The organism is Acrocarpospora phusangensis (genome assembly GCF_016862995.1).
Taxonomy (GTDB): Bacteria; Actinomycetota; Actinomycetes; order Streptosporangiales; family Streptosporangiaceae; genus Acrocarpospora; species Acrocarpospora phusangensis.
The window spans coordinates 1-113,232 of record NZ_BOOA01000003.1 but is presented as its reverse complement, the minus strand read 5'-3'; the positions used below and the strand labels follow the sequence as shown (position 1 = coordinate 113,232).

The 113,232-nt window shown below is 69.6% G+C and carries 100 protein-coding genes, 1 tRNA gene and 1 pseudogene (1 of these 102 only partly in view); 44 read left to right on the top strand and 58 right to left on the bottom strand.

The features are described from left to right. Positions 1 to 2,311: the 5' end (the start) of a neuraminidase-like domain-containing protein gene (locus tag Aph01nite_RS41995; RefSeq protein ID WP_204039095.1), read on the bottom strand. It extends 4,076 nt beyond the left edge of the window; the window shows 2,311 of its 6,387 coding nt (coding positions 1–2,311); it begins with the start codon at positions 2,309 to 2,311; the stop codon falls past the left edge of the window. A gap of 95 nt (positions 2,312 to 2,406) precedes the next feature. Next, complete coding sequence (locus tag Aph01nite_RS02710) at positions 2,407 to 3,384, bottom strand: helix-turn-helix transcriptional regulator (protein WP_204039094.1); 978 nt, start codon at positions 3,382 to 3,384, stop codon at positions 2,407 to 2,409. A gap of 395 nt (positions 3,385 to 3,779) precedes the next feature. Between Aph01nite_RS02710 and Aph01nite_RS02705 the strand changes: the two genes are divergently transcribed. Together Aph01nite_RS02705 and Aph01nite_RS02700 are read left to right on the top strand one after the other, a co-directional pair. After that, a complete protein-coding gene (locus tag Aph01nite_RS02705; RefSeq protein ID WP_204039093.1) occupies positions 3,780 to 4,055 on the top strand; it encodes a hypothetical protein in 276 nt (91 codons plus the stop codon). Positions 4,056 to 4,108: 53 nt separating this feature from the next. Continuing rightward, complete coding sequence (locus tag Aph01nite_RS02700) at positions 4,109 to 5,362, top strand: helix-turn-helix transcriptional regulator (RefSeq protein ID WP_204039092.1); 1,254 nt, start codon at positions 4,109 to 4,111, stop codon at positions 5,360 to 5,362. Positions 5,363 to 5,364: 2 nt separating this feature from the next. Here Aph01nite_RS02700 and ispG read toward each other — a convergent pair whose 3' ends face one another. The 3 genes and pseudogenes from ispG to Aph01nite_RS02685 all read right to left on the bottom strand — a co-directional run bounded on the left by ispG (position 5,365) and on the right by Aph01nite_RS02685 (position 10,009). Next, positions 5,365 to 6,531 (bottom strand): flavodoxin-dependent (E)-4-hydroxy-3-methylbut-2-enyl-diphosphate synthase, encoded by a 1,167-nt coding sequence (ispG, locus tag Aph01nite_RS02695; RefSeq protein WP_204039091.1) that lies wholly within the window; start codon positions 6,529 to 6,531, stop codon positions 5,365 to 5,367. A gap of 176 nt (positions 6,532 to 6,707) precedes the next feature. After that, positions 6,708 to 8,639, bottom strand: a pseudogene (locus tag Aph01nite_RS02690) (1-deoxy-D-xylulose-5-phosphate synthase); the annotation flags it as partial. A 140-nt stretch (positions 8,640 to 8,779) separates the two neighbouring features. Beyond that, positions 8,780 to 10,009: a cytochrome P450 gene (locus Aph01nite_RS02685; RefSeq protein WP_204039089.1), complete on the bottom strand. Its 1,230-nt coding sequence runs from the start codon at positions 10,007 to 10,009 to the stop codon at positions 8,780 to 8,782. Between the two features lie 236 nt (positions 10,010 to 10,245). Between Aph01nite_RS02685 and Aph01nite_RS02680 the strand changes: the two genes are divergently transcribed. The 9 genes from Aph01nite_RS02680 to Aph01nite_RS02640 all read left to right on the top strand — a co-directional run bounded on the left by Aph01nite_RS02680 (position 10,246) and on the right by Aph01nite_RS02640 (position 21,215). Continuing rightward, positions 10,246 to 11,214 (top strand): polyprenyl synthetase family protein, encoded by a 969-nt coding sequence (locus Aph01nite_RS02680; RefSeq protein ID WP_204039088.1) that lies wholly within the window; start codon positions 10,246 to 10,248, stop codon positions 11,212 to 11,214. A 3-nt stretch (positions 11,215 to 11,217) separates the two neighbouring features. Continuing rightward, on the top strand, positions 11,218 to 13,773 hold the full coding sequence (locus Aph01nite_RS02675; RefSeq protein WP_204039087.1) for a hydroxymethylglutaryl-CoA lyase-like TIM-barrel protein: 2,556 nt from the start codon (positions 11,218 to 11,220) through the stop codon (positions 13,771 to 13,773). After that, a complete protein-coding gene (locus tag Aph01nite_RS02670) occupies positions 13,770 to 14,429 on the top strand; it encodes an ABC transporter ATP-binding protein (protein WP_204039086.1) in 660 nt (219 codons plus the stop codon). Before Aph01nite_RS02675 ends, Aph01nite_RS02670 begins: the two co-directional genes overlap by 4 nt. A gap of 5 nt (positions 14,430 to 14,434) precedes the next feature. Continuing rightward, positions 14,435 to 15,220: an ABC transporter permease gene (locus tag Aph01nite_RS02665; RefSeq protein ID WP_204039085.1), complete on the top strand. Its 786-nt coding sequence runs from the start codon at positions 14,435 to 14,437 to the stop codon at positions 15,218 to 15,220. Between the two features lie 11 nt (positions 15,221 to 15,231). Next, positions 15,232 to 16,419 carry a radical SAM protein gene (locus tag Aph01nite_RS02660; protein ID WP_204039084.1) on the top strand — a complete coding sequence of 396 codons (1,188 nt, stop codon included), beginning with the start codon at positions 15,232 to 15,234 and terminating at the stop codon, positions 16,417 to 16,419. 3 nt (positions 16,420 to 16,422) lie between these two features. Next, a complete protein-coding gene (locus Aph01nite_RS02655) occupies positions 16,423 to 16,866 on the top strand; it encodes a hypothetical protein (protein WP_204039083.1) in 444 nt (147 codons plus the stop codon). Next, complete coding sequence (locus Aph01nite_RS02650) at positions 16,863 to 18,524, top strand: prenyltransferase/squalene oxidase repeat-containing protein (protein ID WP_204039082.1); 1,662 nt, start codon at positions 16,863 to 16,865, stop codon at positions 18,522 to 18,524. The genes Aph01nite_RS02655 and Aph01nite_RS02650 overlap by 4 nt, the downstream gene beginning before the upstream one ends. A gap of 1 nt (position 18,525) precedes the next feature. Then, complete coding sequence (locus Aph01nite_RS02645; protein WP_204039081.1) at positions 18,526 to 19,764, top strand: FAD-dependent oxidoreductase; 1,239 nt, start codon at positions 18,526 to 18,528, stop codon at positions 19,762 to 19,764. A 65-nt stretch (positions 19,765 to 19,829) separates the two neighbouring features. After that, the gene (locus Aph01nite_RS02640; RefSeq protein WP_204039080.1) at positions 19,830 to 21,215 is read left to right on the top strand and encodes an MFS transporter; all 1,386 of its coding nucleotides are present in this window, start codon (positions 19,830 to 19,832) and stop codon (positions 21,213 to 21,215) included. Here the strand turns inward: Aph01nite_RS02640 and Aph01nite_RS02635 are convergent. From Aph01nite_RS02635 to Aph01nite_RS02625, 3 genes are all read right to left on the bottom strand, one after another. Beyond that, positions 21,203 to 22,072 carry an alpha/beta fold hydrolase gene (locus tag Aph01nite_RS02635; RefSeq protein ID WP_204039079.1) on the bottom strand — a complete coding sequence of 290 codons (870 nt, stop codon included), beginning with the start codon at positions 22,070 to 22,072 and terminating at the stop codon, positions 21,203 to 21,205. The two genes, Aph01nite_RS02640 and Aph01nite_RS02635, sit on opposite strands and share 13 nt — an antisense overlap. 139 nt (positions 22,073 to 22,211) lie before the next feature. Beyond that, positions 22,212 to 24,863 (bottom strand): glycoside hydrolase family 3 protein, encoded by a 2,652-nt coding sequence (locus Aph01nite_RS02630; protein WP_204039078.1) that lies wholly within the window; start codon positions 24,861 to 24,863, stop codon positions 22,212 to 22,214. Between the two features lie 218 nt (positions 24,864 to 25,081). Further along, a complete protein-coding gene (locus Aph01nite_RS02625; RefSeq protein ID WP_204039077.1) occupies positions 25,082 to 25,549 on the bottom strand; it encodes a hypothetical protein in 468 nt (155 codons plus the stop codon). 44 nt (positions 25,550 to 25,593) lie between these two features. Here Aph01nite_RS02625 and Aph01nite_RS02620 point away from each other — a divergent pair, with 44 nt between their 5' ends. Continuing rightward, the gene (locus Aph01nite_RS02620; protein ID WP_204039076.1) at positions 25,594 to 26,565 is read left to right on the top strand and encodes a helix-turn-helix transcriptional regulator; all 972 of its coding nucleotides are present in this window, start codon (positions 25,594 to 25,596) and stop codon (positions 26,563 to 26,565) included. Positions 26,566 to 26,610: 45 nt separating this feature from the next. Further along, positions 26,611 to 26,820: an EF-hand domain-containing protein gene (locus tag Aph01nite_RS02615; protein WP_204039075.1), complete on the top strand. Its 210-nt coding sequence runs from the start codon at positions 26,611 to 26,613 to the stop codon at positions 26,818 to 26,820. 129 nt (positions 26,821 to 26,949) lie between these two features. On the opposite strand, the gene Aph01nite_RS02610 is transcribed toward Aph01nite_RS02615, so the two are convergent. Both Aph01nite_RS02610 and Aph01nite_RS02605 read right to left on the bottom strand, forming a co-directional pair. Next, complete coding sequence (locus tag Aph01nite_RS02610) at positions 26,950 to 27,993, bottom strand: LacI family DNA-binding transcriptional regulator (RefSeq protein WP_204039074.1); 1,044 nt, start codon at positions 27,991 to 27,993, stop codon at positions 26,950 to 26,952. Beyond that, complete coding sequence (locus Aph01nite_RS02605; protein WP_204039073.1) at positions 27,983 to 30,445, bottom strand: glycoside hydrolase family 3 N-terminal domain-containing protein; 2,463 nt, start codon at positions 30,443 to 30,445, stop codon at positions 27,983 to 27,985. The genes Aph01nite_RS02610 and Aph01nite_RS02605 overlap by 11 nt, the downstream gene beginning before the upstream one ends. A 356-nt stretch (positions 30,446 to 30,801) precedes the next feature. Between Aph01nite_RS02605 and Aph01nite_RS02600 the strand changes: the two genes are divergently transcribed. Genes Aph01nite_RS02600 through Aph01nite_RS02575 form a run of 6 tightly spaced genes read left to right on the top strand, consistent with a single transcriptional unit; the run spans position 30,802 to position 35,779 of the window. Further along, positions 30,802 to 32,100 carry an extracellular solute-binding protein gene (locus Aph01nite_RS02600; protein WP_239161353.1) on the top strand — a complete coding sequence of 433 codons (1,299 nt, stop codon included), beginning with the start codon at positions 30,802 to 30,804 and terminating at the stop codon, positions 32,098 to 32,100. Next, positions 32,097 to 32,996: a carbohydrate ABC transporter permease gene (locus Aph01nite_RS02595; protein ID WP_239161352.1), complete on the top strand. Its 900-nt coding sequence runs from the start codon at positions 32,097 to 32,099 to the stop codon at positions 32,994 to 32,996. Before Aph01nite_RS02600 ends, Aph01nite_RS02595 begins: the two co-directional genes overlap by 4 nt. After that, entirely contained in the window at positions 32,996 to 33,892 is an 897-nt protein-coding gene (locus Aph01nite_RS02590; protein ID WP_204039071.1) for a carbohydrate ABC transporter permease, read from the top strand. Before Aph01nite_RS02595 ends, Aph01nite_RS02590 begins: the two co-directional genes overlap by 1 nt. 47 nt (positions 33,893 to 33,939) lie before the next feature. Beyond that, positions 33,940 to 34,359: an SRPBCC family protein gene (locus Aph01nite_RS02585; protein WP_204039070.1), complete on the top strand. Its 420-nt coding sequence runs from the start codon at positions 33,940 to 33,942 to the stop codon at positions 34,357 to 34,359. Then, positions 34,356 to 34,925 (top strand): TetR/AcrR family transcriptional regulator, encoded by a 570-nt coding sequence (locus tag Aph01nite_RS02580; RefSeq protein ID WP_204039069.1) that lies wholly within the window; start codon positions 34,356 to 34,358, stop codon positions 34,923 to 34,925. The genes Aph01nite_RS02585 and Aph01nite_RS02580 overlap by 4 nt, the downstream gene beginning before the upstream one ends. A gap of 59 nt (positions 34,926 to 34,984) precedes the next feature. Continuing rightward, positions 34,985 to 35,779: a maleylpyruvate isomerase N-terminal domain-containing protein gene (locus Aph01nite_RS02575; protein ID WP_204039068.1), complete on the top strand. Its 795-nt coding sequence runs from the start codon at positions 34,985 to 34,987 to the stop codon at positions 35,777 to 35,779. Between the two features lie 61 nt (positions 35,780 to 35,840). On the opposite strand, the gene Aph01nite_RS41990 is transcribed toward Aph01nite_RS02575, so the two are convergent. Then, positions 35,841 to 37,544, bottom strand: coding sequence for a DUF4082 domain-containing protein (locus Aph01nite_RS41990; RefSeq protein WP_204039067.1), 1,704 nt, complete (start codon positions 37,542 to 37,544; stop codon positions 35,841 to 35,843). A gap of 172 nt (positions 37,545 to 37,716) precedes the next feature. On the opposite strand from Aph01nite_RS41990, the gene Aph01nite_RS02565 reads away from it, so the two are divergent. Then, positions 37,717 to 38,490 (top strand): YqjF family protein, encoded by a 774-nt coding sequence (locus Aph01nite_RS02565; protein WP_204039066.1) that lies wholly within the window; start codon positions 37,717 to 37,719, stop codon positions 38,488 to 38,490. A 1-nt stretch (position 38,491) separates the two neighbouring features. On the opposite strand, the gene Aph01nite_RS02560 is transcribed toward Aph01nite_RS02565, so the two are convergent. The 8 genes from Aph01nite_RS02560 to Aph01nite_RS02525 all read right to left on the bottom strand — a co-directional run bounded on the left by Aph01nite_RS02560 (position 38,492) and on the right by Aph01nite_RS02525 (position 48,415). Further along, a complete protein-coding gene (locus tag Aph01nite_RS02560) occupies positions 38,492 to 40,633 on the bottom strand; it encodes a heavy metal translocating P-type ATPase (RefSeq protein WP_275418338.1) in 2,142 nt (713 codons plus the stop codon). A gap of 231 nt (positions 40,634 to 40,864) precedes the next feature. Further along, positions 40,865 to 41,590 carry a dienelactone hydrolase family protein gene (locus tag Aph01nite_RS02555; protein ID WP_239161350.1) on the bottom strand — a complete coding sequence of 242 codons (726 nt, stop codon included), beginning with the start codon at positions 41,588 to 41,590 and terminating at the stop codon, positions 40,865 to 40,867. A 39-nt stretch (positions 41,591 to 41,629) separates the two neighbouring features. Beyond that, positions 41,630 to 42,493, bottom strand: a complete 864-nt coding sequence (locus Aph01nite_RS02550) for an SMP-30/gluconolactonase/LRE family protein (RefSeq protein ID WP_204039064.1) — start codon at positions 42,491 to 42,493, stop codon at positions 41,630 to 41,632. Continuing rightward, entirely contained in the window at positions 42,486 to 43,463 is a 978-nt protein-coding gene (locus tag Aph01nite_RS02545) for an ABC transporter permease (protein WP_204039063.1), read from the bottom strand. Before Aph01nite_RS02545 ends, Aph01nite_RS02550 begins: the two co-directional genes overlap by 8 nt. Continuing rightward, positions 43,460 to 44,434 (bottom strand): ABC transporter permease, encoded by a 975-nt coding sequence (locus tag Aph01nite_RS02540; protein WP_204039062.1) that lies wholly within the window; start codon positions 44,432 to 44,434, stop codon positions 43,460 to 43,462. The genes Aph01nite_RS02545 and Aph01nite_RS02540 overlap by 4 nt, the downstream gene beginning before the upstream one ends. Next, positions 44,427 to 45,965 (bottom strand): sugar ABC transporter ATP-binding protein, encoded by a 1,539-nt coding sequence (locus Aph01nite_RS02535; protein ID WP_204039061.1) that lies wholly within the window; start codon positions 45,963 to 45,965, stop codon positions 44,427 to 44,429. Before Aph01nite_RS02535 ends, Aph01nite_RS02540 begins: the two co-directional genes overlap by 8 nt. A 5-nt stretch (positions 45,966 to 45,970) precedes the next feature. Continuing rightward, positions 45,971 to 47,074, bottom strand: coding sequence for a sugar ABC transporter substrate-binding protein (locus tag Aph01nite_RS02530; RefSeq protein WP_204039060.1), 1,104 nt, complete (start codon positions 47,072 to 47,074; stop codon positions 45,971 to 45,973). A 111-nt stretch (positions 47,075 to 47,185) separates the two neighbouring features. Further along, positions 47,186 to 48,415 (bottom strand): ROK family transcriptional regulator, encoded by a 1,230-nt coding sequence (locus Aph01nite_RS02525; RefSeq protein ID WP_204039059.1) that lies wholly within the window; start codon positions 48,413 to 48,415, stop codon positions 47,186 to 47,188. 182 nt (positions 48,416 to 48,597) lie between these two features. On the opposite strand from Aph01nite_RS02525, the gene Aph01nite_RS02520 reads away from it, so the two are divergent. Next, positions 48,598 to 49,458 carry a class II glutamine amidotransferase gene (locus tag Aph01nite_RS02520; RefSeq protein WP_204039058.1) on the top strand — a complete coding sequence of 287 codons (861 nt, stop codon included), beginning with the start codon at positions 48,598 to 48,600 and terminating at the stop codon, positions 49,456 to 49,458. Here the strand turns inward: Aph01nite_RS02520 and Aph01nite_RS02515 are convergent, their stop codons facing one another. After that, positions 49,459 to 52,653 carry an aminotransferase family protein gene (locus Aph01nite_RS02515; protein WP_204039057.1) on the bottom strand — a complete coding sequence of 1,065 codons (3,195 nt, stop codon included), beginning with the start codon at positions 52,651 to 52,653 and terminating at the stop codon, positions 49,459 to 49,461. A 346-nt stretch (positions 52,654 to 52,999) separates the two neighbouring features. Between Aph01nite_RS02515 and Aph01nite_RS02510 the strand changes: the two genes are divergently transcribed. From Aph01nite_RS02510 to Aph01nite_RS02495, 4 genes are all read left to right on the top strand, one after another. Further along, positions 53,000 to 53,392 (top strand): DUF4180 domain-containing protein, encoded by a 393-nt coding sequence (locus Aph01nite_RS02510; RefSeq protein ID WP_204039056.1) that lies wholly within the window; start codon positions 53,000 to 53,002, stop codon positions 53,390 to 53,392. A 9-nt stretch (positions 53,393 to 53,401) separates the two neighbouring features. Beyond that, positions 53,402 to 53,476, top strand: a tRNA-Cys gene (locus Aph01nite_RS02505). A 196-nt stretch (positions 53,477 to 53,672) separates the two neighbouring features. Beyond that, the gene (locus Aph01nite_RS02500) at positions 53,673 to 54,314 is read left to right on the top strand and encodes a response regulator transcription factor (RefSeq protein ID WP_204039055.1); all 642 of its coding nucleotides are present in this window, start codon (positions 53,673 to 53,675) and stop codon (positions 54,312 to 54,314) included. 52 nt (positions 54,315 to 54,366) lie between these two features. Then, on the top strand, positions 54,367 to 54,804 hold the full coding sequence (locus Aph01nite_RS02495) for a pyridoxamine 5'-phosphate oxidase family protein (protein WP_239161348.1): 438 nt from the start codon (positions 54,367 to 54,369) through the stop codon (positions 54,802 to 54,804). On the opposite strand, the gene Aph01nite_RS02490 is transcribed toward Aph01nite_RS02495, so the two are convergent. The 4 genes from Aph01nite_RS02490 to Aph01nite_RS02475 form a co-directional block, all read right to left on the bottom strand. Next, positions 54,779 to 56,467, bottom strand: coding sequence for a GAF domain-containing sensor histidine kinase (locus Aph01nite_RS02490; protein WP_204039053.1), 1,689 nt, complete (start codon positions 56,465 to 56,467; stop codon positions 54,779 to 54,781). The two genes, Aph01nite_RS02495 and Aph01nite_RS02490, sit on opposite strands and share 26 nt — an antisense overlap. Before the next feature lie 40 nt (positions 56,468 to 56,507). Beyond that, complete coding sequence (locus tag Aph01nite_RS02485; protein WP_204039052.1) at positions 56,508 to 56,948, bottom strand: universal stress protein; 441 nt, start codon at positions 56,946 to 56,948, stop codon at positions 56,508 to 56,510. 400 nt (positions 56,949 to 57,348) lie between these two features. Next, entirely contained in the window at positions 57,349 to 58,035 is a 687-nt protein-coding gene (locus Aph01nite_RS02480) for a hypothetical protein (RefSeq protein WP_204039051.1), read from the bottom strand. Positions 58,036 to 58,136: 101 nt separating this feature from the next. Next, positions 58,137 to 59,228 (bottom strand): DUF6777 domain-containing protein, encoded by a 1,092-nt coding sequence (locus tag Aph01nite_RS02475; RefSeq protein WP_204039050.1) that lies wholly within the window; start codon positions 59,226 to 59,228, stop codon positions 58,137 to 58,139. Positions 59,229 to 59,421: 193 nt separating this feature from the next. On the opposite strand from Aph01nite_RS02475, the gene Aph01nite_RS02470 reads away from it, so the two are divergent. Continuing rightward, the gene (locus tag Aph01nite_RS02470; protein ID WP_204039049.1) at positions 59,422 to 60,306 is read left to right on the top strand and encodes an SMP-30/gluconolactonase/LRE family protein; all 885 of its coding nucleotides are present in this window, start codon (positions 59,422 to 59,424) and stop codon (positions 60,304 to 60,306) included. A gap of 51 nt (positions 60,307 to 60,357) precedes the next feature. On the opposite strand, the gene Aph01nite_RS02465 is transcribed toward Aph01nite_RS02470, so the two are convergent. The 4 genes from Aph01nite_RS02465 to Aph01nite_RS02450 form a co-directional block, all read right to left on the bottom strand. Further along, positions 60,358 to 61,497 carry a CU044_5270 family protein gene (locus tag Aph01nite_RS02465; RefSeq protein WP_204039048.1) on the bottom strand — a complete coding sequence of 380 codons (1,140 nt, stop codon included), beginning with the start codon at positions 61,495 to 61,497 and terminating at the stop codon, positions 60,358 to 60,360. Beyond that, entirely contained in the window at positions 61,494 to 62,012 is a 519-nt protein-coding gene (locus Aph01nite_RS02460) for an RNA polymerase sigma factor (RefSeq protein ID WP_239161346.1), read from the bottom strand. Before Aph01nite_RS02460 ends, Aph01nite_RS02465 begins: the two co-directional genes overlap by 4 nt. 91 nt (positions 62,013 to 62,103) lie before the next feature. Beyond that, a complete protein-coding gene (cutA, locus tag Aph01nite_RS02455) occupies positions 62,104 to 62,424 on the bottom strand; it encodes a divalent-cation tolerance protein CutA (protein WP_204039047.1) in 321 nt (106 codons plus the stop codon). Between the two features lie 14 nt (positions 62,425 to 62,438). Continuing rightward, a complete protein-coding gene (locus tag Aph01nite_RS02450) occupies positions 62,439 to 62,981 on the bottom strand; it encodes a hypothetical protein (RefSeq protein ID WP_204039046.1) in 543 nt (180 codons plus the stop codon). Between the two features lie 127 nt (positions 62,982 to 63,108). On the opposite strand from Aph01nite_RS02450, the gene Aph01nite_RS02445 reads away from it, so the two are divergent. Next, on the top strand, positions 63,109 to 63,387 hold the full coding sequence (locus Aph01nite_RS02445; RefSeq protein ID WP_204039045.1) for an HGxxPAAW family protein: 279 nt from the start codon (positions 63,109 to 63,111) through the stop codon (positions 63,385 to 63,387). Here Aph01nite_RS02445 and Aph01nite_RS02440 read toward each other — a convergent pair. Then, positions 63,384 to 63,869 (bottom strand): nucleoside deaminase, encoded by a 486-nt coding sequence (locus Aph01nite_RS02440; protein ID WP_239161345.1) that lies wholly within the window; start codon positions 63,867 to 63,869, stop codon positions 63,384 to 63,386. The genes Aph01nite_RS02445 and Aph01nite_RS02440 overlap by 4 nt on opposite strands. A 139-nt stretch (positions 63,870 to 64,008) precedes the next feature. Between Aph01nite_RS02440 and Aph01nite_RS02435 the strand changes: the two genes are divergently transcribed. After that, positions 64,009 to 64,746 carry a FadR/GntR family transcriptional regulator gene (locus tag Aph01nite_RS02435; protein WP_204039043.1) on the top strand — a complete coding sequence of 246 codons (738 nt, stop codon included), beginning with the start codon at positions 64,009 to 64,011 and terminating at the stop codon, positions 64,744 to 64,746. On the opposite strand, the gene Aph01nite_RS02430 is transcribed toward Aph01nite_RS02435, so the two are convergent. The 3 genes from Aph01nite_RS02430 to Aph01nite_RS02420 all read right to left on the bottom strand — a co-directional run bounded on the left by Aph01nite_RS02430 (position 64,743) and on the right by Aph01nite_RS02420 (position 68,476). Next, positions 64,743 to 66,410 (bottom strand): AMP-binding protein, encoded by a 1,668-nt coding sequence (locus tag Aph01nite_RS02430; protein ID WP_204039042.1) that lies wholly within the window; start codon positions 66,408 to 66,410, stop codon positions 64,743 to 64,745. The genes Aph01nite_RS02435 and Aph01nite_RS02430 overlap by 4 nt on opposite strands. Beyond that, positions 66,407 to 67,030 (bottom strand): enoyl-CoA hydratase/isomerase family protein, encoded by a 624-nt coding sequence (locus tag Aph01nite_RS02425; RefSeq protein WP_204039041.1) that lies wholly within the window; start codon positions 67,028 to 67,030, stop codon positions 66,407 to 66,409. Before Aph01nite_RS02425 ends, Aph01nite_RS02430 begins: the two co-directional genes overlap by 4 nt. Positions 67,031 to 67,093: 63 nt before the next feature. Continuing rightward, entirely contained in the window at positions 67,094 to 68,476 is a 1,383-nt protein-coding gene (locus tag Aph01nite_RS02420) for an aldehyde dehydrogenase family protein (protein WP_204039040.1), read from the bottom strand. 157 nt (positions 68,477 to 68,633) lie between these two features. On the opposite strand from Aph01nite_RS02420, the gene Aph01nite_RS02415 reads away from it, so the two are divergent. Beyond that, positions 68,634 to 69,890: a pyridoxal phosphate-dependent aminotransferase gene (locus Aph01nite_RS02415; RefSeq protein ID WP_204039039.1), complete on the top strand. Its 1,257-nt coding sequence runs from the start codon at positions 68,634 to 68,636 to the stop codon at positions 69,888 to 69,890. Between the two features lie 3 nt (positions 69,891 to 69,893). Here the strand turns inward: Aph01nite_RS02415 and Aph01nite_RS02410 are convergent, their stop codons facing one another. Together Aph01nite_RS02410 and Aph01nite_RS02405 are read right to left on the bottom strand one after the other, a co-directional pair. Continuing rightward, the gene (locus Aph01nite_RS02410; protein ID WP_204039038.1) at positions 69,894 to 73,442 is read right to left on the bottom strand and encodes an NACHT domain-containing protein; all 3,549 of its coding nucleotides are present in this window, start codon (positions 73,440 to 73,442) and stop codon (positions 69,894 to 69,896) included. Between the two features lie 100 nt (positions 73,443 to 73,542). Continuing rightward, positions 73,543 to 74,160 (bottom strand): LysE family translocator, encoded by a 618-nt coding sequence (locus Aph01nite_RS02405; protein ID WP_204039037.1) that lies wholly within the window; start codon positions 74,158 to 74,160, stop codon positions 73,543 to 73,545. A 110-nt stretch (positions 74,161 to 74,270) separates the two neighbouring features. Here Aph01nite_RS02405 and Aph01nite_RS02400 point away from each other — a divergent pair, with 110 nt between their 5' ends. Further along, positions 74,271 to 74,723, top strand: a complete 453-nt coding sequence (locus tag Aph01nite_RS02400; protein WP_204039036.1) for an Lrp/AsnC family transcriptional regulator — start codon at positions 74,271 to 74,273, stop codon at positions 74,721 to 74,723. On the opposite strand, the gene Aph01nite_RS02395 is transcribed toward Aph01nite_RS02400, so the two are convergent. Then, positions 74,716 to 74,937 (bottom strand): NUDIX hydrolase, encoded by a 222-nt coding sequence (locus Aph01nite_RS02395; protein WP_204039035.1) that lies wholly within the window; start codon positions 74,935 to 74,937, stop codon positions 74,716 to 74,718. The genes Aph01nite_RS02400 and Aph01nite_RS02395 overlap by 8 nt on opposite strands. Before the next feature lie 46 nt (positions 74,938 to 74,983). Then, positions 74,984 to 75,151: a hypothetical protein gene (locus tag Aph01nite_RS02390; RefSeq protein ID WP_204039034.1), complete on the bottom strand. Its 168-nt coding sequence runs from the start codon at positions 75,149 to 75,151 to the stop codon at positions 74,984 to 74,986. 85 nt (positions 75,152 to 75,236) lie between these two features. On the opposite strand from Aph01nite_RS02390, the gene Aph01nite_RS02385 reads away from it, so the two are divergent. After that, positions 75,237 to 75,881: a protein-tyrosine phosphatase family protein gene (locus Aph01nite_RS02385; RefSeq protein ID WP_307836758.1), complete on the top strand. Its 645-nt coding sequence runs from the start codon at positions 75,237 to 75,239 to the stop codon at positions 75,879 to 75,881. Here the strand turns inward: Aph01nite_RS02385 and Aph01nite_RS02380 are convergent. From Aph01nite_RS02380 to Aph01nite_RS02370, 3 genes are read right to left on the bottom strand one after another with little or no spacing between them, the layout of a single operon-like run. Continuing rightward, positions 75,844 to 76,410, bottom strand: coding sequence for a carboxymuconolactone decarboxylase family protein (locus Aph01nite_RS02380; RefSeq protein WP_239161344.1), 567 nt, complete (start codon positions 76,408 to 76,410; stop codon positions 75,844 to 75,846). The genes Aph01nite_RS02385 and Aph01nite_RS02380 overlap by 38 nt on opposite strands. A gap of 58 nt (positions 76,411 to 76,468) precedes the next feature. After that, positions 76,469 to 78,283, bottom strand: coding sequence for an AfsR/SARP family transcriptional regulator (locus Aph01nite_RS02375; protein ID WP_204039031.1), 1,815 nt, complete (start codon positions 78,281 to 78,283; stop codon positions 76,469 to 76,471). A 47-nt stretch (positions 78,284 to 78,330) separates the two neighbouring features. Further along, positions 78,331 to 78,546, bottom strand: coding sequence for a tautomerase family protein (locus tag Aph01nite_RS02370; RefSeq protein WP_204039030.1), 216 nt, complete (start codon positions 78,544 to 78,546; stop codon positions 78,331 to 78,333). Between the two features lie 222 nt (positions 78,547 to 78,768). Between Aph01nite_RS02370 and Aph01nite_RS02365 the strand changes: the two genes are divergently transcribed. Beyond that, positions 78,769 to 79,062, top strand: coding sequence for a putative quinol monooxygenase (locus tag Aph01nite_RS02365; protein ID WP_204039029.1), 294 nt, complete (start codon positions 78,769 to 78,771; stop codon positions 79,060 to 79,062). 42 nt (positions 79,063 to 79,104) lie between these two features. On the opposite strand, the gene Aph01nite_RS02360 is transcribed toward Aph01nite_RS02365, so the two are convergent. The 4 genes from Aph01nite_RS02360 to Aph01nite_RS02345 all read right to left on the bottom strand — a co-directional run bounded on the left by Aph01nite_RS02360 (position 79,105) and on the right by Aph01nite_RS02345 (position 82,264). Then, entirely contained in the window at positions 79,105 to 80,523 is a 1,419-nt protein-coding gene (locus tag Aph01nite_RS02360) for a hypothetical protein (RefSeq protein WP_204039028.1), read from the bottom strand. 2 nt (positions 80,524 to 80,525) lie between these two features. Beyond that, positions 80,526 to 80,876 carry a cupredoxin domain-containing protein gene (locus Aph01nite_RS02355; protein WP_204039027.1) on the bottom strand — a complete coding sequence of 117 codons (351 nt, stop codon included), beginning with the start codon at positions 80,874 to 80,876 and terminating at the stop codon, positions 80,526 to 80,528. 20 nt (positions 80,877 to 80,896) lie between these two features. After that, positions 80,897 to 81,673, bottom strand: a complete 777-nt coding sequence (locus Aph01nite_RS02350) for a copper resistance CopC family protein (RefSeq protein ID WP_204039026.1) — start codon at positions 81,671 to 81,673, stop codon at positions 80,897 to 80,899. Positions 81,674 to 81,874: 201 nt separating this feature from the next. Next, on the bottom strand, positions 81,875 to 82,264 hold the full coding sequence (locus Aph01nite_RS02345) for an MmcQ/YjbR family DNA-binding protein (protein WP_204039025.1): 390 nt from the start codon (positions 82,262 to 82,264) through the stop codon (positions 81,875 to 81,877). Between the two features lie 156 nt (positions 82,265 to 82,420). Between Aph01nite_RS02345 and araB the strand changes: the two genes are divergently transcribed. From araB to Aph01nite_RS02325, 4 genes are all read left to right on the top strand, one after another. Continuing rightward, positions 82,421 to 84,085: a ribulokinase gene (araB, locus tag Aph01nite_RS02340; RefSeq protein ID WP_204039024.1), complete on the top strand. Its 1,665-nt coding sequence runs from the start codon at positions 82,421 to 82,423 to the stop codon at positions 84,083 to 84,085. A 198-nt stretch (positions 84,086 to 84,283) separates the two neighbouring features. After that, complete coding sequence (locus Aph01nite_RS02335; protein WP_204039023.1) at positions 84,284 to 84,871, top strand: TIGR03086 family metal-binding protein; 588 nt, start codon at positions 84,284 to 84,286, stop codon at positions 84,869 to 84,871. Positions 84,872 to 85,639: 768 nt separating this feature from the next. Next, positions 85,640 to 86,458, top strand: a complete 819-nt coding sequence (locus Aph01nite_RS02330) for an SAM-dependent methyltransferase (protein WP_239161343.1) — start codon at positions 85,640 to 85,642, stop codon at positions 86,456 to 86,458. Positions 86,459 to 86,486: 28 nt separating this feature from the next. Next, positions 86,487 to 87,647, top strand: a complete 1,161-nt coding sequence (locus Aph01nite_RS02325; RefSeq protein WP_204039021.1) for a cytochrome P450 — start codon at positions 86,487 to 86,489, stop codon at positions 87,645 to 87,647. On the opposite strand, the gene Aph01nite_RS02320 is transcribed toward Aph01nite_RS02325, so the two are convergent. From Aph01nite_RS02320 to Aph01nite_RS02310, 3 genes are all read right to left on the bottom strand, one after another. After that, complete coding sequence (locus tag Aph01nite_RS02320) at positions 87,644 to 88,216, bottom strand: cadmium resistance transporter (protein WP_239161342.1); 573 nt, start codon at positions 88,214 to 88,216, stop codon at positions 87,644 to 87,646. The two genes, Aph01nite_RS02325 and Aph01nite_RS02320, sit on opposite strands and share 4 nt — an antisense overlap. 100 nt (positions 88,217 to 88,316) lie before the next feature. Then, entirely contained in the window at positions 88,317 to 89,594 is a 1,278-nt protein-coding gene (locus Aph01nite_RS02315; protein WP_239161341.1) for a glycosyl hydrolase, read from the bottom strand. A gap of 934 nt (positions 89,595 to 90,528) precedes the next feature. Next, on the bottom strand, positions 90,529 to 91,218 hold the full coding sequence (locus Aph01nite_RS02310; RefSeq protein WP_204039019.1) for a GntR family transcriptional regulator: 690 nt from the start codon (positions 91,216 to 91,218) through the stop codon (positions 90,529 to 90,531). Between the two features lie 170 nt (positions 91,219 to 91,388). Here Aph01nite_RS02310 and Aph01nite_RS02305 point away from each other — a divergent pair, with 170 nt between their 5' ends. From Aph01nite_RS02305 to Aph01nite_RS02285, 5 genes are all read left to right on the top strand, one after another. Further along, a complete protein-coding gene (locus Aph01nite_RS02305) occupies positions 91,389 to 92,354 on the top strand; it encodes a zinc-dependent alcohol dehydrogenase (protein WP_204039018.1) in 966 nt (321 codons plus the stop codon). A gap of 106 nt (positions 92,355 to 92,460) precedes the next feature. After that, positions 92,461 to 93,114, top strand: a complete 654-nt coding sequence (locus Aph01nite_RS02300) for a DUF998 domain-containing protein (protein ID WP_204039017.1) — start codon at positions 92,461 to 92,463, stop codon at positions 93,112 to 93,114. A 19-nt stretch (positions 93,115 to 93,133) separates the two neighbouring features. Continuing rightward, positions 93,134 to 93,499 carry a YciI family protein gene (locus tag Aph01nite_RS02295; RefSeq protein ID WP_204039016.1) on the top strand — a complete coding sequence of 122 codons (366 nt, stop codon included), beginning with the start codon at positions 93,134 to 93,136 and terminating at the stop codon, positions 93,497 to 93,499. Between the two features lie 101 nt (positions 93,500 to 93,600). After that, positions 93,601 to 94,866, top strand: a complete 1,266-nt coding sequence (locus Aph01nite_RS02290; protein ID WP_204039015.1) for an RNA polymerase sigma factor — start codon at positions 93,601 to 93,603, stop codon at positions 94,864 to 94,866. Between the two features lie 120 nt (positions 94,867 to 94,986). Further along, positions 94,987 to 96,093 (top strand): carboxylate-amine ligase, encoded by a 1,107-nt coding sequence (locus Aph01nite_RS02285; protein ID WP_275418366.1) that lies wholly within the window; start codon positions 94,987 to 94,989, stop codon positions 96,091 to 96,093. A 429-nt stretch (positions 96,094 to 96,522) separates the two neighbouring features. Here Aph01nite_RS02285 and Aph01nite_RS02280 read toward each other — a convergent pair whose 3' ends face one another. Beyond that, entirely contained in the window at positions 96,523 to 96,720 is a 198-nt protein-coding gene (locus Aph01nite_RS02280; protein ID WP_204039013.1) for a hypothetical protein, read from the bottom strand. Between the two features lie 203 nt (positions 96,721 to 96,923). On the opposite strand from Aph01nite_RS02280, the gene Aph01nite_RS02275 reads away from it, so the two are divergent. Then, positions 96,924 to 97,361, top strand: coding sequence for an ATP-binding protein (locus Aph01nite_RS02275; RefSeq protein ID WP_239161340.1), 438 nt, complete (start codon positions 96,924 to 96,926; stop codon positions 97,359 to 97,361). Positions 97,362 to 97,372: 11 nt separating this feature from the next. Here Aph01nite_RS02275 and Aph01nite_RS02270 read toward each other — a convergent pair whose 3' ends face one another. From Aph01nite_RS02270 to lanKC, 6 genes are all read right to left on the bottom strand, one after another. Further along, positions 97,373 to 99,310 carry a prolyl oligopeptidase family serine peptidase gene (locus Aph01nite_RS02270; protein WP_204039012.1) on the bottom strand — a complete coding sequence of 646 codons (1,938 nt, stop codon included), beginning with the start codon at positions 99,308 to 99,310 and terminating at the stop codon, positions 97,373 to 97,375. Beyond that, positions 99,307 to 100,971, bottom strand: coding sequence for an ATP-binding cassette domain-containing protein (locus Aph01nite_RS02265; RefSeq protein ID WP_204039011.1), 1,665 nt, complete (start codon positions 100,969 to 100,971; stop codon positions 99,307 to 99,309). The genes Aph01nite_RS02270 and Aph01nite_RS02265 overlap by 4 nt, the downstream gene beginning before the upstream one ends. After that, on the bottom strand, positions 100,968 to 102,593 hold the full coding sequence (locus tag Aph01nite_RS02260; protein WP_204039010.1) for an ATP-binding cassette domain-containing protein: 1,626 nt from the start codon (positions 102,591 to 102,593) through the stop codon (positions 100,968 to 100,970). The genes Aph01nite_RS02265 and Aph01nite_RS02260 overlap by 4 nt, the downstream gene beginning before the upstream one ends. A gap of 71 nt (positions 102,594 to 102,664) precedes the next feature. Continuing rightward, a complete protein-coding gene (locus Aph01nite_RS02255; protein WP_204039009.1) occupies positions 102,665 to 102,799 on the bottom strand; it encodes a SapB/AmfS family lanthipeptide in 135 nt (44 codons plus the stop codon). A 40-nt stretch (positions 102,800 to 102,839) separates the two neighbouring features. After that, the gene (locus Aph01nite_RS02250) at positions 102,840 to 102,974 is read right to left on the bottom strand and encodes a SapB/AmfS family lanthipeptide (protein WP_204039009.1); all 135 of its coding nucleotides are present in this window, start codon (positions 102,972 to 102,974) and stop codon (positions 102,840 to 102,842) included. A gap of 56 nt (positions 102,975 to 103,030) precedes the next feature. Further along, positions 103,031 to 105,490 (bottom strand): class III lanthionine synthetase LanKC, encoded by a 2,460-nt coding sequence (gene lanKC, locus Aph01nite_RS02245; protein WP_204039008.1) that lies wholly within the window; start codon positions 105,488 to 105,490, stop codon positions 103,031 to 103,033. A 300-nt stretch (positions 105,491 to 105,790) separates the two neighbouring features. Between lanKC and Aph01nite_RS02240 the strand changes: the two genes are divergently transcribed. Continuing rightward, on the top strand, positions 105,791 to 106,216 hold the full coding sequence (locus Aph01nite_RS02240; RefSeq protein WP_204039007.1) for a CoA-binding protein: 426 nt from the start codon (positions 105,791 to 105,793) through the stop codon (positions 106,214 to 106,216). 5 nt (positions 106,217 to 106,221) lie between these two features. Here the strand turns inward: Aph01nite_RS02240 and Aph01nite_RS02235 are convergent, their stop codons facing one another. Further along, entirely contained in the window at positions 106,222 to 107,598 is a 1,377-nt protein-coding gene (locus tag Aph01nite_RS02235) for an aminotransferase class V-fold PLP-dependent enzyme (RefSeq protein WP_239161339.1), read from the bottom strand. A gap of 81 nt (positions 107,599 to 107,679) precedes the next feature. Then, on the bottom strand, positions 107,680 to 108,675 hold the full coding sequence (locus Aph01nite_RS02230; protein ID WP_204039005.1) for a LacI family DNA-binding transcriptional regulator: 996 nt from the start codon (positions 108,673 to 108,675) through the stop codon (positions 107,680 to 107,682). 102 nt (positions 108,676 to 108,777) lie between these two features. Here Aph01nite_RS02230 and Aph01nite_RS02225 point away from each other — a divergent pair, with 102 nt between their 5' ends. After that, positions 108,778 to 109,977 carry an RNA-guided endonuclease InsQ/TnpB family protein gene (locus Aph01nite_RS02225; protein WP_204039004.1) on the top strand — a complete coding sequence of 400 codons (1,200 nt, stop codon included), beginning with the start codon at positions 108,778 to 108,780 and terminating at the stop codon, positions 109,975 to 109,977. Positions 109,978 to 109,990: 13 nt separating this feature from the next. On the opposite strand, the gene Aph01nite_RS02220 is transcribed toward Aph01nite_RS02225, so the two are convergent. The 3 genes from Aph01nite_RS02220 to Aph01nite_RS02210 are packed head-to-tail and all read right to left on the bottom strand — an operon-like array spanning position 109,991 to position 113,198. Continuing rightward, a complete protein-coding gene (locus tag Aph01nite_RS02220) occupies positions 109,991 to 111,352 on the bottom strand; it encodes a GH1 family beta-glucosidase (RefSeq protein ID WP_239161338.1) in 1,362 nt (453 codons plus the stop codon). 59 nt (positions 111,353 to 111,411) lie between these two features. Continuing rightward, positions 111,412 to 112,233, bottom strand: coding sequence for a carbohydrate ABC transporter permease (locus Aph01nite_RS02215; protein ID WP_239161337.1), 822 nt, complete (start codon positions 112,231 to 112,233; stop codon positions 111,412 to 111,414). Further along, positions 112,230 to 113,198, bottom strand: coding sequence for a carbohydrate ABC transporter permease (locus Aph01nite_RS02210; RefSeq protein WP_204039002.1), 969 nt, complete (start codon positions 113,196 to 113,198; stop codon positions 112,230 to 112,232). Before Aph01nite_RS02210 ends, Aph01nite_RS02215 begins: the two co-directional genes overlap by 4 nt. Positions 113,199 to 113,232 lie beyond the last annotated feature (34 nt).

The following is a 113,232-nucleotide window of genomic DNA, read 5'->3' as shown; positions in this document are numbered from 1 at the left end:
TGCCGACGCCGTTGAGCAGCTGGGTCTCGTTCACCCGGGCGGGGTCGTCGCCGAAGAGCGCCTGCGCCGTCACGGCGGGCTTGGTCAGCAGGTCGCGCTCGGCCGGGCTGACGCCCACCCGCTCCCGCACGATGTCGCTCCACGCCCTGCCGTTCGCGTCGTCGGCCGCCAGCGCGGCCATCGCGTCCCTGAGCGGCACCCCCGCCTTGGCGAGGTACGCCCGCAGGGCCGCCAGCCGCTGGTCCCACGGCAGCAGCAGCGGATAGGACGCGCCCCGCAGCGCGGTGTAGGCGGCTTCGTTCACGAACTGCGGCGAGGCCAGCAGGTCGGCCGTGCTGGTTCCCGGCGCGACGTCGTGCCCCCGGTAGCCGTCGATGGTGGCGTTGACCACGACGTGTTCCAGGATCTCGTTGGCCAGGTCCACGTACGGCAGTTCGACCTCGGTGTTCTCGCAGCTCAGGGCGATGTGCTGGAGGTCGGGGCGGCGGCTGAGGAGCACCTCCAGCGGGCTGCGCCCGCCGCCCTGAGGTTGGACGTCCAGGAATTCGAGCAGGTCCACCAGGTAGGCGGCGGGGCTCAGCACCGACTCGCAGTGCTCGCAGGCGCCGGTGTCGCCAGGTCCGAACAGGGTCTCCAGGTTCGGCAGCGTCCGTACCGTGGCCAGGGCGGCGCTCTCACCGGCGGCCAGGGCGCGGGCTCCGGGCCCGGTGGCGGCGGCCGGTCCGCCGCGCGGCACCGCGAACACGTCGGGCGCGGCCCTGGCCACGAGGTGGCTGGTGGCCGTGGCGAGGGCGGCGCTGTGCACCTGGTCGCTGCGGCGGAACGTCTCGCGGGCGGCGTCCGCACCGCCGAGGTCGGCGGCGAACCGGCTGACGAAGGCCGACTCGCCGTGCAGAGCCACCGCGCGGGCGGAGTCGAACCCGAGTGTGCGCAGCCCCCGTACGGCGTCCGGACTGGGGGCGACGGCGACGATGCGCTGCAGGGTGGCGACCTCGTCCCGTACGGGCTGGGCCAGTTCGATCGCCCGTGACCCGAGGAAGTCGTCGATGGGGTGCACGGTCAGCTCGAACGTGTCGTGGTTGCCGGCCAGGAACTCGGCCACCGCGCGGTCGGTGCCCTCGGGGCCGCCCACCGGGATGGCACCTTCGGCCACCTCGGCGGCCAGCACCGCCGTGGGGTGGCGCAGGCGCAGTTCCTCGGCCAGGACCGCCGCGTACGCGTCCCGCCGCTCCGTCTCGTCGTCGCCGGGGATGTCGTCGGGGACCGGCACGTCGGCGGTGAGGTCGGCCCGCCACCTGTCCGCCCGGTGGTAGCCGGCCGCCGCCAGGTCCCCGACCCGGCTCGGGGCCGCGCCGTCGTGGAGTTTGGCGATCAGCGGCGCGTTGTTGCGGGTGAGCGTGGCCAGCGCGCCGTCGAGTTCCAGCCGTCCCGCGCGGTCGGGGAACTCCTCCCGTACCCGCGGCCAGAGTTCCTCGGGCGCGGTGCGATGGTCGCGGTAGATCCGGGCGAAACGGTCGCGGTCGGCCTCGTCGGGAAGGGCGGCCTGGAGCAGGTCGCCGAGTCTGCCGTCGCCGGCCCCGGTGGGCAGGTCGAGCACGGCCTTGGCGGCGAGGTCGCGGGCCGCGTCCAGACCCGCGGGGATCTCGGCGGCCAGTTCCGGCGCGATGATGCCCTGCTCGGCGGCGCGCGACCAGACCGACTCGATCACGCCCGCCGGGGCGAGCGCCCACAGGCGTTGCCCGGCGGGCAGCCCGGCCCGGTAGAGGGCGTAGTGCAGCGGCGCGGGGATGCCGCTGTCGGCCGCCTCCCGGTCGGCGAGGGAGGCCATGGCCACGGCGCGCGCGTCCCAGCCGCTCTTGGCGGCGGCGAAGGTGACGTCCCGGCGTTCGCCCGCTTCCACGAAACTGGCCAGGCTGACCGCGGACTCCCCGGCCAGCGTGCGGCCGAGGTCGCCGACGAGGCGGCTGTACTCGTCGAGCACGGGCGCGACGCCCGCCGGGAGCACGACGTCGACGCGCTCGTGCGGGGTCGCGTCGAAGCGCGGCTCGGAGCGGGCGAGCACCTCGCGTTCGTCCGAACGGATCACCTGGACGACTAGGTCCAGGCTGGCCTGCGGGCTGGTGCGTACCGGCTCCGGATCGAAGACCAGCGCGAACGTGCCGTCGGGCCGGACCTGGGCGGTGCCGACCAGGTGTTCGCCGCCGAAGCGCAGGTCGAGGATCTCCACGGCCACGCCGCCGGAGACCGGTGATCCCGTGTCGTCTCGTACCGTTCCAACGACCTGAAAGTTCGCCGCCACGAAAACCCCCACCGTCCTGATTCGATACGTCCCCGGTGTTGTTGTTCAGGCTACGGTGGGTTAGACAACTGTTACAGGGGTTACCACAGATGTACACCCACGGGTGATCAGAGCCAGCCGCGCTGTACGGCCATGGCTCCGGCCTGAAACCGGCTGCGCGCGCCGAGCCGCGTCATCAGCGAGGACATCGACCGCCGGACCGTACGCAGGGACAGGCCCAGGCGGCGGGCGGCGCCCTCGTCGGTCTGGCCGTCCATCAGCAGGCGCAGCAGCTCGTGCTCGACGGGCGAGAGGCCGTGCTCGTTCACCCGCGTCTCCCCGAACGGCACCGCGCCCGCCCACACCTGCTCGAACAGCGCGCACAGCGCGGCCACGATGCCGACCGCGCTGACCTCCATCGCGCCGAGGCGGGGATCGGCGGGGTCGAGCGGCACCATGGCCACCGTGCGGTCCACGATGAGCAGCGACATCGGCAGGGTCGGCGTGGACCGGGTCTGGCCGCCGAGGGCGGTGAGCCACTGCGCGTACCGGAGGGTGTCGGCGTCGTTGCGGAAACTGTCCTGGTAGATGGTGCGGATGAGCACGCCGCGGGCGATGGCCAGCTGGTCGAGCGGCTCGCTGGCCTCCATCGCGTCGGGGGTCTGCGCGCCGCCCGGCATGAAGGACATGCACTCGTCCTGGGCCTCGTAGGCCAGCTCCTCCAGGCGGGCGCGGACCCGGTCGAGCCCTTCGAGGCGTTCGAAGGAGCCCCGCTCGCGGTCGCGGACGGCCTCGTACTCCAGGGCGATGGCCGCGATGGCCGCGCAGGTGTCCGCGATCTCCCGCTGCCTGCGCTGGAGCTCGCGTTCGCTGCGGGCCAGCAGGGAGGCCAGGCCCACCTCGGGCCGGACCGGGCGGAACAGGCTGGGATGGTTCTGGGACGGCCGCAGCAGCGCCATGTCGGCGAGCAGGTCCAGGGCTCCGCGCACGATCTCCTCGGTCAGGCCGAGGTGGGCGGCGAGATCGCAGACCCCCCAGTCAGGATGCTGGAGCAGCGCCCGGTAGACGTCCTCCGTCGAGGAGTCCAACCCGAGCGGATCGAGCATTCCCGTGTCCCCCAAGGCCGCCAGCCCTCCTGTTGCTGATCAGTTTATGGTGCACAACCCGTGATAATTCAAGCCATAACGGGACATCGCGACGGCGCTGGCACCTTGATGCCATGCGCAGAGGTGGCCTCCGGGCCCGTGGTGACACGGCGGATTACCGTGCGCCAAGCTTGCCAGCAGAAACGAATATGTCCGGGACGTCAGGGGTCACTAGCGACGAAAAGAGGAAGCACCGGAATGTTCAGAAGACTGGCAACCCCTGTTTCCATCCTCGCCATTATTTCCTCCGTCAACGGGATCCTCGCCGGGGGCGGGGGCGTGTCCGCTCAGCCCGCCCCGCCGTACGGGGAGTGCTGCACCGATCACGACGACGGTTTCTCCTGGGGCTGACGTTCGTGCAGATCGTCCGGGTGGACCTCGGCCGAGGCGAGATCGGCGCGCAGTGGACGCTGCCGACCGGCGCGTTCGCCGATCTCGTCTGGGCCCACTCCCGGCAGGACGAGGCGCTGGAGCACCTGCGCGTGCACACGGCGCCGGACCGGATCGAAATCGTGCTCTTTCTCTGCGTGCCGAAAAGGAAATGCGCCGAAGAAACGGCACAGCGTATTTGCAGCCGCGTGGTCCAGTTGGTTCCCGGGCTCCAGGGCTGGTTTGTGCGGACCCCTTGGTGAGCACCCGCCGATGAAATACAAGTCAAGCTCATGTTTTTCGAGGGGGCGATGGAGTGCGTAGTCCGGCAACCGAGAAACCCGGACCGATTCCCGCACTGGCATCCGTAATCGGCCGCGACACCGAGCTGGACGCGCTCCGCCGCCAGCTGCGCAACCCCGCGCTCCGGTTACTCACGGTGACCGGGCCGCCGGGCGTGGGCAAGAGCCGTCTGGTGGCGGCCCTCTACCCCGACCTGCGCGCCGAGTTCGGGGACGGCGTGCGCTTCGCCGACCTGGCCGCGGAGCCGTACCCGCCGGGCCGGCCGGACGGCCTGGAGGGTCTGGACGGCCTGGCCGGCGGCGACCGGGAGCTGCTGCTCGTCATCGACCACGGCGACCGCGTGCTGGCCGAGCTCACCCGGGCCGTCACCAAGCTGCTCGCCTGCCGCCGCGGCCTGCGGGTCGTGCTCTGCTGCCGCGAACCCGCCCGCGTGTACGGCGAGCGCCTGTTCCCCCTGCACCCCCTCCAGGTCCCCGGCCCCCACCCACCGGACGACCTGACCGAACTGGGCGGGATCGCCTCCGTCCGCCTGCTCCTGGACCGTGCCACGGCGACCAGGCCGGACCTGGTGCTCACCCCCGACAACCGGCAGGTCATCACCGAGCTCAGCGACCGCCTCGACGGCCTCCCGCTGGCCATCGAACTCGCCGCCGCCCGCCTGCGTCTCTTCCACCCGCTCGCCCTGCTCAACCGCCTCCGCTCCGGCCTCGACATCCTGTACGGCAACGCCCCCCACCGTCTCTCCCACCACCGCAGCATGAGCGCCGCCATCGCCTGGACGTACGAGAGCCTGGCCGAGCACGAACGACGGCTCCTGCGCCGGCTCGCGGTCCTCGACCGGGGCTTCGACCTGGCCGCCGCCGAGTCCGCCGGCGACCTGGACGGCGGCGACCTGCACGACGCCCTGCAACGGCTAGCCGAGCGCGGCCTGCTCGCCGTCGCCGACCACGCCGACGGCGAGCCGCACTTCACCCTGCTCAACACGATCAGGATGTTCGCCCTGGAGGAGACCGCCGGCTCCACTGAGCCCGCACCGCCGAGTACGGGCGAACCGGGCGCCGGGCTGACCCGCCGGGAGCACCAGGTGGCCGTGCTGGTCGCCCAGGGCCTGACCAACCGCCAGATCGCCCGGCGCCTGGGCATCGCCGAATGGACGGCGGTCAACCACGTACGCAACGTGATGCGCAAGCTGGACTGCTCATCGCGGGTGCACGTGGCCGGCATGATCTCCCACGGCCGGGAGTTCCGGCAGGTCAGCGGGAGATGAGGTCAGTACACGGTCACCTCCGGCCGTGGTTCGTCGTCATCCAGGTCCACGGGCACCCCCATCTCCTCCGCCAGGGTCAGCGCCTCCTCGATGAGCGTCTCGACGATTCTGGATTCGGGCATGGTCTTGATGACCTGGCCCTTCACGAAGATCTGGCCCTTGCCGTTGCCCGAGGCGACGCCCAGGTCCGCCTCGCGGGCCTCGCCGGGGCCGTTCACCACGCAGCCCATCACCGCCACCCGCAGCGGGACCTTCAGCCCTTCGAGGCCGGCCTGGACCTGCTCGGCCAGCGTGTACACGTCCACCTGCGCCCGCCCGCAGGACGGGCAGGAGACGATCTCCAGGCCGCGTTCGCGCAGGCCCATCGACTCCAGGATGCCGATGCCGACCTTGACCTCCTCGACCGGCGGCGCGGACAGCGAGACGCGGATGGTGTCCCCGATGCCCTCGGCCAGCAGCGCCCCGAACGCGACCGCCGACTTGACCGTGCCCTGGAAGGCGGGGCCCGCCTCGGTCACCCCCAGGTGCAGCGGGTAGTCGCAGCGCGCGGCCAGCAGCCGGTACGCCTGGATCATCACCACCGGATCGTGGTGCTTGACGGAGATCTTGATGTCCTGGAAGCCGTGCTCCTCGAACAGCGAGCACTCCCACAAGGCCGACTCGACGAGGGCCTCCGGGGTGGCCTTGCCGTACTTCTGGAGCAGCCGGGGGTCCAGGGAGCCGGCGTTGACGCCGATCCTGATCGGCACCTTGTGCTCGGCCGCCGCCTTCGCGATCTCACCCACCTTGTCATCAAATTTCTTGATATTTCCGGGGTTGACGCGGACGGCGGCGCAGCCGGCTTCGATGGCGGCGAAGACGTACTTGGGCTGGAAGTGGATGTCCGCGATCACCGGGATGCGGGACTTGCGGGCGATGACGGCGAGCGCGTCCGCGTCGTCCTGGGACGGCACCGCCACCCGCACGATCTGGCAGCCCGACGCCGTCAACTCGGCGATCTGCTGCAGGGTGGCGTTGACGTCGGCCGTCACCGTGGTCGTCATCGACTGCACGGTCACCGGCGCGTCCCCGCCGACCGGCACCGACCCCACCATGACCTGACGCGACTGGCGCCGTACGGCCACCGGTCTGGTCCTGACGGCCGGAATCCCCAGCATCGCGACACTCATGAACATCCCTCTCTGTTCGCACCGGCCGCCAGGGCCAGCACCGGTTCCTCCGGCATCGCGCCCTTCTCCGGCATCGCGCCCTTCTCCGGCATCGCGTTCTTCTCCGGCGTCTCGCCCCCTGCGAGCATCGCGTCCCTTTCGAGCATCCCGACTCGTTCGGGCATCCCGACTCGTTCGGGCATCGCGACCTTTTCGGGCATCGCGTCGGCGACGCTCTGGGCGACCTGCTGCGGGGTCAGGCCGCACTCCTCCAGGACCTCCGCGCGCAGGCCGTGGTCGAGGAAGCGCTGTGGCAGGCCGATGCAGCGGACCGGGACGGGCACGCCCGCGTCCGCCAGGGCGAGGGTGAGCGAGGCGCCGAAGCCGCCCGCGCGGCCGCAGTCCTCGACCGTGACGACCAGGCGGTGGCGGGCGGCGAGCACCGCGAGGGCGGGATTGACCGGTTTGATCCAGCGCGGGTCGGCAACGGTCACGCCGATCCCGTCCCCGGCCAGCAGCCGCGCCGCCTGCACGCACGTCTCCCCCATCGCGCCGACGGCGACGAGGAGCACGTCGATGGCGGTGGCGGGGCCGGTGGCAGTGGCAGGGCCGGTAGCAGTGGCAGGGCCGGTAGCAGTGGCAGGGCCGGTAGCAGTGGCAGGGCCGGTGTCGGTGGCAATGCCGGGGCCGAGGCCGGTGGCAATGCCGAGGCCGGTGGCAATGCCGGGGCCGAGGCCGGTGGCGGTGGCGGTGGCGGTGGAGCCGTACAGGATGTCGACGCCGTCGAGGGTGCCGACGGCGGGCAGGTCGGGGCCGAGCGCGCCCTTTGGGTACCGCACCACGCTGGGCCCCTCGATCGTGACCGCCTCGCGGAGCGCGGCCCGCAGGGTCGGGGCGTCCCGGGGCGCCGCCACCGCCAGATCAGGCACGACGTTCAGGATGGACAGGTCCCACATGCCGTTGTGCGAGGGCCCGTCGTCGCCGGTCACCCCGGCCCGGTCCAGCACGAACGTGACCGGGCAGCCGTGCAGGGCGACGTCCATCAGCACCTGGTCGAAAGCGCGGTTGAGGAACGTGGAGTAGACGCAGACGACCGGGTGCAGGCCGCCGAAGGCCAGGCCGGCGGCCGAGGTGACCGCGTGCTGCTCGGCGATCCCGACGTCGAACAGGCGGCCGGGGAACCGTTCCTGGAAGGGCTGCAGCCCGGCGGGCTCCACCATCGCCGCGGCGACCGCCACCACGTCGGGCCGCTCCTGCCCGATGGCCACGATCTCGTCGGCGAACACGTCCGTCCACGTCCGGCGGCGCGGGGCGGCCGGGCGGCCCGTGGCCGGGTCGGTGACGGGGACCGCGTGGTGCCGGTCCTGTTCGTGGTGCTCGCTGGGGGCGTACCCGCGGCCTTTGGTGGTGACGCAGTGCACGACCACCGGTCCGGTGGTCTCCCTGGCCCGCCGCAGGGCCGCTTCCACGGCGGGGATGTCGTGGCCGTTGACCGGTCCCGCGTACGCGAGGCCGAGATCCTCGAAGAAGCTGGCGCCGGTCCTGCCGGCGCGCAGGGCGGCCAGGTGGGAGGCCAGGCCGCCGACGGTCGGCGCGTACGAGCGGCCGTTGTCGTTGAGGACGATGATCACGGGCAGCCGCCGGGCGGCGATGTTGTTGAGCGCCTCCCAGGCCATGCCGCCGGTGAGCGCGCCGTCGCCGACCACGGCCACCACCGGCCTGGACTTCCGGCCGAGGATCCGGTCGGCCTTGGCCAGCCCGTCGGCGTAGGACAGCACGGTCGAGGCGTGCGAGTTCTCGATCAGGTCGTGCTCGGACTCCTGCCGGGACGGGTACCCCGACAGCCCGCCGCGCCGCCGCAGCAGGTCGAACCCGGCCGCCCGTCCGGTGAGCAGCTTGTGCACGTACGCCTGGTGCCCGGTGTCCCACAGGATCGGCTCCGCGGGCGAGTCGAACACCCGGTGCAGGGCGATGGACAGCTCGACCGCGCCCAGGTTGGGGCCGAGGTGGCCGCCGGTCCTGCACACCCGGTCCACCAGGAACTCGCGGATCTCCGCCGCGAGCATGGGCAGATCCTCGGCGGCCATCCGCCGTAAATCCCGCGGGCCGCGCAGTCGTTCGATCAGCATTCTCGCGCACCCGCCTCGGAAAGGACGCCCGCCATTGATATCGACCGCCGCGCGCCACGGAATTCCGCGCGGACCGTTTTCTCTCCAGCCATGGCTTCTCCAGCCGTTCGGTGGTCATTCATTCATATCGACCGGCCGGTTCACGAACCGTGACTGATAATTGCCATTTCCCGCTCCCAGGTGACCGGGACGATCTCCGGCGCCTGCGCCGCGGTGTCACTCGTCCACGGCACCTCCTCCTCGGGTACGGCCAGCCGCAGCCCCGGCGCCCGCCGCAGCAGGGTCTCCAGCGCGATCCGCATCTCCATCCGGGCCAGCGGCGCGCCGAAGCAGAAGGCCGGTCCCGCGCCGAAGGTCAGGTGCTGGTTGGCGGTGGGCCGGCCGACGTCGAAGCGTTCGCCGTCCGGGAAGTGCGCCTCGTCGCGGTTGGCCGCGTGCCTGGCCACGATCACGGTGGAGCCCTTCGGGATGACCACGTCGCCGACCTTCAGGTCCTCGGTGGCGTACCGGGTGATGCCGACGCCGCCGCCCGGCGGGGAGTAGCGCAGCAGTTCCTCCACCGCCGAGTCGATCAGCGCCGGGTCGGCGCGCAGGGCTTCGAGCTGGTCGGGGTGGCGGAACAGGGTGAGCAGGCCCTTGCCGAGCTGCGCGGCGGTGGTCTTGTAGCCGGCCACCAGCAGCGTCATGATCGTGACGAACAGCTCGTTCTCGTCGAGCCTGCCGTCGTCCTCGTCGCGGACCGCGATCAGCCCGCTGAGCAGGTCGTCGGCCGGGTCCACGCGTTTGGCCCCGGTGAGCGCCCGCGAGTAGTCGATCAGCGTCATCGCGGCCTGCGTACGCTGCTCGGAGGTGAGCTCGCTGGAGAGCATGTCGTGCACCCAGCCGCGGAACCGCACGTGGTCCTCGACCGGGACGCCGATCATCTCGCAGAGCACGGTGATCGGCAGCGGAAAGGCCAGCGCCTCCATGATGTCGCCGGGCGGGCCCGCCTCCAGCAGCCGGTCCACCAGGTCGTCCACGATCTCCTGGACGCGGGGGCGCAGGTGCTCCACGTGGCGCGGGGTGAAGGCGCGGGCCACCAGGCCGCGCCAGCGGGTGTGCACGGGCGGGTCGGCGAACGGGTTGCCGTAGTTGCCGAAGCCGATCGCGGTGTTCATCCGGGCCGCGTCGGGCCGGTTGAGGTCGCGGCTGAACCGGGTGTCGGAGAGCACGGCCTTGACGTCGTGGTAGCGGGTGACGAGCCAGGCCAGGTCGCCGCTGGGCAGCGTCACGCGGCAGGTGGGCTCGTGCTCGCGGAGCCAGGTGAACTCCTCGGGCATCGCCATGGGGTCGGCCTTCACAAAGGGATACGGGCACATATCAGCGGCCATGAGGCCTCCTCGCTTTGCATCGCATATGCCGATGTTCTGGAAATTTAGCGCTTGACATCGCTTATGAAAAGCAAGCTATTTTGACCCGGAACCCATACGACGGGAGGCCTGTCATGGATGCCACGCAACAGGCGGAAATAACAGTTGAACCAGATATCGGCTATGGCAATGACCAGTCATCCGGATTAGCTGTTCTGGACCCGGAGAATGACTCGCAAAATGACAATGACAATTCATTGTCAGACGGCTACGCGGCCCTGCTGCACGAGGAGATCGAGCGGCGCTGGCTGAGCGGCGGCCGGATCCTGGACGCGATGTGCCGGCACGCGCTCGCGCCCGGCGGCAAGCTGATGCGCCCGGTGCTGCTGCTGGAGTCGGCGGTGGCCGTCGGGGGCCGCGCGGAGAGCGTGCTGCCCGCCGCGCTCGGCACCGAGTGCGGCCACGTGGCCAGCCTGGTCCACGACGACATCATCGACGGCGACGAGACCCGCCGGGGGCGGCCCGCCGTGCACAGCGCGTTCGGCACCGACCAGGCCATCGTGGCCGGCGACGCGCTGATCTTCTTCCTCTTCCAGTGCCTGGCCGAATGCCGCGAGACCGGCGTGCCCGAGGACCGCATCGTGGCGGCCCTCGACGTGGTCGCCAGGGCCGGGTACGACCTGTGCCGCGGCCAGAGCCTCGAATCGGAACTCAAGGGCGACGTCTCCTGCGACGTCGACACGTACCTGGAGATGATCAGGCTCAAGACGGCCGCGCTGTTCCGCGCGTCCTGCGAGAGCGGCGCCATCCTCGGCCAGGGCCCCCAGGACCACATCCACGCCCTCGCCCAGTACGGCGAGCACCTCGGCACCGCCTTCCAGATCCACGACGACCTGCTGGCCTACACCAGCGACGCCGAGACCACGGGCAAGGCCGCCGCCAGCGACGTGCGCAACCGCCGCCTGACGCTGCCGGTGATCCTCGCCTACCAGCGGGCGGACGCCGACGACCGGGCCAGGATCGAGGAGATCATGGCCGGCGACGTGCCGGACGCCTTCACCACGATGGGCCAGGTCATCGAGCGTACCCAGGCGGTCGCCGCGTCCCGGCGGATGGCCTGGCAGACGGCGGAGCAGGCCCGCCGGGACCTGGCCGTGCTGCCCCCGACCCCGAGCCGGTCCCGGCTGGCCCGGCTGGCCACGCTCGCCATCGACCGGGACAGGTAACACATGTTCAGGGCACACCTGGAGACCTGGCGGCCGTACACGCTGAGCTATCCCGGCCTGGTCGGGCTGGCGGGCGCCGTGCTGGCCGGCGATCCCGGGCCGGCCGGGCTGGCCGCCGCCTGGGCGGTGCCCACCCTCGGCTGGCTGGCCGGCCTGTACGGCGGCGACTACTTCGACCGGCGGCTGGACGCGATCGCCAAACCGCACCGGCCCATCCCGTCCGGCCGGATGCGCGCCCGGACCGCGCTGACCTGCATGATCGTCTGCGTGGGGCTGGGCGCGGCCATCGCACTGGCGCTCAACTGGCGGACCGCCGTCCTGGCCGCCGCCGCGCTGGCCATGGGCATCGCGTACAGCACGGTCTTCAAAGCGCGCGGCCTGTCCGGGAACCTGCTGCGCGGGGCCATCACCCCGCTGGCGTTCCTGGTCGGCGCGATGTGCGCCACCGACTGGCCGCACCCGGCCCTGCTGGGTGCGGCGGCCGTGTTCCTGCTCCAGGACGCGGCCTCCAACCTGGTCGGCACCCTCCGCGACATCGACGGCGACCGCGAGGGCGGCTACCACACCTTCTCGGTACGCCACGGCCCCCGTGCCGCCCTCCGCGCGGTGACACTGCTGGTGGGGTGCTGGATGCTCCTCGCCGCCGCGGCTCCGGCCGTGCTGCCCCGGACCTCCGGAACCGTGCTCTACCTGGCGATGTTCGCGCTGGCCTCGGGGCTGGCCGCCGGGGCGCTGGTCATGCTGTATCGGGGGATCGATCCGGCGCGGGCGCTGCGCGCGCACGGGGTGCTGGTGCTGGAGCGCACGATCCTGGCCGGGGCCTTCGTCGGGCTGGGCGCGGGACCGGCGTTGGCGCTGCCGGTCACCGCGGCCGGGCTGGCGGTGACCTGGGTCGCGCAGCGGGCGATGCGGGAGAGCTACGAGTTCGGGTCCGAGGCGGTGCCGGACCAGGCGCAGGTGCTCGGGTACGTGGACGAGCGGCTTACCGCGCTGGACGCCGAACGGCTGACCGCGCTGCACGACTGGGACCGCCGGATCGACATCGAGGTCACCGACCTCGGCCTGCGCATCGCGCTGCTGACGGAGAACGGCACCATCAGGCGGGTCCCGGCAGCCCACCTCACAGAGACGTCTTCCGAAGCCGGGGCATCCTCGCATATATCCGCACCGCGGGCGGCTTCCGAAGCCACGACTTCCCGGGTGGCCTCCGAAATCACGATATCGACGACCGCGGCGGTGTTCCGGGACATCTTTCTCGTCGGGCGGACGAATCCCCGGAGGGCGTACCTGACCGGGGGGATCAGTATGCGGGCCTCCGCCCGGGACATGCTCCACCTCAACCAACTGTTCAACGAGTTCCGCCGGACCGCCGGCGGACCGCCCCGGGTCGCCGTGCGCGAGCCGGAGCCTGCCGCCCCTGTCGCGGAGTCGCTGCCGCCCACGGTGGTGATCAGCGACACCACGCTCAGGGACGGCGAGCAGATGCCCGGCGTCGCGTTCCCGGTCGAGGAGAAGATCGAGCTGGCCCGGCGGCTGGCCGCGCTCGGGGTTCCCCTGATCGAGGCGGGATATCCGGCGGTCTCGGCCGAGGAGGCGCTGGCCGTGCGGGCCATCGTGGACGCCGGCCTGGACGCCGCCATCCAGGTCATCGCCCGCCCGCTCGCCGGGGACGTGGAGGCGGCCGTCGAGTCGGGCGCGCACAGCATCGCCCTGTTCACGGGAACCTCCGAGGCGCACGTACGCGCCAAGCTGCGCACCACGCCGGAACAGCTCGTGGCCGGCATCCGGGAGGCCGTCGCGCTGGCCAAACAGTCGGGGCGGAACGTCGTCTTCGCCGCCGAGGACGCCACCCGTACCGACCCGGACTTCCTGGTCGAGGTCTACCTGGCCGCCGCCGAGGCCGGAGCGGACGCGATCGGGCTGGCCGACACCGCCGGGGTGAGCACGCCCTGGCGGATGGCCGCCCTGGTACGACGGGTCGCCGCCGCCTGCCCGCTGCCCATCGCCGTGCACTGCCACAACGACCTCGGCCTGGCCACCGCCAACTCCCTCGCGGGCCTGCTCTCCGGCGCCTCCGGCGTGCAGTGCTCGGTGCTCGGCGTCGGCGAACGCGCCGGCAACGCGCCCCTGGAGGAGGTGGTGATGACCCTCGAAGCCGCGTACGGACACCGGACCGGCCTCGACCTCACCGCCCTCACCCCGCTCGCCCACCACGTGGCGGCCCTCACCGGCCAGGTGGTGCACGCGGGCAAACCCGTCGTCGGCGGCCACGCGTTCGTGCACGAGAGCGGCCTGCACGTGGACGGCATCGTCCGCGACCCCAGCACGTACGAGCCGTACCCGCCCGAGCTGATCGGGCGGGAACGCAGCTTCGTCTTCGGCAAACACTCCGGCCGGGGCGCCCTGCGCCACGTGCTGGACTCGCACGCCGTCGGGCTGGAGGAGCGCCAGCTCTCCGCCCTGCTGGCGACCGTCAAGGAAAGGCGTGGCTCCGGGCCGCTGGACGAGATCGCCCTCGTGCAGCTGGCGCGGACACTCCTGCTGGAAGGACAAACATGATCACCGTGCGTGGCCTGGCGAAACGTTACCGGCGCCGCCGAGTCCTGGAGGACGTCAGCTTCACGGTGCCCCGCGGCATGCTCACCGGCATCCAGGGCGAGAACGGAGCCGGCAAGTCCACCCTGCTCAAATGCCTCGTCGGGCTGCTCAAACCCGACGCCGGCCAGATCGTCCTGGACGGGCGCGTCGGCTACTGCCCGCAGGACCCGTCCCTCATCGAGAGCCTCACCCTCACCGAGCAGTTCCGCCTGTTCGGGGCCGGGTACGGCCTCACCCCCGACCAGGTGGCCGACCGCGCCGGCACCCTCATGGAGGAGTTCGGCTGCGCCCGCTACGCCACCACCCGGGTGGACCGGCTCTCCGGCGGGACCCGGCAGAAGGTCAACCTCATCGCCGCGCTCCTGCACGAGCCCGACGTGCTCATCCTGGACGAGCCCTACCAGGGCTTCGACTACGACACCTACCAGCACTTCTGGGACTACACCGAACGGTTCCGCGTCGACGGCGGCTCGGTGGTGGTGGTCAGCCACATGCACACGGAGATCGCCCGCTTCGACGCGATGCTCGACCTCGCCGCCGGCCGGGTGACCGCCAGCGGCCGCCGGGCCAAGGACGTCGTGCTCACAGATGCCGTGCTCACGGATCGGGGGGAATGATGGCCGTGCGACTCGATCCCGTGCGTACGGTGCGGGAGGCCAGGCCGTACCGGGCGACCGGGACGGCGACCCGGATGTCGGTGCTGGAGCTGCTGCGGCGCTGGCCGTCCATGCTGTTCATGATCTTCATGCCGGCGTCGTACTTCCTGGTCAGCTACTTCACCAGCGACGCCGTCACCATGGTGCCCGCCCTGGCGTACGACGGCGACGTCCAGCGGACCGTCCAGGTGCTCGACCGCGACTTCAAGGCCCTCTACCTGGCCGTCCTCGGCATCAGCGTGACCAGCTCCTTCGCCGCCATGACCGTGGTACGGCCCGGCATGGCCGCCCTGCGCAGGCTCCGGCTCGTCGGCTACCGGGCCCACCACCTGCTCAGCGCCCGCCTCTACGTGCTGCTGATCATCACCGTGGTGTCCACGGCCGTGTTCATGGCCATCTTCGTCCCGCTCGTGAACCTGGAGTCCGTGGCACTGGCCGCCACCGCCCTGCTGCTGGTCGGCTTCGTCGGCGTCGCGCTCGGCACGCTCATCGGGCTGCTGGTGCCGCGTGAGTTCGAGGCGTCCATGCTGCTCATCGCGGCGGCCGGGGTGCAGATGGCGCTCGGCAGGTCGGGAGCGGACGCGGAGCGGTTCCTGCCGTACTGGCCGGGGGTGGAGGCGCTGAAGTCGGCCGCCTTCGTCTCCGGCGCCGACGTCACCCGGTTCGGCGGCCTCGGCGCGCTCTACGCCGTGGCGCTCTTCGGCCTGTCCTACATCGTCTGGAACCGCCGCACGCGCCTGTGGCGACGCTGAAAGGAAACGGCATGCAATCCGGTATGACGTGGCTCAAGGACTACATGGCCACCGCGAAGTCGGGCGAGCTGGCCGCTCCCCCGTCGGCCTGGTGGATCGTCACCCGCGCCTGCAACCTCAAGTGCTACTACTGCTTCGCCGACGCCCGCAAACGCGACCCCGACGAGCTCGACACGGCCGGGGCCAAGGCCGTGCTGGACGACTTCGCCGACAGCGGCGTCATGTTCGTGACCTTCCTCGGCGGGGAGCCGCTGACCAGGAAGGACATCTACGAGCTGGTCGACTACTCCACCGACCTGGGCATCTACACCGCGCTGCTCACCAACGGCCTGAACGTACGCCCCGAGAAGATCGACAAGCTGGTGGACGGCGGCCTGGAGATGATCGGCGTGTCCATCGACAGCAAGGACGACGCCGTGCACGACGCCGTCCGCGGGGTCGCCGGCTCCCTCGCCGGGGCGAAGGGCACGATCCGGCACGCCATCCAGCGCGGCCTGCGCACCAGCGTACGCATCGTGGTCAGCGAGGACAGCTATCCCGCCATCCCCGACCTGTTCCGGTGGGCCATCGACGAAGGCGTCGAGGAGCTGATCCTGCTGCCCATCTTCATGGTCGGCCGCGCCGCCGGCGGAGCCGAGGACCGGCGCGCCGACCTGGTCGGCAAGCAGCTGTTCCTCAGCACGCTGGAACGCCTGCGCGACATCGGGGAACCGCTCGGCATCACCGTGCCGCAGCAGACCAGACTCGCCTGCCCGCAGGGCATCGAGCTGCGCGCGCCCGACCACGAGCTCCACCACGCCGGGCACGCGGTCGGCTTCGAGCAGAGCGCCGGCTGCAAGGTGGGCCGGTTCATGGTGAGCGTGCAGCCCAACGGGGACGTGTTCTCCTGCCCGTTCGTGCACGCCAAGGTGGGCAGCCTGCGGGAGCAGAGCATCGTGGACATCTGGCAGGCGCCGCTGCTGCGCAAAGCCAGGGCCGAGGACATGGGCTGCCTGGCCCGCTCGATCATCCACACCGGCCGCGCCGACGTCACCGACCCCACCTACGTGCGCCCCGCCGCGGAGATGCTCGCCGAACTCCCCCTCCCCGGCACCGCCCCCGCACCCGCACCCGTCGCCGAGCAGCCGTTCTTCCCCGTCGACGGGCTCTCCCTCGCCTCCCACCGGGCCCGCGCCGTCACCTCACCGACGAGGAGCTGAGCAATGCGAGAGACCATGACCGTGGCCGAAGCCGTGGCCGAACTACGCGACATGCTCGCCGCCAGCGGCGGCAACCCCACCATCGCCGACCGCCTCGCCCGCGGCTCACTCAGCGTCCTGTACGAGTTCGAGAACCCGGACGGCACGATCGAGCCGTACCTGATGCGGGTCCGGCGCGACCTCCGCGAGGTCGCCCCCGGCGCCGTGTCCTACGACGAGGCCGACATCGTCATCAGAACAGAACCGCTCACCCTGCACCGCCTCAGCAACGGCGAACTCGGCGGCCGCGAGGCCATCGTGAGCGGCCGCCTCGACATCCGCAAAGCCCCCTCGATGCCGAAGCTGCTGTTCATGCGCTCCCTCTTCAACAGCTACAAGAAGCACCGCCTCCGCACGGAGGCGGACGCTCAGACGACGCCCGGGAGCGCGGCTGAGGCGGCGCCGTGACGACGATCCAGTCGGTGGCCGGGAGTATCGCCAGGGCCGCCGACGGCCTGTTCGCGCGGCAGCGCGCGGACGGCTCGTGGGAGGGGTTCCTGCCCTCGTCGGCCGTGTCGACGGGAGCAGCCGTGATCGCCCTGCGGGTGGCCGACCCGCAGGGCTCCCACGACCTGGTGACGGCGGGCGCGGCCTGGCTGCGCGACCGCCAGCTCGCGGACGGCGGCTGGGGCGACACACCCGAAGCTCCGGCGAGCCTCAATGCCACGGCCATCGCCGTCGCCGCCCTGCGATTCGCCGATGCGGAGGCCAGTGCGGAGGCGGTGACCTCCGGCCTCGAACGGCTGGAGGGATTCGGCGGGATCGACGCTGTCGCGGATCGGCGTAAGTGCACGTTGAAGGCGGTCTGCGAGCAGTATCTGGCATTGGCGGGGCTGTATCCGGTGGAGCGTGTCTCGCGGATGCCGTTCGAGCTGGCGCTGGCTTCGTCGTGGCTGCGGAAGAAGTTGTCGTTCACGGTGCCGGGGCTCATGTCGTGGGGCGTCATGCAGTCGCGTACCCGGCGGTTCGGGATGGTCCGGCGGCAGGTGAACCGGCTGGCCGAGCCCCGAGCGCTGAGCTACCTGGAGGATCTGCACGGGTACGAGGGCCCGGACGGCGCGGTGGAGGAGTCCGCGCTGATGGCGTCCGTCGTGTGCCTGGGACTGGCCCGAGCGGACGTCGCGCCCGGCATCGTGGCGGACTACCTGCGCTATCTACGCCGGACCGCCCGAGCCGACGGATCCTGGCCGATCGACCGGGACATCGAGTTCTCGGTCAGCATGTACCTCACCCACGGCCTGGTGGACGCGGGCTTCGGCGGCGATCCCCGGCTCGCGCGCATCGGCGACTGGATCCGCGCGAGCCAGCGGGACAGGCCGTTCGCGCCGACCGGCTGCCCTCCCGGCGGCTGGGGCTGGTCCACGCCCTCCGGCTGGCCGGACACCGACGACACCTCCTGCGCGGTGGGGTCCCTGGTCGCGCTGGGCGCGAGTCTCGACGACCCGCACGTACGACGCGGAGCCGACTGGCTGCTGGCGATGCAGAACGGGGACGGCTCTTGGGGCTGTTTCGCCAAAAACGCCAAGGTCAGCATGGACGCGCCCTGCTCGGTCATGACCGCACACACCGTCCTCGCCCTGCACGCCGCAGGCACCGGCCGTTTCGCGGAACCCCTCGCGCGGGCGGTGCGGTGGTTCGCGCGGGTGCAACGACCCGACGGGTCGTTTCCCTGTATCTGGTTCCGGGACAGCACGGCCGGAACGGCCAGAGTCCTGGACGCCCTCGGCAGACTGGGCCAAGGCGGCACGGCGGTCGCCGCGCGCTGCCGGGACTGGCTGCTCGCCCACCAGCGCGACGACGGCGGCTGGGGCGACGGCGGCAGCGAACCGTCCTCGGCGGAGGAGACCGCGTGGGCCGTGCTCGGCCTGGTCAGCGCCGGTCACGCGGACGATCCGGCGACCGCCGCGGGCGTGCGCTGGCTTCTCGACCACCAGCGTGCCGACGGACTCTGGGACGCCACCCGGCTCGGCGTGTACTTCCTCGGGCTGACGTACTGGTGCGACCACATCGCCGACGGCTACGCGCTGCAGGCGCTCGGCCGCTACCGGGCCGCCACGGAGGGGTGACATGCCGGACTACGACGTGATCGTCTGCGGCGCGGGCGTCGGCGGCCTCACGCTCGCCCGCGCCCTCGGCCGCCAGGGCCGCCGCGTCCTCCTCCTGGAGAAACAGCAGCACGCTCCCCCCGTCCACAAGGGCGAACTCCTCCAGCCCAGGTCCCTGCACATCCTCGGCCTCCTCGACTGCCTGGACACGCTGCGCGCCGAAGGCGCCCTGACGGCCGAACGCCTGAGTTGCCGTACAGCCGACGGCGACGAGATCGGCGCTCTCGACTACCGCTCCCTCCCCGGCAGCCACCCCTACTGCCTGGTGCACAACTACGCCACCATCAAGAACGTCCTCACCGCCTCCCTCTCCGCCGAGATCCGGTACGGCCTCCGCGCCGACACCCTTCTCCACGACTCCTCCGGCCGCGTCCGCGGCATCACGGCCGTCGGATCCGGGGGCAGGTCCGAGGAGATCACCGCCGCCCTGGTGGTGGCCTGCGACGGGCTCGGTTCCCGGCTTCGTACCCAGGCGGGCATCGAGGTGCGGCGGGAGCCGTACACGCACCAGCTGGTCGGGTACGACCTGGCCGACCCCGGACTCGGCCCGGACATCGCCGCCCACCTCACCCGGGACGGCCTGCGCCTGCTGTTCTCCATGCCCGGTGGACGCGCCCGCCTCTACGCCCAGGTGCCTTCCGGCCAGGTACGCAAAGCCGACCTAGCCGCCTGGACCGACACCATGATCACCCGTGTCCCGGCGCTCGACCCGGTGGCCGACGCCCTGCGGGAGAGCGTGCCCGGCGCGCAGACGGTAGCCGCCTGGCGTTACAGCGCCGACCACTGGGTGCTCCCCGGCCTGGCCCTCGTCGGGGACGCCGCCCACTGCGTGCACCCGATGGCCGGGCAGGGCATGAACGCCGCCATCGCCGACGCCTGGACCCTCGCCGAGCAGCTCACCGACCTCACCCCGGCGGCCGTCGACGACGCCCTCGCCCGCTACGACGCGATCCGCCGCCCCGCCCTGGAGTACGTCTCCCGCCTGAGCCACAACCTGGCCATGCTCTTCACCGACACCAGCTGGCGCACGCGCGTGGTCGGCCACTACATGCTCCGCCGCAACCAGCAGAACCAGCGCCTGCAAACGATCATCACGTACAACATGTCCGGCCTCGGCGTGCAGCGCTTCACGCTCAGAGACCGGTTCGTCCAGTTCGGCCTGCTACCCGACCGCGGGGAGGTCCCCGTCCATGTCCGCTGACATGCGAGGTCCTACACGCCATCCGGTTGCGTTGGTCGGTGCCGACCGTGGGGAGGCCTGCTCGCATGTCCGCTGACGTGATGGGCGAAAGTTCGCGCACGACGACTGTGCGGCCGGGGCCGCTGGTGCTGGCCGGGCTGGTGTGCGGGCCCTTCGTGTCGATGGTGGATTCCAACGCGGTGAACGTCGCCGTCTCGGAGATCGCGACGGAGCTGCGGGCGCCCTTGTCGACCACGGGGTGGATCATCAGCGCGTACCTGCTGGGGATCGGGGTCAGCCTGCCGGCGACCGCCTGGCTGGCGCGGCGGGTGGGCAACCGGCGGCTGTACATGTTCGCGCTGGTGGCGTTCGCGGTCTCGTCGGCGGCGTGCGGGCTGGCGCCGGGCGTGGAGGCGCTGATCGGGTTGCGGGCGGTTCAGGGGGTCGCGAGCGCGCCGCTGATCCCGCTGGCGTTGACGCTGCTGTTCGGGGGTGAGCGTGAGCGGGGGGCGCGTCCGCCGATGGTGGCCGGGCTGCTGTTCTTCCTGGCGCCCGCGCTCGGCCCGACGATCGGCGGGCTGCTGGTGGCGGCCGGCGGGTGGCGGCTCATCTTCCTGGTGAACGTGCCACTGGTGGCGATCGGCCTGCTCGGGGTACGGCGGCTGCCCCCCGATCCGCCTCGTGCCGACGGCGACCGGAGCCCGCTGGACCTGGTCGGATTGGCCCTGCTCGGGCTCGGCGCGACGAGTGCGATCTACGGCGCTTCGCTGGTCACCGGGCACACCGGCTGGGGATGGATTCCGGCGTTCGCCGGGCTCGTCCTGCTCGCCGGGTACGGGGTGCACGCACGGCGTACCCGCCATCCGGCGCTGGCGCTGGGGTTGCTGTCGACGGCGGCGAGCCGGGTGGCCGTGCTGGTCTCGGTGGTCGCCTCGGTCGTGCTGTTCGCGATGCTGTTCCTGATTCCGGTGTTCCTGCTGGAGAGCGCCCACCTGTCCCCGGTGGCCACCGGCCTCGTCCTGCTCCCCCAGGGCATCACGATGGGACTGTGCGCCGGCCTCGGCGAGAAGCTCGTCGGCACCCGCGGGCTGCGGACGACCGTCGCCCTCGGCATGCTCCTGCTGGCCGCGGTCACCGCCCTGCTGCTCCTGGTCACCCCGGACACCCCGCCGTGGCTGCTCGCCCTGCTCCTGGGCGGCCGGGGCGTGGCTCTCGGGCTCACCCTCCAGCCCATCATCATGGGCATGATGAACGGCCTGGCCAAAGCCGACATGGCCGACGGAACCACGGTGTTCAACGTCGCCCAGCGCATCGGCGGCTCCCTCGGCATCGCCGGCATCGCCGCCTTCTACGAGGCCCGGAGCGGGAACGCCTTCCACGACACGATCTGGCTCCTGGTGGCGCTCTCCCTGGCCGGACTCGCCCTCACCCCGTTCCTCGGCCGCGCCATGATCCCCGATCAACCGCGCTGAGTCCGGGCGAGAAACTCCCTGATCAGCTCGGTGGCCTCGTCGAGGGCGCTCTCCAGCAGGAAGTGGCCGCCTTCGAGCAGGTGGATTTGGGCATCCGGGAGGTCGTCCGCGAACGCGCGGGCACCGGCCGGGCTGAACACCGGATCGCCCTGACCCCACACGGCCAGCAGCGGCGGCCGGTGGCTTCGGAAATAATCGTGTAGACGCGGATAGAACGGGACGTTGCTCGCGTAGTCCAGAAGCAGGGCCAGTTGCACCCGGTCGTTGCCCAGCCGGGAGATCATCTGATGGTCGTGATGCCAGGTGTCCGGGCTGACGAGGGTCTCGTCGGGGACGCCGGTGACGTACTGCCACCTGATCGCGTCGAGCGTGAACGCCTCCCGGAGGGCCTTCTCGGTCAGCGGGTTCGGTTCCCGCTGGTACGCCCAGATGGGCTCCCAGAAGCTGTCGACGAACCCGGCCTCGTAGCCGTTGCCGCTCTGGGTGATGATCGCCGTGACGGCCGCGGGGTTGCGTACCGCGAGCCGCCAGCCGATGGGCGCGCCATAGTCCTGGACGTACATCGCGTAACGGGACACCCCGAGGTCGGCCAGCAGTTTCTCCGTATGGTCCGTCAGCGCCTCGAATGTGTAGTCGAACTCGTCGGCGCGTGGCGCGTCCGTCAGTCCGAAGCCCATGTGGTCGGGGGCGATGACGCGGTACTGGTCCGCCAGCAGGGGAATCAGGTGCCGGAACATGAACGAACTCGTCGGAAACCCGTGCAGCAGGACGACAGCGGGTGCGTCCTGCGGCCCCGCCTCCCGGTAGAACATCCGCCGCCCGAGCACGGTGGCGTACCGGTGGTGCACATCAACCATGACAGATCCCCCTTATCGACCAAATCAAGGGCGATGGGAGCAGGTCAAGCGTCATGGGCAGAAGATGACATGACCTCGACGGTCGCCGGAAAACCGAGGGCCGGTCATGCCGCAACACGACCGGCCCACGAGTCAACCGTTACGACAAATCACCACATTTCAGTGCGTCGGCGTCCTTGGCGGCTTGGGGCACCCAGCGCACGTTCGCGAAGGAGGCCGAGAACGCGCCCTCCGTGTACACCAGGAACGTCGTGTTGACGTTCTCCATGTCGAGCCCGGTCGCCGCGAAGCACGAGATCGGGATCTTGACGGTCGCCTTGGCGCCCGTGGCGGCCAGCCCCGTGAACAGGTTCGTCGCCACCACCTCGGCGAAGCACGGGTAGACGCAGTGCAGGCTGACCACGGTCCGCGCCGCCGGCGGGGCGTGCACGATCGTGTCGAAGACCAGCGCGGCGTCCGCGTTCAGGTACCCGCGCAGGTCGGTGCCCCCGGCGGGATTCTGCAGGTAGATCTGGCCGGGACCGACACCCGTCCAGGTGGTCTTGAGCGCGTCGCCCTGCACGTTCACGTCGGCGGGCACCACGTTGATCTCCGCGTGCGAGGCCGTGCCGTCGGGGCCGATCTGGGTGCCGCCCCAGTTCTCCGGCGACCCGATGAAACTCCGGTACGGATCGACGTCCGTCCGGTTGAACAACTCCAGGTCCTCGGTCGCCGTGCCTCCGCCGCCGGTCGAGCCGCACGCGAACTCGGGCGAGGTCTCGTCGAGCGTGCCGACGTTGCCGGTCTGGCCGTAACGCAGGCCGTACCCGAGGGGGAAGAGCGGGTCGTAGCCCTCGTCGCCAGGGTTGAGCGGGGTCTGGCAGGCGCTCTTCGGCCAGGAGTAGGAGAGTTTGCCGGTGTAGCCGTCGCCGCGGCGGTGCCGGTCCTGCACGAGCAGGTCGGCGACGCCGCCGCCCTCGGTGCCGGGCAGCCAGGCCACCACGAAGGCGTCGGAGCGGTTGAGCTCCTTGTTGACGTAGAGCGGGCGGCCGGTCACGTACACGGTGACGACCGGGGCGCCCTTGCCGCTGACCTTGTCGAGGACGGCGAGGTCGCCGGGGTAGAGCTTGGCCGCTTCGAGGGTGCGCCTGGCCAGGTCGCCGACGCCCTCGGCGTAGGGGGTCTCGCCGATGACGGCGATCACCGCGTCGTACGCGGCCGGATCGACCCCGTCGCCCGTCTCGCTGAAGGTCACGTCGTCCGCGCCGAGCGCCTCCCGCAGACCGGCCAGAATGGTCGTGCCGTTAGGGAAGTCGGCGTTGGTGTTGCCGGTGCCCTGCCAGGTCAGCGACCAGCCGCCGGTCTGGTTCTGCAGGTTGTCGGCGCTCTTGCCGACCACCAGGACCTTGGCCCGCGAGTCGAGCGGCAGCACCTTGCCCTTGTTCTTGAGCAGCACCTGCGACTTCCGTACGGCTTCGCGGGCCAGCCGTTCGGCGTCGAGCGCGTGCGCGGACCCGGCCAGCGGACGGGCGGACGGCTTGGGCGCGCTGAACAGCCCGGCCCGGAGCTTGACCCGCAGGATGCGGGTGACCGCGTCGTCGATGCGGGCCATCGGGATCTGGCCGGACTCGACCTGGGCGATGGTGTTGGCGATGAACGCCTTCCACTCGTTGGGCACCATGAAGACGTCGATGCCGGCGTTGACGGCCTGCGCGCAGTTGGCGTTGGTGCAGCCCGCGACCTGGCCGATGCCGTTCCAGTCCGAGACCACGACGCCGTCGAAGCCGATCTTCTTCTTCAGGATCTGGTTCAGGGCCAGCTCGCTGCCGTGGAGTTTGCCCTCGTTGATGCCGAGGTCGGCGTTGGTCCAGCTGTTGAAGGAGACCATCACGCTCTGGGCGCCGGCGGCCAGCGCGCCGTAGTAGCCCTGGCCGTGCAGGTTGATCATCTCCTGCGGGGAGGACGGGTTGACGCCCTGGTCGACGCCGCGCAGGGTGCCGCCGTCGCCGATGAAGTGCTTGGCGGTGGCGATGACGCCCTTGGAGCCGAGCCGGCGGGAGTCGCCGCCCTGGAGGCCGCGGACGATCTCGTAGCCGTACGCGCGGGTGATCCGGGGGTCCTCGGAGAAGCCCTCGTAGGTACGGCCCCAGCGGTCGTCGCGTACCACGGCGAGGGTGGGCGAGAACGCCCAGTCCTGGCCGGTGGCGCGGATCTGCTCGGCGGTGGCCTCGCCGATGTCACGCAGCAGGCAGGGGTCCTGGGCGGCGCCGAGGCCGATGTTGTGCGGGAAGATCGTCGCGCCGAACACGTTGTTGTTGCCGTGCACGGCGTCGATGCCCCAGATGACGGGGATCTTGGTCCGGGTGCTCACCGAGGCCTGCCAGTACGCGTCGGCGAGGTCGAGCCACGCCTGCGGCGGCGCGTGCTTGTCCCGGTTGGGCCAGGAGCCGCCGCCGTTGAGCACGGAGCCGATGGCGTACTGCCTGACCTCGTCGGGGGTGATGGCGGCGATCTCCGGCTGGGTCATCTGGCCGACCTTCTCGGCCAGCGTCATCCCGGCGACGATCTTCGCGATGCGCTTCTCGTCGGAGGAGTCCCGGCCGATCCGGCTCTTGACCTTCGGCCAGTCCGAGAGCGCGGGCAGGCGCTTCTCGATCCGGGCGCAGCCGTGCTCCATCGCGGGCTGCCCGATCTCGGGTTGCCTGCCCGGCTTCCCGCTGTCGGCGTTCGCGCTGGGGACGACTCCCCCGGTCAGAAGGGCGAGCCCGGCCAGGACCGCCAGCAGGCGGGGCCGGGCGAGAGGTCTGCTCATAGAAAGTCCGCTCTGGGTAGCAAACGGCTGCCGACACGCCGAATCCTGACCGGGTAACGGTTCCGAGTCAATAACCTCACAAGAGCGCTCTCCCGTAACAGGAAAAGACGTTTCCGAACCAGATCCACGGGCAGATTCCCAGGCTGTGACTTATTTTGCGTGTTATTGCATGTCAGAGCACCGGTGACCACAGGAACGAGAGAGCGCTCTACCGTGTTTCAGCCGGTCCGCGTGAAGTCCATGATCCAGTTGGTCTCCCAGGTCCGCTCGCCGTCGTAGGAGAAGGCCTGCTCCCACCGGCAGGAGGTCGGCGTGATCGCGGACCAGATGAACCGCACCCGGATCGGCCGGCCCTCCCAGGTGTCGTCCGCGAAGAACCGGCCCACCCCGTCGTCACCGAACCGGCCCACACACGGAATCGGGTCCATGCCCACCCGTCCGTCGATCCAGTGCAGCGACCACAGATCCGTCCGGGCGTCGTAGAGCCGTACGGTCGCGCCCCGGTAGCCCTGGGTGTGGAAGACGATCTCGTCGAAGTTGCCGGCCCCGTCGAAGAAGCCGCGCACGGCCGTGGTGGCCGGAATCTCCTCCCAGTCCTCGCAGCCGACCCCGCGCTTGAGCAGCTTGCGGTTGGCCACGTCCCAGGTGCCGACCAGGAAGTCGAAGTTGTTCTCGCTGATTGCCATGCCCGCACCGTACGAGTGCTCCACTGACACGTACTGTCAGTGGAATGCGAGCTTCTAGGCTTCTGTCCGTACTGCTCCTGTTGCAGGCCCGTGGCCGCATGACCGCGCGACAGCTCGCCGACGAGTTGGAGGTCAGCGTCCGCACCGTCTACCGCGACGTCGACTCCCTCCACGCCGCCGGCATCCCCCTGTACGGCGAGGCCGGGCACCAGGGCGGCTACCAGCTGCTCGGCGGCTTCCGCACCCGCCTGACCGGCCTGACCGAGCAGGAGGCCCAGGCCCTGTTCCTCGCCGGGCTGCCCGGACCCGCCCGGGAGCTCGGCCTGGGCGCCCTCGCCGCCGCCGCGGAACTCAAGATCGAGGCCGCGCTCCCGCCGGACCTGCGCGAGGGCTCCCGCCGCATCCGCGAGCACTTCCACCTGGACGCCCCCGGCTGGTACCACGACGGCGACCAGGTCCCGCACCTCCCGGCCGTCGCCGGGGCGGTCTGGAACAGGCAGGTCATCCAGGTGCTCTACCACCGCTGGCGCGAGCCCTGCGAGGTCGAACGCACGCTGGAGCCGTACGGGCTGGTGCTCAAAGCGGGCAAGTGGTACCTCATCGCCAGCTGCGAGGCGACGCTGCGCACCTACCGGGTCAGCCAGATCCTGGAACTCCAAGTCACGGACGACACGTTCACCCGCGCCGACGGCTTCGACCTCGGCGCGTTCTGGCGCGACCACCTCGCCGGCTTCCGCGCCCGCCTCATCCAGGGCCAGGCCGTGGTACGCCTCTCGCCGGCCGGCCGGGAACGGCTCACCGAGACGATGAGCTCCCAGGTCGCCCGCGCGGTGGCGGAGACCGCCTCACCCCCCGACGCCCTCGGCTGGATCACCGCCACCGTGCCTATCGAGTCCCTCACCCACGCCCACGGCGAGTTCCTCCGGCTCGGCGCCGAATGCGAGGTCCTGGACCCCCCGGCCCTCCGCGCGAAACTGGCCGCCACAGCCCAGGGCCTAGCCGCGCTTTATGCGTGAATATCCGCTTATCTTGGAAAGCCGTAGCGAGAGAGTAGGGGCACTGTGGAGCTCACCCAGGAGCGGCTGGACGCGCTTCGGCGCGAATTCGACTCGATCGATCAGGACGGGGACGGCTACGTCACCGAGGCGGAGCTGCGCGCCCACTTCCCCGACCTGCCGCGGGAGGCGATCGGCGCGCTCAACAGCGCCGCCGACGTCGACTCGGACGGCCGCTTCTCCCTGGAGGAGTTCATCCGCCTGAACGGCGCCTGACGAGCACGTCGATCCGCCCGTGTACGCGCGACGCGGTAACCCGACGATCGTGACCGCTCCGCCCCGGGCGTACCAACGCACGCATACCGGCGATCATCGGCCGCACCGACAGATCCCACGATGCGACCGTTACCCGGCTCGGCGCGCGTTCTCCTCGGCCGCGACGGGAGCCGTCGATCCTCTGATCACCAGGGACGTGGCCAGTTCCACGTGATGGGAGTCGATCTTCTCGCCGGCGGCCAGGCGGAGTGCGGTGCGCAGGGCGACGGCGCCCATCTCCCGCAGCGGCTGCCGGATGGTGGTGAGCGGCGGTGACGCCATCGGCGCGAGCTGGGTGTCGTCGAAACCCACGATGCTGAGGTCCTCGGGGATGCGCAGGCCGCGCTCCCGGGCGGCTTCGATGATACCCAGGGCCGTCGCGTCGTTGCCCGCGAAGATGGCCGTCGGCGGTTCCGGCAGGTCGAGCAGGGCCGCGCCGCCCACCACACCGTCGTGGTACTGGAAATGCCCGGTCTGCACGTAATGCGGAAGCACCTCCGCGTGCTCCGCCTCCATCGCCGCCCGATATCCGTGCATCCGCGCCTGATGACAGGCCGCCGTCGCGTGCCCCCCGATGTACGCGATCCGCCGATGCCCCAGCGACAGCAGATGCTGCGTCGCCGCCAGCCCGCCCGCGAAGTTGGTGGAACCGATGCTGGTCACCCGGGCCCGCGGCAGGTTCAGCGGATCGATCATGACCAGCGGCAGCCGCGCCCGCGACAGCGCCGTCAGGTGCCCCGGCGTCAGCTCGCTGGTGACGGCGATCAGCGCCCGCCGGCCCGCGCCGACCAGCTCGCGGGCCCAGGCGCCCGGCCGGTCGGCGGGCCGCCTGATGCTGATGACGACGCCGACGTCGAGGTCCGCGCCGCCCTCCACCGCCCCCTGCACGATCTCGGTCGAGTACGCGTTCAGCTCCTTGTCGAACTGCACCTCGACGGTGTCCCGGCCCGGAGTCTCCCCCCGGCGCGGCGACGGGGCGACGTAATCGTGCTGCCGCAGCAGAGACTGCACCAGCGACCGCGTCGCCGGCGCGACGTCACTGCGTCCGTTGAGCACCTTGGACACGGTCGCGACGGAAACCCCCGCCGACGCCGCGACCGTGGCCAGGGTGGCACGTCTAGGACTAACCGCCATCAGTTCCCCTCTGCCGCCCAACATCGGAGTCCGCTCGCCCGCCGTCCGCTTCGGGGGATTCCACCTCCACGGGCGTCACGAGCTTCCGGTCGTGGCCGACGACGCGCGTCGGCCCGGTCAGCCGTACCCCGCCCTGGCAGGGCAGGTCGGTGGACGAGGTGCCGACGAACACCTCGAGGTCCCCGGGTTCGACGATCCGGCGCAGGTCGCGGCCGGTGAACGCGGTCCGGTCGGCGTGGACGCGGAAGCGCACGTCCTTGCACTCCCCGGGCTGCAGGCGCACCCGTACGAATCCGGCGAGCTGCCGCACCGGGCGGGTGACCTGGGCCAGCACGTCGTGCAGGTAGAGCTGCACGACCTCGTCCCCGGCCCGGGAGCCGGTGTTGCGCACCCGGACGGACACGCTGAACTCGCCGTCCGTGGGGATCTCGGTGTCGCTGATCCGCAGCTCGCCGACCTCGAAGGTCGTGTACGAGGCGCCGTACCCGAACGGGAAGAGCGGGGTCGGGTCTAGGTTGCTGATGCCGTGGCTGTCGGCTCCCAGCGGCGGCTGAAGGTACGTGCCCGGCTGCCCGCCCTCACGGCGCGGAATCTGTACGGGCAACTTACCTCCCGGTTGGACACGCCCCGAGACTATACGAGAGATCGCTCCCGCGCCCTCCTCGCCGGGCATGAACGCCTGGATCAGCGCGGCGGTCCGCTGGTGCACGTCCTCCAGCGCGTACGGCCGGCCGGAGACGACCACCACCACGACCGGCGTGCCGGTGGCGGCGACGGCGGCCACCAGGTCCTCCTGCACCCCGGGCAGCCGCAGGTCCTCGGCGTCGCAGCCCTCCCCGGAGGTGCCCTGACCGAACATGCCGGCCCGGTCCCCGACCACGGCGACGCACAGGTCGGCCTCCTGGGCCGCCGCGACCGCGGCCGCGAAGCCCGACCGGTCAGTCCCGCGCACGTCGCAGCCCCGCTCGTACACGATCTTGGTGTCCGGCAGCTCCTCGCGCAGGGCGTCGACCAGGCTGGGCGCGTCGATGCCCATGCCCAGCTCGGGGTGGCGCGGCAGCACGTGGTTGGGGAAGGAGTAGCAGCCCATGAACGTCCGCGGATCGGACGCGCCCCAGCCGACCACGGCGAGCGTGCGCGGCGCCTCCCGGCCGTCGCCGAGCAGCGGCAGCACCTCGCCCGCGTCCAGCAGGATGACCGACCGCTCGGCCACCTCCCTGGCCAGGGCGCGGTTGTCGGCCGAGTCGAAGTCGACCGTGGGATTCACGATGGAGCCCTCGGGCGTCCAGTCGTTGTCGAGCAGCCCGAGCTGCGCCTTCTGCAGGAGCAGGCGGCGCGCGGCCCGGTCGATCAGGGACTCCGGGAGGTCGCCGGAGGCCACCAGTCCGACCAGGTGGGACCCGTAGCCGATGGTGTCGGGCAGTTCCACGTCGATGCCCGCGCTGAGGGCCTGCGCGCCGGCCTCGGCGTTGTCGGCGGCGACGAGGTGCTGCGAGGCGAGGAACGGGATCGCCCAGTAGTCGGAGACGACGGTCCCGGTGAAGCCCCACTCCTCCCGCAGCAGCTCGGTGAGCAGCCAGGAATCGGCCGCGGCGGGCACCCCGTCCACGTCCGAGTACGAGTTCATCACCGAGCGCGCCCCGCCCTCGGCGATCGCGGTCTCGAAGGTCGGCAGGATCATGTCCATCAGCTCGCGCCGGCCCATCGGCACCGGCCCGTGGTTGCGCGCGCCCCGCGAGGCAGAGTACCCCGCGAAGTGCTTGAGCGTGGCGATGACCCCGGCGTTCTCCAGGCCCCGCACGTACGCGGCCCCGAGCATCGCCACCAGGTACGGATCCTCCCCGATCGTCTCCTCGACCCGCCCCCAGCGGTAGTCGCGGACGACGTCGAGCACCGGCGAGAGCCCCTGGTGCACGCCGACGGCGCGCATGTCGCCGCCGATGGCGCCGGCCATGCGCTCGATGAGGTCGGGGTCGAAGGTGGCGCCCCAGGCGATGGCGGCGGGATAGACGGTCGCGCCGAACGTGGTGAATCCGGTGAGGCATTCCTCGTGCACGATCGCCGGGATGCCGAGGCGGGACTGGGCGACCACGGCGCGCTGCATCCGGATCACTTCGGCGGCGCCCTCCGCCGCGGTCACAGGCCGGGTGCCGAACACCCTGGTGAGGTGGCCTAATCCCCACTCGATGGCCTGCTCGAAGGTGATGGCGCTGGACGCGGCGAGCACGTCCTGCAACGGCGCGACGTTGTGGGTGCCCGCGACTCCCGGATCAGTCGGCGCGGCCTCGGCTGTGGTGTCTGGATCTTCCGCGGCGAGTATGTCATTGCTCGCCCACCGGCTGCCCAACTGCCCGACCTTCTCTTCGAGGGTCATCTCCTTGAGCAGGGCCTCCACCCGTTCGGGCAAGGACAGCGTGGGATCCTGCCACGGGTGGCGATCCAGAGCGGTCATGTACTGCTCCCATCAGTCGCTAATTTTTCGAAATATTTCGAGACCCTGCAGTGACCTGCCCCCGAGACGTTAACCAGAACAAAAGCCCAGTTCAACCCCCAATTAACTGGGACGCCCCGATTCCCGCCCCCGATACCTATTGACAGGGCATCTGCCGAAACTTAGTTTCGATCCCGCGCGGTCATGTCGCAAATGTTTCGGTGGACCGGCTTGAAGCTTTCGGGCTTCGGGGGCGCTGATCCGCCACGATGACCGCCAACGATGATCAACAGACGCGGCCTCGGCCCTCGAGTACGGAGATCAGCGTGGAGCCCAGAACACCCAATCGCCGCACATTCCTCAGCCTCGCCTTAGGCGTGCCCGTCGGAGCCGCGCTGGCGGCCTGCGGCACCTCCGGTCCGTCCCCCGCCGGCGGCGGCGCAGCGAGCGCTGGCGGCGGCAGCGCCAACGCCACGTACTGGTATCTCAGCACGCAGCCCCAGGAAGGCATCAGGACCGCCTCCGTCGAGCGCTTCAACAAGGCCAACCCCACCGCGGGCATCACGCCGACGACCTTCCAGAACGACGCGTACAAGACGAAGATCAAGACGGCGCTCGGGGCCGGCCAGGCGCCGACCATCATCTGGGGCTGGGGCGGCGGCGGTCTGCGCACGTACGTGCAGTCGAACCAGGTCGACGACCTCACGCCGTGGCTGAACGAGAACCCGGCCGTCAAGGACCGGCTCTTCCCGTCCTCGTTCGGCGCGGCCACCATCGACGGCAAGATCTACGCGCTGCCGTGCGAGGCCGTCCAGCCGGTCGTGCTGTTCTACAACAAGAAGTGCTTCGAGCAGATCGGCGCCGAGCCCCCGACGAGCTGGGGCGACATCATGGCCCTGGTCCCCAAGTTCAACGAGGCCGGGATCGCGCCGTTCTCGCTCGGCGGGCAGTCCCGCTGGACCAACATGATGTGGCTGGAGTTCCTGTTCGACCGGGTCGGCGGCCCCGAGGTCTTCGACGCCGTGTTCAACGCCGAGAAGGACGCCTGGTCCAACCCCGCCGCCATCGACGCCCTCACCAAGGTGCAGGACCTGGTCAAGGCGGACGGCTTCATCAAGGGCTTCTCCTCGATCACCGCCGACTCCAACGCCGACCAGGCGCTGCTCTACACGGGCAAGGCCGCGATGATGGTGCACGGCGTCTGGACCTACGGCTCCATGGCGCTGGACGGCGGCGACTTCGTCTCCGGCGGCCACCTCGGCTACATGAACTTCCCGCCGGTCGAGGGCGGCAAGGGCGACCCCAGCAACACCGTGGGCAACCCCGGCCAGTACCTGTCGATCTACTCCAAGGCCACCCCGGAGCAGAAGGAGATCGCCAAGAAGTTCTTCGCCACCGCGGTGCTCTCCGACGAGGAGGTCAAGATGTGGACCGACACCGGCTCGGTCCCGATCGTCAACGGCGCCGACAAGCTGCTGGCCTCCAGCAAGGACGCCGAATGGCTCCAGTTCGTGTACGGCATCGCCAGCAACGCCAAGACCTTCGCCCAGTCCTGGGACCAGGCGCTCAGCCCCACCGCGGCCGAGGTCCTGCTGGACAACATCTCCCAGCTCTTCCAGCTGTCGATCACCCCTGAGCAGTACGCGGCGAACATGAACGCGGTCATCGGGAAGTGACCGCGCCCGCCACTCCGGCCACGCGAGGCGGGCATGGCTCCCTCGCGTGGCTGGCCATCCCGGCCCTGGGGATCTTCATCGCCTTCGGGGTCGTCCCGCTGGTCGGGGTGCTCGTGCTCAGCTTCACCTCGTGGAACGGGATCGGCGACATCACGTTCTCGGGCCTCACCAGCTGGACGGCCGTGCTGAGCGATCCCGGCCTGCCGCACGCGCTCTGGGTCACCTTCCTGGTGATGGCCCTGTCGTGGCTGGTCCAGACGCCGGCCAGCATCCTGCTCGGGGTGTTCCTGGCCGGCAAGCAGCGCTACCGCGCGGTGCTGTCGGTGGTGTACTTCATTCCGTTGCTGCTGAGTTCGGCGGCCATCGCCATCGCGTACAAGGCGCTGCTCGACCCGAACTTCGGGCTGGGCGCGGGGCTCGGCATCGACCTGCTCGTGCAGGACTGGCTCGGGGTGCCGGAACTCGCCTTCGGCGTCGTCATCTTCGTGGTGTCCTGGCAGTTCATCCCGTTCCACTCGCTCATCTACCAGGCGGGCGTCCGGCAGATCCCCCGATCCATGTACGAAGCCGCGGAGATCGACGGAGCCGGGCGGGTCAGGCGGTTCTTCAGCATCACCCTGCCGCAGCTCAAGTACACGATCATCACGTCCTCGACGCTGATGGTGGCCGGGTCGCTGACCTTCTTCGACCTCATCTTCGTGCTGACGGCGGGCGGTCCCGGGGACACCACCCGGGTGCTCGCCCTCGACATGTGGAAACGCGGGTTCCAGGCCAACCTGATGGGCCCGGCCAGCGCGATCGCGGTCATCCTCGTGCTCGTCGGCCTGGCCCTGGCGCTGTTCCTGCGCCGGCTCGGCGGACGCGACGCCTCCCACAGTCAGCAGGAGGGCGCCTGATGGCGACGACCATCGCCCGCGAGCAGGAGCGCACGAGCGTCGCGCGTCCTGGGCGCGGCACTCCGCAGGGCATCGTCGGCGGCCACCGGAACTGGCTGGCCGGCGCGGCCAGCTGGTTGTGGCTGGCGATCGTGGTGGTGCCGATCTACTGGATCGTCATCACCAGCTTCAAGGAGCAGAGCAGCTACTACGCGTCCAATCCGCTGGCGCCGCCGACGGAGCCGACGCTGGGCAACTACCAGATGGTGATCGAGGCCGGGTTCATCCAGTACTTCGTGAACAGCCTCATCGTGACGCTGGGCGCGGTCGTGCCGGCCGTCCTGGTGTCGTTCATGGCGTCGTACGCGATCGTGCGGAGCCGGTCGGGGTGGTTCCTGCGTTCGGTGAACTCGCTCTTCCTGATGGGCCTGGCCATCCCTCTCCAGGCGACCATCATCCCCGTCTATCTGATCATCATCCGGCTGCACCTCTACGACAGCCTGCTCGGCATGATCCTGCCGTCGATCGCCTTCGCCATCCCGCTGTCCGTGCTCGTCCTGTCCAACTTCATCCGCGACGTCCCGAAGGAACTGTTCGAGTCGATGCGGATGGACGGCGCCACCGAATGGGCGACGCTCTGGCGGCTGGCGTTCCCGCTGACCCGCCCCGCGGTCGTCACGGTGGCCATCTACAACGCGCTGAGCATCTGGAACGGCTTCCTGCTGCCGCTGATCCTGACCCAGAGCCCCGACAAACGCACCCTCCCGCTCGCCCTCTGGGCCTTCCAGGGCCAGTACAGCGTGAACGTTCCCGCGATCCTCGCCTCCGTCGTGCTCACCACCCTCCCCATCCTGATCCTGTACGTCGTGGGCCGCCGCCAGCTCCTCAGCGGCCTGACCGCGGGCTTCAGCAAGTGACGACTCCGGCCTAGGAACCCGGGCACCGCGCTTGTACCATTTGGTACATGCGATTCGAATCCACGGTCTTCATCGACGCCTCCCCGCAGCGGGTCTGGGAGGTGTTCAGCGACGTCGAAAGCTGGCCCGAGTGGACCGGCACGGTCGACTCGGTCGAACTCCTGGACCCGGGGCCGCTGCGCGTCGGCTCCCGGGCCAGAATCAAGCAGCCGAAGCTCCCCATCGCCGACTGGCGGGTCACCGAACTGGTGGAAGGCCGTTCCTTCACCTGGGTGAGCACCGGACCCGGCCTCCGCGTCACCGGCGGCCACCACGTCGAACCGGCCGGCACCGGCACGCTCGCCCGCGCGACGATCGACCAGCAGGGCCTGCTCGGCTCGCTGACGGGCAGAGTGCTCGCCAACCTGATCAACCGGTATCTGCGCATGGAAGGCGAGGGCTTGAAAGCCCGAAGTGAGCGGAATTGACCGCTAAATTGACCCCTAAGGAGAACCTGCTGGCCGACGCCATCGCCTACTTCGCGGCGTACGGCATCGGCGACGCCAGCCTGCGCTCCATCGCGACCGGGCTCGGCACCAGCCACCGCATGCTGATCTACCACTTCGGCTCCCGCGAGGGCCTGCTCGCCGAGGTCGTCAGGACCGTCGAAGCCCAGCAGCGCGCCTCCCTCGCCATGCTGGCCGACGACGGCCTGCCGATGGCGGAACGCTCGATGCGGTTGTGGCACAGCGTGGCGGAGGCCGCCCTGAGCTACGGCCACCTCTTCTTCGAACTGTCCGCGCACGCGATGCAGGGCCGGCCGTACACCGCGGGCCTGAAAGGCGACCTGATCGACGTCTGGCTGCCGCCGCTCACCGACCTCTGCGTGCGCGGCGGCATCGACCCGGCCGAGGCCCCCGCGTACGCGCGACTGAGCCTGGCCGCCACCCGCGGCCTCCTCTTCGACCTGCTGCTGACCGGCGACCGGGCCGGGGTGGACGACGCGATCGCCCTGTTGCACCGGCTTTTCCTGGAATCGCTGCATTCGGGATGATCCTTGGCGTCCGCGATGTTCGGGGTTGCAGAGCCAGCAGATCGACAGGAGAGCAACCGATGACCGACCGCACGGATCAGACGATCAAGGCACTCCGTGCCGAGTTCGACGAGCTCGCCGCGCGGGTGCGCGGCTTCACCGCCGACGACCTCGCCCGTCGGTCCGGCGCCTCCGAGTGGGACGTCTCGCAGGTGCTGAGCCACCTGGGCAGCGGCTCGGAGATCAACCTCGCCGCGCTCGACGGGGCCGTCGCGGGCACCGGCGCTCCCGACATCGACTTCATCCGCGGGGTGTGGGCGCGCTGGGACGGGATGTCCCGCGCCGAACGGGCGGACGCCTACATCACCGCCAACGACACGTTCGTACGCCGCCTGGAGGACCTGGACCCGCAGACGCGGCAGGACCTCCGCGTCGCGTTCTGGTTCCCCGCCGAGCCCGCCGACGTGACCACGTTCGCCGGCATGCGCCTCAACGAGGTCGCCCACCACGCCTGGGACGTCAAGGTCGCGTTCGACCCGGCGGCCGGGCTCGCCCTCGACACCGTCGAGCTGGTGGTGGACCGCGTCGAGGGGCTGCTCGGTTTCGCCGGCAAGCCCGCCGAGCTGGGCGGACGGCACGTGACTCTGGCCGTTCACCTCGCCTCGCCGGAGCGCTCCTTCGGCCTGGAAATCGGTGACGCGATTCGCATCACCGACGTTCCGGACGCGCCGGACGCGGTTCTCACAGCTCCCGCCGAGTACTGGCTGCGCCTCATCGTCGGCCGTCACTCCGCCGAGCACACCCCGGCCGCGGTGGAGCTCACGGGGACTTCGGTCACCCTGGACGACCTGCGCCGGGTCTTCCCCGGTTTCTGATCACCGCTTTCGATCACCACCGAACGGCCTCGGTCCACGGGACCGAGGCCGTTCGCGTGGGTCAGTCGTGCCGTTCCGGCTGCGGGATCGCCGTGCCGGTGTCGTCGAAGACGTTGCCGGTGAGCTCCGCCAGGGTGGTCCGGGTGCTGAGCAGGATCGGGCACTTGAAGAAGGAGTGGCGGCCGAACCTGTTGCCGTTGACCCTGATGCCGGTGAGCGCGCCGCTCAGGCCGTTGTGGCTGAAGTTGAGCGTGCAGCCGCCGCCGTCGAGGAGGTTGTCCACGACGGTGGTGTTGGGCGCGGACGACTGGAGCGCCGCGTTGGCGTCCTTGGTGGTGGACATGTCGATGGTGTTGTGGCGGAGAGTCACCCCGGTCTCGCCGGCCAGCGACTGCACGCCGTCGTTGTGGGTCGGGCCGCCGTTCTGGTCGGGGTCGGAGGCGAACCAGGTCAGGTCGTGGATGTAGGAGTCCTGGATGACCGTGCCGCTGCCGGCCTTGATGCCGTCGGTGCTGCCGCGGAACTCGCTGCGCAGGATCTGGGTGTTGCGCGTCCACGCGCCGTCGATGCCCGCGCTGGGGTTGGCGGGCGCGAACTCCGAGTCGGTGACGACGGTGTCGCGGCCGCGGGTGCTGTCGAACAGCGGGATGGTGCGGTTGGTGGTGCCGCCCCGGAACACGCAGTCCTTGAAGGTGATGTTGGCGCCGGTCACCTTGACGAAGCCGCGGAACTCCTTGCCCGTGACGACCTGGCCGTCGGTGGCGAAGGTCTGGTCGCCGTTGACGACGGTGAGCTGGGTGCCGGGGGTCACGCCCGTGCTGGCCGCGCTCGGGAAGCCGCCGGCAGGGACGGGGTTCTCCGGCTTGGGCGTGGGCGACTTACTGGGCGTGGGCGTCGGGGTTGGTGTCGGCGTCGGGGTTGGGGTCGGCGTCGGAGTGGGGGTCGGGGTCGGGCTGGGCTTCGGGGTGAGCGTCACGGTCACGGTCGGGCTCGGGTCCGGGGCCGGCAGGGTCACGGTGACCGTCGGCGTCGGAGCGGCCGGTGGGGTGACGGCGGGGGTGACGGCGGGGGTGGGGGTTCCCGGGTTCGGCCTCGGGGTGCTCTCCCACCACTGGAAGATCGGGTCCACGTAGTACGTGTAGTTCTTGGGGTTCCAGCGGTCGGGGAAGCGGCTCGCGCCGTACCGGAAGACGCCGGTGCGGCGGGTGGCGGGGGTGAGGGGTTCGGCGGTGGTGAGGTCGCCGCGCGTGCCCGCGTAGGTGCCGTGATCGCTGTGGTACGAGATCGTGTACGTCTGGCCTGGCCGTACCAGGATGGACTGGGCGAAGCGTGCCTCCTGCCAGCCGGATCTCGTCTCGGCGGTGAAGGAGACCCGCGCCAGCCGTACGCCGCGGGAGTTCCAGAGGCTGCCGGTGTGCCGGCCGCGTTCGCCCGGCGCCTTGAAGAAGCGCACGCCGGCGATACGGCCCTCGGCGCTCACCGTGAACCGGGTGCCGAGTTCGAGGGCGGCCCGGTCGGAGTAGCTGGCCGGGGTGATCGTGGTCGCCGGGTTCCAGAGGCTGGTCTCCTTGAGTTCCCTCACCGGCTGCTCTGCGGCGATGGGGACCACCGGGGACTCCGTGGGCTCCGTGGGCTCCGCGCCCCGCGCCGTCAGGATGACGACGGGCACCGCGATCGCCACCAGCAGCCCGGGCACCAGGAAGCGCAGGCGGGAGGGGCGATGTGGTTCGGACTCCAGGTCGCTGGAGGAATGCGTGCTGGCCATGCGTGAGACCTCCGGGCGTGGGAACGCCGGTTCGTCGTTACTCGTATGGAGTTACTCGTATGGACCGATCCTTGGTTTCCGGTGGCCATTGTGACGGGTGAGATAACAGACGCGCATCATTTTGGGCAAATCTACGAACATCGCGTTATCAGTGGATCACTCAGTGCGGGGTATGACCAAGTCATACCTGCTAGGACTAACCCCGTCCGACGCCATCAAACCGGAGGAGCAGCCCGTGCTAGCCCCGCCGTCTCCGACCGTGGTCAGGCCCGTCATGCATCAGCGCTGGTCCGAGCTGACCTTCGTGCACTGGCGCTATCCCCCGGAAACCGTCGCCCCGCTTCTTCCGCCGGGCCTGAGCCCCGAGACCTTCGACGGCAGCGCCTGGGTGGGCCTCGTCCCTTTTCTCATGAAAGGGGTGCGAATGCCCGGAATGCCGCCTCTTCCCTGGATGTCCTTTTTCCCGGAAACGAATGTGCGCACCTACGTCCGGGACGAATCCGGCCGTGCCGGGGTGTGGTTCTTCTCTTTGGACGCCGCGCGCCTGCCCGCGGTGGTCGGCGGGCGGGCCGGTTTCCATCTGCCGTACTTCTGGTCGGACATGTCGGTGCGCAGGGCGGCGACCCTCTGGACCTACCACAGCCGCCGTCGCCTTCCCGGGCCGCCCGGCGCCCACGTCGACCTGGAGGTCCGGGTGGGTTCGTCCCTCGACTCGCCCGACGAGCTGGCGCATTTCCTGACCGCCCGCTACCTGCTCTTCAACCTCGTCTCCGGCCGCCTGGCCAGCGCCCAGGTCGAACATCCCCCCTGGCCTCTCCAGCAGGCGTCGCTCGTCCATCTCGACGAGAGCCTGCTCCGAGCCGGCGACATCCCCTCCCCTGACGGTCCCCCCGTGCTGCATGCGTCCCTCGGCGTGCCCGTACGCATCGGCATGTGGCGCCGGTGACTCAACGGAACCAGCGGAGCCGGAGACTGTTCGCCGACACGAGGACGCTGGACAGGCACATCACGACCGCGGCGACCACCGGGTGGATCGCGCCGGTGGCGGCCAGCGGGATGGTGACGAGGTTGTAGCCGACCGCCCAGACGACGTTGCCTTCGATGGTCGCCAGGGTTCGCCTGGACAGGCGGATCGCGTCGGCCGCCAGCCGCAGGTCACCACGGACCAGCGTGAGGTCGGCCGGTGCGATCGCCGGGTCCGTGCCCGTGCCCATCGTGATGGCCAGGTCGGCCTGGGCCAGCGCCGCGGCGTCGTGCGCACCGTCCCCGACCACGGCCACGACGCGCCCCTGCCGCTGGAGCGCCCGGATCGCCTCCACCTTGCCCTCGGGCAGCAGCCCCGCCAGCACCATGTCCACGCCCACCTGCGCCGCCACGGTCTCGGCCGCGGCCGACCTGTCGCCGGTCAGCAGCCACGTCTTCAACCCCAGCGCCTTCAACTCCTGTACGGCCTGCGCCGACGTCGGCTTCACCACCTCCGCGATCACCAGGACCCCGCGCGCGAAGCCGTCCCAGCCCACGACGACGGCCGTGCCCGCGGCCTCCGCGAGGGCCTTCTCCAGCGACTCCGGCAGTTCGCCCCACCGCTGCACCAGCAGCTCCCGGCGTCCGGCCAGCACCCACTTGCCCGCGACCCGGCCCTCGACGCCGAGACCCGGCAGGGCGGAGAACTCCTCCACCGGCAGCGCGGAGCCGCCGGCCTCGTCGATGGCGCGCGCGATCGGGTGCTCCGAGGCGCGTTCCACCGCGCCGGCCAGGGCGAGGATCTGCTCGCGGGACTCGCCGGGGGCGGCCACCACGGCGGCCAGCCGCATGCGCCCGTCGGTCACGATGCCCGTCTTGTCGAGCATGATGGTGTCGATCCCGCGGGTGTGCTCCAGCGCTTCCGGACCTCGGACCAGGATGCCGAGCTGCGCGCCGCGCCCGGTGCCGACCAGCAGGGCGGTCGAGAGGGCGAACGGGCAGGCGATGACCAGGACGCCGACGGCCGCGCTGACCGCGTCGCCGGGGGAGGCGCCCAGGCCGTACCGGGCGAGGAAGGTGACGGCGGCGACGGCGAGCACGGCGGGGACGAAGATCGCGGAGATCCGGTCGGCCATGAGCTGGACCACGGCCTTGCCGGACTGCGCGGATTCGACCAGGCGGGTGATCTGCGCGAGCCGGGTGTCGCGGCCGACGCGGGTGGCGCGCACCGTCAGGCGTCCGCCCGCGTTGACGGTCGCGCCGGCGACCGGGTCGCCCGCCCCGACCTCGATGGGCATGGCTTCGCCGGTCAGCCGGGCGGCGTCGATCGCGGAGTGGCCCTCGATCACGACGCCGTCGGTGGCGACCTTCTCGCCGGGGCGTACCAGGAAGGCGTCGCCCTCGGTGACGCGGTCGGCGGGGACACGCACCTCCTCGCCGTTCCACAGCAGGGTGACCTCTTTCGGGCCCAGTTCGAGCAGGTCGCGCAGGGCCGAGCCGGCTCGCCGCCGGGTCCGGGCCTCCAGGTAACGACCGGTCAAGATGACGAAAGTTATTCCGGCCACGACTTCGAAATAGCCGAGCGCGTGCGCCGGGTGCGACAGAAGCTGCCACGACGACAGTACGAAGGCGACCAGGATGCCCGCCGAGACGAGGGTGTCCAGGGTCGCGGCCCGGTGGCGCAAGTGGGTCCAGGCCGTGCGGTGGAACGGCCAGGCGCCGTACCCGACTATGGGGACGGTGAGGACGAGGCAGACCCACTCCCAGCCGGGCACCCGCAAAACCGGCAGCACCGCCGGGGCCAGCACACCGACCGCGCAGGAGGCGGTGACGATCAGGCGTTCCTCCAGCGCGCGGAGCGGCTCCTCGGAACGGATCGCCTGGCGCAACTCCGCCGTGTAACCCGCGCGCTCCACCTCGGCCACCAGGGTCGCCGGGTCGAGGGCGGCCGGGTGGGTGACCGTCGCCTCCTCGGTCGCGTAGTTGACCGTGACCGTGACCCCGGCGAGCCGGCGCAGCTTGCGCTCGATGCGAGCGGCGCAGGCGGCGCAGGTCATGCCTCCGATGGAGAGCTCGGTGGTGAGCTCCAGCGATTTGGCCAGTGATTTCGACAGTGATTTAGACAAGGCCGAAACCTGCCGTCCGGACGGCCTGGCAGATCTGGCACCACATTCCGCTCACCCCGTACGCGTGCGTGTTCATGACCACTCCGTCGGTCGAGAAGCCCCGAAAACCCCTCCGTCACCAGCTACGGCGGAGGGGGTGGCACGGTTCAAGTCCTGGCACGCGGCGTCCCGGGAGGGTCCGCCGCCGGCGGCTGACCTTGAGATCGATCAGCCGCCGAATTAGTGAAAATTTCAAGCAGAATGGCGTTCGGTGAACGCCATGATCTGCCGCCAGGAGTCGGCGCACGCCTCCGCCCATTCGGCGTACGAACGGTCGAAGAAAGAGTGCGGCGCGTTTTCGTAGATGTGGGTCTCGTGCTCGGTGCCGGCCCGGTCCAGGGCCGCGGTGAACGTGTCGAACTCCTCCTCCGTGGAGGCGGTGTCCGCGCCACCGCGGAGCAGCAGCAACGGCGCGCCGGGCGTCTCGGGGATGGTGTCGATGCGCCGGACCGCGCCGTAGAACCCGATGGCGCCGGCCAGGCCGTTCCCGTTGGCCCCGAGCCACCAGGAATAAGACCCGCCGAAGCAGAATCCCACCGTGAAAACCGGCCCCGGCAGTTCCGCCGCGGCCGCCAGGACGTCCGCGCGGACCTGCTCCGAGGTGACCTGGGCGATCTTCGGCTGCCAGTCGAATGTTTCGCCCCGATCGTCATCGGTTCCGGCCGTACGCCCGAAATAGTCGATGGCGATTACTTTGAATCCGGCTTCGGCGAAACGTACCGCCAAGTCCCGGTAATACGGATGAAGTCCGCGAATATCCGGAAGAATCACTACGGAACGCCCGTTGGGTGTCGCCGGTTCGGCGCGGTATGCGAGAAATCTGGTGCCGTCGCCGGAAATCAACTCGATTGTTCCGTGTGACGCCACCTCGCCCACGACAGGCGGAGCGGGTGGCCTGCTGCTGGTGCTGTGACACATGCGCCCAGTCCTACCATCCGCACCTGAACGCCTCCCCGTTCAGCCCGCGAACTCGGGTGCCGGCAGCCCGCGCGCCCCCGGATCCAGCAGAAGGACCTGACCGGAAAGCGGCGCTTCGGCGAGTGCCGCCGCGTCCAGGCCGATGCTGGCGGTGGTGACGGCCATCGTCGTCAGATCCGGGCCCACGAACGCGCACCGGGTCGGCCGCCGCACCGGAACCTCGACGACCCGGTCGATGGTCCCGTCCGGCGCGTACCGGACGATCCGCGAGCCGTCCCATTTGCAGTTCCAGATGAATCCGTCGGCGTCCACGGTCACCCCGTCCGGATACCAGGGATCCCCCTCGTCGGAGGCGAAGAATCGCGGCGGGCCCAATTCGCCGGTCGCGGGGTCGGTCTCGTACGCGCGAATCAGCCGCCGGGTCGAATCGACGTGGTACATGGTCCGGCCGTCCGGGCTCCACGCCGGCCCGTTCGAGCAGATGATGCCGTTGAACGCGCGGGTGACGGCGAGGTCGGCGTCGACCCGGTAGAACGATCCGGTGGATTCGGACTCCGCCAGATCCATCGACCCGACCCAGAAACGCCCGGACGGATCGACCGCGCCGTCGTTGAGCCGGTTTCCCGGCAGGTTCTCTATCTCCTTGATGACGGTGACGACGCCGCGATCGATGTCGCAGGACGCGAGCGAATGGCGTAACGCCGCGACCAGCCCGCCCCCGGCCCGCAGGGCCACGCTGCCCACCGTCTCCGGGGTTTCCAGCGTGAGCGTCGGCCCGTCCGGCCAGTCCTTCGCGTACACGCGGCGGCCGGTGATGTCGACCCAGTGGAAGCGCCTGCCGTCCCACAGGGCGCTCTCCCCGAGTTCGCAGGTGACGTCGCCGAAGACGTCGATGTCAGTCATGAGACCTGTCCCGTCCGTACGCGAAGAGGATGACCAGGATGACCAGGCCGTAGATCATCAGCCGGCCGTATTCGGGCACCCGCTGGGCCTGGAGGAAGGTGGTGACGGCGACCAGCGTGAGCGACCCGGCGACGACGCCGAGATAGTGGCCCCGCCCGCCCAGGATGGAGACGCCGCCCACGACGACGGCCGCGATGGATTCGAAGAGGTAGGGGTCGCCGAGGCCGAGCGAGGGCTGGCCGCCGTACCCGACGAGCATGATCCCGGCCAGGGCCGCGAACACGCCGCTGAGTGTGTAGAGGGCCACGGTCACGCCGCGTACGCCGACGCCGGACAGGAACGCCGCCCGGGAGTTGACACCCACCGCGTAGACACGCCGGCCGAACGTCGTCAGCGTGAGCAGCACGGTCATCAGCAGCGCCACCCCGATCCACACCAGCAGGGCGGCGGGAACCCCCGCCACTCCCCCGGTGAACAGATCGCGCAACGGCTGCGGCGCGTACGACCCGCACGACGCGCACGTGAGCCCCTTGGACAGCCCCAGCGAGAGCCCTTGCAGGACGCCGTTCATCCCCAGCGTCATCACCACGGCCGGCACGCCCAGCCAGGCGACCCCCATGCCGTTGGCGAACCCGGCCAGCGCGCCCACGCCGAGCGCGAAGGCCAGCGCCATCGGCAGCCGCGAGGACTGCCCGAGGCTGGTGGTGGTCAGCACGATCGCGGCGCCGTTGAGCACCCAGGGAATCGACAGGTCGATGCCGCCGACCAGCACGACCAGCATCTGCCCGGCCGCCACGAACCCGGTGAAGGCGGCCACGACCAGCACCGCCCGCAGGCTCGTCCAGGAGGCGAAGCCCGGATGCAGCACGGCCCCGAGCGTCAGTACGGCCGCCGCCACCGCGTACGCGTAGAACACCCGCCGGACGCCCGGCGTGACCGTGTCGAACCGCCGCGCCATGTCCACGTTCACGGTGTCGCCCTCCGCCGTCGGGTCAGGAAGGTCGCGGCGGTGCCGAGCAGGACCGCGACGACCAGGAACAGCCCCTGGAACAGGGATTGGTAGAGCGGGTCGATCCCGGCGAAGAACAGCACGTCGATGACCAGGGTGAGGGCGACCGCCCCCGCGACCGCGCCGAGCGCGCTCCCCCGGCCGCCGGTGAAGGCGACGCCGCCGACGACCACGGACGCGATCGACGTCAGGATGAAGGGCGCGCCCGCGTTCGCGTCACCCGCCGTCGTGGTGGACACGTAGAAGATCGCGGCCAGCGCGCTGCACAGCCCCGACAGGGCGTACACGCCGAGCTTCACCCTTCCGGCCGGCACACCCACCGCCCGCGCGCTGGTCTCGTCGCTCCCGATGGCGTAGACCCGCATCCCGAACCGGGTACGCCGCAGCACCAGCCATCCCCCGACGGCCACCCCGAGCCAGATCAGCCCGGTGGGCACATTCGGGTTCGACAGCACATTCCGTACGACCGGGGGAATCGACCCGCCCGGCACCGGCAGCACCCACAACGCCAGCCCCGTGAAGATGGACAAGGTCGCCAGCGTCGCCAGAATCGGCGCGATCCGCCCGACGGCGACGATCATTCCGTTGACCGCCCCGCACGCCGCGCCCAGCGCGAGCACGACGAGCAGCCAGCCGAACGGCGCGAGCCCGGTCCCGGTCACGGTGGTCGCGGTGACGGTCACGCAGAGACTGACGATCCCCCCGACGGACAGATCGATGCCCCCGGTGAGCACCACCAGGCTCTGCCCGATCGCCACGAAGACCAGCGGCAGCATGGTGTTGAGAATGGACAGATAGTCGAACGACGTCGGAAACCGCCCGAGACTGGACGTGTAAACGACCAGGTAGGCCGCCGCCGTCGCCACCAGCACCACATAACCGAGCCCCGCCTGGGCGGGCACGAGCCGCAGCCTTGCCATGAACTCACGCATCCCCCACCTCCTTCAGCGACGCCGCCACGATGCGGTCGGCGTCGCCGACCGGGCCGGGAAGTTCGGCGGAGATCCGGCCCTCGCGCAGCACCAGAACCCGATGGCACAGGTTGGCGATCTCCTCCGTCTCGCTGGAGTGGAAGAGGATGGCCTTGCCCTGCGCGGCGAGTTCGGCGACCAGCTGGTAGATGTCGTGCTTGGTGGCCGCGTCCACGCCGCGGGTCACGTCGAACAGCAGCAGGACGCGGGCGTCGGTGAGCAGCCACCGCGCCATCACCACCTTCTGCTGGTTGCCGCCGGACAGCGTGCCGACGGCCTGGTTGGTGGCCCGGCCGCCGCCGATGCGCAACTGCCCGCCGATCGACGCCACGGCGGCACGTTCGGCGCCCCTGCGGACGAACCCTGCCGCCGACCGCCGGGACAGGGTGGCCAGCGCGACGTTGTCCCGGATCGACAGCGGCAGGAACAGCCCCTCCGCCTTGCGGTCCTCCGGCACGTACGCGATGCCCATGCCTGCCCGGATGGCGTCCTTCGGCCGCCGGACGGTGACCGCCTCGCCGCCGACGCGGAGCGCCCCCGACTCGGCCTTGCGGGCCCCGAACAGGGTCAGGAACAGGTCGCGCTGACCCTGCCCGGCCAGCCCGCCGACCCCGAGGATCTCCCCCTGCCGCAGCTCGAAGGAGACCCCGCGAAGCCGTCCGCCGGCCAGGCCGTCCACCCGCAGCGCGGTCTCCCCGACGGGCAGCGCGGCCACGTCCGGATACGTGCCCTCCAGGGTCCGGCCGCTCATCAGCGTCACCGCCTCGGACTCCGAGATGCGGTCCCGCGTCGCCACCCGGGTGCCGTTCCTGAACACCGTGACCCGGTCGGCCAGCTGCTCGATCTCCCGCCACCGGTGCGAAGTGAAGATCACACAGCAGCCCTCGTCGCGCAGCCGCCGCATGTGGCCGGCCAGCCACTCCACCTGCCGGTCCGGCAGCGCCGCCGTCGGCTCGTCCAGGATGACCACGCGGGGTTCCTGCGCGAGCACCCGGACGAGTTCGACGATCTGGCGGTGGGCGACGGACAGGTCGGCGGTGGTGGCGCGGCTGTCGATGTAGTCGACGCCGTACCGCCGGAGGATGGCGTCCGCGGTGGGGGCCAGGCGGCTGCGCCGTACCAGGCCGAGCCGGCCGCGGGGCGGATCCTGCAGCAGCAGGTTCTCCGCCACCGTGAGGTCGGGCAGCAGGGACAGCTCCTGGAACGCGGTGGCGACGCCCAGCCGGCGGCGGGCGGCCGGTTCGACCACCCGCCGCACCTGCTGGCCGAAGATCTCCACCGTGCCCCGGTCGGCGCTGATCAGCCCGCACAGGACCTTGATCAGCGTGCTCTTGCCCGCGCCGTTCTCCCCGGCGAGCGCGTGGATCTCCCCGGGACGCGCCGCGAACGACGCGTCCCGGAGGGCCTGGACGCCGCCGAAGGCCCGGTGCACCCCGGAGGCCCGCACCGCGAGCACCTCCGCCGAGGCAGGCGTCTCCGCCCGTGTCGGCACCGGTCTCATCGTTGGCCGAAGTTGACGTCGAGGGTCTTGCCCGGGCACGGCGTGCCGTCGGTGGCCGCCTCCTGGCAGAGGATCACCGTGGCGTTCGGCCCGGAGTCGGTGAAGTCGGCGAAGAAGCTGTCCGGCAGGTCGGGGAAGACCGTCTCGCCGGGCACCAGCGTCTCCGACGTGACCACCGGGAACGGGATGGTGACGCTCTGCTTCGGATGCTCGTTCTTGATGACCCCGCGGGCCAGCTCAAGCGCGATCACCGACAGGAACGGCGGCTGCCCGATCGACATGCCGTTGACCTTCGGCGTGAGGATGCCGGCCATGTACTTGCGGAACCCGTTCTCGGCCTCGCCCGCGAACACCGGCATCGGCCGCTTCGCCGCGCTGAACGCCTTGATCACGCCGTCGGTCCCGCCGGACACCCACACGCCGTCGATCTCCGGCAGGCTGGGCAGCTGCCCGGACGTCGCCCGCTGCGCGGTCGCCGAGTCCCACATCCCGCTGTACGTGGCCACGACCTCGATCCCGGGATTGGCCGCGAACACCTCCTTGGCGCCCTTGTTGCGGTCGTTGTCCGCCCCGGTGCCGGCGACCCCGGTCACCATGATGACCTTGCCCTGGCCCTTCAGCTGGTCCACCAGGAACTGCGCCAGCTGCTGGCCGAACTTGACCTGGTCGGTGTTGACGGTCAGCCCGCAGGCCGCGTCCACCGTGTTGTCGAACGACACGACCACGATGCCCCGGTCGCAGGCCTGCTGGACCACGCCGTTGAGCCCGCTGGTCGAGGCCGCGTTGATGACGATGCCGTCCACGCCCTGGGAGATCAGGTTGGAGATCTGCCGCGACTGCGTCGACACGTCGTTGCCCGCGTTGTAGACGCTGCAGTCCACCTGGTCCACGTACGGCGGCATCGCGCAGGCGGCCTTGAAGACGTTCTCCATCTCCACCCGCCACTGGTTGCCGATGAAGGAGTTGGAGAGTGCGATCTTCAGCTTCTCGGCGCCGGTGGCCTGCGTGGCCGGGGCCTCGGTGGCGGGGGAACTGCACGCCGCCGCGACGACGAGCGCGACCGCGGCGACGAGCAGCCGCCCATAGCGATGTAGATTCATGGTTGCTCCACCTTGTATCGCCGCCACGGGCCCACCCCGTGGCGTAACAGGTCCGGTCGCGGCGGCAACCGCGGTCGAACCGAGCGACCCGCACTCGCGTGCGGCGAACGGTCAGGGCCTTCGGGCTCTGACCGTTGTGCTTGTCCGGCCGGACAGACTCGGCCGGCCGGGAAGCGGGAAGGCGTCGGCGTCCCGAAGCACCGCGGCGGCCGCGCCGAGCACCACGACCACGTGCTCGCTGAGCTCGCCGACGACGAACGGCGGGAGCACCTCCCCGGCGTGGATCGCACGCCGGGCCATGGACTCCCGCAGCGGCCCGAGCAGGATGTCCCCCGCGGGCGCGAGATTCCCGCCGAGGATGATCAGCTCGGGGTCGAGCAGGTTGTACATGTTGGCGGCGGCCAAGCCGATGTGCCGTCCCGCGTCGGCGATGACGCGGCGGCAACCGACGTCACCCAGCTGGGCCATCTTGATCACGTCCGCGATGGACAGGCGGTCGCCGTGGCTGCGCCAGAGCTTCTGGGAGATGGAATCGGCGTTGGCGAGGGTGTTCAGGCAGCCCCGGCCGCCGCACTCGCAGACTTCTCCGTTCTCGTCGATGGTGGTGTGGCCGAGTTCGCCGGCGGTTCCGTTCGCTCCGGCGTACAGGCTGCCGTTGAGGATGAAGCCGACACCGATCCCCGAGGCGGTGTAGACGTAGGCGACGTCCCGCAGGCCGCGGGCCGCGCCCCAGGTGAGTTCGGCGAGCGCGCCGAAGTTGGCGTCGTTGTCGACGAGCAGGGGCAGGCGCAGCGCCTCCGCCGCGGTGACGTGCGCGTTGACGTTCACCCACGGTTTCAGCGTGGTGGCCCGCCCGTTCAGTCCGGTACGCCGCTGGATCGGCCCCGGCACCGCGATCCCGACCCCGATGACCTCCTGCCGGGTCAGGCTCAACCGGTCCAGCATCTGGTCGATCAGCGTGCCCACCGTCTTGAGCGTCTCCTGCGGCGGGGTGTGGTCGTCGGTGGGGACGGAGTCGTGCGTCAGCAGCTGCTGGGCGGTGTCGCAGACGGCGGCCCGGACGACGCCGTTGGCGATCTCCACACCGACCGCCACGCCGAGATCGCCCTTGAGTCCGACCAGGGCGGGCGGGCGTCCGGTGCCGCGGGCGGCTTTGGCGTCGGCGTACTCGGTGACGGTTCCGGCGTCGATCAGCTCCTCGACGACGCTCTTCACCGTCGAGCGGGACAGGCCGATCTCCGTGAGTTCGCGGCGGCTCTGCGCGCCTCGCTCCCGCAACGCGCGTACCACGCGGGCGCGGTTCGCCGCGCGCTGGGACGACGTCGAATCGGGGGACGGCATAGCACTCTTCCACTCGTGAGAACGCTCTCTTACGGTGAACCGAGTATCAGCTTCGCGGCAATACCAGTCAATACTCAGGCCGGAACAGCCGTTATCACGACTGAATTAAGACTGGTTCAGCCAAAATGCCGCCGAACGTGGGTAGACCAGTACGGGGGAATGTTCGACGGAGGGAATCGGAAATGTGCCGCCTGTTCGGGTTGAGCTCGACGCCGCTGCGGGCCTGCGCCACCTTCTGGCTGCTGGAGGCGCCGGACAGCCTGACCGAGCAGAGCCGCCGCGAACCGGACGGCACCGGCCTCGGCCACTACGTCACCGACGGCCAGCCGCTCGTCTACAAGGCGCCCATCGCCGCGTACGAGGACCGGTGTTTCGCGGCGGAGGCGAAGCACACCGAATCCACCACCTTCATCGCCCACGTCCGGTACGCGTCGACCGGCGGCCTGGCGAAACGCAACACCCATCCGTTCGAGCAGGACGGCCGCCTCTTCGCGCACAACGGGGTCGTCGAAGGGCTCGACCTGCTGGAAGCCCACCTCGGCCCCGACATGTCCCTCGTCCACGGCGAAACCGACTCAGAACGGGTATTCGCCCTGATCACCCGGGAGATCCGCGCGAACGGTGGCGACATCGAGGCGGGCCTGTCCAGCGCCCTGCGGTGGGTCGCCGCCGAACTCCCGCTCTACGCCCTCAACATCATCCTGATCACCGCGGACGGGCTGTGGGCGCTGCGTTACCCCGACACCCACGAACTCCACGTCCTGGCCCGCGAACCCGGTGGCGACGAACTCAACCACTGCGGCTCCGACGGCCGGATCCACGTGCGCTGCACCGACCTGGCCACCAAAGCCGCCCTCGTCGTGGCCAGCGAACCCATGGACGACGACCCCAGCTGGCAGCTGATGAACCCCGGCGAACTCCTCCACGCGGGCCCGAACTGCTCCATGACCACCCGGCTCATCCTCCCCGACCCGCCCGCCCACCGGCTCACCCTCGCCGACCTCCACCCGGAGGCCGCGGCCTCCCAGCGCGCCAACCCGTGATCACCAGCCGTCGCGGAGCGTCTGGTCCAGCTTGTCCACGAAGAAGTCGGCGCTTTCTTCGGTGAGGCACATGGGTGGCTTGATCTTCAGGACGTTGAGGTGGTCGCCCGTGGGCTGCACGATCACGCCCAGTTCCCGCATGCGCTCGCAGATCGCGGCGGTCTCCTCGGCCGCGGGCTCCAGCGACGTACGGTCCCGGACGAGTTCCACGCCCATGTAGAGACCCATGCCGTGGACCGCGCCGATCATCGGGTGATCGAGGTTCTCGACGCGGCGGCGGATGTGGTCGCCGACCTCGGCGGCGTTCCGCTGGAGTCCCTCGTCGGCGATGACGTCCAGGACGGTGGTGCCGACCGCGCAACTCACCGGACTGCCGCCGGCCGAGGAGAAGAAATAGCCGTTCCGGGAGAACGTCTCCGCGACATCCCGCCGCGTGATCACCGCCCCGAGGGGATGGCCGTTGCCCATGGCCTTCGCGACGGTGACGATGTCCGGGATCACCCCCTGCTGCTCGAATCCCCAGAAGTGGTGCCCCAGACGCCCGTACCCGACCTGCACCTCGTCCGCGACGCACAACCCCCCGGCCGCACGGACATCCGCATAGACCTCGGTCAGATACCCGTCCGGCAACGGCACCCCACCGGCGTTCCCATAAAACGCCTCACAAACAAAAGCCGCCGGCGGCCGCCCCTCTCGTACGGCCTCCGCAATGGCCCGGCGAACGTCCTCCACATACCGCGCACCGGCATCCGCCCCCCGGAATTCTCCCCGGAACGTGTTCGGCGCGAGCACAGGATGCACCCAGGAAGGCCGCGTGCTCAGCGCATTCGGATTGTCCGCTGTCGAGGTCGAAATGGCATCCGAGCCGATCGTCCAGCCGTGGTACGCCTCCGTCACGCAGAAGACGTCCTGACGCTGGGTGAACGTCTGAGCCAGACGGAGCGCCAGATCCACGGCTTCCGAGCCGCTGTTCACCAGGAACACGGTGTCAAGCGGGTCGGGAAGCAGATCCGCCAAGCGCTTCGAAAACTCGGCGATGGCCTTGTAGTTGAACCGCGAGTTCGTGTTGAGCAGCCCCCATTGCCGCGCCACGGCCGCGCTCAGCCGCGGATGCGCGTGCCCAATGGCCGCAACGTTATTCACCATATCCAGATATGTCCGACCATCAAGGTCAGTGAGATGCTGCCGCCAACCTCGCTCAATCCTCGGCGGCGCGTCGTAGTAGTTCCCCTGCACCTCAGCCAGAGCGATACGCCGCAGCTCAAGGATCTCCGCACTGCTCGACTCGACGGGAGCCGCACAGTCAAAGCCGATCACTGACGAAGGATCGGGACACACGCTCCGCCAGGCTTCGGCGGTCTCAGCGGTGACGAACGCCGGAGGTGCCCAGCCCGGGCGATCGGGCAGCGTGCACAGTTGCACCCAGAGTCCACTCCTGGGCACAGAACTGGTGTACCCCAGCAGATCACCTGCCCGAAGTCGGTCTCCGGCGGCCGTCGAGTCGGCTTCCCCTGGATGGACGCGGTCGCCATCACCGAGCAGATCGCCCGTGCGGAACTCGTTCCCCGAATCCGCGGCCAGGAGGACGCTGTCGTCCTCGCCGGGCAGGCCGTCTGTCTGGAACTGGCTCGCGGACCCGACGGCTGGCTTGATCCCGTGTAGGTGAAGGCCGGCCTCCGCGCCCATCAGGATCAGAGAGCCGGGTTCGCCTGAACGCAGGATTCCGTCGAAGGGCGCCACCACCGGAGTCCCCGGCGGGCAGAAGATCTCCGCCCCGAGCGCTACGGTCTCAGGGGCTTGATCGGCATGCAGATTCGTCCGGGTCAGACGCGCCTCGCCGTATCGAAAAACAGCGGTCGTCGCCGGGGATCCGCTCACGATCCGCGATTCCGCGTCGGCGTCCAGCCAATTCCCGTCGCGCAGCGCTTCACTCTGGGTCGCCAGGTCAAGCGCGGTCACCTCGGCGACACCGATCGTGGGAAGCAGACGCGAAGTTCGCTCCCGGGTTTCTCCGGTCGAAGACTCTCGCCCCTCCGACGCGACGCCCGAGCTCGCCCGCCCTCGCTCATCCTCAACCGCAGACGAGGAAAGCGGCCCCTCTCCTCGCTTCCGAGGGCCGGGCGACGTTGAGCTTCGGACTGGTCTGTCGAAGGACAGGGCGGCGCGAATCGCGGCGGTTGCGACCTCGGCGGGGAGGCTTGTGGCTGCGTCGAACTCGCGCCATTCGTGGTCGGTTCGCTGGGTGGCGTAGTCGTTGTCGGGGTCGATGAGTTCCTGTTGCTCGGCGCTGACCACGAGGACGCCGGTGCGGGCGATGATCGCCGGCCAGAGGGCTTCGATCTCGGCGTCGTCGAGGGGGACGATCTCGTGGAAGGCGCGGATCGCGGGGAGCGTCGCGAGGGGGCGTTCGGGTGAGTGGTGCAGGATCGAGGCGCAGGTCGTCGCGAGTTCGGCCACCAGCCAGCCGCTGCCCAGATCACCGAAGTCGATGAGCCCCGTGGGCCGCGCCCGCCCGTTCCGATCCCGTTCGCACACGACGTTGTCATCGGTGACGTCACCGTGGATCGCCTGCACCCGAAGCCCGCCGGCCAGCGCATCCAGGTGATCGCACGCCGCCCCCACGGCCCGCAGAACCCGCTCGGCCCCGGCCTCGTCGCGTACGAACCCGATCAACGTCTCGACGACCCGGCGAGCATTGCGCAGGTCCCACTGGCTCATCCGCTCCAACCCCGGATGCTCGAAATCCGCCAACCCGGCCACGACCCGCCCCGCCATCGCCCCCAGCCGCCCGACCACCACCGGAGCCAGGTACGGCGAGTCGTACAACGGAAACCCCGGCACGAAACTCAACAGCCGCGCCCGCAGCTTCGTGCCGTCCGCATCGAACCGGGCCAGATAGCCGCCATCCAAGCTCAGCTCAGGCCGCGCCACCCGCAACTCCGGGGCCGCCTCCGCCAAGCGCAACAACGCACGGTCCTGAGCGTCCAACTCCTGATCGGAGTACGCCGAGTTCGGCACCTTCAACAGGAACCGTCCCCGCCCCGAGTCGACCCGGAAGTTCCGATCCTGGTTACTCCCCAGCTCCTCGATCTCCCCCACGATCCGGAAGTGCTTCGCGGCCACCGCCCTCGCCTGCTCAAGACTCACCTCAGGCCGAAGCAGATTGGGCTGAGCAAAAAAATCATGGCCGGTCATGGCGGATCTCCTTTGCGAAATTGACGCCGACGATATCGACTGCTACCGTCATTTTCGGTAGAGAATTTACTGTCCCCCACGGGGACGAAGCAACGGGAGTCAGAGGATGAACAGGAAAGCGGCGGTCTCAGCAGCCCGCTACACCTGTGCGCTGACCACCTCCTCCTGTTGTCGCGCCTGACGCACCTCCACGTCACGCCGCCATCTCCCGCCGCCATCTCCCACAGCCTCTTCCAGGCTGACTTCACAGGTCACAGCCGTCCACAAGCAGCGGCGAGCCCGAGCGGCGGCGCAATTTCACCCTTTCAAAGGGATTTTCCATGTCTGCTTAAAGGAGCAGCGAGTCATGTCTTCAGGCATCCCGGAAACAATTTCCCCCATCCATGGATTTCGCGTTCTCATTTGCCGTCCCGACGGAAATCCAGTGAAAAGCGAACACGACGCCGTCGATCTGATCGGTGAGGCCTTCGGTCAACAAGCCGACGTCGTCGCGATCCCCGCGCAACGACTGGACGACGCCTTCTTCCAACTCCGTACGGGCCTCGCCGGCACCATCATGCAGAAGTTCGTCACCTACCGACTCCTCCTGGTGATCACCGGCGACATCACCCACCACACCGCCACAAGCACCGCACTGCGCGACTTCATCCGCGAAACCAACAAGGGCGACCAGGTCTGGTTCCTCCAGGACCCCACCGACCTGGACAACCGCCTGGCCCGACGCCCCACCAACGCCTAGATCAAACCTGGCCGTGTGCCCGAGTGGCCCAGGGAACCGCCTGCAAAGCGGTGTACGCCGGTTCGATTCCGGTCACGGCCTCCAAAGACCTCACATACAACGCCCAAACGGTCACGCTAGCCGGGATAGCCGACGGCAGATGGACCTACCACTAGGGGACCGCGCGGCTCCGTACCGAGCCCGTCAAGGGACTGCCCAGACGGTAAAGCTCCAGATAAGGCCAGGTCGCGGGACCTTGGTCCCTACTGTGACCCCCACCGCCTCCCCTAGGTTCGGAGGCATGATTCACGTGTTCCTGGTCGACGACCATGAGGTCGTCCGGCGCGGTGTGGCGGCGCTGCTCGACGCCGAGGACGACATCACGATCGTCGGGGAGGCCGGAACCGCCGAATCGGCGGTCGCGCGGATCACCGCGTTGAAGCCGGACGTGGCCATCCTGGACGTACGCCTGCCGGACGGCAACGGCGTCGACATCTGCCGCGAGGTGCGCTCCAGAACTCCGGAGATGGCCTGCCTGATGCTGACCTCGTACGCGGACGACGACGCGCTGTTCGACTCGGTCATGGCCGGCGCCTCCGGATACGTGCTCAAGCAGATCCACGGCTCCGACCTGGTCGGCGCGGTCCGTACGGTGGCGAAAGGCCATTCGCTGCTGGACCCGCAGACCACGGCCGCGATGTTGCAGCGGCTGCGCGACCAGGCGACCCGGCAGGATCCGCTGAACGCCTTGTCCGAGCAGGAACGCCTGATTCTCGAACTCATCGGTGAAGGCCTGACGAACCGGCAGATCGGTCAACGGCTCTTCCTGGCCGAGAAGACCGTGAAGAACTACGTGTCCAATCTGCTCGGCAAGCTCAGCATGGAGCGCCGCACCCAAGCCGCGGCCCTGGCGGCCCGGCTCAAAGCGGAACGGTCAGAGTGACATGACTTCTTTCCGGCGTGACACCGCCTCGATCCGGTCTACGGGGTTCATCGTGCCCAGACCGGCCGAGGACGTGGATTCGGCAGGACTCCGCGTCCTGTCGTCCGAAGACTGCCTGCGCCTGCTCGGCCGGGCCCCGATCGGCCGCATCGTCTTCACCGATCGTGCCCTCCCGGCCGTGCAGCCGGTCAACTACCTGCTGGTCGGCCAGGACATCGTCATCCGCACGGCCATCGGGTCCCGGCTGGCGGCGGCCACCCGCAGCGCCGTCGTGGCCTTCGAGGTGGACGAGTTCGACCCTCTCACCCGGACCGGTTGGTCGGTCACGGCGGTCGGCCGTTCGCGGGCCGTCACCGAGTTCGACGAGCTCCAGCGGCTGAACGCCCTGCCCCTGACCTCGTGGGCCCCCGGCGACCACGACCATTTCATCGTGATGCGCCCCCAGCAGCTCACCGGCCGTCAGATCATCGGTACGGCACCGACCAGGTGATCTTGGTGCCGCCGGTGCTCACCCGGTCGGCCGTGAAGGACCCGCCGAGCCGGACGGCCCGGTCCTGGAGGTTGCGCAGGCCACTGCGGCGGCCGTTGAGGGGGATGCCGACGCCGTTGTCCTCCACGGCCAGGGTCAGCAGGCCGTCCGGCGTCGATTTCACGCTGACGTCGGCGCGGGACGCTTTCGCGTGCCGTACGACATTGGAGAGGGCTTCCTGGAGGACGGCGAGCAGATGATCGGCGACGGGGTCGGGGATCTCGTTGTCGAGGGCGCCGTCCATGCGGAGGCCGGGCTGGAAGCCCAGGCGCGCGCGGGCGCCCGCCACCAGGGTGGTGATCTGGCCGCGGAGCCCGGCGTCGGCGCCCTCACGGGGAGCCTGGAAGGCGAAGATCGTCGAGCGGATCTGCCGGATCGTCTCGTCCAGTTCGTCGATGCCGTGCTGGAGGCGGGTGGTGGCCTCGGGGTGGTCGACCAGGCGGACCGTGCTCATGAGCGTCATCGCGACCGCGAAGAGCCGCTGGATGACGACGTCGTGCAGGTCCTTCGCGATCCGGTCGCGGTCTTCGAGCAGGCCCAGGCGCTCGGCGTCCTTGCGGGTCTCGGCCAGTTCGAGGGCGATGGCGGCCTGGCCGGCGAACCCGTGCAGCATGCGCAGCATCCCCGGCGTGAACGGCATCCGGCCCTCGCGTCTGCCCAGCGCGAGCACCCCGCGCACCGAACGCCCGACCCCGAGCGGTACGGCGGCCGCCGGGCCGATCGGCGGATCCCCCCCGATGCGCAGCCCTTTCCCGCCCAGGTCGTTGACCGTGTGCGGCTGCGCGGTCAGGTACGCCTCGCCGGAGAACGACCCGAGCACGGGCACCTCCTGCCCGACCAGCCCGTCCACGCCGTCGCTGTACTCCACCCGCAGGGTCTCCTCGCCGGTCGGGAACAGGATGACGGTGACGTCGGCGTCGGCCATCTCCCTGACCCGCGTGGCCAGCTGGGCCAGCACCCCGTCCACGTCCTCGCCCGACAGCAGGCAGGTGGTGACCTCGGTGGACGCCTGGAGCCAGATCTCCCTGCGCCGCGTCTCCTCGTACAGCCGGGCGTTCGCGATGGCGACGCCGGCGGCGGTGGCGAGGGCGGCGACGACCTCCTCGTCCTCCTCGTCGAACTCCAGGCCGCCGCGCTTCTCGGTCAGGTAGAGGTTGCCCAGGACCTCGTCCCGTACCCGGAGCGGTACGCCGAGGAAGGACCCCATCGGGGGATGGCCGGGCGGAAAGCCGTACGACTCGGGGTGGTCGGAGATGCGCGACATGCGCAGCGGCTCGGGCTTCTTGATCAGGAGACCGAGCAGGCCGAGCCCGTGCGGCCAGTGCTCGATCTTGGCGATCTGGTCCTCGGTGAGCCCCACCGGGATGAACTCCACCATCGCGTTCTCTTCGCCGACGAGCCCCAGCGCGCCGTAACTGGCGTCCACGAGGGTGGTGGCCGTCTCCACGATCCGCCGGAGCATCAGCTCCAGTTCGAGGTCACTGCCCACCAGGACGACGGCCTCAAGCAGAGCATGCACCCGATCCCGAGTGGACAGCACCGCCTCCAGCCGGTTCTGGAGTTCGGCCAGCAACTCGTCCAGGCGCATGCTGGGAAGAAGCGGATGCGACTCACCCAGCGTCATACCAGCATTCTTCCACCGCGCCGTTCAGGCACGACCACGGTCAGTCATTGTCCCGACCTTGTTTGGGGCAACGAACCACCACGACGGGACAACTCGCTCGGTAGAGAACACCCCCGCTCACCGATCCGAGTTCGCCGCCGCTGTGGGAGTCGCCCCGCGCGCCCACGACGAGCATGTCCGCGCCGTGGGACGCCTCGACGAGCACGTCCACCGGATGCCCGTGCCGGACATCCGCCACCACGGTCACCTCCGGGTACTGCGGCCGCCAGACCTCCAGCCGGTCCGCCGTCATGCTGCGCTCGATCTCCTCCCGGTCGGAGCAGATCCCGTGCTTCGACACCTGCCACGCGTGGACGGCCCGCAGCATCTGGCGGCCCTTGTTGGCCTGCTCGAACGCGTACGCGAGCGCCGACTCGCAGCCGGAGCTCTCGTCCACCCCGACCACGACGCCCATGGCTTCTCTGTCAACCGCATTGATCACTATCTCTCCCCCATCTACCTCCCATTCGACTCCGTAAATGCCATCCCAACCCAGGGCCATAAGTCCCTTAGCGGAGGGTCACTCGGCCATACTCCGCAGGCCGCGTACTTAAAGAGACATGCAACCCCCAGCTACGCGGCCCCCGGATCCCGGCGGTCGGGCCGCCGCGGCTCGTCGTTCCGCCTGCCCGGCCGCCTGGCGTCCTGGCGGTTCGCCGGCCCGGTGCCGGAACCCTTGCGCCCAGGCTTCCTACTAGCAGAACTACCCGAACCATCCCTGGACATCGACATGATGACCCGCCTCCCGTAGAGCTTTACCAAAGGGGGCGTTCCAGCCGGTTCCGGATGCGCGGAACAGCTGGAACGCCCTGGCACTCGGGAGCGCTGTGCCTGGCGGGCGGCTATTCGGTGCCTTCGGGGATGTTGTCGGCGGGGATCGAGCCGTCTCCCGGGGTTCCTGTGAGGTACGCGTGCTGGTGGCCGTGGCCGGAATCCACGTTGAGCTGGTCGAGCTGGGTCGCGGCGACGGACCACATCGTGATCGCGGTGGTGCGCTGGCGGGCGACCAGGTCGAGCAGCGGCTTGCGCTGATCCTCTGGCAGGGCGAGCACCGCCGCGTACGAGTCGAGGGCCGCGCTCAACGCGTTGACGGCGCTGCGGAACCCGCCTCGGGCCACGTTGGTGGCCGTCATCCCGGAGGGGGAGTCGGCGTGCTTCTCGGCGACTTTCCGTACGACGTCCTGCCAGCCGTGGACGATCTCGGGGACGGCGGGCTGGGGCTGGGCGGCCGGGTCCTGCGGGACCGCGAGGACGAAGGCGGCCAGGACCTTGTCCAGTTCCTCCGCCGTGGACTTGGCCATGGCGGTCAGGTCCTCGACCTGCTGCTTGTCCCGGACCTCGTCGGCCTGGCGCATCTCGGCGACGGCGACCTCGCTCGCGCTCGGGCTGCCGACGAGGTAGCCGATCGTGCCTCCCGCGAGACCGGCGACGACCGCGGTGACGGCGGCCACGAGCACGACGCGGGAGGCTGAAGCGGTCTGGGCAGGCGGAGGCGGTGCCACGGGCTTGCGGTGTGCTTTGGTGGACATGCGTGACTCCTCCGCGGTCAGGTCTGCGCCCACGAGGACGTTACTGGTTCCGCCGACGATCGTCCATCTTTTGTACGTTAGAAATCGTAAGGGGAACGGCGTCAGGTTCTGGACCACTCGGAGCACTGCACCGGCTCCACGACCACACACATCGTCATGGTGTTCTGGTCCTTCACCGTCCACGTGGCTTCGACATCCGACATATCGGCGCATGTCGTGACCTCGATGGAGGTGATCGAACCGGTGTATTCGGGGCCTCGTCCGCTCGGATGCCAGACCGTCCTGCCCGCGGGCACCACGCAGCTGTCGGTGAGGACCATGTCCTCGGCCAGGACGCCCGTCAGGCCGCCGGAGTCCGCCACCCGGACCAGCGCCGTGATCGGCCCCGACGACCGCCACGTCCCGACGAGCGTGGCATCGACCAGCTCGACCGGCTCGGGCGGCTCGGGCGGCTCGGGCGGCCGTGGCAGGTCCACGTCCTTCGCCGCGTCCGCGCCCGCCGGCCGGCCGATGCCCCGCCCGGTGAGCACGTCCAGCAGATGGAACCGGCGCACCCGCTTGCTCTTGCTCTTCTTGACCACGGTGACCTTCTCCGGGGTGAATCGCGCGCGCCAGTCCGCGTCCGCGATGACGCCGGGGTCGATGTCGGCCGGAGTCACGCTCGGCTCGGCCAGCGGATTGCCGCAGTTGCATTTGACCACCGGCTGGCCGCGCTCATCGACCAGCACCGCGATGCCCGCCTCCAGAAGGGCCTCGAACACGGTCTCCACGCCCTCCCGGAAACCGTGGTTCTTGACCAGCGTGTCGTTTCGCAACAGCACGGAGGTGAGTTTCCGTACGTATTTGGGAATGGCGTTGACCTTGATTCCCCTTACGCGTGCCCAGGCTTCGGCCTTCGTGCTGTTTTTCGGGTCGGTGAGATATTCGATCAGTCGTTCTTTGTCGCAGACGCGTTTCCTGCGGGTGCCGCCGTACAGGCCGGGCAGGTCGCCGAGCTGGGCGCCCCCGTAGGAGCCCGGCTCGGCGACCTGCTGGTCCTGTCCCAGGGAATCTTCGAAGAATGGGTCGTCGCCGAGCACGTCGACCGCGACCGCGACTATGTCGGCGGCTTCGGCGAACCATTTGGTGCACCGAACCGCTCCCGCTCCAAGCATCACGACCACCGCGGTGATCGCCGCCAGCACACGTTTCATGAATTCAGCGTGAGCGGCCCTCGACGACCTCACATCGAGGAAAATTGTGATTTCCCGGCCGGGTCCGCGGCGCCACTGTCGCGGTATGCCCACACGCCCGCCGGGGCAGGGCACCACGATCGCCGCGAGCTTTCCGTACGCGCCGGACTTTACCCTCTACGACTAGGGACGAGACGGTGAGGGGAAGGTTGGGATGGTGGCATTCGCGGCAGAGTTCGAGGTGCTGGACGAGCGGTTCGCCGGGGTGGGCGGGGATCATGTGGTGGAGCGGATCCACCACGGGTGCCGGTGGGCGGAAGGGCCCGCGTACGTGGCGGCGGGGCGGTATCTGGTGTGGAGCGACATCCCCAACGACCGGATGTTGCGCTGGGATGAGATGACCGGGAACGTGGGGCCGTTCCGGCAGCCGGCGGGGTACACGAACGGGCACACGATCGACCGGCAGGGGCGGCTGGTCTCGTGTGAGCACGGCAACCGGCGGGTCACGCGTACCGAACACGACGGGACGATCACCGTGATCGCGGACCGATGGGAGGGAAAGCGCTTCAACAGCCCCAATGACGTCGTCGTGAAGTCGGACGGCTCGATCTGGTTCACCGACCCCCGGTACGGCATCGCCAGCGACTACGAGGGCCACCGGGCGGAGAGCGAGATCGGCGTCGACCAGGTGTACCGGGTGGACGGCGAGACCGGCGAGGTCACGGTCGTCGCGGACGACTTCGTGCGGCCGAACGGGCTGGCGTTCTCGCTGGACGAGTCCCTGCTCTACATCGTCGACAGCCACCGCGCACACCTGCGGGTCTTCGACGTGGACGGAGACGCGCTGCGGAACGGCAGGCTGCTGGCGGAGTGCTCGGCCGGCAGCTTCGACGGGATCCGGCTGGACACGGCGGGCCGGATCTGGGCGTCCACCCACGAGGGCGTGCACTGCCTCGACCCGGACGGCACGCTGATCGGCAGGCTCCGGCTCCCGGAGAAGACCTCGAACCTGGTCTTCGGCGGCCTCAAGCGCAACTGGCTGTTCATGACGGCCACCACCTCCGTGTACGCGATCATGACCAACGTGCGCGGGGCGTGACGCGCGAGCGCGCCGCGAGAGATCGGTCTCGCGGCGCGCTCTCCCCGTGGGTCAGGAGGTACGGGTGTCGGTCCAGCCGGAGTCGACGATGGTCGTGGAGTTGCTGACGGTGCCCGGCTTGAGGCCCTTCTGGAAGCCGCCCGGCTTGACCACGACGTACTCACGGGCGAGCGCGCGGCCCGACTTCTCGTCGATGATCAGGCGTTCCTGCAGGACGCCCTTGTCAGGGTCGGACCTGAAGCCGGAGGAGGTCTCGATGCCGATGGCCGTGCCGGGGCGGCCGGTGGAGTCGGTGACCTGGCCGAGCGAGGTGACCGACGGGAGGGCGGCGAGCATGCGGAAGGCGGCGGCGCGGACCTGGGGGCTCACCGGGCCGCCGATGACCAGGCCACCGGCGACGGTGAACAGCCAGTTGTCCTCGGCCATCGGCACGTCCGCCTCGGTGCTGTTGCCCGTGTAGTACTTGAGCAGGGACGCCTTGAGCTTGGCCGGGTCGGCCGGCAGGGCGCGCATCTGGTCGAGGGTGACGTTGCGGCCCAGCCAGTAGACGTACTTGCTCTTGTAGGTGTCGGTGGACGGCTTGCCGGCGGGCCGCACGGTCTCCAGCCGCTTCCCTTCGCCCACACCGGCGGTCGTCGGGGAGCCGGCGGCCTCCCAGGCGGCCTGGTCGGCTTCGGTGGCGGGCTTGGTGCCCAGCGACTGGGACGTGTGCCACTGCTGCCCGTCGGTGAGCCACGACTCGCCCACGCCTTCGGAGAGCAGCGCGTAGTCGCCGTCCACGGACATGATGTCCCGCGAGGCCGTCTTGGTGAACCAGAACTTCCCGGTCGTCGCGGGCTCCTTGTCGGCGCTGGTCGCGGCCACCAGGAGCAGCTGGCGCGCGGACAGCGGGACCGGCTCGGAGCTGAACGATCCGGAACCGGACGGCGCGGCGGCGGTGACACCGGCCGGGCCGCCGGTCACGGTGCCGACCCCGGTGCCGCTGGTGAACACGGCCACGGCGGCGACCGCCGCGGCGCCGGCCAGGCCGAAGCCCCACACCGGCTTGAAGTTCTTCCGCCGTACGGGCTGGGCCTGGGCGAAGGCGTAGGAGAGTTCGGATTGCCGGGTCTGCGGATCGACCGGGGCGTCACCCAGGTGGGCGGGACGCGCGGCGCGCAGTTCGTCGAGAGGGTGCTGGAGAGGGTTCACGACCACTCCTTCGTGAGCTGGACGCGGGACATCGGGGCGGCGCTGGGTTCGAGCTCCTGCTGGAGGCGTTTGCGGGCGCGGTGCAGGCGGACGCGGAAGGTGGCGACCGTGCAGCCGAGCACCCGGGCGGCGTCCCGCGGACTCAGGCCCTGCCAGGCGACCAGGATGAGGATCTCCCGGTCGTCCGGCGTGAGCCTGGCCATGGCCTTCAGGACGCCGAGGCGCTCGGCCACGTGGTCGGCCACGTCGCCGGAGATCCATTCGCGCATCTCCCGCGCGAGCCCCTCGCGGCGGATCTCGGCTCGGATGTTGTCGCGCAGCACGTTGCGCGCGACTCCGAGGAGCCACGGCAGGGCGTTCTCCGGCACCTGGTCGAACTTTCGCCAGGCGATGGCGAACGTCTCGCTCACCACCTCATCCGCGACCTGCCGTCCCGCACGACTGACTGTGTAGGCCCACACGCGTTGCCGGCATTCGTCGTAGATGGTGGTGAACCGTTCCCGATCGCTCGTCACCGCCCCAACCCCTTTGTGTCCCGGATAGTCATTTGACATGGGGAAGTGGCGTGAGATGCCCGATTATTACTGTGGGACGTAAAAGATCTACCTAGCCGCCGGTTTCCTGGGTGATCCAGGTCAGGTACTCGGGCAGTCCGTCGGCCAGTTTCACCGCGACGATCTCGGGGACGTCGTACGAGTGCTCCGCGCGCACCGCCCGTACGAGTTCCCCGAAGAGGTCGGCCCTGGTCTTCAGGAGCAGCAGCCACTCCTCCGAGCGCTGAACTCGCCCCTCCCACCAGTAGGTCGAGACGATCGGGCCCACCGTCTGCGCGCACGCCGCCAGCCGGGCGCCGACCACCGCCCCGCAGATCCGCTCCGCCTCCGCTGGGCTTCCGGCGGTCACGCGTACCTCGATGTGTTCGGTCATGGGGTCAATCTTGCTCAGGCCACGGAGGCCGCCACACCCACGACGGCCATCGCCAACCCGGCCACGGCGAGCACGGAACCCACCGTCACCGCGGCGCGCCTGCCCCGGCGGATCCCCGCCCAGTGGAGCAGCACGTACGGGAGAAAACCGATGCCGCCCACCCCGACGGCCGGTACGGCGAGGGCCGCGAGCAGGCCCTTCGTCCCGGCCGGGACCGCGCGGTCACCGGCCGGCGTGAGCTGGGCCCGGATCACCTCGCCCGCGTCGGAGTCCGGCGACGCGTCGACGGGGATGGCGGGCCCACCGGAATCAGGGAGGAAGCTGCCCTTGCAGTCATATCGCCCCTCGCCGAGCGCCTCACAGGAGATCACGGTCAGCGTTCCGGGCGTTCCGGGCGTTCCGGTACGGCCGGTGGCCAGGTCGATGTCGGGCAGCGACAGCACCACGGAGAAGGCGCAGACGCCCACCCAGAGGATCACGAGAATGATCTTCCCCACGAGGCCGGGGCCCTGCCTGGTGGGGGCGGCCCCGTACAGGGCGTCCAGAAGTTCCGTCATACCGCCAAGTCTTGGAGGTACGCCTTGTCGGCCACCTGTGCCGGACTTGGAACCTCAGTTGAACTCCCGGGGTCAGCATGCCCACCGCCATATCGGGTAGCGCATGACTTATGGGCAGGAAACAGCCATGAGCGACGTGCCACGCAGCACCCCTCGCCCGATCTCCCCGGGGGGCCATCCGCACGGCCGCCCCATCTCGTGGATCTTCGTCACCGTGGTGATCATCGTCTTCACCACGGGCGGACTCGCCTTGATCCTCGCCAACTGGGCGCTGTTCTGGACCTGCTTCGGCCTGCTCCTCCTGGCCGCCCCCGTCGGCCGCGCCATCCGCATCACCGACGACACGATCGCCTGGACCAACCCGCTCCCCGGCGAGGACGAGAACCTGCGCAACAAACTGCGTTAGCCGCGGGCGTGGAACCGCCTGTGCTGGGCGAGGATCCGCTCGGCGAGCTCCGGGACCGGGCCCTCCACCCGTACGCCCGGCGCCACCTGCTGGATCGGCAGCGGGCTGACCGGCGCGGGGCCGACGCCGAGGTCGGTCAGCCAGCCGACGAGCTGCGCCGAGGACGCCACGTACACGATGCGGCCGAGACCGACCCAGGCATGGGCGGCCGAGCACATCGGGCAGTGCTCGCCCGAGGTGTAGACGGTCGCGAGCGCGCGCTCTTCCGGGGTGAGGTGGGCGGCGGCCCAGCGGGCGAGCTGGAACTCGGGGTGCATGGTCTGGTCGCGGCCGGTGCGGTCGCGGTTGCGATCCTCGGCCAGGGCGGTGCCGTCGCCCGCCACCAGGACCGAGCCGAACGGTTCGTCGCCGGCGTCCACGGCTTCGGCGGCCAGCTCCACGCAGCGTCGCAGATGCACGAGTTCGGTCTCGTCGAATGGCACCAAACCACCGCCTTCCGGGTAAAGATCATCGTACCCGGCGGCTTCACCATGCTCCCGCCCTATCCCGGTGTGAAAGACTATTCTTACGTGGATCATCACCCACGATCGTGCGGGCCACTGCCCCCGGAGGTCCTGAGATATGGCACAGGGCTCGTTGCGTCCGCAGAAGACCGCCATGCTGGTGGCCCAGCGCATCGTCGCGGACATCAACCGCCGGGGGAACGTCGTCGGGGACCGGCTGCCGCCGGAGAAGGCGATGCTCGACGCGTACGAGGTGGGGCGGGGGACGCTGCGGGAGTCCCTGCGATACCTGGAGCTCCAGGGGGTGCTCTCGCTCAAGCCGGGGCCCGGTGGCGGTCCGGTGGTGCAGGAGCCCGACGCGACCAGTCTGGCCACCTCGCTGACGCTGCTGCTCCAGTTCGAGCACGCGCCCTTCCGTACGCTCGCGCAGGCCAGAGCCGGGCTGGAGCCCATGGTGGCGCGGCTCGCCGCCGAGCACGTGAACGCCGAGCAGCTCGCCGGGCTGAAGGCCAGCGTGGACACGATGCGGGAGCACCTGGACGACCAGAACGTCTTCCTGGCCGAGGACCGGCGCTTCCACGAACTGGTCGCCCACGCCTCGGGCAACGCCATGTTCCGCTACCTGATCGACGCCCTGCTCTGGATGCTGGACAGCTCGGCCATCGGCCTCGACTACCCGGAGGTACGGCGCATCGCCGTACACAAGGCTCATCTGCGGATCTACCAGGCGCTCGCCGAACATTCCCCCGACACCGCCGCCGCGGCCATGGCCAAACACATCGACGAGTACGGGCGCTACGCCGAACGCCGCCACCCGGAGGCGCTCGCCGCCCCCATCGTGTGGACCACCGTCTAACCGCGGTCGTGCGTGTCCGGGGTGACGCCCGCCGCCCGTAGCGTGTTGCGCTGCACCCGCTGCGACGGCGTCTTCGGCAGATCCGCGACGAAACGGAGATACCGCGGGACGGCGAAGTCGGGCACGCGGGTGTCACACCACTCCCAGACCTCCTCGGGCGTGACGTCGTCCTGGACGATCAGGTACGCCATGACCTCGTCCTCCCCCGTCTCCCCCGGTACGGCGATCACGCAGCACTCGACCACCGCCGGATGGGACAGGATGGCGATCTCCACCAGGTAGGAGCTGATGTTCTCGCCCGCCCTGCCGAGTTTGTCCTTGAGCCTGTCGACGAAGTAGAACCAGCCGTCCTCGTCCCGGCGCAGGGCGTCGCCCGTGTGGAACCAGAGGTTGCGCCAGGCCTCCACGGTCAGGTCGGGCATGTTGTAGTAGCCGGTGCTGCAGATGAACGGGACCTTGGGGCGGACGACGAGCTCACCGGTCCCGCCGGCGCGGACCTCCTCGTCCGTCTCCGGGTCGACCAGGGCCAGGTCGAACCATTCGTCCGCCTGCAGGCCGCAGGCGCCCGGCGGGCGCTCCTCCCCGTACGGCGTCAGGATCGGGGTGGTGATCTCGGTCAGTCCGTACGCCTCGACGAAGGCCTCGATGCCGTACCTGGCCTTCATGGGCTGCTGGATGGTGGGGGCGCTGGGGGCGGCGACGGCGCAGCGCAGGGGGTTGTCGGCGTCGTCGGGGCGGGCGGGCTGCTGCCAGATGACGTTTATCATCGCGCCGGCGAAGGTGGTGACGGTCACGCGGCTCTCGCGGATCTGGGTGAGCCAGTCGCGGGCGCTGAAACCGCTGCGGAGGACGAATCTGGCGCCGGCCACGAGGGTGGGGTAGGCCGCCATGAGCTGGGCGTTTCCGTAGAAGAGCGGGGTCACCACCATCCAGGCGTCTGCGGGGGTGAGGCGGGTCAGGGAGGCGCAGAGGTCGGCGAAGAAGTACATCTGGGCGTGGGGCATGGCCACGCCCTTGGACAGGCCGGTGGTACCCGAGGTGAACAGCACCGACCCCAGGTCACGCGGCCGGACCACCGGCAGAGCGGGCGGGTGATCGTCCTGTGCGGCGATCCGGGGGGCGTCATGGCCGTCCCCGGAGGCGCCTGCTTCGAGGTCCTCCCAGGGGGTGGCCTCCCAGCCGGCGCTGCGCAGCGTCTCCAGCGCTGCGTCCCGGCTGCCCGTGTCGATCACCCAGAACTTCTCGATGTCCGTGGACGCCGCGGCGATCTGCACGAAGCGTCCCGCGTAGACGTCGTCGATCACGGCGTATCGGGCGTGGACCGTCCGTACCTGGTGGGCCAGGAAGTCCCCCTCGTACGCCGTGTTGATGGGCACCTCCACCAGCCCCGCCATCGCGCAACCCAGCCATGTACGCACGAATCCGGACGAGTTGCCCGCGACGATGAGGACCCGATCCCCCGGCAGGGCCCCGCAGGCGGCCATGCCCCGCCCGACCGTCTCCGCGGCGGCCAGCGCCTGCGCGAACGTCCACGTCCGGGCCTCCTCCGGCACGTCCAGCCACACCGCGTCCGGCCGCCGCTCCGCCTGATGCCGCAGCACGCCCGGAAGCGCCCAATCCCCCCGGTCCTCAAAGGTCGGCCGCAGATCCCGGTAGTACCTCACAAGGTCGCCCTCTCCGCGTGGAACTCGGACTTGGCGGTCTCCAGGAGACGCGGGCTGAGCCCGTGGATCTCCGTCAGCCACCGCCCCACCGCTACCCCGAGTTCCCCGTCGGGAACGACCTCGTTGATCAACCCCATCTCCAGCGCCTGCTGCGCCGAGTACCGGCGGCCCAGCATCGCCATCTCCTTGGCGCGCCGCTCCCCGACCTGCGCCGCAAGCAGTCCGCACGCCCGCGCCGACCGCATGCGCCCGAACGAGGACCTGCGCGTCGCGAGCGCGAAGTCGCACGCCACGACCAGTTCGTTGCCGCCCCCGGCCACCAGCCCGTCCACGGCCGCGAGCACCGGCTGCGGGCAGCCGCGGATGGCCTCGACCAGGCGCGCCGAGGTGGCCAGCAGCTCCCGCGGCGGCGCGGGCGGCGCCTCTTCGAGCTGGTCGAACGCGCTCCCGGCGCAGAACACGCCGCCCTTCCCGGTGATCACGACGGCCTGCGCGCCGGCGGTGCCGTACAGGGCGGTGAGCATGGCGTCGGCCATGTCCACGTCGTACATGTTGTGCCGCTCAGGGCGGTTGAGGGTGATCCACAGCGCCGAGCCCCGGCGGTCGATCTCTACGGCCATGCTCCGATGATCCCGGAAGCGTGCCCGGCCCTGGGCGCAACGCTCTGACCAGCTGAGATCCCTTTAAAGAGCGATCGACTTGCTTTCCAGACATGTACGGAAAGCTTCCACGCACCCGCCGGAGGCCTGCCGCCGCCCGTTCACGCTCACCGTCCCGGTCCGGATCCGCCGCGCCACCGCCAGCGCCCGCTCCGCGTCCGCGCTCCACACCGACGCCGCCCGCGCGAACGGCTCCTCGTTGGCGTACGCCACCGCCTGGTCCTCGCCCTCGTACGCGGTGACCGCCAGCACGGGCCCGAAGACCTCGGCCCGCGCCACCCGCATCCCGCTCTCCACCCCGGCCAGCAGCGTCGGCGTCACGAACCACCCCGGCAGCGTGGACGGCGGCGTCCCGGTCACCACCCGCGCCCCCGCCTCCCGGCCGCTCTCCACGTAACCGAGCACCCGATCCCGCTGCCGCATGCCGACCATCGGCCCGATCGTGGTCGCCGGATCCATCGGATCGCCCACCCGCTGCGCGCGCAGCCCTTCGGCCAGCGCCTCGACCAGCGCGTCCGCCTTCGCCCTGGGCACCAGCAGCCGCGTCTGCGCGATCCCCGCCTGCCCGTTCTCCGCCAGGGCCACCGGCAGCAGCGCGGGCACCACCGCGTCGAGGTCGGCGTCGTCCAGCACGACCGCCGCGGCCCGGCCGCCGAACTCCATCGTCACCCGCGCGGCCCGGTTGACGCAGGCGGACACCACCGTACGCCCGGCCGCGCCGCTGCCGGTGAAGTCGACCATGTCCACCCGCGGATGCTCCACCAGGTGCGCGCCCGCGTCCCGATCCCCGGGCAGCACGCTCAGCACATCCGGCGGCAACCCCGCCTCGACCAGCGCCTCAGCCAGCTGGTACGCGCTGAGCGGGGTCTCCGGCGGCGGCTTCAGCACCACCGAGCAGCCCGCCGCCAGCGCGGGGGCCACCTTCAGGGCGGGCATGCTGAGCGGCCCGTGCCACGGCGTGATCGCCGCCACCACGCCGACCGGCCGCCGCGTCACCAGGCTGGTGTCGCCCCCGTCGGCGCGCCGCTCGTCGTACGGGAAGCTCTCGGCCACGTCCGCGGAGCAGCGCAGATGCCTGATCGCGTCGGGCACGTGCAGCCGCTCGCTGAGCCCGATCGGGGACCCGAGCTCGGCGGTGATCAGCCGGGCGATCTCCCCCGCCCGTTTCTCCAGCAGGTCGGCGGCCGTGCGCAGCACCTGCGCCCGCTGCCCCGGCGCGGCCTCGGCCCAGACGCCCGAGTCGAACCCCGCGCGCGCCGCCGCCACCGCGTCGTCGACGTCGGCCAGCGAGGCCAGCCCCGCCCGGCCCACCCGTGCCCCCGTCGCCGGATTGCGCACCTCGATCAGCCGCGACCCCGTCCCGGTGACCCAACGCCCTCCGATGAACACTTCCGAACGTTCCGCCACGGACCCGACTTTCCCTTATTTCATGATAATGAATAGAACCTAGTCATCATCAGAATGGGGGTCAAGGACAACCCATTGAACTCTGGTACGGCTCCGCGCGTACTCCTCAATGCATCACCGAACGGGCGAGGAGCCCGCGATGAGGAGGCGGAGCGAGTTGAGCGGATCAGTCGATCTCGCGTTATTGCGGAACGGCGCGCACAGCCCGTCGTACTTCGCGCTGAAGCGCGGCTCATCCGGCCACCGGCGCGAAGTGGTGGATTTCTGCATCCCCTGCAACCCGTACTTCCCGACGAAGGACATGTTCGAGGGATTGCGGGAGAACCTGGTCGACGTGCTCAAGTACTATCCGAGCGACTCAGACACGATCACCAAGGAGCTCTGCTCGACGCTCGGGCTCAACCCGGCCACGGTCGCCATGGGCAACGGCTCCACCGAGCTAATCACCTGGATCGACCACCTGATGATCAGGGAGAGCGTGGCCATCCCCGTGCCCACCTTCGGCCGGTGGACCGACCAGCCCCTGGAAACCGGCAAACGCGTGGACATGTACCCGCTGCTGGAGACCCAGGGCTTCCGGCTGGACATCGAGTCCTACATCCGTTTCATCCGGGAACGCGGGTCGCGGGTCGCCGTCATCTGCAACCCCAACAACCCGGACGGGGGCTACCTCGCCCGGCACGAGGTCATCCGCATGCTGGACCGGCTCACCGACCTCGACCTGGTCATCGTGGACGAGTCCTTCATCGAGTTCGTGGACGCGGAGCCGTACGCGAGTGTCGCCGACCAGGCCGCCATCCGGCCCAACGTGGTCGTGCTCAAAAGCCTCGGCAAGAACTTCGGGCTGCACGGCATCCGCTTCGGCTACCTAATCTCAAATCCCGCTATAGCGGGAAAAATCCGCAACTCGGTGCCGAAATGGAACCTGAACTCTTTTGCGGAAGTTGTCGTCTTCATGTTGAAAGAGCACATGCAGGAATATCAGCACAGCCTGCGCCTGCTCTCCCACGACCGGGAAACCATGATCCGCCAGCTGCGCTCGCTGACGGGTCTCACGGTCTTCCCCTCGCAGGGCAACTTCATCCTGGTCAAGCTGCCGCCCGGCAAGGACGGCCGCGACCTGCGCGACTACCTGATGGCCGAACACAGCGTCTTCGTCAGGGAATGCGGCAACAAGCTGGGCACCACCAGCCAGTTCCTCCGCCTGGTGGTCCGCCCCCACGCCGACGTGCAACGCCTCATGATCGGCCTCTACACCTACCTCTGCGCCCCCTCGGTCCCCCAGGCCGAGGTCATCTCCACCCACCACACCCCCGACCTCCGCGCAAACCCCCGCCCGGGCCGCCGCCGCGCTCCCGTCCAGCAACTGGAGGCCGCTCCCGTGTACCGCCTGCCCGGCGGAAACGTGGCCTGAGTCTCAGACGCGTACGAGGAAGAGAGTCGGCTCGGCGGCAGGCCGGGCGTGGTCCGGCGACGTGAAGGCGATCACGGTCGCGAGCGCCGACAGGAGTTGCGTGCGCGCCGCCGGCACTTCCGGAAGTTGCACCAGCGCGGCGAGGATCACCGTGCCTGCCATGGCCAGGGTCGGCTCGTCCATGGGACGGGCGCGGCCCCACATCTGGCCGACCAGCGTTTGCGCGCATTCGATGACGGCGACGACCTCACGATCGGTCCCTGGCGGCAAATAGTTCACCGCCTTCCGCAGAGCGGCGGGCGGATCGTCCGCCGGCACGCACTGTTCGACGGATTCCAGACTCCGGGCCAGGAATTCCGGCAAGGAGAGATCGCTCCGGGACCGCCGCCGGGCAGCTCGCGCCGCCGCCCACGCCCGGAGCAGGGCCTTGCACGCCAGCAGCATTCGCGCGTCCTGGAGGTGGTCATACCTGACGGCCGCGCGAGCGACGGCGAGGTCGGCGACGAGAAGCCCTCCATGCGTGAGAGCGAGGTCGAGGTCATGGGTGGGGCCGACGAAATCGCGCTGAACGACGTTCGCGAGAGCGAGATCGAGAGCACGGGCGGGGCCGACGAAATCGTCCTGGAAGAGAGCGGTATCCAGGTCGATGAAAGCGGCGTTTTCCGTGTGGACACGGTCGAAGTCGCGGAAACGGGCGAAGGAGAGGTCGCGGGCGAGATCGAGGACGCGACCGAGGACGCGGACGAGACCGAGGTCGAAGTCGAGATGGCGGAGACCGTCGAGAGCCAGCGCGAGGGACTGTCCGCCGTCACCCTCGCGGGAGAGGACGAGGACACGGCCGAGCAGGCGGCCGAGGACCTGGTCGAGATCACGTCCGGGAACGCTGTCGAAATCACTCCCAAGGTCAAGGTCCGGGTCAGCACCGTCGGCCGGATGGACCGCAGTGTCGATCCGGATGTCCCGCGCCCGCGCGATCGCATTGGCGAGGTCATGGACGAGGTCATGGACGACGCCCGACATGCGATCCGGAGCGAGATCACCGGCGAACGTGAGGCCTGGATCATTCGAAAGCTCGTCGGCGAAGAGGCCGCGCGGGCGCGCGGGAGAGAGCCGCAGATCCAGGCTGTGGGCCAATTCCTCGACCTTTGCCAACGCGCGCTCGTTCACGTCGACGCGGACGCGGCGGAGGTCGCGGGTCACGTCTCGGGCGAGGTCGCGTACCCGAATGAGGACCCGCAGCTTGGAGCGCGTGTCAGCGGGCTGGGCGATCCGCAGATGACAGAGGGTCGCCGCAAGCTCGATGGTCCGGATGAGGAGAGCGCCGGGAGCGGTGCACTTCGTGATGTTCGCGTAGATGAGACGGCCGGCGAGGCTGATCGGGGACTCACTGGTGATCAGCCTGAGAAGCGGATAGGCGTGGCCGACGATGAGGTGGCGGTACCGGGCGACCTGTTCCGAAGTCGGCCGGTAGGGATGGGCGGCGTCAGCGGGCAGGTACAGCCGATGCTCGATGTCGAAGATCCAGGAGGGGCGAGCGACGACAGTGGCGGGTGAGCCGGGCCCGGTGATCTCCGTCCTGGACGGCGGCGTATATCTGGTGTCGTCGTCGAACAAGGTGTTCAGCCACTCCACGAACCGGGGAACGTCGGTCACGAGAACTCCGGTCGCCGGTGCCGATCCGTTGTCGCGGGCCGGGGTGCGCCGCCCGCGCAGGGCTTCGGTGCGGGCGAACTCGTTCCACAGATCGCCCGGGACCGGATTGAGGCAGAGGCTGGTGCCGCTGCCCAGCAGCACCGTGTCGTGCAGCACGCGGGAGGCGATGACAGCGGCTACCAGCCGGGCCTTCGAAGGGTCGGCGGCGGCGGTGGCCAGGATGCCGTCGAGTTCGTCGCGTGACTCGGCGTCCAGGTCGAGAGCGTGGTCCGCGCAGGCGAAGGCCAGGCTGAGCGCCTGGACGCTGCCGGAGTCCAGGCACGCCCGCACGACGGGGTTGGCGTCGGCGCCGCTGCACCACAGCAGGGTCGTCTCCCGCCACCAGGGATCGTCGACGTTCTCGGACAGGAGCGCCAGGTCGGCGGGCTGGTTGCGGATGCGGATGGCGGCGAGGTACTCCTGCAGGGTCAGGTGGGCGAAGGCGTACTGGCCGTGTTCGCGTTCGAGGATGAGGCCGCTGAGCCGGATGTGGTCCAGGAACCGCGCCGGGGTGAGGTGGCGGGCCATGCGGTGGAGCACGTCGCTGATCGCGTTCTGCGCGTCTTCGGCGGAGATGTCGCGCTGCCGGTTGCGCATCATGCGCAGGGCCAGTTCCTGCATGATGCGTTCCTTCTTCGGACCGTCCAGACCGGCCGGATCGGCGAGGTTCTTGGCCTCCTGACGGCGATGCAGCAGTACGTCGCACATCTCGGCATAAAGGGCGGCACGGCTGCCGGGCAACGCGCCCCGGTACCGGTGCACGTTCGCGATCATGGTGAGCAGCAGCGGGTTGGTGGCCAGGTCGTAGAGCGCCGGCGTGCGCCGCAGCCGGCCGACCAGGTCGCTCGCCTGGCTGTCGGCGATCATCTGGACGTCCCCGGCGCGGCCCTCCCGGGCCCGCCGTTCGATCGCGCGGTACCAGAACCGCAGGAACGACGCGATCTGGTCGGGCGTGAACCGCTGCACCTGCAGCACGTCGCTGGTCGGCAGGGGATTGCTCAGGTACCCGTGCGGCCGGGAGGTCACCACGAAGGCGTTGCCGGGATAGCGCGCGATCTGGCCGCTCACCCAGACGACCGCGCGCCGCCGCTCCTCGACACTGGCGATCTCGTCCAGGCCGTCGAGCAGCACCACGCAGCGGCCCCGGTCGAGCCAGCGGTCCAGCCAGCGGGCCGGAATCTTCCCGCGCAACCACGGCGCGGTCACCGCCACCTCGGCCAGCGTCGGCGGCTCCCCCGCCGTCACCGCCTCGGTGTGGTCCCGCAGGTACAGCAGCACCGGCAGGGACCGCCGCCGCCAGAACTCCAGCCGCCAGAACCGCCAGTGGCGCTCGGCGAGGTGCAGCGCGGTGGTCCGCGCCATCGTGGTCTTGCCCGACCCCGCCGGCCCCAGCACGGCCAGCACCCGCCCCCGGGTGAGGAACGCCGCCAGCGGTCCGCGCCGCGCGCCCGGCTCGGCAGGCGGCACGAGCACGCCGATCCCGCCGTCCCCGACCGCTTCCCGCGCCGGACGCGGTTGCAGGACCACGTCCACGTAGACCTGTTTCGCCCGCAGGACGAACTCGCCCTGGGTGACGACGCCGATCGTCTCCATGTCGGCGACCGAGGCGCGCACCTGGCGCATGTACGTCCGCCGGTAGATCCGGGGGACCCGGTCCGCCGCGCGGCCCGGGCCGTACGCCATCTCGACGGCGGAGGCCAGGAGCGCGCTCAGGATCATGAGCCCGAACGCCAGGTAGGCCCAGGTCCAGCTGAGTTTCCCGTCGTCCAGGATCTGGTTGACCGCCACCCCGCCCGCGACCAGCGCCGCCGCTCCCGCCAGGATCAGCGTGGCGTACTTGGCCATGCGCAGCGCACTCACCTCCACCCGCCAGGCTGATATCGCGCAGACGCCGGCGGAGAAAGACAAACAGGTGGCCAAAGGTTCCGCAACAAAGTCAGCCGGAATTCCGGCGCCCGAATTAACGCCCGAGTATTTCTACGAGCAGCCAGGCGCCGATGCCGGTCATGGCGGCGCCGGACAGGCGGCTGATCAGACGGGCCGCGGCGGGCCGGTGGTGCAGTGCGGTACGGACAAGAGTGCCCAGACAGAGATAGAACAGGGCACAGGTGGCCATGAACGCCAGCCCGAGCACGCCGATCTGCCCGGCGACAGGCCAGGCGCCCTGGGGGTCGGTGAACTGCGGGAGCAGCGCCAGGAAGATCAGCAGTCCTTTGGGATTGAGGCCGCTGACGCCGATGCCACGCAAGAACATGTTCCAGTCGGTCCCGGCCAGGTCACCGGCCGGGGTCGTGGGAGTGGCGGGGTGGGCGAAGGTCGTGACGCCGTGCCAGATGAGGTAGCAGCCGCCGACCAGGGTGAGGCCGGTCAGGACGGCCGGGGAACCGGCGACCAGCGCGCCGACTCCGGCCGCCACGACGACGGTGATCGCGCCGTACCCGACGACCAGGCCGGTCACTGCCGGAAAGACCGATCGGCCGCGTAGTCCGGCGCTGATGGTGAATGCCCAATCGGCGCCGGGGACGACGATGAGAAGGAATGCGACCGCCCAGAAAGCGAGCACCGAGGTAGCGGGCATGAATGCATTCCTCCCATTAGGCTGTAGCCATTGGAAGAATACGATCGATGTGGTCAAAGATGTTTCTAAGTTTCCCGCGTTGAAAGCGGCTCTGTGGAAGGATTTTCTCCGTGGATGCGATCGACCGGAAGATCCTTGCGGTGCTTCAGGAGGACGGCCGGCTCACCATCACGGAGTTGGCCGCCCGGGTGGGGTTGAGCGTGTCGCCGTGCCATCGGCGGCTGCGCGAACTGGAACGCAGCGGAACGATTCGCGGGTATCGCGCGGTGGTCGACGCCAACGCGCTCGGGTTGACGTTCCAGGCGCTGGTTTTCGTGACAATGCGGCAGGAGGATCGGGAGACGCTGCTCGGCTTCGAGGCGGCCGTGGCCAAGGTGCCCGAGGTCGTCCAGGCGCAGCGGCTGTTCGGCGATCCCGACTACCTGCTGCGGATCGTCACCGCGGATCTGACCGCCTACCAGGAACTGGAGGACGACGTGCTGTCCGCGCTTCCCGGGGTGCAGCGCCTGAACTCCACCCTTGTCATGAAGCACGTGGTGAACGACCGGCCGCTGCCTACCTGAGACGGGTGAGGGTGCGCAGGATCCAGGGCGGGCCGATCTCGACCTTGCCGCCGATACCGGCGAGCGTGCCGGGCGCGTGCGCCTCCTTCTCCCCTCGCCTGATCAGCAGCCAGCGCCCGTCCCGCTCCAGGAAGACCTCGATGTTCACGACGAAGGCAGGCCGTCCCGCTCCGGTCGTACACGCCGCGGGGGCAGGGGTGCGCGTGTCCGTCATACCGGTCACTCTAGACACCCGAGTCACCCGGGCAGATGCACTCCGGCTAGCGTTTGATCAGCGTGTGGACGGCCACCACCGTGGTCCCGAATGTGGCCCCCGCGGTCAGCAGCGCAGCCGGCCAGCTCTGCGCGTCCGCCAGCATCAATCCCGCGGCGACCGCCGCCGCGACAGCCCCGAAAACACAGATCAAAGCACTCCGCTGGTCGATCATGTCGGGTCCTCTCCAGTTCGGTCACGAGCCCCTTATTAGCTTTTGATCATCTAGACCCAGTAAGTCACAGCATGAGTCAAAAACCATGACTCACGACTGTCATGGACAGGTTGAGCTGGGACGATCAATGGCACTGAACGCCGCCAGCCGTACGGACCAAGGTACTCCGCCACGCCGAACAAGATCGGTGGACGCGCGGGAACGTGAATCAGCCGTGAACCATTCCAGGAGTCCCGGCATATGTGTACGCCAGGATGGACAGGTGAATGAAAGGCGACTCGTCGGCGCGATAAACCTTCCCGGCCAGGCATGGGTTCGCGGCCGCGGGCTCCGGCGGCCCGCCCCCGACAGGCCATCCCCGGATCACGGCCTCTACCTGGGCTCCCCGCGACTCCGGCAACAACACGACCCTTCACTCACCTGGCCGCACGAGTGGCTCGACTGGCCCGATTTCCGCCTCCCCCGCGACAGGAACCACGCCATCCGCGAAATCCACGCCCTGTACGAACTCGCCCAAGCGGGACGAAACGTGGAAGTCGCCTGCGGCGGGGGCATCGGCCGGACCGGAACCGTGATCGCGTGCCTCGCCATTCTGTCCGGAGTGCCACCCAGAGAAGCGGTCGCCTGGACCCGGGCGAATTACCATCCGCACGCGGTCGAGACACCCTGGCAACGACGCTGGGTCGAACGTTTCAGTCCTGAAACGAACGACCGAACGTCACAGCACTGAGAACGGCCTCCGGCGCACGCGTCCGATACGCGGAGTCCGGTGGGACCCCGAGCGCGTCGTTGACGGTGGCGAACGCGATCCGCAGAGCCACGAACGCGGTCATCGCGAAGATACGCTCATCACTGATCCCCGCGTCCCTCAGCTCCCGCACATCCGCCTGAGTGGTCCTCGTCGGATCACGCGCGACCTTCCGGGCCCACCGCGCCATCGCCCGCTCCTCACCGGTCAAACCGGTGTCACTCCCCGTCAGAACACCGGACGCGACCTCCTCCCCGGCGGCGGCGGCCAACCGCGTCCCCCACACCAGCGAACAGTACGAATCCCCGAACGCCGACGCACAGGCGACCACCAGAATCGCGCGCTGCCGATCATCCAGTCCATGCGGGACGCTGACCTCCCGGAACAGCCCGAAAAACAACTTCACCGCCTTCGGCTGGTACGCCCAGAGCCTGGACACATTCATGACATATCCCAGATCCTCCACGTCCTCGTCGAAGATGCGCTTCGCCTCGTCACCCAGTTCAGGCATGCCAAGAAACCCAATACCACTCATTACAAAACTCGCTTTCTGCGATATCCGAACGGACTCACGCGGACCGTTTGCCGGCGTCGCGGATCAACCGCGCCAAGGCCGGATTGTCGATGTCCGCGCCGAGCAGCCGCGCCGCCGCCAGCGCCGGCTGATCGCCCAGCCGGAACCGATGCACCTGCGCACGCACCACCAGTTCGCGCATGTCGCAGCGCGCGGCCAGCGACGCCAGGTTCCCGACCAGGGAGCGGGCCCGCTCATGGTCGCCGTGCTCGATGGCGGTGCCGATGGCGGCGTCCAACCCGTACCCGTGGACCCACTGGTATCGGTCGGGGGTCCGGATGCACCGGAAGGCCGCCTCGTCCTGCCATTTCGTGGCGGCGGGATAGTCGCCTCTGGCCGCGCTGAGCAGCCCGAGTCCACGCGCCGCCATGCCCTCCCAGCAGGAGTCGTCGAGCTGGCGGGCCAGTTCCCACGCCTGTTCGAGCCGGTCCGCGGCGGCTTCGAGATCACCATCCTGGAGGTCGAGTTCGGCACGGAGGGTCTGCGGCCAGGGCAGAAACGCCATCCAGCGCTGCTCGTACACACCTTCCAGAGCGCGGGCGAGGGCGGCGGCGGCCTGACTCCGTTCGGCTCGGAGCAGATGCGCCCGCGCCACCATCGAGAGCGACCACGCCTGCTGACGATGATCGGCGCAACGCTCCGCACGCTCCACCGAGTCATGGAGATAGCCGAACGCCGCCGGATAGTCCCCCGTGTCGGAGGCGTTCTTCCCCCGCACCGCCAGCAGCGCGGCCAGCTCTTGATCGGTCTCCGCCAAGGCCTGCGCCTTCGCCAGCCAGGCGTCGGCCGTACCGCGCCGCCCCGCCTGCGCCTCCACGAAGCCCAGCTCCCGATGCGCGGTCACCGCCGTGACCCGGTCGCCGGTCGTGCTCGCCAGCTGGATGGCCTCGTGGATCGCGACGATGCCCTCCTCGTCCCTGCCGCGCGCGGCGTGGATCAGCGCGCCCCCGAGTGCCACCAACGCCCGCCCCTGTAAGGCGCTGTCCCGGCACCGCGCCGCCTCCGCCACCGCACGCCGCAGACACTGCAACCCCGCGTCCACGGCTCCGGCCACGATCGCGGCCCGCCCCGCGTCCAGCTGGCTGGACGCGGCAGCCCGCCCGCTCAGCGGCGGCGCGATCGGACTGTCCGTGCCGACCGTGGCGGCCTCGCGGAGCGCGGGCGAGGCCGCCACCCCGAGCTCCCGGCGCAGGAGGTCCTCGCAGACCGCGACCTGCCGCAGCGCGGCGATCCTGTCCCCCGTCGCGGCGAGGCTCCGTACCAGCAGCTCGTGGTTTCCCTCCTCCAGTGGGTTGCGGGCCACGACCCGCGAGGCGTACGTGACCGCGTCGCGCGCCCGTCCCCCGGCCAGCAGCGCGACCGCCGCCTGACGCAGCCGCGCCTCGACCCGGGCCGAGACGCGGTGGCGCTCCACCAGCAGCCACGACTCGAATTCGAGGCTGGAGGTGAGGTGCACCCCTTCGAGCAGTTCTCCGCCGACGTCGAGGAGCGGAGCCGGGTCGGCGTACTCCCGGGTGATCTGCTCCAGGTCGACGGCCACGTCCTCGCCCAGGTCCGGAGAGACGGGGTCCCCGCCGAGCACGTCGCGTTTGCCCAGCGCGCGGCGGAGTTCGGCGAGGGTCCAGCGCAGCGCGCCCAGCGGGTCGTCGGCGTCGGCGAACAGCAGGTCGGCCAGGTGCCGTCGGCTCGTCGGGCGCTCCGCCAGCAGCACGTAGCTGAGCAGAGCCCACGCCTTGCGGCCCCGGGGCGAGCGGACCGGCTGGCCGTCCCGCTCGATGGCCGGCGCCCCGAGCAACCGGATCGTCAACATCGCACTCCACCCCTTCGGGGATCCCGACGGCGCTTCGCGTTCCTTCGTCAACCCGCGGCCAGGGCCCTCACGTCGCCCGTGGTCAGCGGCGTGCCACCGATCCCCCAGTCACCGCTCTTGACGTCCTCGATGACGACCCACGTGACCGAGCGCATGTTCTCCCCCTCGACGCTCACCATCGCCTCGGTGAGGGACTTGACGATCTCGGCCTTCTGCGCGTCGTCGAAAACGCCCTCGATGACCTTCACGTTGATGAGTGGCATGTTTCCCCCTCGATTGTTCCGACAGGGTTCACCTTGCCTGGACCTCGTGTGAGTCAGCGTGTGAGTTTCCCTCACTTCCGAGGACCCGGACGATGTTTGCACATCCGCAACGATCGCCAATCGACATGCAATTGTTTCGCTGCGCCCACTATGTTGACTCCAGCCTCCGTTGGTTCGTCGTTATTTGTAACGGAGGTCGGGCTTCAGGCAGAGGAGGACGGGATGCCGAGTATCGGGCTTATTGCCAGGATTGAGGCCAAGCCGGAGTATGCCGAGCAGGTGGCCGAGATGCTGCGGGACGCGGTCACCCTCGCCCACGAGGAGGACTTCACCGTCCACTGGTACGCCTTCCGGGAGAGCGCCACCACCTTCGGGCTCTTCGACACCTTCAACAACGAAGGCGGACGCACCAGCCACATGGAGGGCAAGATCGCGCGGGCCCTGATGGGCGCGGCCGACACCATGCTCGCCGAGCCGCCCGACATCAGGCCGGTGGACCTGCTCGGCACCAAATAGCCGGCCGGTCACTCCGCGAACTCTCGACGGGCTACGCCCGGCCTAGGTGGCGAACAGGAAGAGCAGGCCCGCGACGGTGTAGATCACCATGAGGGCCATCAGCGGGATCTGGCCGACGACGGCGGTCCGGTGCGGGAAGAGCGTGAGTGCTCGGTCGTGGGCGAGGACGGTGCCGAGCACGTGGCCGATCACGATGACCGTGACCTGAAGCATGGCGATGGACGCGGGAGTCGCGCCCATGCTCTGCAATGTCCAGTTCGCGGTGCCCAGCCAGTTCGCGCCCGTGTCGAGAGGGTCGGAGAGCAGGGCCAGGGTGTGCTGGCCCTCGAAGAGGAACAGCGTGAAGTAGTGCGCGACCAGGTAGCCGACCGCGATCGGGACCAGGGAGTGCGCGAGCTCCCCGGCCGTCGTGGCGGGAGTGGCACCGCCCAGGCGGGCCGCCCAGGTGGTCGCGCCCAGGAACAGCGCGAGCACCAGGCCGATGACGGCGAGCAGGCCGAAGGTGCCCATGAGAGGGGCGGGCAGGTCGCTTTCCTGGACGAACTGCACCCAGACGGGGGCGTTGGAGACGCTGTCGTACATGGTGGAGCCCAGCAGCACGATCACCAGCGCGGGTAGACCGGGCGCGTACGCGAGACCGGCCATCCCGTCGAGGGGGTTCCGCCAGGCCAGTTTGTACGCGTTCCCCGACCGGGTGCCGGGGGCGCGCTTCGCGCGGTCTGTTGATTTTCCGCCCTTGGAACGCGGGTTGGTGGAGGCGGCTGATCGCGCCTTGGCCTTGCGGGAAGCGGGTGGGGGAACACGGGTGATCGGGGAGAGGCTGCCGATCAGGGTGCTGTACGCCTCGAAGGCGTCGCCTTTGTCGAACCACTGGGCGCCGTAGATGGCGGCTCCGGTGAGGGTGGCCACGACGTACAGGGCCAGCCAGAGGGAGATGACGGGGAGGGTGGCACGGTCGGGGGCCACCAGCTCCAGCCAGACGAAGGCGAGCAGGCCGGCGGTGGCGGGCCAGTAGCCGACGCGCGGGGAGAGTCGCCGCCAGCCCTGGTCGGGATCGCGGCGCAGGAGCGCGCACGCCAGCCGGTGCAACGTCCGCAATGGATTGAAATTTCGCCAGATGGGCCCGAAGACCAGGGATAACGGGACCAGCCCGACCCAGAAGAGGACGTAGAAGACACCCGCCGTGGGATTGTCCGGAGTGTCAGGACCGAACAGCAGGCCGACGCAGAAATACGCGGCGACCACGAGCCCGACCGCCTGCGGAACCCAACTCGAACTCCGTCCGAGATACGACGGCACACCGGCGAGCCGGGGCTCCCGCCACGCGAACCCGAGCGCCGCGAAGGACACCACGAGCGCGACGGCCGCCCCGGCGACGGCCGCCTCGAACGGAATCGGCAGGTCCTGCCGCCCGCCCACCCCGTGCGCCAGGACCATCTCCACCGGCCGCGCGAGTTCCATGGTCACTGCACCTGAAGCTGGAAGAGCTGCATCTCGGAATCGTGCGTCTCCACCTCGAACAACCCATCCCGATCAGCCACGAACTCCACCGTCGCCGGCGTGTTGGGCTGCAAGCCGGCCGACATGTCGTACCCGTGCACGTGAAGTTCGTCCGGCACGTCACTGGTCACGACGATTTTCACCTGCTGACCCTTCGCGACCTCCACACGCCCAGGCGGCGGATTCACCGACCCCCCGGCGATGGTCACGGTGATCTCCTTGGCCGGCCCGGAGAAGGTGGCCGGGTCACCGGACGCGCTACACCCCGTGACCGCCAGAACAACGCAGGCAAAAATGGCAATAAGCGACTTCATCGAGTAACTCCAAACGCGGGTCATCGGGCCTTGTTGGCAGGCCGACGAGCGGTACTGACCAGAAGGATCAACACTCCGGCGACGAGCACAGCCGGGATCAGCCACACCACGAACCCCCCGTCGCCACTGGACGACGACGAACTCGTGCCGGCCACCGCCGGGTCGGGCTGCTGCGTGAAGAGACTGCTGGGTTGAACGAGCTGCGGCCCCTGGCTCGCCCCGGGCTGCATGGTCGGCATGGTCGGCTTGGTTGGCATGGTCGGCGCGACGGAAGCCCCGTGGTCGGGTTCCACCAGAAGCGCCGGATCCGGCTCGTTGTCCGGCGCCTTCCACCCCTCCGGCGCCTTGCTCATCTTCCCGGTGTACTCGAACTTGACCTCGCCTTTCACGAGCTCCCCATCCGAAGCTCGCGAAAGAAATTCAGCGGTATAAACACCCTGCTCCGGCCAGTACGCCACCGGAACCATCGCCGGAAACCCGGTCTCGAACAGCCGGGGCTCCCAGCTCCCGTTGTTCAGCCACAGCTCACGAACCGGCTCATCCAGCCGCTTGGGCTCCCCATGGGACCACTGCGCGTCAACCCGCCGCCCACTAGGACTCACCACCGCGAAGTACGCGTTGAACGCCGGCTTCTCCGTGAAGTACAGCTCCAGCCGCTCCAGCGGAGCGTCGACCTTGCTGTCTTTCGCGGGCACGGACACCGCCAGCTGACCATGAGCCGCGGCCGGCCGCGCGGCGATTCCCATCGTCGCGACCAGGCTGAAGACCACAAGCGTGACCCGACCTAAAAAGCGCACGGAAAGCCGATCCCTCCGACTCAAACGCGTGCGCCGACCACGCCACCCAACGGATAACGTCCATCTCCGGCGGCGTGCCACGGCCCCGGAGATCTGCACCCTATCAATACCGGTATGAACCCGACCAGATCAGACACCCCGCGATTACCACATCCATCACATCCGCATCCGTCACATCCGCATTCGTCACATCCGCATCCGTCACTTCTGCTCAGCCAGGTACGCCTTCGCCAGCCGCTTCGGCGCCCGGCACACCCACGCCTCGGTCACCACCTCCGCCAGCTCCTCCGGCGAGATGCGATCGAGCCGGATGAGGATCGCCGGGTACCCGTTGAAATGCGGCGTGGTGAAGTACAGCTCCGGATCGTCAGCCAGGAACGCCTCCTTGACCGCGAGATCCGCGACCCGCACCGCCAGGATCGGCCCCTCGGGCGCCTGATCGCCGAGCGCCTCCAGATCTGCCCGTCTGAGCGGACGTTCCCAGACGAACCCCTTTTTGTTCACCCGCCACGACTGGTTCTCCCAGGACGTGACCTCCTCCGTCCCGGGCATGGCCATCGCGATCCGCCGCACGTCTTCCCAGGTAGCCATGGCGCCAGCGTAGACAACACCACCGACAGAACCAGGCCCTCGCGCCCACCAGCACCCTCAGCCGATGCTAGCGCTAACACTTTCGACTTGCCGAGCACTTGACCCCGATGTGTGATAGCGCTAACAATCAGGCACTCGAATACTCAGGAGCGCGAAGTGAGCAGACTTCCGACCGTCGTCATCGGCGTCGACTTCGGCACCCTGTCCGGCCGGGCCCTGGTGGTCTCGACCGAGGACGGGACCGAGCTCGGCACGGCCGTACACGAGTATCGGCACGGGGTGGTCGAGCGGCGGCTGCCTGACTCCGACGTGGTCCTGAAGCCACAGTGGGCGCTCCAGATTCCGCAGGACTGGCGGGACGTGCTGGCCAACGCCATCCCGGCCGCGCTGGCCGCCGCCGGGGTCACGGCGGAGCAGGTGGTGGGCATCGGCACGGACTTCACCGCGTGCACGATCCTGCCCACGACCGCGGCGGGGGTTCCGCTCTGCGAGCTGGACGAACTGCGCGATCGCCCCCATGCGTACCCGAAGCTCTGGAAGCACCACGCCGCCCAGCCGCATGCCGACCGGATCAACGCGCTCGCGGCCGAACGCGGCGAGACCTGGCTGGCCCGGTACGGCGGGAAGATCTCCAGCGAGTGGCAGTTCGCCAAGGGGCTCCAGCTGCTGGAGGAGGACCCGGAGGTCTACCGGCTCGCCGAGCGCTGGATCGAGGCCGCCGACTGGATCATCTGGGAACTCTGCGGCGAGGAGACCCGCAACCTCTGCACCGCCGGTTACAAGGGGATTCACCAGGACGGCAGCTACCCCAGCCGCGAGTTCCTCGAAGCGCTCAATCCTGATTTCGGGGGCTTCGTCGCCAAGCTCGACCACCCGCTCTCCGCCATGGGCGAGCGGGCCGGCGGGCTCAGCGCGCGGGCCGCCGCGCTGACCGGCCTGCCGGAGGGCATCGCGGTCGCGATCGGCAACGTGGACGCCCACGTCACCAGCGTGGCCGCCGGCGCCATCGAGCCCGGCCAGATGCTCGCGGTGATGGGCACCAGCACGTGCCACATCATCAACGGCCCGGCGCTGGCCGAGGTGCCCGGCATGTGCGGTGTGGTGGAGGACGGGGTGATTCCCGGGCTCTGGGGGTTCGAGGCCGGGCAGAGCGGGGTCGGGGACATCTTCGCCTGGTTCGTCGAGTCGGGGCTGCCGGAGGAGTACCAGGCCGAGGCGCAGGAGCGCGGCCTGTCCGCGCACGAGCTGCTCAGCGAGAAGGCCGCCAAGCAGACGGTCGGGCAGCACGGGCTGATCGCCCTGGACTGGCACGGTGGCAACCGGTCCGTACTGGTGGACCACGATCTGTCCGGGGTGCTGGTGGGGGCGACGCTCGCGACCCGTCCGGAGGACGTCTATCGCGCGCTCCTGGAGGCGACCGCGTTCGGCACGCGTACGATCATCGACGCGTTCGAGGGCGGCGGGGTCCGCGTGGACGAACTGATCGTCGCGGGCGGCCTGCTGCGCAGTTCCTTCCTGATGCAGCTGTACGCGGACGTCATCCAGCGTCCGCTCAGCATCATCGGGTCGGCGCAGGGGCCGGCGCTGGGGTCGGCGATCCACGCCGCGGTCGCGGCGGGGGCATACCCGGATCTGCGTGCGGCCTCGGCGGCGATGTCCCGGGTGCACCGGAACGTCTACGAGCCGGACCCGAACAACGCCGCCGCCTACGACCAGCTGTACGCGATCTACACCGAGCTCCACGACCACTTCGGCCGCGGCGGCACCGACGCCCTCCACCGCCTCCACACCCTCCGCTCCGGAGGCGCCCTCCACTCCTGAGACACCCCGCCCCGAGTCAGAGTTAGCGTTAACATCGATCTCTCGATTCGCGACCACCGAGAAACGAGCATGTTTGCGATAACAAAGCCACTTCTTCGCGGCCCGAAGCCGGCCGTGTCCCGGTTGACGGCCGCGATCAAGTTCTCATAAGTTACCAAACGGTTATCGAGAGACGTGCTTATCGACAAGGTGTCCACAATGAGCGATATCGCCGCCCGATACACGTCCCGCGCGGACGCATTTCAGGCCAAAATCCGTCAGGTACGGCCTGAGCAGTGGTCGAACCAGTCCCCCTGCGCGGACTGGACCGCCAGGGATGTCGTCCAGCACATCATCGACATGCACGGCGCGATGCTCGCCCCCCTCGGCCGCAGCCTGAGCCCGGCGCCCTCGGTGGCGGACGATCCGCTGGCCGCATTCGTGGCCGCCCGCGCCGACGTCGAAACCCTCCTGAACACCCCCGAACTCGCCGCGACCACCGCCGAAACCCCCTCCGGCCCCATGTCCATGGAACAGCACGTCGACCAGGTGGTCAGCGCCGACATGGTCCTGCACGGCTGGGATCTCGCCAAGGCCACCGGTCAGGATCCGACCATCGAATCGGCCGACATCCAGTCCATGTGGCCGACCGTCCAGCACGTGCCCGCCGAGTTCCGCATCCCGGAGGCGTTCGGGCCCGGCATCGTCGTCTACGGCCCCGAGGTGAAGGTCCCCGAAGACTCCACTCTGCAGGACCGTCTGCTCGGCCTCATCGGCCGCGATCCCAACTGGACGCGTTCCGGATGACCCCCAGCCGCCGCCGAAGCCGCGCCTCTCCGAATGCAACTCCCTGGCGCGGTCCAAATCACGTACGGCAATCGGGACAAGTTCCAGTCGCATTTCTCCGGAGGCCGTCCTGAATAATTGTTGTAACAAACGGCCTTCCGCTTAATATTGCGTTAACTTCGCGCGACGCGACGAATTCACGTGATCACCGAGAGTTCATCTGAGTTCGTCAAGTAGATCCGACGTCTCCCGTCCCGGCGCGGCACATCATCTCCTCCGGAGCGCACCGGACCAGGAAACATCGGCAGCTTCGGCCGCCTCCGGCGAAGCAGTTTCGTCGTACCCCGGCGCTAGCCTTCCGCAGGGAACGAGAAAGGACTTCGCACGATGCACAAATCGCCACAAATCAGTCTTAACAGACTTCAATCGCTCCAGACTGAACCACAAAACCGTCAGAAATTAGACATGTCCAACGGGCCGGTCGGCGTGGCGGGCCATCGCGCCTTGGTATGCCTCACCGCCTGGTCCGGACTTCTGACATGCGGAAACATCCGGCCGTGGCGAGCAGGAACGACTCCTCCGATCTTTGTGGCGACACGAAGATGGACAAGCTCCCCCATCTCGTCTCAACTTCCGCCAAGATCTGACAAGATGGCCGCCATCGGTGCGCGCCTTGCGGCGTAGATCAAGGAGAATTCGCGGTTGTGCATCGGGGATGTTTATTCATATCTGCGCGGATAGCAAATAGGCTCGCGATGGCTTCGACGGCGATGGATGAAGGAGACGGGCGTGCCTGAGGAAGCGCCAGTGCCCCCGGGGATCGACGCGACCACGCCCAACGCCGCGCGGATGTACAACTACTACCTCGGCGGCAAGGACAACTTCGCCGTGGACCGCGCGGCCGCCGAGCAGGTGCTCCAGGTCGCCCCCGAGGCCCGCGAACTGGCCCGCCAGAACCGCGCCTTCATGCGGCGCGCGCTCCGGCACGTCATGGCCGAGTCGGGCATCCGGCAGTTCATCGACATCGGCACCGGCCTGCCCACCGAAGGCAACGTGCACGAGATCGTCCACGCCCGTGATCCTGGGGCCACGGTCGTCTATGTGGACAACGACCCGGTCGTGCTCGCCCACGCGCGGGCGATCCTGTCCCGGACCCCCAGAACCGCGACGATCCGCGGCGACCTCCGGCGGCCGGTCGAGATCCTCGACAACCCCGACCTGCGGAATCTGGTCGACTTCTCCCAGCCGGTGGCGATCCTCCTGGTCGCGGTCCTGCACTTCCTCACCGACGACGACAAGCCCACCGAGGTCCTCGCCCGGCTGCGGGACTCGCTCGCGCCGGGAAGCCACCTGATCCTCTCCCACGTCACCGCCGACGAGCGGGCCCAGGCCGCCCAGCAGGGCGCGGCCGTCTACCGGAAGGCGAGCGCCAGCATCACGCTCCGCCAGCGTCAGCAGATCCTTGAGCTGTTCGACGGGTTCGAGATCCTTGAGCCCGGTTTGGTGAGACTGCACGACTGGCGGCCGGACGAGGACTCCGCGTTCGCCACGTACCGCGGCCGTGAGTTGCCGACCTGGTTCTACTGCGGCGTCGGCCGCATCCGGTAGTGACCCTCCGATCGAGGAGCCGTCCGACATGCCCGACATCGACTTCAATCCGCTCGGGGGTGTGCAGCCGGCTGGGTCGGCTTTCGCGCGCTTCGATGCGTTACGCGAGCAGCATGCCTCCTTCCGCAGCACGTTCGGCAGCGGATTCTGGGTGATCAGCAGGTACGAGAAGATCGTCGAGGTCTGCCAGGACCCGGAGACGTTCTCCAGTTCCGCCGTGTCCGTGCTGGATCCCGAGCCGGCGTACCGGTGGATTCCGGAGATGCTCGATCCGCCCGAGCACACCGTGTGGCGGCGGCTGCTCGGGCCGCTGTTCTCGCCCGCGGCGGTGGCGGCGCGGACGGAGAAGATCAGAACGCAGTGCGCGGCCCTGGTCGAGTCGCTGGCGGAGCGGGGCTCGTGCGACTTCGTCACCGACTTCGCCCGGGTCTATCCGACGACGGTGTTCCTGGAGCTGATGGGGCTGCCCGTCGAGGACCTGGCCACCTTCCTCGCCTGGGAGGACGCGATCCTGCACGCGCCACCCGCCGAACGCGCCGGCCGAGTTCAGGCCATGGGGCAGGTCATCGGGTATTTCAGCAGGGTCATCGCGGAGCGCCGGGCGGAACCCCGGGACGATCTGATCAGTACGGCACTCGGATGGGAGATCGACGGGGAACCCGTACCGGATCGGGATCTGCTGGATCTGTGCCTGCTGCTGTTCATGGCGGGGCTGGACACGGTCACGGCGCAGTTGTCGTACGCGTTCTGGCATCTGGCGGGGGCGGACAAGGACCGGGCGCGGATCGCGGAGCATCCGGGGGTGATCACCGATGCGATCGAGGAGATGCTCCGGGCGTATTCGATCGTGATGCCGGCCCGCAAGCTCACCCGGGACACGGACTTCCACGGGTGCGCGATGAAGACCGGGGACATGGTCCTGCTGCCGCTGAACCAGGCCAACCGGGATCCGGGCACGTTCACCGACCCGACGCAGGTCGATCTCGATCGCCCGCACAACCGGCATATCGCCTTCGGGGTGGGGGTGCATCGCTGTCTGGGGGCACATCTGGCGCGAGCGGAGATGGGCATCGCGCTGGAGGAGTGGCACAAGCGCATCCCCAACTACCGCGTTCCGGAAGGAAGCGTGCCGCTCGAACACGCCGATCTGGTGCTCGGGCTGGACACGCTTCCGCTGGTCTGGGACTAGATCAGGATGATCAGGCCGATCAGGATGAACACCGCGGGGACGAGCCAGCGGCCGTAGCGTTCGACGAGGGCGACGACCTTCTGGTGGGAGCCGAGCCAGGAACCGGCGAGGCACCACAACGCGACTCCGGCGGCGAACACGATCATGGTCACGGCGAACGCGTCGGCGCCGATCGTCCGGAACACCGGGGTGTAGACCGAGACGTTGTCGGCACCGTTGGCGATGGTCACCGCGGCGACCGAGATCGACCCCGTGGCGACCGGGGGCGGGTCCTCCGACTCCCGGTGGCGGACGGCGGTGATCAGGCCGCGTACGCCCAGGATGATCGGCAGCAGGCCCAGCAGCCGGATCCACTCGTCCGGGATGATCGAAAGGCCGAGGGCGGCCAGGCCGGAGACGGCCAGCAGGACGGCGATGCCCAGGTACTGCCCGGCCCAGATGTGCCAGGGCCGCGGTGATCGGTGGGCTCGCGCGGAGAGGAACAGCACGGTCAGGACAAGGAGATCGTCCACGTTCGTGCCGACGAACATTCCGGCCGCGCTGGCCACCGCGGCCGTGATGTCGTTCATGTCAGCGCAACCTAGCGGACGGCCGAACACCGACCGGACACGCATACACGGGGAAAGATGCGTGCCCGATCGGTGAGTCAATAGCCGGATATTTCGTTGTTTAGCGGGGAGCGGCCTGGAAAGCGCGGCCGGCCGGGGTGGCGGTGCCATTGCTCCGGAACAGGCCCGTGCTGATCTCGTTGTCCTTGGCCGGGAGGCCGAACCAGGCGTACCGGTGGACGTACGGGAGGGAACCCAGCATCTGGGTGGCGGAGGTGAGGAAGGCCGCCTGCTGGGCCTCCGTCGGGTGGCGTACGCCGTTGGAGAAGTCGATCAGCGCGAACTCGGTCAGCCAGATGGGCTTCTTGTAGCGGTCGTACACGGCCTGGATGTAGGACTTCAGCTGGTTGGTCGCGGCGTCGGCGCGGAAGTCGCCGCCGTACCAGTGCAGGGTGATGAAGTCCACCCGGTAACCGCGCGAGGCCGCGCCCGACATGAAGCGGTCAAGCCATCCGCCCGCGTTGTTCCCGCCCCACGCGACGGCCGGGCTGCCCAGCTTCTGGCCGGTCGCCATCAGCTTCGGCCAGAGCGACAGCGCCGACTCCACGGACATGTTGGACTGCTCCTTCATGTCCGGCTCATTGAACCCGAGCAGGTACGGCCCGGCGTTCTTGGCCTCGGCGAGATTCTTGTCGGTGACGCTCGCCGCGCCCCAGATCATCGGGACGAACTGGGCGGACGCCGGGGTCGTGATGCCGTTGTGGTTGGTGGACCAGGTGTAGTACCAGCTCGCGCCCGAGTTGGCGAGAGCGGTGCTGACGTTCGGCATCTGCCAGACGCCGACGCCCTTCTTGCCGACCGCGGGCGTGGAGGTCGGGGTGCTCGACGGCGACGAGGTGGGGGTCGGGGTCGTCGGCTGGGTGCTCGGCGTCGTCGTGGAACCCGTGCCGAAGACCTGGAACTCCCAGAGGGAGACGCCGTAGATGGACGACCGCTTCGTCGCGTACAGGCGGACATAGCGGCCCGTGGCGGAGACGTTGACCGTCTGCACGCCGCCCTTGCCCGCGGTCGTGGTGTGGATCGTCGTCCAGGCGCCGCCGCCGTTGGACGTCTGCAGCTGGAAACTCGTGGCGTACGCGCGCTCCCAGTTGAGCACGATCCTCTTGATCGCCGTGGCCTGGCCGAGGTCCACCTGGAGCCACTGCGGGTCGCTGAACTTGCTGGACCAGCGGGTTCCCGGCTTGCCGTCCACCGCCGCGGCCGGAGACAGATCTCCCCGCTCGGACGAGGACGCGGTCACCGCCCGTCCCTGCGACAACGGCGTCTCCGCCGCCCCAGCCGGTACGGCACCCGCCACCAGTCCGGCCCCGAGCACCACCGCCAGCACAGATCCCAGCACAGCCCGACGCACCCGCGGAACAGTCTCACTCATGGTCGATGAGTTCCTTCGTAGGGGATAGGAGAACTCAGCGGGCACCCACCCGCCTAACCAGGAGACCCCCCGCACCCCACGCGATAACAATTTTCCGCAAAGACACCCGGACTGCCCGGCCGGACACCGGCCACCGCGGCGTGAACGCTTCTCCCCCGAGGGATCTGTTTACCGTGTCGGCCCAGTTCCCCTCACGTTCGTGGGTGCCGGTGTTCTCCCCACCCGCCCACCCTTTGTGAGCTGGCGCTCGGCGCTCCTCCGGCTCTGGCCGCATGCCCGTATTGCTTGCGGTGGTTCTCCAGCCCGCCCACCTTGTGGGTTGGAGCTTCGCCCGCTGGCTGGTCGCATGCCTGGTGTTGCTTGTGGTGGTTCTCCCGCCCGCCCACCCTTTGTGAGCTGGCGCTCGGCCCCCCTCCGGCTCTGGCCGCATACCCGTATTGCTTGCGGTGGTTCTCCAGCCCACCCACCTTTGTGGGTTGGAGCTTCGCCCGCTGGCTGGCCGTAGCCCGGTATTGCTTGCAGTGGTTCTCCCGCCCGCCCACTCTTTGTGGGCTGGCGCTCGGACCCCTTCGGCTCTGGCCGCATGCCGGTATTGCTTGCGGTGGTTCGCCCACCCCTTTTGGCCGCTGCGCGACCTCTCGCTGCGGTGACCGGCCAAGACGCCGCGCAGCGGCAAAAGGGTGGGTGGGCGGGGACAGCCACCGCCAGCGCAAACACGGAACCGGCGCAGCTGTGCCCAGACATGGCGCACCCGGCGATGGTTGGTCAACCCGGCAAGACGAAGGGTGGGCGGGTGGGGAGAACCACCGCAAGCAATACCAGGCATGCGGCCAGCCAGCGGGTGAAGCTCCGACTCGCAAAGGTGGGTGGGAGAGCCCCGGTACAGCCGGAGGTCGGGAAGTCACGCTCCGGGGGATGGGGCGAGGCCGTGGCGGCGGGCTATTTCTTCGGCTTGGGATTCGTTGCGGTCGCGGAGGGCCTGGAGGAGGTGGTGGTGTTCCTCGTAGGCGCCGCCCGTGACCGCGAGTTGGGCGAGGGCGGATTCCACACGGACCGCTGGGCTGAAGGCACGAGCTTGTTCCAGCAGACCCGCGAGCACGGGATTGGCCCCCGCCTCTTCGATGATCCCGTGAAATCTGCGGAGTGCCGCCAGTAGTCGTTGGACCATCTCAGGGGGCAGGTTTCCCCCCGCATTGTGTATTCGCACCAAATTGGCCCGAAGCGGATCAGCTTCCGCCAGGGCCGCCTCCACCTTCGCGAGCGCCTCCGCGCTGATATTCCGAGCCGCGAACCGCGCCGTCAGCCCCAGCAGCTGAATCTCCACTTCGCGAATTTCGGCCAGGGTCTCCGGCGAAAGCCGTACCACCCGTAATGAGCGAGGGCCGGTGCGTTCCACCAGCCGGTCTTGTTCCAGTCGCCGCAACGCCTCGCGAATGGGCGTCGGGCTGACGGCGAGCCGAGTCGCCAGTCCACGTTCGGTGATTTTCTCTCCCCACGCGAGTTCGCCGTTGGCGATGGCCAGCCTGAGGGCGGCGTACGCCTGGTCGGCGAGGGTCTCGGAGGTCAGGTGGGAGAGCGCGGTGCCGGTCACGCCGCCACCGTAGTTTTGCTATAGCAAATTGTCAATCTGCTACCTAACTATACAATGTCCGCTTAATGGGTACCCACCAAGCGGCCGTTCGGGACGGCTACACGTATTCTTGACAGATTCCCAGACTCTAGTAAAGGTCAGAGCCTTATGGCACAAATGTGGACAACCTCATGAGAGTCGCGCGGCTGCACGGCGTGGCCGATCTCCGCCTCACCGAGGAGGAGACACCCGAGGTCGGACCCGGTATGAGCCTTGTCAGAGTCACCGCCGTCGGCCTCTGCGGCTCGGATCTTCACTGGTACGCCGAAGGCGGAATCGGCGACGCCACGATCACCCGCCCGCTCGTCGTCGGTCACGAGTTCGCCGGCGTCGTCGAAGGCGGCCCCGCGCACGGCCGTCGCGTCGCCGTGGACCCGGCCATCCCCTGTGAAAGTTGCAGAAGTTGCCGCAGCGGCTACCGCAACCTCTGCCCGAACATCCGGTTCGCCGGACACGATCTGCTCGACGGCGGCCTGCGGGAGCTCATCGCCTGGCCCACCGAACTCCTGCACGCGCTGCCCGATCATGTCTCCGACAGCGACGGCGCCATGCTGGAGCCCCTCGGGGTCGCCCTGCACGCCTTCGACCTGGGCCATCTCCACCTGGGCGGCACGGTGGCCGTGGTCGGCTGCGGCCCGATCGGCCTCCTGCTGATCCAGCTCGCCCGCCTGGCCGGAGCGTCCACGGTCATCGCCGTCGAACCGCTCCCCCATCGGGCCGAGGCGGCCAAACGTTTCGGTGCCGTACTGGCCGAAGACGCCCAGGCGGACGTGGTTTTCGAGGTCGCGGGCAACGACGCGGCCGTTAACACGTCGCTGGAGCTGGCCCGTCCCGGCGGCCGGGTCGTCCTGGTCGGCATCCCCGACGACGACCGCACGACCTTCCGGGCCTCCCTCGCCCGGCGCAAAGGCCTCACCCTGGCCCTCGTACGCAGAATGAACGACGTATACCCCCGCGCCATCCGCCTCGTCGAAGAAGGCAAGGTCGACGTCGCCTCACTGGTCAGCGCCCGCTACCCGCTCGCCGAGGCCCCCGCCGCGTTCACCGCCGCCATCCGCCGCGAAGGCCTCAAGACCGTCATCGAACCCCAGCGCTGACCCCCGGCGAAAAATCTTCAAAAAACTTCTCGGCGGCTGTCGAATCCCCATGACCTCGTTCGACGCGTTGTCATCTGGCCAACCAGGACGCGCGAGGAGCAGGATCATGACCCAGCTGCAGACGAAGGCCGTCTGCGACCCGCAGACAAGTCTCACCAAATCCCTACTCGGCTACGGAGTGCTCGCCGGTCCGCTCTACGTGACGGTCTCGCTCGCCCAAGCCCTGACCCGAACCGGATTCGACCTCAGCCGCCACCCGTGGAGCTTCCTGTCCAACGGCGACCTGGGCTGGATCCAGATCACCAACTTCGTGGTGGCCGGCCTCACCACCCTCGCCGCCGCCGCCGGCATCGGCCGCGCCACCCGTTCCGCGTGGCTCCAACGCCTTCTCGCCGTGTACGGCCTGAGCCTGATCGGCGCCGGAATCTTCAGAGCCGACCCCGCCCTGGGCTTTCCGGCGGGTACGCCCGAAGTGCCCGGAGTCATAACGTGGCACGGCACCCTGCACTTCGTCTGCGGGGGCATCGGATTCACCTGTCTGGTCGTGGCGTGCCTGATCATGGCGCGGCGCTTCTCGGGCGAGAGCCGTACGGGATGGGCGGTTTATTCGGCGGTGTCCGGGGCGGTGTTCGCGGCCACGTTCGTCGCCGTGGGCAGTGGCGGGGGCGCGGCCTGGAGCAACCTGGCCTTCGTCGGCGGTGTTCTGGTCGTCTGGACCTGGTTCTCGCTCGTATCCCGGCATCTGTACAAGCGCGTCTGAATTCAAGGAGAGAACGCTGATGCGATACCTGATCACGCTCAAGGTAACCAACCGGCCCGACACTCCGCCGCCCGGCGAGTTGATGGAGGCCATCGCGAAGCTCGGTGAGGAGGCCACGAAGGCGGGCGCGCTGCTGGACAACGGCGGGCTGGCGCCCAGCGACCAAGGGGCCAGGGTGGAGCTGGTCGGCGGCAAGCTGACCGTCACGGACGGGCCGTTCGCCGAGGCGAAGGAACTGATCAGCTACGCGTTGTACCAGGTCAGGTCCAAGGAGGAGGCGGTGGAGTGGGGCAGCCGCTTCCTGAAGATCCACCGTGACCTCTGGCCGGGCTTCGAGGCGGAAGCCGATGTGCACCGGGTCTTCGGCCCGGAAGACTTCGCCTGATATTTCGGGGGCGATGACCCCCGGTCGAGACTCATCGACCGGGGGTCGTTCCGTTCCGGGCCCGTCGTGTTCTTGAGGGCGACGTGCTTGGATCGATCGTTATGACGGCGAGCGATCCGAATCGCGTGGTTGAGGCGGTCTGGCGGATGGAGGCCGGACGGGTGATCGCCGCGCTCGCCCGGATCGTGGGGGATGTGGGACTGGCCGAGGAACTGGCGCAGGACGCGCTGGTGCTCGCGCTGGAGCAGTGGCCCCAATCCGGCGTTCCCGACAACCCGGGCGGCTGGCTCATGCTCACGGCCAAACACCGGGCGATCGATCTACTGCGGCGCCGCAGCCGGTACGAGCAGAAGCTGGAGGAGGTCGGCAGGGATCAGGAGCGGCGGCAGGCGGACACCGAAGCCGAGGTCGTGGACGCGCTCGACGATCCGTTCGGCGACGACGTGCTGCGGCTGCTGTTCACGGCCTGCCATCCGGTTCTGTCCACGGAAGGGCGGCTCGCGCTGACGCTCCGGCTGCTCGGCGGGCTGAGCACCGAGGAGATCGCGCGGGCCTTCCTGGTGCCGGAACCGACCGTGGGACAGCGCATCTTCCGCGCCAAACGCACCCTCTCCGAGAAACAGATCAAGATCGAGATGCCGCCGCTTCCGGAGATTCCCGCGCGCCTGGCGTCCGTCCTGGAAGTGATCTATCTGATCTTCAACGAGGGGTACGCGGCGACCGCCGGACACGACTGGATGCGCCCTTCACTCTGTGAGGAGGCGTTGCGACTCGGCCGCATCCTGGCGGGCCTGATGCCCGGCGAGACGGAAGTACACGGCCTGGTGGCCCTCATGGAGCTCCAGATGTCCCGGACGGGGGCCCGCCTCGGCCCGGACGGCGAACCCGTCCTGCTGCTCGACCAGGACCGCGGCCGCTGGGACCGGCTGCTCATCCGCCGCGGCCTGGCCGCCCTCCAGCACGCCGAATCCCTCGGCACCCTGGGCCAGTACGGCCTGCAGGCCGCCATCGCCGCCTGCCACGCCCGGGCGATGTCGGCGGAGGACACCGATTGGGACCGGATGGCCGCCCTGTATCTGGTGCTCGGCCACGTCGCTCCCTCGCCCGTGGTCGAGCTGAACCGGGCGGTGGCCGTGAGCATGGCGTCCGGGCCGCTGCCCGCGCTGGAGATCGTGGACGGGCTGCGCGCGGAGAAGGCCCTCCGGGAGTATCCGCAGTTGCCGGCCGTACGGGGAGATCTCCTTGAGCGGCTGGGGCGTACGGCGGAGGCCCGGGAGGAGTTCGAGCGCGCCGCCGGGCTGACCCGCAACGAGCGCGAGCGGTCGTTGTTCCTGCGCCGGGTCAAGGCCCTCGCCCTGGAAGAATAAGGCGTTGTAGATTCTTTCCGGATATTCTCCGGGTGGGGACAATTGATTGTCCGAACACGTAAGAATTCTGAGCGGCTTTGAAGTTCGGAAATTAGGTCGTATAGTCGCGTTGTGCTCACGATGGGAGTGGAAGAAGAGTTCTTCATTGTCGATCCGGTGAGCCGAATGCTCGCACCCGAGGGGTTGCCGAATATCGGCGACCTGCTGGCGTCGTGCGCCTCGGAGCCCGACGCCTACCATGGATTCGATCACGAATTCCACGTGTCGACGGTCGAGACCAGGACCGACGTCTGCCACAGCCTGCGGCAGGTCCGGGGGGAGCTCAAAAAGCTCCGGGGAACTCTCACGGACACCGCCTCGGAGGCCGGGTTGTCGGTGTTGTCCGCCGGCACGATGCCCAACGCGGACTGGCGTACCACGCGGCTTGTCCGGAAACCGCGGTATGACCGGTGTTTCGAGCACTATCGGGATGTGGTCCAGCGGCGGGTCACGTGCGGGTGTCACGTGCACGTCGGCATCGCCGACAAGGAACTCGCCGTCCAGGTCCTCAACCGCGTCCAGCCCTGGTTGCCGATGTTTCTGGCGGTATCCGCCAGTTCGCCCTTCTACGACGGCGCCGACACCGGCTACCAGTCGTTTCGCAACCCGCTCTGGGCCGGGTTTCCGATCGGAGGGCCGCCGCCGCTGTTCGACTCCCACGCGGAGTACGCCGAGCACGTCCGGCAGTTGCTGGAGATCGAGGCGCTCACCGACATGGGGAACCTCTACTGGGACGCCCGGTTGGGGACGCACTTTCCCACGCTTGAGTTCCGCATCGCCGACGCGTGCACCACCGTGGACGAGACCGTTCTCATCGCCGGTCTCGCCAGGGCGCTGGTCCTCACCTGCATCGACGAGATCCAGGCCGAACGACCCCCGGTGCCGACCTCCCCGCCCATGATCAAGGCCGCCACCTGGCGGGCGGCCCGCTCCGGCATGAACGGCGACCTCATCGACCCCATGACCGCCGAACACATCCCCGCCGCGGACATGCTCGACCGCTTCATGCACTACATCCAGGAAGCTCTCAAAGACCTCGGCGACTGGGAGGAGATCTCCCACCTCGCCTCCCAAATCCTCACCACCGGCACCTCCTCCCACCGCCAGCACCGCACCCTGACCACCACCGGCCACCTCCCCGATGTCATCGACGAACTCATCACCGAAACGACCCGGGAACTCCTGTAACCGGATGCCCGGTTCTCGCCGTTATCCGGCGCCGTTAACGCAGGTGACACTTCTCGCCGCACCGGCGCCGAGCGTGACCGGGTTCGTTGTGCTGGACTCCAAAAGGTGGACCTATAAAAAGGACGTGCGTCGGCCACTCAAAGATGGTGGGTCGAACGCCCAGGGCGTCGGAGGAAGTCCGCCCGGCATGACGAAAAGGGAGAACCACCGCAGCCAATGCCGGGCATACCGGCGAGCGCGGAAAAGGGCAGAGCGCCAGCTCGAAAGGGGTGGGCCGCAGGCTATGCCCAGCATACCGGCGAGTGCCGGAAAAGGGGCAGAGCGCTAGCTCGAAAAGGGGTGGGCCGCAGGCTATGCCCGGCATACCGGCGAGTGCCGGAAGACGGGCGGGGCGCCAGCTCGACAAAGGGTGGTGGGGGGAACCACCGGTTATTTGTCTTCGCCTGTGGTCTGAGTTGGGGGATGCTGAATGACTCTGTCGTACGCGGTGGGGAAGATTATGCGGAATGCGGTGTCGACGCCCTCGTGGCTTTCGATGACGAACTCTTCACCTTTGGTGATATCCCTGACATGCTCCACGATGAACTCGTGAGCCTGGGCACCCGAGCTGTCCACCGGATCAGACATGAGCCACCTCCACCCACAGGCTAACCAAACACCCCCACAAACGGCACACCTCTACCAAGACATACCCGCACCAGAACCACCCCGCCGCCACAAGCCTCACATCCCGGACTAACCGGATCTATCAGGGAAGCCAACTCCTACCTTCTCGCGACATCTCAAGACCGCTGCCCGAGCGTCTTCATTGCACGGCCATAGGAGGGGTCATGAACGGGTCGGGGAACGAGATGGGGATCACCAGCACTGTCGAGAAGGTCCGGAAGGTCGGAAACGTAGAGGCACGACTGGCGGGGGGCCGGGATCAGGTGGTGCAGGCCCGGCGCCTGGTATCGGCGACACTCGGGCGCGACCACCCTTTACATGACGACTGCGTGCTCCTGACCAGCGAGATCGCCACCAACGCGGTGGTGCACTCCCGGTCGGGCGACGGCGGCGAGTTCACGGTGACCGTGACCTTCCCGCGCGGCCGGGTCCGGGTGTGCGTCCAGGACGAGGGATCGGCCAGCCCGCCATGCGCCGGCCACTCCCTCCCGAACGCCTCCAGCGGCCGGGGCCTGCCGCTGCTGGACGCCCTCTCCGCCCGCTGGGGCATGGTCCGCGAGGCCGGACGGAACAAGGTCTGGTTCGAGATGGCCTGTGCCTGACCAACCGGAAATCAGCATCGGAGATGAGCGGTGAAGAAGGCCAGCATGTCGGCCGCCAGGTCGACGGAACGGCTGGCCGCACGGCCGCCGTGACCCACCTCGGGCTCATGGCGGAGCAGGATCGGACGGGGACCGGCGGTGGCGTGTTGCAGGGCGGCGCACATCTTCCGGGCATGCAGGGGATCGACCCGGGTGTCCCCCCCGAAGACCGTGAAAAGGGTCGCGGGGTACCGCACTCCCTCGCGTACGTGGTGATAAGGGGAATAGCCAAGAAGCCAGGCGAGGGCGTCGGGGTCGGCGGCGGAGCCGTACTCGGCGCGCCAGCGGGGGCCTAGGCCGGAGAGCTCGTAGCGGGCCATGTCGAGGACGGGGGCGGAACAGACGGCGGCGGCGAACAGGTCGGGGCGCTGGGTGAGCATCGCGCCGACGAGCAGCCCGCCGTTGGACTCGCCGCAGATGCCCAGCCGTTCGGGCGTGGTCCAGCGGCGGGCGATCAGAGCTTCCGCGGCGGCGGCGAAATCAGAGAAGACGTTCTGTTTCCGGTTGAGGGTGCCGGCGCGATGCCAGTCTTCGCCTTCTTCGCCGCCGCCGCGGATCTGCGCGAAAGCGAACACTCCCCCCGCCTCGATCCAGGGCAGGACATAGCTCGAGTACGCCGGAGTCAACGGCACCCCGAATCCCCCGTAGCCGTACAAGATGCATGGCCGGGGACCGGTGGCGGGACCGGACAGCACCACCATGCGGATCAGCGTCCCGTCGGCGGACGGATACTCGATCTGGTGCGACTCGACCTCCGGCAGCCGGGCCCGCCCGGGCGCGCCCTCCCAGAGCGTCGTCTCCCCCGTACGGGCGTCGTACCGGTACACGCTCTCCGGCGTCACATAGTCCGCGTACGTGAACCAGCACTCGTGCCCACGCGCGGACATCCGCCCGATGGAACCGTGACCGGGAAGCGGAACCGCGCTTCTCCACTCCCCGGTCACGGGGTCGTGCACATTGATCTCGCCGATCGCGTGCCTGATCCTGGCGACCAGCAACGCGCCGTCGAGCAATGCGAAATCGGTGAGTACGGCCTCCGGATCCTCCGGCACGAGATCCCGCCAGTGCTCCGGATCGCCGGGATCGGCGACGGCGAGCCGCACCCGGGGCGCGTCCCGCGTGGTCGCGACGTAGAGCCGCCCGTCCGCCGCCACGTTGACGGCCGTCTTGGCGCCGTCGCCCGGGATCTCCCGCCAGCGCGACCCGGCCAGGTCGCACAGCTGGATGTCGTTGCCGGTCCCGTGGTTGGTGGAGAGGGTGAGCCATCGCCCGTCCGCGCTGAGCGCGAGGCCGTCCGCTTCGACCAGGGCGTGGTCTTCTCCCCCGATGCGCCGCAGATGGGCCACTCGTCCGCCGATGTAGTAGTACGCGTCCGAGGACGGGAGCCAGGCCACCGGCGAGTACCGGCAGTCCCCCACCGGGCCGTCCACGATCTCGCCGGTCATCACGTCCAGCACGTAGAGCTGGGCGCGTTCGGCTCCGCGGCGGGAGAGCTGCACGGCGACGAGCTTCCCGTCGGGCGAGGGATGCCACTCGTCCAGCGTGGTCGTGCCCGCGGGGTCGACCATCATCGGGTCGAGCACCACCCGCCAGTCCAGCTCGGACGGGAGGCCGGGGACGCCGACGTACAGGATGGCGTGCTCCTGGCCGGGGTCGCGGCGGACGCGGAAGGCGCGGTCGCCGCGCCAGGTGGGCACGCCGGTCACGCCGACGGCGGTGAGTTCGGCGATCCGGGTGCGGAGGCGGCTGCGCGCCGGCAGGGAGTGGCCGCGCCACAGCTCGTCCTGGGCTGCCAGCCATTTCTCGGTCTCCGGACTGGCCGGGTCCTCCAGCCAGCGGTACGGATCCTCAATCCGGTGACCGTGGACGACGTCCACGATGGGCTGGCGTTCCGCGTACGGATATGTCATGACACCTGCTCCAGGTCGGGGTCCCACTGGCCGGCGAGGTCGGCGTAGAGGCGAGACGTGCGAAGAAGGTCGGCGTGGGTGCCGGAGACGGCTTCCGCGCCGTCCAGGACGAGGATGCGCTGGGCGCGCATGGCCGAGGTGAGGCGGTGGGCGATGACGATCAGGGTGCCGCCCCGGCGGGCGAACGCCTCCTCCGCGCGGGCCTCCGCGGCGGGATCGAGGTGGCAGGTGGATTCGTCCAGGATCGTGAGGCGTGCCGGCGACAGGTAGGCGCGGACCAACGCGACCAGCTGCCGTTCCCCCGGGGTCAGCTCCGCCGCGTGGATCTCGGCCTGGTAGCCCCCGAGCCGCTGGACCAGCCCGTCCGCGCCGACCTCCGCCACCGCGCCGTCGACCCGGGACTCCGAGGCGACCGACAGGTAGGTGAGGTTGTCCCAGAGCGTGCCGCGGAACACGTACGCCTCCTGCGGGATGAGCACCCGCGCGGCCGGGTCCACCCGCTCCGCGGCCACGCCGCCGACGGTGACCGTGCCTTCGCCGGGCTGGACCAACCCCGTGATGAGGGCGGCCAGGGTGGATTTGCCGATTCCGCTCGGGCCGACGACGGCGAGATGCTCGCCCTCCGGCACGGTCAGGTCGAGGTCCGAGACGACGGGGTCCGCGTGAGGTCCGTACCGGAAGGTCGCCCCGGACAGCTCGACTCGTACGTCCGGCGGGGTCAGCCGGTCGGGACCCGCCGCCGGACGGTCGCCCATGAGCCGCTCCAGGGTGACCATCAGCCGGACCCCGCTCACACCGAGCCCCTCCACCAGGCCGTTCAGCGCAGGAGTCAAAGACTGCAGGACGGCGGCCACGATCCCGACCACCATGCCGGGGCTCGCCCCCAGGCCGGGCGCGAAGGCCAGGACCAGCAGCACCGGGGCCCAGCCGCCGAGACCGAGCGCGAAGGTCCGTACGGCGGTGACCCGGGCGAGTGTCCCCGCCGCCGCGGCCTGCTCGTCGATCCGGCGTCCGACCAGCTCACCCGTACGCTCCTCCGCGCCGCAGGCGGTGACGTCCCGCAACGCGCCCATCGCCACCGTGACCCATTCCGTGGTCCGCTCGTCGGCCACGAGGAACGCGCGCTGCCGCCGGGCCAGCGCGGGCAGCGACAGCAGGAACAGCCCGAGCCCGAGCGCGAACGGCGCGAGCACCAAGACCAGCACCTCCGGCATCAGCGCCGCCAGCCCTAACGCGACGCTGACCAGCGTGAACACGAAGGACCGCAGCACGCCGAGCACGGTCGCGAAGGCGTCCCTGGCCACCTCCACCTGCAGGTTCGACCGGGTCACGGCGGCGGCCTCCACCCGTCCGCCCGCCAGCGCGTCCCGCACGACCCCGGCGGCCAGGCGCTCCCGGAACGGCTCCACGATCCCGGCCAGCGCCATCAGCGCCTGCCGCGCGCCCACCGCCGCCACCACCCACGACAGACCCAGCACGCCGACCCAGACCAGCCCGACCATCGGCTCGCCGGCCCCGAAGCCGTCGTCGATGGCGCCCGCCAGCGCCAGCCCGATCACGAACGACGGCGCCACCTCCGCCACCGACCAGGCGGCCAGCCGCGCCGCCCGCCCGGGCTCCCGCGTCACCGCCCGCGCCAGCACCCGCGCGGCGGCCCTCATGACGCCTCTCCTTGGAAGACCGCGCGGTAGTCCGGATTGCGCCACAGCCGGTCGTGCCGGTCGTAGCCGCGCACCCGGCCCCGCTCCAGCCAGACGACCAGGTCCGCGCGGGCCGCCATGGCGGCCCGGTGCGTGACGATCAGACGGGTACGGCGATCCGCCGCCAGCGCGGCCCCCACCTGGTGCTCGGTGATGGTGTCCAGGCTGGAGGTGGCGTCGTCCAGCACCAGCAGCCGGTCGCCGTGCGCGAACGCGCGGGCCAGGCCGACGCGCTGGCGTTCGCCGCCGGACATGGGCGCGTCGGCGAGCGGCGTGGCGTACCCGGACGGGAGCCGCCTGATGAACGCGTCGGCCCCCGCGGCCTGGGCGGCCTGTTCTGCCGAGGGTCCGATGGCGTCGGCGACCGTGTCCCCGACCAGGCAGGGGCGCTCGAAGGCGTAGCCGATCGCTTCGCGCAGGGCCGTACGGGACAGGCGGTTGAGGGGGACGTCGTCGAGGAGGACCTGGCCTCTGGCGGGGTCGGCGAGGCGGCCGGCCAGGCAGGCGAGGCGGGATTTGCCGGAGCCGGAGCGGCCGACGACGGCGACGGCGGAGCCGCCGGGGATCGTCAGGTCGGGGATGTGGAGGCCGCGGGCCATCACGTCGTGGAAGACGAGGACGCCGGGTCCGTCGGGCAGGCGCCGTACGCCATGGGGAGCCGGGCATTCGTCCAGGAGCCGGACCAGGCGGCGGGCGGCGGCGCGGGCACGGGCGACCTGGCTGACGTAGCCGAGGGCGGAGCCGAGGCCGGCGCCGAGGACGACATAGCGGGCGGAGGCGTACAGTTCACCGGCGGTCAGGTCGCCGGCGGCGAGGCGGTACCCGCCGACGCCGAGCACGCACACTTCGAGCAGCGGGACCACCACGGCGGCCCGCACCCCCGCCTGGGCGCGCACCCGCCACAGCTCCAGGGCGTGCGCGCGGACCCGCGGCAGCGCCGACAGCACGCGGCGGGTCTCCTGGGCGGCGGTGCCGGCGGCGGCGATGGTCCTGGCCCCGGCGACGGCGTCCACCAGCCGGGACGCGATGTCGGCCTGCGCCTCCTGGTAGTCCCCCGCCAGCGCGGTCGAGACCCGCAGGAACGCCCGCAGGACCAGCATGATCAGTGTGAGCCCGGCCACCAGCGTCAGCGCCAGCCAGGGATCGATGAGCAGGAGCGCCACCAGGCTGCCCACCGCCGGAATGAGCATGGTCGCGCCGGTGATCGCGGCATCCGGGGCACGCCCGACCTCTTCCGCGTTCATCCCGAGCCGGGTCACCAGATCGCCTTCCGGCACCGACCGGGTCAATCCCGGCCCGACCCCGAGCACATGCCGCAGCACCCGGTGCCGCACCCAGGCCGAGGCCCGCGCCCCGCTCGCGCCTCCCGCCCACACCCCGAATGTGTCACAGACGACCAGCAGCCCGACGACCGCGACGCACCCGGCGAGCCAGCCCCCGGACCTCGCGTCGGCGGCCCGCCCCAGCGCGTACGGCAGGGCCAGCGCGAGCACCCCCCCGGCCACCGAGGTCACGGCCAGGACCCCGACGGCCGGGCCGCCGCGCCTGATCGCCCCGGCCACCAGCTGATCCGCGGTACGCACCGGCTCTCCTTCCGCGAAACACGGACGGGCCGAGCCCTGAGCTGGGGCAGCTCAGGGCTCGGGGACTCGTCCTAGTGGCAGAGCAGCAGGCTCAGGTTGCTCGGCGAGTTCGACTGGCAGCCGAGCAGGGTCAGCGTGCTCCCACCGCCGCCGTGGCCGTGGCCACCGCCGGGAACTTCCATCGCCTGGAGGTCGAGAAGAACCATGATCGTGCTCCTTCTTTATCGGGGGATTTCGGAAGCGTCATCAGTGGCAGAGCAGAAGGCTCAGGTTGCTCGGCGAGTTCGACTGGCAGCCGAGCAGGGTCAGCGTGCTGCCGCCCCCGCCGTGGCCGTGGCCACCGCCGGGAACTTCCATCGCCTGGAGGTCGAGAAGAACCATGTGCGTGTGTCACCTCCTTCGATCGCTGGTCGGTACGGGTGCCGCTCGGCGTCCGGTCACAGGGGCGCCCCTGAACCGGCGGGATCGCCAGGCGGTCGCAGGAAGGGGAGCGGAGCGCCGCTCACGGCGAACAGCACGCCCGCGGTCCCGGTGGCGAAATCCATCGAGATGCGGAGCAGCTGGTCACCGGGGAACGCGAGTCCGTCCCGGTAGGGAAGGGCATGCCAGTCCAGGCCGGGGATCAGCCCCGGTTCGGCGAGGACCAGGCCCGCCCGGCCGGCGAACAGGCCGGGCTGCACGAAGTAGCGGGACCGGGTGACGAGCAGCAGCGCGTCCAGATCCGCGCGCAGTTCCTCGTCGGGCCGGTGGGTGAGGTATCGGGCCAGCACGAGAGCGATCCCGACCGACCCCTCCTCCAGGTACGGCAGCGTGCGCCAGCCCTGGTTGACCTGGAGCGAACCGTCCTGGGTGCGGACGCATCGCCGCAGATCCTGCCGGAGCGCCTGCTCGGCGAGGTCGAGCAGCACGCTCTGGCCGGTTCGCTCGTAGGCGTGCAGGAACAGCAGGGCGGAGCCGCTCGCGCCGTGCATGAGCCCGGCCCTGGGGTTGGCGCCGCCGCTCAGTTCGGGCACGTCGGCCGGTAAGCGGTCGACGCAGGCTTCGATGATCGGCTGCGCGTCCAGCCCGAGGTGGAGCAGGTTCAGCCCGATTCCGGCCAGTCCGGTGGCCAGGCCGGTGTCCAGCCGCCGCCAGGCTTCGGACATCGCCCGGTCGACCAGGGTGAGGGCGGTCCGCCGATGCCCGAACCGGTCGAGCACGTGGGCGACGCCGTGCAGGCCGTCGTAGAAGCCGGGCGGGGTGCCGGGCTCGGGCCGCGCGGCCCTGTCCAGCAGCCATTCCTCGTGGTCGGGATACCGCCCGGCGCCGGCCGCGTCCAGCGCGTAGAGCACGCCGGCCGCGCCGTACGCGACGTTGATGCCGCCGCCCGGCCGGAACTGCGCGATGTCCCCGGGGAAGAGCCGATCCTGGCGACCGGGCGTGGCGGTCGCCAGGATCGCCCGGACCATCGCGGCCGGACCGGACGGCCAGCCGTAGGGCAGGTCGTCCGCGGTGCCGCGAATGGTGCGCAGGGCGGTTTCGATGGTCTCCGGAGGGACCGGGAAGGTCGTGGTGATCAGGCGGGCCAGTTGGGTGATCTTGTTCTGGGTGAGCGGGAGCATGATGGTCGCCTGGGGGGCGAACAGGCCGAAGCAGAGGCAGGCCAGCGAGTAGAGATCGACGTCGGCGCCGCGCCGGTCCGGCGGGGCCTGGAAGGCGGGGTGCGCGAGCAGTGACCGGCCCTGGGCTTCGACGGGCATGGCCACCTCGAAGTCGATCAGGACCACCCGGCCGGTCTCGGTGACCAGGATGTTGTTCGGGTGCAGGTCGCCGAAGACCACGCCGCGCCCGTGCAGCGACTCGACCGCGGCGCGGACCTTGGGCAGCGTCTCCAGCACCCACGCCGTGTACTCGGCCAGGCTCTCCATCGAGCAGTCGGCCCTGGTCAGCGGGTACCGATGGACCAGCTGGCGCTGGAGCGGGTTCCCGTCCACGAACTCCATGACGAGGAAGTGGTGCTCGCCGAGGGTGAGGTAGTCGCGGTATTCCGGGACCGCGTCCAGGCCGGTCAGGCGACGCAGCATGTCCCGTTCGTGCTGGAGTCGGGTGACCGCGTCCCGTCCGCCGGCGTCCAGTCCCGCGTACGGCCTGGCCTCCTTGAGCACCACCCGCTCGCCGGTGCGCCGGTCCCGGCCGAGGTAGACGCCGCCGCCGTTGGAGAAGTGCATGACCTGCTCGATGTCGTACGGCAGGTCGCCGGTGGTGACGGTGTTCCTGGCCTTGAGGTGGGGTTCGAGGAACTCCGGCAGGGGGATCCAGGGCGGGACCGTGAAGGCGGGGCCGCGGACGTCGGGGACGAGGTCGCCGTCGGCGTTCTCGATCGCGGTGACCTGTTCGCCGTTGCCGCTGAGGCAGTGGCGGGCGACGAAGCCGCCGTACCGGACGTAGAGCGGGCCGTCGGCGTAGCGCAGGTCGCTGAGGATGTAGGGGCCCTGGATGCCGCGCAGGAGCGTGTCGAGCTCCTTGAGCGCCAGCTCAAGCTCCGATTCGAGCGGATATATCGTGATTAGCTTGCCGCTCGCGCCGCGGGAGGCGGCTTTGGAGTTGAACATGGTGACGACCGGGGCGCTGCGCAGGAACTTGAACGGGATGTCGCGGGGGACGCAGTAGTCCCAGACGGCGGCCAGTGCCCGGTTCGCGTCCTCCAGCCGGGCGGAAACGTGGATCTTCCAGCCCTGCTTGGCGATCTGCCGGGTCTCCGGCGCGTAGTGCATCCAGGTGTCGCTGGGCTGGTGCTCCCAACCGGCCGGCACCTCCCGGTCCGCCACCGGGAAATCGGGGTGCTGGGACCGTCGGTTGTCCGGCGTGTCATAAAAAAGCCGGTCCACCAGGCAATAAAGTTCATACTGGTCATTCACGGCCATCTCCCTGCTTTCCTCTACAGAGAGAATTACGGATAACCCGATGAGTTCCTAGTTACAAATTCAACCAATGACGCATGGGCAAACATCACGGGTGCGGCCGTGAAGTGGCCTCTCACCTGGGCCTCGACCGGAGGTGAATATTACTCGTATCCGCGTTGACTGCCGGTGTGGCTCGTGGTGCGGGGGCATTGTCATCAGCGCATTTTTCCGAATATGTGCGAATGGGGAGGACGATCTGAACAGCCGGGTTCGCGGCCCTGGATGGTTCTCGGCGTCCCCGATGTTGAAGGAGCCATGGACCCCCGCGCGGGCGATCGTTTCGCCGACCTGACCGTCATCCGGCGACTCCTGCACGACGCCCAGACCTGGGCCTTCGTCGGGCTGTCGGACAACCCCAGCCGGACCGCGTACGACCAGGCCAGGCTCCTCCAGCGACGCGGCCGGACCATCGTGCCCGTGCACCCGCTGGCGGAGACCGTCCTCGGCGAGAAGGGCTACCCCACCCTGCTCGACATTCCCGGCCCCGTCGACGTCGTGGCCGTCTACCGCCGCTCCGCCCACGCCGCGGAACCCATCACCCAGGCGATCACCATCAAGGCCGGCGCCATCTGGCTCCCCTTAGACGTCATCGACGTCCCGTCCGCCCTCCGCGCCCAGGCCGCCGGCCTCGACGTGGTCATGAACCGCTGCCCCGGCGTCGAGTGGTCCCTCCACCGCTGAGCCGCTCAGCAGCGCAGACGCGGCGCGAGGTCCGCGTAGTCCGGCACCCGGTTCAGATACGCCTCGGTCGCGAACTCGATGAAACGGTCGATGTCCGCGACATTGGACGCCAGCCCGAGGGAAACCCGGACGGCTCCCCCACTGGGCAACCCCAGGGCGTGCAGATAGTCATCCAGGGTCAGATCGGCATGGAAGTACGGCCCCGCCAGCAAAGTCTCGTCAATGGCGAACGCTCCCTCACCGGCCCCCGGATTGCAGAAGCAGCCGGTCCGCAGCGATATGCCGGCAGCGGCCGAGGAACGTGCCACATCGCGCTCGTCGACGACGTCACCCTCGGGCGTACGGAAGTTGAAGGTGACGGTGGCACCGCGATCACGCGTGTCCGTAGGGCCGTACACGCTCACGAAGGGCGCGCCGTTCCGGTGGCGTAAGGACGTGAGCCGGTCCAGCAGCACCCCGGTCAGCCGGGTCACATGATCGTGGATGGCGTCGATGCCGATCGCCGCGATCCAGGCCAGCCCGACCTCCACGTCGGGGATGGACAGGAAGTTGAGGGTGCCATCCTCGAACGCGCTCTCGTCCTCGTTGAAGACATGCCAGTTGCCGTACGCGCTGACGGCCTTGATCGTGCCGCCCGCGAACCATGGACGGATAAGTCGCGACAGGGCCTCGCGGCGCGCGATCAGGCACCCGACGCCCGTCGGATACCCGAAGATCTTGTACCAGCTGACCGGCACGAAGTCCGGACGGATCACGCTGAGATCGAGCCGGTTGGCGGGCACGAAGGCGGCGGCGTCGAGCAGCACGTCGTAGCCGCGCGCCCGCGCCTCGCTGACCCAGCGCAGCGGATGCTGGACACCCGTGAAATTGCTCTGGGCGGGGAAAGCGAGCAGTCCCCGGGTGCCGTCCAGCGCGTAGAGGAGTTCGCCCTCGTCCACCCGCAGTTCGGGGCTGACCATTCCGATGGTCGTGACCTCGGCGTCGCGCGCTCGCGCGTACTCGCGGATGCCGTTGATCGAATTGTGGTTGTCGCTCGTCAGCACGAGCCGGGTCTCCGGGCCGAACGGATAGGCCTCGCCGACCAGCCGGCAGGCCCCGGTGGCGTTGGCGGTGAAGATCACCGCGTACTCGTCGGGAGAGGCGTTGAAATAGGCGAGGATGGCCGCCCGCGCGCCGTCCACCAGGGCGGTCGCCGCGCTGGAGGTGGGGTTCTGGGAATGCGGATTCCCGTAGCAGCCGCCGATCACCCGTTCGGCGTGGGCGCGGATCTGGTGACGCGAGGGCAGCCCGGACCCCGTGTAGTCGAGGTAGACGTGCCCCCGCGCGTCGAGGTAGGAGTATTCGGCGTCCCGCAGATCCACCAATCCGAGCTTTACGGACATATGCTCCCCAAGCGTCCGTGAATGCATCAATACCACTAATACCAGCTCGAATTGGTGCATTTGCTTACTGCAGGGTGAGACCTAGCTCGACTCCCTCACCACCAGTTCCGTCGGCATGATGACGGGATCGGGTGACCCGCCCTCGAACAGGCCCAGCAGCTGGCTGACCACGGCCAGCGCCTGGTCGGCCATCGGGCTGCGCACCGTGGTCAGCGGCGGATCGGTGTAGAGCGCCGCCTCGATGTCGTCGTAGCCGACCACCGACACGTCGTCGGGGACCCGCCGGCCCGCCCGCCGCAGCGCGTGCAGCGCCCCGATCGCCATCAGGTCGTTGGCCGCGAACACCGCATCGAGCCCCGGGTCGTCCTCCAGCAGCTGGCCCATCGCCTGGTCGCCGGAGACCCGGGTGAAGTCCCCGACCGCGATGATCGAGCGCCTGCCGGTGTCCCGGAGCGTGTCCCGGTAGCCGGTCAGCCGGTCCTGGGCCGCGATCATGTCCAGCGGCCCGGAGATGGTCGCGATCCGCCGCCGCCCCCGCTCCAGCAGATGCCGTACGGCCTGGGCGGCGCCGTCGTGGTTGTCGTTGTCCACGTACGGCATGGACGGCGCCGACACCGGTTTCCCGAACGACGCGATCGGCAACCCCATGCGTACCAGCGCCGCGGGCAGCGGATCGGCGCCGTAGAAGGAGACCAGCATGACGCCGTCCACGTGCCCGGCGGCGATGTACTCCTGCACCCGCAGGCGGCTCTCGTCCGAGCCGGCCAGCATCAGCACGACCTGTTTGCTGGCCGCCTCCAGGGCCCGGCTGGCCGACCGGACCACGGCGGAGAACATCGGATCGTCGGAGAACAGCCCGGCGGGAGGGTCGGAGACGATGAGCGCGATCGAGTTGGTCCGCTGGGTGACCAGGCTGCGGGCCACCGAGTTGGGCACGTAGCCCAGCTCGTTGACCGCGCGCAGCACGACCTCGCGGAAGTCGGGGGTCACCGTCGTGTCACCGTTCACGACCCGGGAGACAGTGGACTTGGACACACCGGCCCTGGCGGCCACGGCCTCCAAGGTAGGACGTTTCATCGGTACCTCAAGGTGGAGACCCCGTCCTTCAGAGCGGGGAGGAAAGCCGGAGCCACGGCGTTCGGCTTATCCAAAGCAGATGGATTCAGTAAAGTCAATTTTATGCGGACGGCGTACAAGTGCCGGGCCTACCCGGCACCCGAACAGGCCAGCGTGCTGAACCGCACCTTCGGCTGCGTCCGCTTCGTATGGAACCAGACCCTCGCCTGGCGGCACCAGCGCTTCCACCGCGAGCAGGTCAAGACCAACTTCGTGCAGGCCAACGCCCACCTGACGGCGATGAAAGCCGGCAGCGAGACCGCATGGCTGAACGAGGTGTCCTCGGTCCCGTTGCAGCAGGCGATCCGCCACCAGCAGGTGGCGTTCACCAGCTTCTTCGCCGGGCGCACCCGCTACCCGCGCTACAAGTCCCGCAACGGCCGTCAGAGCGCGGAGTACACCCGTTCGGGTTTCCGCTACCGCGACGGGCGGCTGTTGCTGGCGAAGATGGACACGCCGCTGGCCTTCGTGTGGTCCTGGCCCGGCATCGACCCCGCAGCGATCGACCCGACCACGGTGACCATCTCGCGTGACCCGTGCGGACGCTGGTATGTGTCCTTCGCCGTGGACGTCGCGGAACCCGAGCAGGCTCCCACGACCGGCGCCATGGTGGGTGTTGACGTGGGGATCAAGGACTTCGCGGTCACCTCGGAAGGGGAGAAGATCGCCAACCCGCGCCACCTGGAGCGCAGAGCTGCGAGCCTGGCCCGCTACCAGCGGCGCATGGCCCGCAAGCAAACCGGATCGGCCAACCGGGCCAAGGCCAAGGCCAAGGTCGCCCGCGCCCACCGGAAGGTGAAAGCGGCCCGCGCCGATTTCCTGCACAAGACCAGCGCCCGCCTGGTCCGCGACCACGACGTGATCGTGATCGAAGACCTGAACGTCAGGGGCATGGCCGGTAACCGGTCGCTGGCGAAGGCGATCTCCGACTGCGGGTGGGGCGCCTTCCGCCGCATGCTGGAGTACAAGACCGCGAAATACGGACGCCACCTGATCGTGATCGACCGCTGGCTCCCCAGCTCGAAAACCTGCTCGGCGTGCGGGCATCTGCTTCCCGCGCTGTCGCTGAGCACCCGGCACTGGACGTGCCCGGGATGCGGCACCCTGCACGACAGGGACGTCAACGCCGCGAAGAACATCCTGGCGGCAGGTCTTGCCGTGTCGGCCCGTGGAGCTGATGTGAGACCGCAAGGGTCCTCCCTTCGGCGATCGGCGGTGAAGCGGGAAAGCTCACCTGTGAAGGTGGGACTCCCCCTCCTTTAGGAGAGGGAGGAAGTCAATCGATTCCGTTTCGCTGGATGACCCCGCGGTACCACAGCGCGCTGTCCTTGAGCAGCCGGCGCTGCGTGCCGTAGTCCACGCGGACGATGCCGAACCTCAGGTGGTATCCCTCGGCCCATTCGAAATTGTCCAGCAATGACCAGACGAGGTAACCCCGCAGATCCGCGCCGGCCTCGATGGCGGCGTGCGCGGCGCGCAGATGGCCGTCCAGGTAGGCCACCCGGTCGGCGTCCGGGACCCGGTCGCCCACCACGACGTCGTCGAACGCGGCGCCGTTCTCGGTGACGATCAGCCCGACCTCGGGGTAGTCCTGGCTGAGCCGTACGAGCAGGGAGGAGAGGCCGGACGGGATGATGGGCCAGCCCATCGCGGTGGACGGCACGTCCAGGCTGGCGAAGCCGATGCCCTCGGAGCCCGGGTACGCCTCGTGGGCCGGCGTGCCGGGGGCCGACTCCACGACGCACGGGTTGTAGTAGTTGATGCCGAGCAGGTCGATGGGCTGATGGATGATCTCCAGGTCGCCGTCCCTGATGTGGTCGAGGCCGCCGTGCCGCGCCGCGATCTCCAGGACCTCCGGCGGGTACGCGCCGCGCAGCGCCGGGTCGATGAACTGCCGGTTGAGCAGCGCGTCGATCCGGTTCACCGCCTCCCGGTCGGCGTCGGAGATCGGCGCCGAGGGGTCGAGGGCCTGCGCGGGCGTGACCACGGGCGCCAGGTTGAGGGTGAGCGCGAGCTCCCCGGTGAGCGCCTGGGCGGCCAGCCCGTGCGCGAGCAGCAGGTGGTGGGTGGCCTTGAACGCGTCCGCCTCCGACCGGCGTCCCGGCGCGTGCACCCCGCTGCAGTAGCCGAGGAACGCCGACACCCACGGCTCGTTCAAGGTGGTCCAGGTCCGCACCCGATCCCCGAGCCGCCGCTGTACGGCCTGCGCGTAGTCGCCGAACCGGTAAGCGGTGTCCCGGTTGGCCCACCCGCCCCGATCCTCCAGGTTCTGCGGAAGATCCCAGTGATAAAGCGTGACATAGGGCGTGATGCCCGCCCCGAGCAGCTCGTCGACCAGCTTGTCGTAGAAGTCGAGACCCCGCGGGTTGACCGGGCCGGAGCCGTCCGGCACGACCCGCGGCCAGGCCGTGGAGAACCGGTACACGGCGAGCCCCAGGCCGGCCATCAGCCCGACGTCCTCGCGGTAGCGGTGGTAGTGGTCACAGGCCACGTCGCCGGTGTGCCCGTCGGTCACCCGGCCGGGCGTCCGCGAGAAGGTGTCCCAGATCGACGGACCTCGGCCGTCCTCGCGCGCGGCCCCCTCGATCTGATAGGAGGCGGTGGCCGCGCCCCAGATGAAGCCGTCGGGAAAGACCACGGAGGAAGCCTGTGCCGAGGGTTCGACCTTCCCACGCCCCCGAGTCTCGATGGTCGACGTCATCCCTTGACCGCTCCCTGCATGATTCCTCCGATGATGTGTTTGCCGAGCAACGCGAAGACGATGACCAGCGGCAGGGTGCCCAGTGCCGTACCGGCCAGGCCCATCACGTAGTCGTTGACGTAGCCCGCGGCGAGGGTGGACAGGGCCACCTGCACGGTCGGGTTCTCCGGCGTGAGCACGAGCAGCGGCCACATGTAGTCGTTCCAGGCGTTCATGAACGTGAGCATGCCGAGCACGGCGGCGGCCGGGCGGGCGGCCGGAAAGACCACGTGCCAGACCAGGCCCCAGGTCGTGCAGCCGTCCACCCGTCCCGCCTCGAGCAGCTCGGTGGGCAGCGCGCGGGAGAGGTACTGCGTCATGAAGAAGACGCCGAACGCGTTGACCAGGCCGGGCACGATCAGCGCGTAGATGCTGCCGGTCCACTCCAGCTTCACCATCAGCATGTAGAGCGGGATCATGCCGAGCAGCGACGGCACCATCATGGTGCCCACGGTGATCAGCAGCAGCGCCTGCCGGCCGCGGAACGCCAGCTTGGCGAACGCGAACCCGGCCAGCGTGGAGAAGAACATCACCGCCACGGCGATGGACCCCGACACGATGACCGAGTTGAGCATGGCCAGCCCGAACGGCACGGTGTCGAAGACCCGGCCGATGTTCTCGAAGAAGTTGCCGCCGGGGATCAGCGGCGGCGGCACCTGGGCCAGCGCCGCGTTGTCCCGGGAGGCCACCACGACGCTGAAGTAGAGCGGCAGCGCGGTGAAGAAGGCGACGCCCATCAGGGTGAGATAGGTGAGCCGCATGCCTTTCGCAGCCCTCATCGCAGGTCCCCCCTCGTCCTGCTGGTCAGCAGGAAGTTGATGCCGGCGATCACCACGATGAAGAGGAACATCATCCAGGAGATGGCCGAGGCGTAGCCGAAGTCCAGGCGGGCGAAGTTCTCGTAGATGAACAGCGCGAGCGTCTGGTATTGCCGGTCCTGGCCGCCCGTGACGCTGTACGCGCCGAACAGCAGCGGCTCGGCGAAAATCTGCATGGCGCCGATGGTCGAGGTGATGACCACGAAGATGATCGTCGGCCGGACCATCGGAATGGTGATCTTGCGCAGCTGGGTGAGGTTGCTCGCGCCGTCGATGGTGGCCGCTTCGTACAGCTCCCTGGGTACGGCCTGCATGGCCGCCAGCAGGATGAGCGCGTTGTACCCGGTCCACCGCCACATGATCATGGTCGAGATGGCGATGTGCGAGGTCCCGGTCCCGGCCCGCCAGTCGATCTCACCCGCTCCGAAGATCGAGAGCACCCAGTTGAGCAGCCCGAAGTCCCGCCCGAAGATCTGGCTGAAGATGACCACCACGGCGACCACGCTGGTCACGTTGGGCAGCAGCAGGGTGACCCGGAACACCGTCTGGGCGCGCAGCGGCCGGTTCAGCAGATGCGCCAGCCAGATCGCCAGCAGCAGCTGCGGCGCGGTGGACAGGAACCCGATCGACAGGGTGTTGAAGGTGGCGTTCCAGAAGTAGGAGTCCTGGACCACGGCGGTGAAGTTGTCCAGGCCGACGAACGGGTGCTCGTCCTGGAGCAGCGTCCACTCGTGCAGGCTGACCCAGGCCGTGTAGAGCAGCGGGAACAGCCCGAAGGCGCAGAACAACAGAAAAAACGGCGCGACGTAGGCGTACGGCGAGCCTTTGACGTCGACCTGGTAGCGCCAGTGGCGCCCGTTGAACCTCCGCCGTTTCCCGGTGGGGCGTGGCGGAGCGGCCGGGCGCTCCGGGGCACGCGTTCCCATAACGGCTCCTTTCTGTGACATTGGCCGATCCTCC

Excerpts from the sequence above, each read along its gene's own strand:
- Aph01nite_RS41990 (WP_204039067.1), bottom strand. The coding sequence starts at position 37,544 with ATGGCCAGCACGCATTCCTCCAGCGACCTGGAGTCCGAACCACATCGC.
- Aph01nite_RS02510 (WP_204039056.1), top strand. The coding sequence starts at position 53,000 with ATGTCTTCAGGCATCCCGGAAACAATTTCCCCCATCCATGGATTTCGC.
- Aph01nite_RS02285 (WP_275418366.1), top strand. The coding sequence starts at position 94,987 with ATGGGAGTGGAAGAAGAGTTCTTCATTGTCGATCCGGTGAGCCGAATG.
- Aph01nite_RS02565 (WP_204039066.1), top strand. The coding sequence starts at position 37,717 with ATGACCAAGTCATACCTGCTAGGACTAACCCCGTCCGACGCCATCAAA.
- Aph01nite_RS02520 (WP_204039058.1), top strand. The coding sequence starts at position 48,598 with ATGTGCCGCCTGTTCGGGTTGAGCTCGACGCCGCTGCGGGCCTGCGCC.
- Aph01nite_RS02425 (WP_204039041.1), bottom strand. The coding sequence starts at position 67,030 with ATGGCCGTAGAGATCGACCGCCGGGGCTCGGCGCTGTGGATCACCCTC.
- Aph01nite_RS02710 (WP_204039094.1), bottom strand. The coding sequence starts at position 3,384 with ATGCTCGATCCGCTCGGGTTGGACTCCTCGACGGAGGACGTCTACCGG.
- Aph01nite_RS02610 (WP_204039074.1), bottom strand. The coding sequence starts at position 27,993 with ATGGCGGTTAGTCCTAGACGTGCCACCCTGGCCACGGTCGCGGCGTCG.
- Aph01nite_RS02660 (WP_204039084.1), top strand. The coding sequence starts at position 15,232 with ATGCAATCCGGTATGACGTGGCTCAAGGACTACATGGCCACCGCGAAG.
- Aph01nite_RS02280 (WP_204039013.1), bottom strand. The coding sequence starts at position 96,720 with ATGTCTGATCCGGTGGACAGCTCGGGTGCCCAGGCTCACGAGTTCATC.
- Aph01nite_RS02230 (WP_204039005.1), bottom strand. The coding sequence starts at position 108,675 with ATGAAACGTCCTACCTTGGAGGCCGTGGCCGCCAGGGCCGGTGTGTCC.
- Aph01nite_RS02355 (WP_204039027.1), bottom strand. The coding sequence starts at position 80,876 with ATGAAGTCGCTTATTGCCATTTTTGCCTGCGTTGTTCTGGCGGTCACG.
- Aph01nite_RS02450 (WP_204039046.1), bottom strand. The coding sequence starts at position 62,981 with ATGACGGAACTTCTGGACGCCCTGTACGGGGCCGCCCCCACCAGGCAG.
- Aph01nite_RS02385 (WP_307836758.1), top strand. The coding sequence starts at position 75,237 with ATGACTCACGACTGTCATGGACAGGTTGAGCTGGGACGATCAATGGCA.
- Aph01nite_RS02380 (WP_239161344.1), bottom strand. The coding sequence starts at position 76,410 with ATGCCTGAACTGGGTGACGAGGCGAAGCGCATCTTCGACGAGGACGTG.
- Aph01nite_RS02265 (WP_204039011.1), bottom strand. The coding sequence starts at position 100,971 with ATGAGGGCCGCCGCGCGGGTGCTGGCGCGGGCGGTGACGCGGGAGCCC.
- Aph01nite_RS02395 (WP_204039035.1), bottom strand. The coding sequence starts at position 74,937 with ATGACGGACACGCGCACCCCTGCCCCCGCGGCGTGTACGACCGGAGCG.
- cutA (WP_204039047.1), bottom strand. The coding sequence starts at position 62,424 with ATGACCGAACACATCGAGGTACGCGTGACCGCCGGAAGCCCAGCGGAG.
- Aph01nite_RS02405 (WP_204039037.1), bottom strand. The coding sequence starts at position 74,160 with ATGCCCGCTACCTCGGTGCTCGCTTTCTGGGCGGTCGCATTCCTTCTC.
- Aph01nite_RS02525 (WP_204039059.1), bottom strand. The coding sequence starts at position 48,415 with ATGCCGTCCCCCGATTCGACGTCGTCCCAGCGCGCGGCGAACCGCGCC.
- Aph01nite_RS02685 (WP_204039089.1), bottom strand. The coding sequence starts at position 10,009 with ATGGCCGCTGATATGTGCCCGTATCCCTTTGTGAAGGCCGACCCCATG.
- Aph01nite_RS02335 (WP_204039023.1), top strand. The coding sequence starts at position 84,284 with ATGAGCGATATCGCCGCCCGATACACGTCCCGCGCGGACGCATTTCAG.
- Aph01nite_RS02435 (WP_204039043.1), top strand. The coding sequence starts at position 64,009 with ATGGCACAGGGCTCGTTGCGTCCGCAGAAGACCGCCATGCTGGTGGCC.
- Aph01nite_RS02490 (WP_204039053.1), bottom strand. The coding sequence starts at position 56,467 with ATGACGCTGGGTGAGTCGCATCCGCTTCTTCCCAGCATGCGCCTGGAC.
- Aph01nite_RS02225 (WP_204039004.1), top strand. The coding sequence starts at position 108,778 with ATGCGGACGGCGTACAAGTGCCGGGCCTACCCGGCACCCGAACAGGCC.
- Aph01nite_RS02275 (WP_239161340.1), top strand. The coding sequence starts at position 96,924 with ATGAACGGGTCGGGGAACGAGATGGGGATCACCAGCACTGTCGAGAAG.
- Aph01nite_RS02585 (WP_204039070.1), top strand. The coding sequence starts at position 33,940 with ATGCGATTCGAATCCACGGTCTTCATCGACGCCTCCCCGCAGCGGGTC.
- Aph01nite_RS02470 (WP_204039049.1), top strand. The coding sequence starts at position 59,422 with ATGGTGGCATTCGCGGCAGAGTTCGAGGTGCTGGACGAGCGGTTCGCC.
- Aph01nite_RS02295 (WP_204039016.1), top strand. The coding sequence starts at position 93,134 with ATGCGATACCTGATCACGCTCAAGGTAACCAACCGGCCCGACACTCCG.
- Aph01nite_RS02300 (WP_204039017.1), top strand. The coding sequence starts at position 92,461 with ATGACCCAGCTGCAGACGAAGGCCGTCTGCGACCCGCAGACAAGTCTC.
- Aph01nite_RS02370 (WP_204039030.1), bottom strand. The coding sequence starts at position 78,546 with ATGCCACTCATCAACGTGAAGGTCATCGAGGGCGTTTTCGACGACGCG.
- Aph01nite_RS02360 (WP_204039028.1), bottom strand. The coding sequence starts at position 80,523 with ATGGAACTCGCGCGGCCGGTGGAGATGGTCCTGGCGCACGGGGTGGGC.
- Aph01nite_RS02625 (WP_204039077.1), bottom strand. The coding sequence starts at position 25,549 with ATGGCAATCAGCGAGAACAACTTCGACTTCCTGGTCGGCACCTGGGAC.
- Aph01nite_RS02475 (WP_204039050.1), bottom strand. The coding sequence starts at position 59,228 with ATGAAACGTGTGCTGGCGGCGATCACCGCGGTGGTCGTGATGCTTGGA.
- Aph01nite_RS02210 (WP_204039002.1), bottom strand. The coding sequence starts at position 113,198 with ATGGGAACGCGTGCCCCGGAGCGCCCGGCCGCTCCGCCACGCCCCACC.
- Aph01nite_RS02555 (WP_239161350.1), bottom strand. The coding sequence starts at position 41,590 with ATGTGTCACAGCACCAGCAGCAGGCCACCCGCTCCGCCTGTCGTGGGC.
- Aph01nite_RS02290 (WP_204039015.1), top strand. The coding sequence starts at position 93,601 with ATGACGGCGAGCGATCCGAATCGCGTGGTTGAGGCGGTCTGGCGGATG.
- Aph01nite_RS02635 (WP_204039079.1), bottom strand. The coding sequence starts at position 22,072 with ATGGTTGATGTGCACCACCGGTACGCCACCGTGCTCGGGCGGCGGATG.
- ispG (WP_204039091.1), bottom strand. The coding sequence starts at position 6,531 with ATGAGTGTCGCGATGCTGGGGATTCCGGCCGTCAGGACCAGACCGGTG.
- Aph01nite_RS02240 (WP_204039007.1), top strand. The coding sequence starts at position 105,791 with ATGGACCCCCGCGCGGGCGATCGTTTCGCCGACCTGACCGTCATCCGG.
- Aph01nite_RS02445 (WP_204039045.1), top strand. The coding sequence starts at position 63,109 with ATGAGCGACGTGCCACGCAGCACCCCTCGCCCGATCTCCCCGGGGGGC.
- Aph01nite_RS02645 (WP_204039081.1), top strand. The coding sequence starts at position 18,526 with ATGCCGGACTACGACGTGATCGTCTGCGGCGCGGGCGTCGGCGGCCTC.
- Aph01nite_RS02655 (WP_204039083.1), top strand. The coding sequence starts at position 16,423 with ATGCGAGAGACCATGACCGTGGCCGAAGCCGTGGCCGAACTACGCGAC.
- Aph01nite_RS02590 (WP_204039071.1), top strand. The coding sequence starts at position 32,996 with ATGGCGACGACCATCGCCCGCGAGCAGGAGCGCACGAGCGTCGCGCGT.
- Aph01nite_RS02270 (WP_204039012.1), bottom strand. The coding sequence starts at position 99,310 with ATGACATATCCGTACGCGGAACGCCAGCCCATCGTGGACGTCGTCCAC.
- Aph01nite_RS02235 (WP_239161339.1), bottom strand. The coding sequence starts at position 107,598 with ATGTCCGTAAAGCTCGGATTGGTGGATCTGCGGGACGCCGAATACTCC.
- Aph01nite_RS02255 (WP_204039009.1), bottom strand. The coding sequence starts at position 102,799 with ATGGTTCTTCTCGACCTCCAGGCGATGGAAGTTCCCGGCGGTGGCCAC.
- Aph01nite_RS02640 (WP_204039080.1), top strand. The coding sequence starts at position 19,830 with ATGTCCGCTGACGTGATGGGCGAAAGTTCGCGCACGACGACTGTGCGG.
- Aph01nite_RS02620 (WP_204039076.1), top strand. The coding sequence starts at position 25,594 with ATGCGAGCTTCTAGGCTTCTGTCCGTACTGCTCCTGTTGCAGGCCCGT.
- Aph01nite_RS02605 (WP_204039073.1), bottom strand. The coding sequence starts at position 30,445 with ATGACCGCTCTGGATCGCCACCCGTGGCAGGATCCCACGCTGTCCTTG.
- Aph01nite_RS02575 (WP_204039068.1), top strand. The coding sequence starts at position 34,985 with ATGACCGACCGCACGGATCAGACGATCAAGGCACTCCGTGCCGAGTTC.
- Aph01nite_RS02215 (WP_239161337.1), bottom strand. The coding sequence starts at position 112,233 with ATGAGGGCTGCGAAAGGCATGCGGCTCACCTATCTCACCCTGATGGGC.
- Aph01nite_RS02325 (WP_204039021.1), top strand. The coding sequence starts at position 86,487 with ATGCCCGACATCGACTTCAATCCGCTCGGGGGTGTGCAGCCGGCTGGG.
- Aph01nite_RS02375 (WP_204039031.1), bottom strand. The coding sequence starts at position 78,283 with ATGTTGACGATCCGGTTGCTCGGGGCGCCGGCCATCGAGCGGGACGGC.
- Aph01nite_RS02670 (WP_204039086.1), top strand. The coding sequence starts at position 13,770 with ATGATCACCGTGCGTGGCCTGGCGAAACGTTACCGGCGCCGCCGAGTC.
- Aph01nite_RS02480 (WP_204039051.1), bottom strand. The coding sequence starts at position 58,035 with ATGTCCACCAAAGCACACCGCAAGCCCGTGGCACCGCCTCCGCCTGCC.
- Aph01nite_RS02365 (WP_204039029.1), top strand. The coding sequence starts at position 78,769 with ATGCCGAGTATCGGGCTTATTGCCAGGATTGAGGCCAAGCCGGAGTAT.
- Aph01nite_RS02305 (WP_204039018.1), top strand. The coding sequence starts at position 91,389 with ATGAGAGTCGCGCGGCTGCACGGCGTGGCCGATCTCCGCCTCACCGAG.
- Aph01nite_RS02515 (WP_204039057.1), bottom strand. The coding sequence starts at position 52,653 with ATGACCGGCCATGATTTTTTTGCTCAGCCCAATCTGCTTCGGCCTGAG.
- Aph01nite_RS02630 (WP_204039078.1), bottom strand. The coding sequence starts at position 24,863 with ATGAGCAGACCTCTCGCCCGGCCCCGCCTGCTGGCGGTCCTGGCCGGG.
- Aph01nite_RS02500 (WP_204039055.1), top strand. The coding sequence starts at position 53,673 with ATGATTCACGTGTTCCTGGTCGACGACCATGAGGTCGTCCGGCGCGGT.
- Aph01nite_RS02320 (WP_239161342.1), bottom strand. The coding sequence starts at position 88,216 with ATGAACGACATCACGGCCGCGGTGGCCAGCGCGGCCGGAATGTTCGTC.
- Aph01nite_RS02530 (WP_204039060.1), bottom strand. The coding sequence starts at position 47,074 with ATGAATCTACATCGCTATGGGCGGCTGCTCGTCGCCGCGGTCGCGCTC.
- Aph01nite_RS02390 (WP_204039034.1), bottom strand. The coding sequence starts at position 75,151 with ATGATCGACCAGCGGAGTGCTTTGATCTGTGTTTTCGGGGCTGTCGCG.
- Aph01nite_RS02345 (WP_204039025.1), bottom strand. The coding sequence starts at position 82,264 with ATGGCTACCTGGGAAGACGTGCGGCGGATCGCGATGGCCATGCCCGGG.
- Aph01nite_RS02540 (WP_204039062.1), bottom strand. The coding sequence starts at position 44,434 with ATGCGTGAGTTCATGGCAAGGCTGCGGCTCGTGCCCGCCCAGGCGGGG.
- Aph01nite_RS02250 (WP_204039009.1), bottom strand. The coding sequence starts at position 102,974 with ATGGTTCTTCTCGACCTCCAGGCGATGGAAGTTCCCGGCGGTGGCCAC.
- Aph01nite_RS02675 (WP_204039087.1), top strand. The coding sequence starts at position 11,218 with ATGTTCAGGGCACACCTGGAGACCTGGCGGCCGTACACGCTGAGCTAT.
- Aph01nite_RS02550 (WP_204039064.1), bottom strand. The coding sequence starts at position 42,493 with ATGACTGACATCGACGTCTTCGGCGACGTCACCTGCGAACTCGGGGAG.